104 protein-coding genes, 1 other RNA gene, 3 pseudogenes and 1 riboswitch (2 of these 109 only partly in view) are annotated in these 114735 nt (G+C 60.0%); of the genes and pseudogenes, 80 read left to right on the plus strand and 28 right to left on the minus strand.

The window, feature by feature from the left end; translation table 11 throughout:
* Positions 1 to 1119: the 3' portion of a DUF2534 family protein gene (locus ACMGF7_RS13195; protein ID WP_420286467.1), read on the plus strand. The gene continues 495 nt to the left of window position 1, outside the view; the window shows 1119 of its 1614 coding nt (coding positions 496–1614); its start codon lies off the left edge, out of view; the stop codon is at positions 1117 to 1119.
* A 55-nt stretch (positions 1120 to 1174) separates the two neighbouring features.
* Here ACMGF7_RS13195 and ACMGF7_RS13200 read toward each other — a convergent pair whose 3' ends face one another.
* Positions 1175 to 2110, minus strand: a complete 936-nt coding sequence (locus ACMGF7_RS13200; protein WP_420286468.1) for a LysR family transcriptional regulator — start codon at positions 2108 to 2110, stop codon at positions 1175 to 1177.
* Positions 2111 to 2245: 135 nt separating this feature from the next.
* Between ACMGF7_RS13200 and ACMGF7_RS13205 the strand changes: the two genes are divergently transcribed.
* Genes ACMGF7_RS13205 through ACMGF7_RS13215 form a run of 3 tightly spaced genes read left to right on the plus strand, consistent with a single transcriptional unit; the run spans position 2246 to position 4428 of the window.
* Positions 2246 to 2899, plus strand: coding sequence for a DUF3313 domain-containing protein (locus ACMGF7_RS13205; protein WP_420286469.1), 654 nt, complete (start codon positions 2246 to 2248; stop codon positions 2897 to 2899).
* 38 nt (positions 2900 to 2937) lie between these two features.
* Complete coding sequence (locus ACMGF7_RS13210) at positions 2938 to 3282, plus strand: DUF3302 domain-containing protein (RefSeq protein ID WP_273875294.1); 345 nt, start codon at positions 2938 to 2940, stop codon at positions 3280 to 3282.
* Between the two features lie 9 nt (positions 3283 to 3291).
* Positions 3292 to 4428: an HlyD family secretion protein gene (locus tag ACMGF7_RS13215; protein WP_033651593.1), complete on the plus strand. Its 1137-nt coding sequence runs from the start codon at positions 3292 to 3294 to the stop codon at positions 4426 to 4428.
* 684 nt (positions 4429 to 5112) lie between these two features.
* On the opposite strand, the gene ACMGF7_RS13220 is transcribed toward ACMGF7_RS13215, so the two are convergent.
* Entirely contained in the window at positions 5113 to 5808 is a 696-nt protein-coding gene (locus ACMGF7_RS13220) for a DUF4238 domain-containing protein (RefSeq protein WP_420286470.1), read from the minus strand.
* Positions 5809 to 6017: 209 nt separating this feature from the next.
* Between ACMGF7_RS13220 and ACMGF7_RS13225 the strand changes: the two are divergent.
* Both ACMGF7_RS13225 and ACMGF7_RS13230 read left to right on the plus strand, forming a co-directional pair.
* A pseudogene (locus ACMGF7_RS13225) lies at positions 6018 to 6263 on the plus strand (ogr/Delta-like zinc finger family protein).
* A gap of 573 nt (positions 6264 to 6836) precedes the next feature.
* Complete coding sequence (locus tag ACMGF7_RS13230; protein ID WP_420286471.1) at positions 6837 to 8576, plus strand: ATP-dependent nuclease; 1740 nt, start codon at positions 6837 to 6839, stop codon at positions 8574 to 8576.
* A 203-nt stretch (positions 8577 to 8779) separates the two neighbouring features.
* Here the strand turns inward: ACMGF7_RS13230 and ACMGF7_RS13235 are convergent.
* From ACMGF7_RS13235 to smpB, 3 genes and pseudogenes are all read right to left on the minus strand, one after another.
* Positions 8780 to 9966 (minus strand): annotated as a pseudogene (locus ACMGF7_RS13235) (integrase domain-containing protein).
* A 188-nt stretch (positions 9967 to 10154) separates the two neighbouring features.
* Positions 10155 to 10518, minus strand: a transfer-messenger RNA (tmRNA) gene (gene ssrA, locus ACMGF7_RS13240).
* A 49-nt stretch (positions 10519 to 10567) separates the two neighbouring features.
* Positions 10568 to 11050, minus strand: coding sequence for an SsrA-binding protein SmpB (smpB, locus tag ACMGF7_RS13245; RefSeq protein WP_004929094.1), 483 nt, complete (start codon positions 11048 to 11050; stop codon positions 10568 to 10570).
* 161 nt (positions 11051 to 11211) lie between these two features.
* On the opposite strand from smpB, the gene ACMGF7_RS13250 reads away from it, so the two are divergent.
* The gene (locus tag ACMGF7_RS13250) at positions 11212 to 11646 is read left to right on the plus strand and encodes a type II toxin-antitoxin system RatA family toxin (RefSeq protein ID WP_004929096.1); all 435 of its coding nucleotides are present in this window, start codon (positions 11212 to 11214) and stop codon (positions 11644 to 11646) included.
* Positions 11639 to 11923 carry an RnfH family protein gene (locus ACMGF7_RS13255; RefSeq protein ID WP_004929098.1) on the plus strand — a complete coding sequence of 95 codons (285 nt, stop codon included), beginning with the start codon at positions 11639 to 11641 and terminating at the stop codon, positions 11921 to 11923. The genes ACMGF7_RS13250 and ACMGF7_RS13255 overlap by 8 nt, the downstream gene beginning before the upstream one ends.
* 118 nt (positions 11924 to 12041) lie before the next feature.
* Here the strand turns inward: ACMGF7_RS13255 and bamE are convergent, their stop codons facing one another.
* The 3 genes from bamE to nadK form a co-directional block, all read right to left on the minus strand.
* Complete coding sequence (gene bamE / locus ACMGF7_RS13260; protein WP_004929101.1) at positions 12042 to 12380, minus strand: outer membrane protein assembly factor BamE; 339 nt, start codon at positions 12378 to 12380, stop codon at positions 12042 to 12044.
* A gap of 240 nt (positions 12381 to 12620) precedes the next feature.
* Complete coding sequence (recN, locus tag ACMGF7_RS13265) at positions 12621 to 14282, minus strand: DNA repair protein RecN (RefSeq protein ID WP_004929104.1); 1662 nt, start codon at positions 14280 to 14282, stop codon at positions 12621 to 12623.
* An 86-nt stretch (positions 14283 to 14368) separates the two neighbouring features.
* Complete coding sequence (gene nadK / locus ACMGF7_RS13270) at positions 14369 to 15247, minus strand: NAD(+) kinase (protein WP_004929107.1); 879 nt, start codon at positions 15245 to 15247, stop codon at positions 14369 to 14371.
* Between the two features lie 125 nt (positions 15248 to 15372).
* On the opposite strand from nadK, the gene grpE reads away from it, so the two are divergent.
* The gene (grpE, locus tag ACMGF7_RS13275; protein WP_016929801.1) at positions 15373 to 15957 is read left to right on the plus strand and encodes a nucleotide exchange factor GrpE; all 585 of its coding nucleotides are present in this window, start codon (positions 15373 to 15375) and stop codon (positions 15955 to 15957) included.
* Positions 15958 to 16013: 56 nt separating this feature from the next.
* Here grpE and ung read toward each other — a convergent pair whose 3' ends face one another.
* A complete protein-coding gene (gene ung, locus ACMGF7_RS13280; RefSeq protein ID WP_004929112.1) occupies positions 16014 to 16697 on the minus strand; it encodes a uracil-DNA glycosylase in 684 nt (227 codons plus the stop codon).
* Positions 16698 to 17043: 346 nt separating this feature from the next.
* Between ung and grcA the strand changes: the two genes are divergently transcribed.
* From grcA to ACMGF7_RS13295, 3 genes are all read left to right on the plus strand, one after another.
* A complete protein-coding gene (gene grcA, locus ACMGF7_RS13285; protein WP_004929114.1) occupies positions 17044 to 17427 on the plus strand; it encodes an autonomous glycyl radical cofactor GrcA in 384 nt (127 codons plus the stop codon).
* A 187-nt stretch (positions 17428 to 17614) separates the two neighbouring features.
* Positions 17615 to 18574 (plus strand): phospholipase, encoded by a 960-nt coding sequence (locus tag ACMGF7_RS13290; RefSeq protein ID WP_273875264.1) that lies wholly within the window; start codon positions 17615 to 17617, stop codon positions 18572 to 18574.
* Positions 18567 to 19322 (plus strand): ankyrin repeat domain-containing protein, encoded by a 756-nt coding sequence (locus tag ACMGF7_RS13295; RefSeq protein WP_156865763.1) that lies wholly within the window; start codon positions 18567 to 18569, stop codon positions 19320 to 19322. The genes ACMGF7_RS13290 and ACMGF7_RS13295 overlap by 8 nt, the downstream gene beginning before the upstream one ends.
* Positions 19323 to 19374: 52 nt before the next feature.
* On the opposite strand, the gene srmB is transcribed toward ACMGF7_RS13295, so the two are convergent.
* Positions 19375 to 20700, minus strand: coding sequence for an ATP-dependent RNA helicase SrmB (srmB, locus tag ACMGF7_RS13300; RefSeq protein WP_015378813.1), 1326 nt, complete (start codon positions 20698 to 20700; stop codon positions 19375 to 19377).
* A gap of 99 nt (positions 20701 to 20799) precedes the next feature.
* Between srmB and trmN the strand changes: the two genes are divergently transcribed.
* Positions 20800 to 21579, plus strand: a complete 780-nt coding sequence (gene trmN / locus ACMGF7_RS13305) for a tRNA(1)(Val) (adenine(37)-N(6))-methyltransferase TrmN (RefSeq protein WP_075684820.1) — start codon at positions 20800 to 20802, stop codon at positions 21577 to 21579.
* 38 nt (positions 21580 to 21617) lie between these two features.
* Here trmN and nadB read toward each other — a convergent pair whose 3' ends face one another.
* Positions 21618 to 23219: an L-aspartate oxidase gene (nadB, locus tag ACMGF7_RS13310; RefSeq protein ID WP_172574894.1), complete on the minus strand. Its 1602-nt coding sequence runs from the start codon at positions 23217 to 23219 to the stop codon at positions 21618 to 21620.
* A gap of 214 nt (positions 23220 to 23433) precedes the next feature.
* Between nadB and rpoE the strand changes: the two genes are divergently transcribed.
* The 4 genes from rpoE to rseC are packed head-to-tail and all read left to right on the plus strand — an operon-like array spanning position 23434 to position 26125.
* The gene (rpoE, locus tag ACMGF7_RS13315) at positions 23434 to 24009 is read left to right on the plus strand and encodes an RNA polymerase sigma factor RpoE (RefSeq protein WP_004929136.1); all 576 of its coding nucleotides are present in this window, start codon (positions 23434 to 23436) and stop codon (positions 24007 to 24009) included.
* Positions 24010 to 24039: 30 nt separating this feature from the next.
* Positions 24040 to 24693 (plus strand): anti-sigma-E factor RseA, encoded by a 654-nt coding sequence (gene rseA, locus ACMGF7_RS13320; protein WP_015378809.1) that lies wholly within the window; start codon positions 24040 to 24042, stop codon positions 24691 to 24693.
* Positions 24693 to 25649, plus strand: coding sequence for a sigma-E factor regulatory protein RseB (rseB, locus tag ACMGF7_RS13325; RefSeq protein WP_004929141.1), 957 nt, complete (start codon positions 24693 to 24695; stop codon positions 25647 to 25649). The genes rseA and rseB overlap by 1 nt, the downstream gene beginning before the upstream one ends.
* Positions 25649 to 26125, plus strand: a complete 477-nt coding sequence (rseC, locus tag ACMGF7_RS13330; RefSeq protein ID WP_049242216.1) for a SoxR-reducing system protein RseC — start codon at positions 25649 to 25651, stop codon at positions 26123 to 26125. Before rseB ends, rseC begins: the two co-directional genes overlap by 1 nt.
* Here the strand turns inward: rseC and ACMGF7_RS13335 are convergent.
* Positions 26122 to 26958, minus strand: a complete 837-nt coding sequence (locus tag ACMGF7_RS13335) for a hypothetical protein (protein WP_164095100.1) — start codon at positions 26956 to 26958, stop codon at positions 26122 to 26124. The two genes, rseC and ACMGF7_RS13335, sit on opposite strands and share 4 nt — an antisense overlap.
* 519 nt (positions 26959 to 27477) lie before the next feature.
* Between ACMGF7_RS13335 and lepA the strand changes: the two genes are divergently transcribed.
* The 7 genes from lepA (at position 27478) to acpS (ending at position 34028) form a co-directional block, all read left to right on the plus strand.
* Complete coding sequence (gene lepA / locus ACMGF7_RS13340) at positions 27478 to 29277, plus strand: translation elongation factor 4 (RefSeq protein ID WP_004929150.1); 1800 nt, start codon at positions 27478 to 27480, stop codon at positions 29275 to 29277.
* A 32-nt stretch (positions 29278 to 29309) separates the two neighbouring features.
* Complete coding sequence (lepB, locus tag ACMGF7_RS13345; protein WP_160125873.1) at positions 29310 to 30287, plus strand: signal peptidase I; 978 nt, start codon at positions 29310 to 29312, stop codon at positions 30285 to 30287.
* 234 nt (positions 30288 to 30521) lie between these two features.
* Positions 30522 to 31202: a ribonuclease III gene (gene rnc / locus ACMGF7_RS13350; protein ID WP_004929158.1), complete on the plus strand. Its 681-nt coding sequence runs from the start codon at positions 30522 to 30524 to the stop codon at positions 31200 to 31202.
* Positions 31199 to 32107 (plus strand): GTPase Era, encoded by a 909-nt coding sequence (gene era / locus ACMGF7_RS13355; RefSeq protein ID WP_004929162.1) that lies wholly within the window; start codon positions 31199 to 31201, stop codon positions 32105 to 32107. Before rnc ends, era begins: the two co-directional genes overlap by 4 nt.
* 6 nt (positions 32108 to 32113) lie before the next feature.
* Complete coding sequence (gene recO, locus ACMGF7_RS13360) at positions 32114 to 32845, plus strand: DNA repair protein RecO (RefSeq protein ID WP_004929165.1); 732 nt, start codon at positions 32114 to 32116, stop codon at positions 32843 to 32845.
* 71 nt (positions 32846 to 32916) lie between these two features.
* A complete protein-coding gene (gene pdxJ, locus ACMGF7_RS13365) occupies positions 32917 to 33648 on the plus strand; it encodes a pyridoxine 5'-phosphate synthase (RefSeq protein WP_420286472.1) in 732 nt (243 codons plus the stop codon).
* Positions 33648 to 34028, plus strand: coding sequence for a holo-ACP synthase (acpS, locus tag ACMGF7_RS13370; RefSeq protein ID WP_004929169.1), 381 nt, complete (start codon positions 33648 to 33650; stop codon positions 34026 to 34028). The genes pdxJ and acpS overlap by 1 nt, the downstream gene beginning before the upstream one ends.
* A 46-nt stretch (positions 34029 to 34074) precedes the next feature.
* Here the strand turns inward: acpS and ACMGF7_RS13375 are convergent, their stop codons facing one another.
* Together ACMGF7_RS13375 and ACMGF7_RS13380 are read right to left on the minus strand one after the other, a co-directional pair.
* Positions 34075 to 34335, minus strand: a complete 261-nt coding sequence (locus ACMGF7_RS13375; protein WP_033632309.1) for a YfhL family 4Fe-4S dicluster ferredoxin — start codon at positions 34333 to 34335, stop codon at positions 34075 to 34077.
* A 52-nt stretch (positions 34336 to 34387) separates the two neighbouring features.
* Positions 34388 to 35236, minus strand: a complete 849-nt coding sequence (locus ACMGF7_RS13380) for a MurR/RpiR family transcriptional regulator (protein WP_164095095.1) — start codon at positions 35234 to 35236, stop codon at positions 34388 to 34390.
* A 167-nt stretch (positions 35237 to 35403) separates the two neighbouring features.
* Here ACMGF7_RS13380 and murQ point away from each other — a divergent pair, with 167 nt between their 5' ends.
* The 3 genes from murQ to yfhb are packed head-to-tail and all read left to right on the plus strand — an operon-like array spanning position 35404 to position 38343.
* Complete coding sequence (gene murQ / locus ACMGF7_RS13385) at positions 35404 to 36297, plus strand: N-acetylmuramic acid 6-phosphate etherase (RefSeq protein WP_164123730.1); 894 nt, start codon at positions 35404 to 35406, stop codon at positions 36295 to 36297.
* 18 nt (positions 36298 to 36315) lie between these two features.
* A complete protein-coding gene (locus ACMGF7_RS13390) occupies positions 36316 to 37683 on the plus strand; it encodes a PTS transporter subunit EIIC (protein WP_049242195.1) in 1368 nt (455 codons plus the stop codon).
* Positions 37684 to 37686: 3 nt separating this feature from the next.
* Positions 37687 to 38343, plus strand: a complete 657-nt coding sequence (yfhb, locus tag ACMGF7_RS13395; RefSeq protein ID WP_197799216.1) for a phosphatidylglycerophosphatase C — start codon at positions 37687 to 37689, stop codon at positions 38341 to 38343.
* A 48-nt stretch (positions 38344 to 38391) separates the two neighbouring features.
* On the opposite strand, the gene ACMGF7_RS13400 is transcribed toward yfhb, so the two are convergent.
* A complete protein-coding gene (locus ACMGF7_RS13400) occupies positions 38392 to 39444 on the minus strand; it encodes a DUF2157 domain-containing protein (RefSeq protein WP_420286473.1) in 1053 nt (350 codons plus the stop codon).
* Positions 39445 to 39561: 117 nt separating this feature from the next.
* On the opposite strand from ACMGF7_RS13400, the gene tadA reads away from it, so the two are divergent.
* Positions 39562 to 40068 (plus strand): tRNA adenosine(34) deaminase TadA, encoded by a 507-nt coding sequence (gene tadA / locus ACMGF7_RS13405; protein ID WP_015378796.1) that lies wholly within the window; start codon positions 39562 to 39564, stop codon positions 40066 to 40068.
* Here tadA and mltF read toward each other — a convergent pair whose 3' ends face one another.
* The gene (mltF, locus tag ACMGF7_RS13410) at positions 40069 to 41529 is read right to left on the minus strand and encodes a membrane-bound lytic murein transglycosylase MltF (RefSeq protein WP_049242188.1); all 1461 of its coding nucleotides are present in this window, start codon (positions 41527 to 41529) and stop codon (positions 40069 to 40071) included.
* 277 nt (positions 41530 to 41806) lie between these two features.
* On the opposite strand from mltF, the gene purL reads away from it, so the two are divergent.
* The 15 genes from purL (at position 41807) to ACMGF7_RS13485 (ending at position 63748) form a co-directional block, all read left to right on the plus strand.
* Entirely contained in the window at positions 41807 to 45697 is a 3891-nt protein-coding gene (gene purL / locus ACMGF7_RS13415) for a phosphoribosylformylglycinamidine synthase (protein ID WP_197763922.1), read from the plus strand.
* A gap of 887 nt (positions 45698 to 46584) precedes the next feature.
* Positions 46585 to 48021 carry a sensor histidine kinase gene (locus ACMGF7_RS13420; protein WP_004941357.1) on the plus strand — a complete coding sequence of 479 codons (1437 nt, stop codon included), beginning with the start codon at positions 46585 to 46587 and terminating at the stop codon, positions 48019 to 48021.
* Between the two features lie 3 nt (positions 48022 to 48024).
* Positions 48025 to 48897: a two-component system QseEF-associated lipoprotein QseG gene (qseG, locus tag ACMGF7_RS13425; protein ID WP_197763921.1), complete on the plus strand. Its 873-nt coding sequence runs from the start codon at positions 48025 to 48027 to the stop codon at positions 48895 to 48897.
* A complete protein-coding gene (glrR, locus tag ACMGF7_RS13430) occupies positions 48894 to 50234 on the plus strand; it encodes a two-component system response regulator GlrR (protein WP_004941361.1) in 1341 nt (446 codons plus the stop codon). Before qseG ends, glrR begins: the two co-directional genes overlap by 4 nt.
* Before the next feature lie 130 nt (positions 50235 to 50364).
* Entirely contained in the window at positions 50365 to 51987 is a 1623-nt protein-coding gene (locus ACMGF7_RS13435) for an NAD+ synthase (RefSeq protein WP_049242185.1), read from the plus strand.
* 11 nt (positions 51988 to 51998) lie between these two features.
* Positions 51999 to 52337, plus strand: a complete 339-nt coding sequence (glnB, locus tag ACMGF7_RS13440; protein WP_004847623.1) for a nitrogen regulatory protein P-II — start codon at positions 51999 to 52001, stop codon at positions 52335 to 52337.
* A 219-nt stretch (positions 52338 to 52556) separates the two neighbouring features.
* A complete protein-coding gene (locus tag ACMGF7_RS13445) occupies positions 52557 to 53480 on the plus strand; it encodes a LysR substrate-binding domain-containing protein (RefSeq protein WP_015378793.1) in 924 nt (307 codons plus the stop codon).
* Between the two features lie 115 nt (positions 53481 to 53595).
* The gene (locus ACMGF7_RS13450; RefSeq protein ID WP_420286474.1) at positions 53596 to 55059 is read left to right on the plus strand and encodes a gamma-aminobutyraldehyde dehydrogenase; all 1464 of its coding nucleotides are present in this window, start codon (positions 53596 to 53598) and stop codon (positions 55057 to 55059) included.
* Between the two features lie 73 nt (positions 55060 to 55132).
* The gene (gene ydcS / locus ACMGF7_RS13455; RefSeq protein WP_049242182.1) at positions 55133 to 56287 is read left to right on the plus strand and encodes a putative ABC transporter substrate-binding protein YdcS; all 1155 of its coding nucleotides are present in this window, start codon (positions 55133 to 55135) and stop codon (positions 56285 to 56287) included.
* A 53-nt stretch (positions 56288 to 56340) separates the two neighbouring features.
* Positions 56341 to 57369 (plus strand): ABC transporter ATP-binding protein, encoded by a 1029-nt coding sequence (locus ACMGF7_RS13460; protein WP_015378790.1) that lies wholly within the window; start codon positions 56341 to 56343, stop codon positions 57367 to 57369.
* A gap of 1 nt (position 57370) precedes the next feature.
* The gene (locus ACMGF7_RS13465) at positions 57371 to 58315 is read left to right on the plus strand and encodes an ABC transporter permease (RefSeq protein ID WP_015378789.1); all 945 of its coding nucleotides are present in this window, start codon (positions 57371 to 57373) and stop codon (positions 58313 to 58315) included.
* A complete protein-coding gene (locus ACMGF7_RS13470; RefSeq protein ID WP_004941378.1) occupies positions 58305 to 59111 on the plus strand; it encodes an ABC transporter permease in 807 nt (268 codons plus the stop codon). Before ACMGF7_RS13465 ends, ACMGF7_RS13470 begins: the two co-directional genes overlap by 11 nt.
* A 35-nt stretch (positions 59112 to 59146) precedes the next feature.
* On the plus strand, positions 59147 to 60571 hold the full coding sequence (patD, locus tag ACMGF7_RS13475; protein WP_049186757.1) for an aminobutyraldehyde dehydrogenase: 1425 nt from the start codon (positions 59147 to 59149) through the stop codon (positions 60569 to 60571).
* Positions 60572 to 60656: 85 nt separating this feature from the next.
* The gene (locus ACMGF7_RS13480) at positions 60657 to 62567 is read left to right on the plus strand and encodes an NAD(P)/FAD-dependent oxidoreductase (RefSeq protein ID WP_021504513.1); all 1911 of its coding nucleotides are present in this window, start codon (positions 60657 to 60659) and stop codon (positions 62565 to 62567) included.
* Complete coding sequence (locus ACMGF7_RS13485; protein ID WP_049242178.1) at positions 62564 to 63748, plus strand: c-type cytochrome; 1185 nt, start codon at positions 62564 to 62566, stop codon at positions 63746 to 63748. Before ACMGF7_RS13480 ends, ACMGF7_RS13485 begins: the two co-directional genes overlap by 4 nt.
* Before the next feature lie 37 nt (positions 63749 to 63785).
* Here ACMGF7_RS13485 and hmpA read toward each other — a convergent pair whose 3' ends face one another.
* Complete coding sequence (hmpA, locus tag ACMGF7_RS13490) at positions 63786 to 64976, minus strand: NO-inducible flavohemoprotein (RefSeq protein ID WP_049242175.1); 1191 nt, start codon at positions 64974 to 64976, stop codon at positions 63786 to 63788.
* 357 nt (positions 64977 to 65333) lie between these two features.
* Between hmpA and glyA the strand changes: the two genes are divergently transcribed.
* Together glyA and ACMGF7_RS13500 are read left to right on the plus strand one after the other, a co-directional pair.
* Positions 65334 to 66587, plus strand: a complete 1254-nt coding sequence (gene glyA / locus ACMGF7_RS13495) for a serine hydroxymethyltransferase (RefSeq protein WP_004941389.1) — start codon at positions 65334 to 65336, stop codon at positions 66585 to 66587.
* A 156-nt stretch (positions 66588 to 66743) separates the two neighbouring features.
* Entirely contained in the window at positions 66744 to 67889 is a 1146-nt protein-coding gene (locus tag ACMGF7_RS13500; protein WP_048325178.1) for a 3-phenylpropionate MFS transporter, read from the plus strand.
* Here the strand turns inward: ACMGF7_RS13500 and csiE are convergent, their stop codons facing one another.
* Complete coding sequence (gene csiE / locus ACMGF7_RS13505; protein ID WP_197763918.1) at positions 67890 to 69155, minus strand: stationary phase inducible protein CsiE; 1266 nt, start codon at positions 69153 to 69155, stop codon at positions 67890 to 67892.
* A gap of 182 nt (positions 69156 to 69337) precedes the next feature.
* Here csiE and ACMGF7_RS13510 point away from each other — a divergent pair, with 182 nt between their 5' ends.
* Entirely contained in the window at positions 69338 to 69973 is a 636-nt protein-coding gene (locus tag ACMGF7_RS13510) for a DUF1007 family protein (protein WP_049242165.1), read from the plus strand.
* Positions 69964 to 70986 (plus strand): nickel/cobalt transporter, encoded by a 1023-nt coding sequence (locus ACMGF7_RS13515; protein WP_049242164.1) that lies wholly within the window; start codon positions 69964 to 69966, stop codon positions 70984 to 70986. Before ACMGF7_RS13510 ends, ACMGF7_RS13515 begins: the two co-directional genes overlap by 10 nt.
* A gap of 56 nt (positions 70987 to 71042) precedes the next feature.
* Here ACMGF7_RS13515 and suhB read toward each other — a convergent pair whose 3' ends face one another.
* On the minus strand, positions 71043 to 71846 hold the full coding sequence (gene suhB / locus ACMGF7_RS13520; protein WP_004941400.1) for an inositol-1-monophosphatase: 804 nt from the start codon (positions 71844 to 71846) through the stop codon (positions 71043 to 71045).
* A 119-nt stretch (positions 71847 to 71965) separates the two neighbouring features.
* Between suhB and trmJ the strand changes: the two genes are divergently transcribed.
* From trmJ to ACMGF7_RS13630, 22 genes are all read left to right on the plus strand, one after another.
* Positions 71966 to 72700: a tRNA (cytosine(32)/uridine(32)-2'-O)-methyltransferase TrmJ gene (gene trmJ, locus ACMGF7_RS13525; protein ID WP_015378781.1), complete on the plus strand. Its 735-nt coding sequence runs from the start codon at positions 71966 to 71968 to the stop codon at positions 72698 to 72700.
* Positions 72701 to 72893: 193 nt separating this feature from the next.
* On the plus strand, positions 72894 to 73388 hold the full coding sequence (iscR, locus tag ACMGF7_RS13530) for a Fe-S cluster assembly transcriptional regulator IscR (RefSeq protein WP_004941404.1): 495 nt from the start codon (positions 72894 to 72896) through the stop codon (positions 73386 to 73388).
* A 54-nt stretch (positions 73389 to 73442) separates the two neighbouring features.
* Complete coding sequence (iscS, locus tag ACMGF7_RS13535) at positions 73443 to 74657, plus strand: cysteine desulfurase (protein WP_016929764.1); 1215 nt, start codon at positions 73443 to 73445, stop codon at positions 74655 to 74657.
* Between the two features lie 24 nt (positions 74658 to 74681).
* The gene (gene iscU, locus ACMGF7_RS13540) at positions 74682 to 75068 is read left to right on the plus strand and encodes a Fe-S cluster assembly scaffold IscU (protein WP_004941408.1); all 387 of its coding nucleotides are present in this window, start codon (positions 74682 to 74684) and stop codon (positions 75066 to 75068) included.
* Positions 75069 to 75122: 54 nt separating this feature from the next.
* Positions 75123 to 75446 carry an iron-sulfur cluster assembly protein IscA gene (gene iscA, locus ACMGF7_RS13545; RefSeq protein WP_004941410.1) on the plus strand — a complete coding sequence of 108 codons (324 nt, stop codon included), beginning with the start codon at positions 75123 to 75125 and terminating at the stop codon, positions 75444 to 75446.
* 62 nt (positions 75447 to 75508) lie between these two features.
* Entirely contained in the window at positions 75509 to 76030 is a 522-nt protein-coding gene (hscB, locus tag ACMGF7_RS13550) for a co-chaperone HscB (protein WP_004941412.1), read from the plus strand.
* A 32-nt stretch (positions 76031 to 76062) separates the two neighbouring features.
* Positions 76063 to 77913, plus strand: coding sequence for a Fe-S protein assembly chaperone HscA (gene hscA, locus ACMGF7_RS13555; protein ID WP_015378779.1), 1851 nt, complete (start codon positions 76063 to 76065; stop codon positions 77911 to 77913).
* 2 nt (positions 77914 to 77915) lie between these two features.
* The gene (fdx, locus tag ACMGF7_RS13560; RefSeq protein ID WP_004941417.1) at positions 77916 to 78251 is read left to right on the plus strand and encodes an ISC system 2Fe-2S type ferredoxin; all 336 of its coding nucleotides are present in this window, start codon (positions 77916 to 77918) and stop codon (positions 78249 to 78251) included.
* Between the two features lie 32 nt (positions 78252 to 78283).
* On the plus strand, positions 78284 to 78484 hold the full coding sequence (gene iscX, locus ACMGF7_RS13565; RefSeq protein WP_006327336.1) for a Fe-S cluster assembly protein IscX: 201 nt from the start codon (positions 78284 to 78286) through the stop codon (positions 78482 to 78484).
* An 83-nt stretch (positions 78485 to 78567) separates the two neighbouring features.
* Complete coding sequence (gene pepB, locus ACMGF7_RS13570; RefSeq protein WP_033632327.1) at positions 78568 to 79863, plus strand: aminopeptidase PepB; 1296 nt, start codon at positions 78568 to 78570, stop codon at positions 79861 to 79863.
* A gap of 89 nt (positions 79864 to 79952) precedes the next feature.
* A complete protein-coding gene (gene sseB / locus ACMGF7_RS13575; protein ID WP_164095088.1) occupies positions 79953 to 80783 on the plus strand; it encodes an enhanced serine sensitivity protein SseB in 831 nt (276 codons plus the stop codon).
* 162 nt (positions 80784 to 80945) lie between these two features.
* Complete coding sequence (ndk, locus tag ACMGF7_RS13580) at positions 80946 to 81371, plus strand: nucleoside-diphosphate kinase (RefSeq protein ID WP_004941424.1); 426 nt, start codon at positions 80946 to 80948, stop codon at positions 81369 to 81371.
* Between the two features lie 232 nt (positions 81372 to 81603).
* A complete protein-coding gene (locus tag ACMGF7_RS13585) occupies positions 81604 to 82800 on the plus strand; it encodes a bifunctional tRNA (adenosine(37)-C2)-methyltransferase TrmG/ribosomal RNA large subunit methyltransferase RlmN (protein ID WP_004941426.1) in 1197 nt (398 codons plus the stop codon).
* A 98-nt stretch (positions 82801 to 82898) separates the two neighbouring features.
* On the plus strand, positions 82899 to 83648 hold the full coding sequence (gene pilW / locus ACMGF7_RS13590; protein WP_044031999.1) for a type IV pilus biogenesis/stability protein PilW: 750 nt from the start codon (positions 82899 to 82901) through the stop codon (positions 83646 to 83648).
* On the plus strand, positions 83638 to 84612 hold the full coding sequence (rodZ, locus tag ACMGF7_RS13595; RefSeq protein ID WP_004941432.1) for a cytoskeleton protein RodZ: 975 nt from the start codon (positions 83638 to 83640) through the stop codon (positions 84610 to 84612). Before pilW ends, rodZ begins: the two co-directional genes overlap by 11 nt.
* A 47-nt stretch (positions 84613 to 84659) precedes the next feature.
* Positions 84660 to 85781, plus strand: a complete 1122-nt coding sequence (ispG, locus tag ACMGF7_RS13600; RefSeq protein WP_004941434.1) for a flavodoxin-dependent (E)-4-hydroxy-3-methylbut-2-enyl-diphosphate synthase — start codon at positions 84660 to 84662, stop codon at positions 85779 to 85781.
* 139 nt (positions 85782 to 85920) lie between these two features.
* A complete protein-coding gene (gene hisS, locus ACMGF7_RS13605) occupies positions 85921 to 87195 on the plus strand; it encodes a histidine--tRNA ligase (RefSeq protein WP_004941437.1) in 1275 nt (424 codons plus the stop codon).
* Between the two features lie 13 nt (positions 87196 to 87208).
* Positions 87209 to 87829: a YfgM family protein gene (locus tag ACMGF7_RS13610; protein ID WP_015378775.1), complete on the plus strand. Its 621-nt coding sequence runs from the start codon at positions 87209 to 87211 to the stop codon at positions 87827 to 87829.
* Between the two features lie 11 nt (positions 87830 to 87840).
* On the plus strand, positions 87841 to 89022 hold the full coding sequence (gene bamB, locus ACMGF7_RS13615; RefSeq protein ID WP_004941440.1) for an outer membrane protein assembly factor BamB: 1182 nt from the start codon (positions 87841 to 87843) through the stop codon (positions 89020 to 89022).
* Between the two features lie 131 nt (positions 89023 to 89153).
* A complete protein-coding gene (gene der, locus ACMGF7_RS13620; protein WP_004941442.1) occupies positions 89154 to 90644 on the plus strand; it encodes a ribosome biogenesis GTPase Der in 1491 nt (496 codons plus the stop codon).
* Positions 90645 to 90743: 99 nt separating this feature from the next.
* The gene (locus ACMGF7_RS13625) at positions 90744 to 91700 is read left to right on the plus strand and encodes an AEC family transporter (protein ID WP_164095087.1); all 957 of its coding nucleotides are present in this window, start codon (positions 90744 to 90746) and stop codon (positions 91698 to 91700) included.
* Between the two features lie 13 nt (positions 91701 to 91713).
* Complete coding sequence (locus ACMGF7_RS13630; protein ID WP_004941446.1) at positions 91714 to 91935, plus strand: zinc ribbon domain-containing protein; 222 nt, start codon at positions 91714 to 91716, stop codon at positions 91933 to 91935.
* Between the two features lie 4 nt (positions 91936 to 91939).
* Here ACMGF7_RS13630 and ACMGF7_RS13635 read toward each other — a convergent pair whose 3' ends face one another.
* The 3 genes from ACMGF7_RS13635 to ACMGF7_RS13645 form a co-directional block, all read right to left on the minus strand.
* Positions 91940 to 92281 (minus strand): protealysin inhibitor emfourin, encoded by a 342-nt coding sequence (locus ACMGF7_RS13635; RefSeq protein ID WP_004941448.1) that lies wholly within the window; start codon positions 92279 to 92281, stop codon positions 91940 to 91942.
* Positions 92281 to 93306 (minus strand): M4 family metallopeptidase, encoded by a 1026-nt coding sequence (locus ACMGF7_RS13640; RefSeq protein WP_021504502.1) that lies wholly within the window; start codon positions 93304 to 93306, stop codon positions 92281 to 92283. Before ACMGF7_RS13640 ends, ACMGF7_RS13635 begins: the two co-directional genes overlap by 1 nt.
* 63 nt (positions 93307 to 93369) lie before the next feature.
* Positions 93370 to 94452 carry a LacI family DNA-binding transcriptional regulator gene (locus ACMGF7_RS13645; RefSeq protein ID WP_004941451.1) on the minus strand — a complete coding sequence of 361 codons (1083 nt, stop codon included), beginning with the start codon at positions 94450 to 94452 and terminating at the stop codon, positions 93370 to 93372.
* Positions 94453 to 94810: 358 nt separating this feature from the next.
* Here ACMGF7_RS13645 and ACMGF7_RS13650 point away from each other — a divergent pair, with 358 nt between their 5' ends.
* Positions 94811 to 96121 carry an MFS transporter gene (locus ACMGF7_RS13650; protein WP_048325200.1) on the plus strand — a complete coding sequence of 437 codons (1311 nt, stop codon included), beginning with the start codon at positions 94811 to 94813 and terminating at the stop codon, positions 96119 to 96121.
* 11 nt (positions 96122 to 96132) lie between these two features.
* Positions 96133 to 98499 carry a TIM-barrel domain-containing protein gene (locus tag ACMGF7_RS13655; RefSeq protein WP_164095086.1) on the plus strand — a complete coding sequence of 789 codons (2367 nt, stop codon included), beginning with the start codon at positions 96133 to 96135 and terminating at the stop codon, positions 98497 to 98499.
* Positions 98500 to 98502: 3 nt separating this feature from the next.
* Here ACMGF7_RS13655 and xseA read toward each other — a convergent pair whose 3' ends face one another.
* Complete coding sequence (gene xseA, locus ACMGF7_RS13660; protein WP_055312720.1) at positions 98503 to 99879, minus strand: exodeoxyribonuclease VII large subunit; 1377 nt, start codon at positions 99877 to 99879, stop codon at positions 98503 to 98505.
* Between the two features lie 170 nt (positions 99880 to 100049).
* Between xseA and guaB the strand changes: the two genes are divergently transcribed.
* The 3 genes and pseudogenes from guaB to ACMGF7_RS13675 form a co-directional block, all read left to right on the plus strand.
* Entirely contained in the window at positions 100050 to 101513 is a 1464-nt protein-coding gene (gene guaB / locus ACMGF7_RS13665) for an IMP dehydrogenase (RefSeq protein ID WP_004941460.1), read from the plus strand.
* Positions 101514 to 101616: 103 nt separating this feature from the next.
* On the plus strand, positions 101617 to 103194 hold the full coding sequence (gene guaA / locus ACMGF7_RS13670) for a glutamine-hydrolyzing GMP synthase (protein ID WP_015378768.1): 1578 nt from the start codon (positions 101617 to 101619) through the stop codon (positions 103192 to 103194).
* 213 nt (positions 103195 to 103407) lie between these two features.
* Positions 103408 to 103539: pseudogene (locus ACMGF7_RS13675) on the plus strand (type II toxin-antitoxin system Phd/YefM family antitoxin); the annotation flags it as partial.
* 162 nt (positions 103540 to 103701) lie between these two features.
* On the opposite strand, the gene ACMGF7_RS13680 reads toward ACMGF7_RS13675, so the two are convergent.
* Together ACMGF7_RS13680 and ACMGF7_RS13685 are read right to left on the minus strand one after the other, a co-directional pair.
* Entirely contained in the window at positions 103702 to 105483 is a 1782-nt protein-coding gene (locus ACMGF7_RS13680; RefSeq protein ID WP_164095085.1) for a hybrid sensor histidine kinase/response regulator, read from the minus strand.
* Entirely contained in the window at positions 105480 to 106112 is a 633-nt protein-coding gene (locus tag ACMGF7_RS13685; protein WP_049242138.1) for a response regulator transcription factor, read from the minus strand. The genes ACMGF7_RS13680 and ACMGF7_RS13685 overlap by 4 nt, the downstream gene beginning before the upstream one ends.
* Before the next feature lie 175 nt (positions 106113 to 106287).
* Between ACMGF7_RS13685 and ACMGF7_RS13690 the strand changes: the two genes are divergently transcribed.
* Together ACMGF7_RS13690 and ACMGF7_RS13695 are read left to right on the plus strand one after the other, a co-directional pair.
* Entirely contained in the window at positions 106288 to 106602 is a 315-nt protein-coding gene (locus ACMGF7_RS13690) for a hypothetical protein (RefSeq protein WP_015378764.1), read from the plus strand.
* Between the two features lie 194 nt (positions 106603 to 106796).
* Positions 106797 to 109874, plus strand: coding sequence for an autotransporter outer membrane beta-barrel domain-containing protein (locus tag ACMGF7_RS13695; protein WP_041922269.1), 3078 nt, complete (start codon positions 106797 to 106799; stop codon positions 109872 to 109874).
* Positions 109875 to 110012: 138 nt separating this feature from the next.
* On the opposite strand, the gene rluF is transcribed toward ACMGF7_RS13695, so the two are convergent.
* Positions 110013 to 110882, minus strand: coding sequence for a 23S rRNA pseudouridine(2604) synthase RluF (rluF, locus tag ACMGF7_RS13700; protein ID WP_021504493.1), 870 nt, complete (start codon positions 110880 to 110882; stop codon positions 110013 to 110015).
* A gap of 273 nt (positions 110883 to 111155) precedes the next feature.
* Between rluF and ACMGF7_RS13705 the strand changes: the two genes are divergently transcribed.
* From ACMGF7_RS13705 to ACMGF7_RS13715, 3 genes are read left to right on the plus strand one after another with little or no spacing between them, the layout of a single operon-like run.
* The gene (locus ACMGF7_RS13705; protein WP_273890287.1) at positions 111156 to 111689 is read left to right on the plus strand and encodes a type IV secretion protein Rhs; all 534 of its coding nucleotides are present in this window, start codon (positions 111156 to 111158) and stop codon (positions 111687 to 111689) included.
* Between the two features lie 7 nt (positions 111690 to 111696).
* Positions 111697 to 112077, plus strand: coding sequence for a putative T6SS immunity periplasmic lipoprotein (locus ACMGF7_RS13710; RefSeq protein ID WP_420286476.1), 381 nt, complete (start codon positions 111697 to 111699; stop codon positions 112075 to 112077).
* A 55-nt stretch (positions 112078 to 112132) separates the two neighbouring features.
* On the plus strand, positions 112133 to 112393 hold the full coding sequence (locus tag ACMGF7_RS13715; protein WP_033632357.1) for a DUF1158 family protein: 261 nt from the start codon (positions 112133 to 112135) through the stop codon (positions 112391 to 112393).
* A gap of 6 nt (positions 112394 to 112399) precedes the next feature.
* Here the strand turns inward: ACMGF7_RS13715 and ACMGF7_RS13720 are convergent, their stop codons facing one another.
* Positions 112400 to 112849: a winged helix-turn-helix transcriptional regulator gene (locus ACMGF7_RS13720; protein ID WP_072627200.1), complete on the minus strand. Its 450-nt coding sequence runs from the start codon at positions 112847 to 112849 to the stop codon at positions 112400 to 112402.
* Between the two features lie 95 nt (positions 112850 to 112944).
* Here ACMGF7_RS13720 and ACMGF7_RS13725 point away from each other — a divergent pair, with 95 nt between their 5' ends.
* Positions 112945 to 114168, plus strand: coding sequence for an MFS transporter (locus tag ACMGF7_RS13725; RefSeq protein ID WP_049239898.1), 1224 nt, complete (start codon positions 112945 to 112947; stop codon positions 114166 to 114168).
* Here the strand turns inward: ACMGF7_RS13725 and ACMGF7_RS13730 are convergent.
* On the minus strand, positions 114165 to 114590 hold the full coding sequence (locus ACMGF7_RS13730; RefSeq protein ID WP_004941487.1) for a GNAT family N-acetyltransferase: 426 nt from the start codon (positions 114588 to 114590) through the stop codon (positions 114165 to 114167). The two genes, ACMGF7_RS13725 and ACMGF7_RS13730, sit on opposite strands and share 4 nt — an antisense overlap.
* A gap of 142 nt (positions 114591 to 114732) precedes the next feature.
* Positions 114733 to 114735, plus strand: a riboswitch (TPP riboswitch); it runs 94 nt beyond the window's last position.

Below are 114735 nucleotides of genomic sequence, written 5' to 3' on the forward strand. Positions count from 1 at the left end.
TGGCTGGCGACGCGGCCGAAGCGCAAGCTGAAAAGGGCAAAAGGGGGCTTTGCCGCCAGCCGCCATCGGCATATCACGCTGGGCGTGGCATTGCTGGCCGGGCTGCTGTTCTTTTCGGCCACCGGGCTGACCTGGTCGCAATGGGCCGGCGGCAACATCGACGCGCTGCGGGCCAACCTGGGCTGGCTCACGCCGCAGGTCAACGCCAGCCTGCAGGCCGATGCGCCGCAGACGCCGGCCGATCCGCACGCCGAGCACCGCGGTATGATGCCGGGCATGAAGATGAACCCTGCCGCACAGGCCAATGCGCTGAATGGCGACTGGGATCGGGCGCTGCGCGCCGCGCGCGCCGCCGGGATCGATGCCGCCAAGATAGAGCTGCGCCAGCCGAAGGGCGAGGGCAAAGCCTGGACGGTGACCGAAGTGGATCGCAGCTGGCCGACGCAGGTGGACGCGGTCGCCATCGCGCCGCAAAGCTTCGCCGTCGTCGACCAGGTGCGGTTCGGCACCTTCCCGCTCATCGCCAAGCTGACCCGCTGGGGCATCGACGCCCACATGGGCATTCTGTTCGGCTTGCCGAATCAGCTGCTGCTGGCGGCGTTTGGCCTTGGGCTGTGCCTGACGATCGTGCTGGGTTACCGCATGTGGTGGCTGCGCCGCCCGGCGGCGGGTGCGCAGCATCCGGTGCAGACGCTGGTCGCCGCCTGGCTGGCGCTTGCCCTGCCGGCGCGCGCCGTCACGCTGCTGGTGGCAGCGGCGCTGGGTTATTGTCTGCCGGTGATGGGCGTGAGCCTCGCGGCGTTGCTGCTGGTGGACGTATGGCGCTGGCGCGGCCAGCGGCAAGGCCTTCGGGACGAAACGCCGGAAGCGGCCGCCCGCCGCGCCGAGGTGCGCAAGTTCCGCGCGGCGGTGGCGACGGTCGCGGTGGCGGTCGGCTGCGTGATGGGCCGGGCGATCCTCGGCGGCACCGTCGAGCAGTTTCAGCTGCCGATCGGCGACTGGAGCGCCCAGATGGTGATTATGCAGAGCCTGATGGTGCTGCTGTATACGCTGGTATTCACCCTGCTGCTTTCCATTCCGCTGTGGTATTTCTTCCTGGGGGAAAAAGAGGGGCGGTGAGGTATTTTACGCTGATGTGATGCGTTACACCCCGCTGCGGCGGGGTTTTTCTTGGCTATATCAGCCGGTGTGCGTGCAGTTTGACGCTTTCCATGATGCTGTCCATCGTCACCTGCACCCGGTGCGGCAACACGCCGCGCCGGCGGTAGATCAGGTAGGCCTGCATATCGATGCCGCGCTCGCGCGCCAGGCAGGGCAGCAGCGTGCCGGCATCGAGCTCGGCGGCGACGGAATAATACGGGGCGTAGACGATGCCCAGGCCCTGTTTGGCCAGCTCGATCGCCGGCAGAATGTTATCGCAGACGCTGGCGCCGTTGATCTCGACCTGCACCAACTCCCCCTGCGCACTGTAGCCGCTCCAGGTATTGCGAATGCCGCCCAGCATGCGCAAGGTAATGCAGCGATGCTGCGACAGTTCATCCAGCTCATTCAGCGGCGAGCGGGCGATGTAATCCGGCGCGGCGAACAGCCCGACGCGAAAACGGGTAAAGGGCCTGGCAATCAGGCTTTCGTTTTGCGGCTGGAAAAAGCTGATCAGCAAATCGCAGTCGCTGTCGAATACTGCGCCATATTTTTTCTCGTGTTCGTCGGGGTTGCGGGTTACCAGATCGACAGTCAGCGCCGGCGCAGCGTGCAGCAGCGGCGGCAGCAAATAGCTGGCCAGGAAAGCGTGGATGCCGATCGGCGCGCCGAGCGTGACCATGCCGTTCAGGCTGCGCTTATAGGTGCCGGCCATATCGAGCAGATCGCTATGCTCGTTCAGCAACTGCGAGGCGCGCCGCAAGAATTGTTCGCCGAACTCGGTCAGCGCCAGCGCACGCGGGCCGCGCAGGAACAGCTCCAGTCCGAGCCGCCGCTCCAGCGCGGTGAGGGCGCGCGACACGTTGGATTGCGGCATATCCAACAGCTGCGCCGCTTTGCTGACGCTCGCCGTTTCGGCGATGACGTGGACGATCCTCAGTTCTTCTATGCGGAAGTCTTTCTGTTTCACAGGCCGGCTCGTATGAGTTTGTATATCAAAAATGATATACACCTTTGGCGGCATTGTCATATGACTTATCACGGGTGGGTGGGTATCATTCGATTTGATTATTTGCTATCCACAAAAATAAAGAGAAATCCGTCAATGAAAGTGACAAGAACGGTGATTTTACCTGCGCTGTTATTACTGGCAGCGTGCTCTTCCTCCGTGACCGAAAAAGAAAAATACTCGACCTTTCTGACCAATTATAACGATATCAATAAAGGTCAATCCGCGTCCGGCAAAGACGTTTTATATTGGAAGGATCAGAGCATCGATTTTTCCCGTTATCAATATTTGGTTTATCAGCCGATGATCTATTTCCCGCGGCCGAAACCGAGCGAAATGGTCAGCCAGCGCGCGCTCGACAATATCCTGAATTACACCAACCAGCAGTTTAAGCAGGCGATGGGCACCCACTTTACGCTGGTGGACATGCCGCGGGAGCATACGCTGATTTTCCGCGGCGCCATCACGGCGATCGACACGCAGAAGAAAGGGCTGCAGGTCTATGAAGTCTTGCCAATCACGCTGCTGATCGCCGCGACGCAAAGCGTAACCGGGCACCGTACCATGGAGAGCGCGGTCTATATGGAAGGCGAGTTTATCGATGCCGCGACCAATCAGCCGGTGATTAAAGTGGTGCGTAAGGCTTCGGGAGAAAATCTTAATAATGAGAAAGCACAGCTGAAAGTCACCGACGTGAAAAACGCCATCGATACCATCGCCAACGACATCAGACAATATAACACGCTATAGAGATTATTTATTTCCATTATTCTCAACCAGGACTTTACATGTTTCTAAACTATTTTGCTTTAGGCGTACTGATCGCGGTATTCCTGATTCTATTCTACGGCGTCATTATTATTCATGACATTCCCTATTTACTGGCGAAAAAGCGCCAGCATCCGCATCAGGATGCGATTCACGTCGCCGGTTGGGTCAGCCTGTTTACGCTGCACGCCATTTGGCCGCTGCTGTGGATCTGGGCGACGCTCTATCGGCCGGAACGCGGCTGGGGCATGAGTGAAAGGCCGGAATCCTCAACGGATCTGCAGGCGCGCATCGCACTGCTCGAAGTGGAATTACAACGCCTGCAGGAAAAGCCGACGGCGGTTCCCGGCTCCACGGTAAGTTGAGCGTAGCCTATGGATTTGCTCATTATTCTCAGCTACGTGGCGCTGAGCTACGGCGTATTTAAACTGTTCCGCATTCCGGTCAACAAATGGACCGTGCCGACTGCGGTGCTTGGCGGAATATTTATCGTCGGCGCCTTGATTCTGACGATGAACTACAACCATCCGTACAGCGATCGGGCGCAGAAAATTGCCGTGTCGGTGCCGATGGTGCCGCAGGTCTCGGGCATGATCGTTGAGGTGACGGAGAAAACCAACGTGCTGCTGCGCAAAGGCGAGGTGCTGTTCCGGCTCGACGACAGCCGCTACCGCGCGCGGCTCACCAAGCTGGAAGCGGATCTGGCCGGGGCGGAGGCGGAGATCAGAACGCGCCGGGCGGCGCTTAGCGAGTCTGCCGCCAACGTGCAGCGGGCGAACGTGGAGTTTGAGCGCGCCCGTAAAGATTACCAGCGCTACGCGAAAGGGGCGGCCATGCCGGTCAATCCGTTTTCGGAGCAGGACGTCAGCCATGCGCAGCAGCAGTATCAGGCGCAATCCGCCGCGCTGCAGGCGGCGAAAGCCCAGTTCCAACAGGAACAGGCGCGGTTGTCCGGGCGCTATGACGGCGAAGACGCCACGATAGCCAGCCTGAAATCGCAAATAGCCGAAGCGCGTTACAACCTGGAACAAACGGTGGTGCGTGCGCCGAGCGATGGCTATGTCACGCAGGTGCTGGCGCGGCCGGGCACGGCGGCGGTTCGCCTGCCGTTCAAACCGGTGATGATCTTTATCCCGCAGCAAAAGCGCCAGGTGGTGGCGGTGTTCCGCCAGAACGCCATCCTGCGTTTGGCGCAGGGGGATCAGGCTGAAGTGGTGTTCAACGGCTTGCCGGGACAGGTTTATGGCGGCACCGTGAGCCGGGTGTTGCCGGCGATACCGGACGGCAGCTACCAGGCCAGCGGCGCACTGCAGGGCCTGAGCGCCACGCCGGGCCGGGAAGGGGTGTACGTAATGATCGATCTGGCAGCCAACCCGGATCTGGATCATCTGCCCGACGGCGTGAGCGCCCAGGCGGCGGTCTATACCGGGCACTTCGAGCACGTCTCCGTGATGCGCAAAGTGCTGCTGCGCATGACCAGCTGGCTGCATTACCTTTATTTGGATCACTAGCCTGCATCGGCCCGGGGGAGCTCGGGCCGTTGGGTTGGCCCCTGAATACGACAAAAAAAAGCCCGCAACCCTAGGTGGGATACGGGCTTTCCGTACTTTCCCGGACGTATTCGGAACATAATGTGGTGGAGTTGATTTTTAATTAATACATTTTGTTTTGTTGGTTTTTTATGCGGTGCGAAAATAGCGAGGTTGAAAATAAGTTTGAATTGGGGCATTTAACGCTACCCCCCTAGTTATAATGTGTTTCAATATCAGTATTGAAATTTTTATTGAAAATAAATTAATTATCTTCTTGTTGGGATTTTATAAAAGGGATCTCTTGAAAAAGGGATGTCGTAAGGAGATCTCACATAACCTACACCTGTATCATTAGTATATGCAAACCCTTTATTTCTCCACGATATTTGGGTTGGCCATTCAGAAGGGGCGACTTGGACGGGTTGATAGTGTATTAGTGTGTTTTCCTTTCGCTCTAGGACTTCATTTTTAGAGACCGTTTTATATCGGGTATGATTTCCATCTGATCCATCAAAAATAGCGTAGTTGAATTTGTGTTTCACTATAGGTCTTATGGGTTTTATTTTTTGATGCAATGCATATACATTTTCTTGGTCGTTAGGGGTGCTTAAATAAATATTTTTTCGGCAGTTAATTATCTGGAATGAATTAAAGGAGTCAATATCATTTTTGTTTTTTTATTTTCACCCATCCGCGAGATTCATTCATGCTGTAAACATTAGAGTCATAGGCCACCATCATAACATGGGGTGTCACTGGTAAGAGTAATAAGGTTCCTGCAGATGCAAGGCCAAATGATTGGAATTTTGCACGTTCATCATGGAAATACCAGCGGTTTGTGAGTATTGCAGGATCATCTGAAGTATAAAATACTTTTGGTGTTTTGTTTTTTAATAAGCATACTTTTAAATCATATATATGATAGCGCGTGTCGAGAAATGATTTCATTGATTGATTCACTGCATCTTTAATCTGGAATTTATAGTCGTCTATACCTGCAACTTCAATAATACCTTCTGACATTTCAACCAATCTTTTTGAAGCAGCTTCAGTCCTCATGTGCTGAAGTAGCCAGAAATCTAGCAAAAAATTCTTGTCGGTATTATTTAATGTATATCCAGGGGAGACTATTTTTTTAACTAGGTTGGCATATTCGCTCTCAAATGGTTGCAATGCTTTCTCTATTTTTAAGTCATCCCCATAGAAATAGTCTCGGGAACATTGGTTTTTTATGGGAGCTTGGTGAATTAACTTGTTGCTATCAAGATTATAAAGACATATTGAAGATGTTGAAGGAATGCTTGAGAAGCGTTTTAAATAGCATTGTGGTACATAGTGTTGGTTTTTATTTGCTGCCATTGCTAATCCAAAATAATAAAAATGAGTAATGACATTTTATACATATCAAAAAATATATCAATAAGCATGAGGGCTAACTTCCGCTATCTCTTAGGACTACATAGGATGACCGATGGAGAATTTTGGGCTGAAAGAAGTCCAATACGCCGGATACAAGTGGCAAAATAATTAGGGGAAACGCCATCTCATGTAAGAAAAGAGGCCAAATCATGCTGTGTTGCCCGCTGTGCACCTATCCTTCTTATATACCCTCACCAGTCGCTATATCACAGAGCGGACAAAAGAAGCATATTACCAATGTCAGAGCCTGCACATTCAAGACGGTGGAAAGCGTCGATAAAATCCTGTGCCAGCCGATACAGGCGCAACCAGTCGATGAGAACGCCTTGCCACCGCCAGATAAACGGACGTTGAACCGCTATCGCCGCTACAACAGCAATCCTACCCTGGACTAATCACACTCCGCCCCGCTGCTCTCGACAGCACCGCAGGGCATTTGTCTTTCGCCTCGCCCAAAACAGCCTTTTTCCTGGCTAGCCAGCCACAAATTGCGCGTGCATGCATAGGGGGCATGATTTTTCATGCAAGAAAATGCACTTTTTATCCCGTGCCGCACCAGTACTGGCGCGGCCTGTGGCCGTTCATGCAACTGCATGAAAAGCGACACATGAAGCGCGCAGGCGAGGCGGGGGAAGTATTGCGCGCAGTGGCCTATACGGATGACCTCTGTTTATTAAGTGATCAGACTTATTATTTCTGACCTAACTTGGGGAAATCAGCCTTTTTTAAGCGGTTATGAAATTTTGATATAGGCAAAGACAAGTGAGGGGTAGTCTATACTATGAAATTGACCTCGATGTTTGCGTATGAAGGTTTACTATGTATTGGCGTCACTGCATGTACAGTGAAATCTCTGTCTGGTTCACATAAATGACATTGGATTATGTTGAACTATTATAAATGGTATTAATATGGCGTTGAGTTGAAGTACTTGGCTACTAACAGAGTTGTCATTATAAGAGGGTTGTATGAAAATATCTTTCTTTGGTGTAAATAATTTTAGAGCTATTTCTGGCGGCATCGAAAATAACAAGATAATTTTTAAAGATACTAATACCTTGTTCATTTATGGCGCTAACAATGCTGGGAAATCAACTTTCCTAAAAGCGTATATGTTTTTTTATGGTAATGAAAAGCCTAGCATTGATGATTTCTTTAAACGTGATGATAAAAATTCTATTGAATTTGAGTTGGAAGTTCAGCTCGATGTCCTAGACAAGGAAAGAATAGAGAGTAAAGCACCAAAGCAAAAGGAAAGTTATAAGAAATACTTGAAGGATGATCAAATAAGAATAAAGAAGGTGTGGAGTAAGACTGGTGGTAAAATAGAAGATAAAAACTATACATTTAATTACGCTAGTGATGCGTATGAAGATGTTGGGTATGCGACAATCGGTCTCCATACTGTTTTTCAATCATGTTTGCCGAAACCTGTTTTTATTAAAGCCATGCCTACGGAGGAAGAGGCGAAAAAAATTCTAAATGAGATTTTAAAAATGATGGCCGAGAGTACTCTCAAGTCATCAGATCTTGCGGAGCTGAAAGCTGCTCAGGATAAAATAAAACAATTGCAAGACAAAATGTATGACCCAGACTTGATTGAAACTTATCAAGCTTCTGTGAATGGATATTTCAATAAAATATTTGGTGACACCTCAATTTTATTTAAAGACCAGAAGGATAGAGTTGTTTGGACTGAAAACAAACTGGGAAGGGATTTTGAAATTGAGTTTATGAAGATAAATGGGGAAGGAAAGTTTGATGGGGACATACCTTCCAACTACAACAGTGTAGGTCATGGAACGATCAGGACTGCAATATTTACCTTGCTATTAATGAGAGATGTGGCAGAGAGATTCGAAAGGAAACATGGGAGAAAAGACTATATGGTTTTATTTGAAGAGCCAGAATTATTCCTTTACCCTCGCATGGTAAAAGAGTTACGTGAGTTAATATATCAGGTGAGTGTTGAGGATCTCCCATACCAGGTGCTTTGTGCATCCCATTCATCGTCAATGATAGATCTTTCTAAACCGAAGTCATCAATAATACGATTGATTAATAATGTCAAGGGAACTAAAACCTATCAGATAAATGATCAGTTTTTGAAAGATGCTAAAGGGATTGACACAAATGAACAATTAAGGCAAGAAATGTATGAAGTCCTAAGGTTCAACCCTTACATATGTGAGGCATTCTATGCAGACGAGGTTCTTCTAATTGAAGGTCCAACGGAAGAGATAATTTCCAGGGCTTACTTCCAAGAATTCCCATCAAGCAAAACGATATTCATATTAAATTGTGGTACAGTTAATAACATTCCGTTTTATCAAAAAATATTCTCTAGATTTAATATAAAATATCATGTTATATGTGACACAGATAAGGCAAATATCATGGGCTTTGATGACTATGGCAATCCATTTTTTGACACTGGGATACAAAAGTCCATTTCTGACCAATATGAGTTAGATAAAGAGAGAAAGGACGGGGATTTAGGTTTATTTAGGGTGCACGATATTACCTTTGAGCCTGCACATCAAAAATCAGTTATTCCAGAGTGTTTGCGATTTAGTGACGGTAAAGATAGAAGTAAACCATTTAATGCCAATTTATATTGGAAGAATGTACTAAAACCAAATATTGACCATCCTGAAATTGATAAAGTGCCTATCATCAGATATCTAAGAGAGATTATTGAGCATTAAAAACATTGGCTGAGTGGAAAGCACTCAGCTATTTTTATTGCCAACTGAAAACCACATCCTGTGGGCGTGGTCATCAACCGGTTTTGGCTCTGCCTTATTGTCTTTGGATTTAAATATCATAGATCTGGCAGATACTTCTTTTTAAGGGTTTTGGTACGCCCTTCTAGGGCGTAATCAATGCCGCCTTCATAGAAGGCGGATTTTTACTTTCGCACAAAATCTCCCCACCAGGCCATTAGTTCTTTTCTAGTTTCTAGATATGTTGAGCGATTATATGCGCGGCGAACTTCGTTATTATCACTGTGAGACAGTGCTGCTTCAATCGCATCTGGATTAAACCCCTCCTCATTCAGAGCTGTACTCGCGATAGAACGTAGCCCATGAGCAACTAGCTTACCACCATACCCAATACGCTTTAGTGCTGCATTTGCTGTCTGGCTATTCATGGCTTTCTTCGGATCGTTTCTGCTCGGAAAAACATATTCTCGATGAGCACTGATAGGCTTCATTACCTCTAAAATATCTAATGCCTGAGGTGACAAAGGAACAATGTGCTCTCGCTTTGCCTTCATCCGTTCGGCTGGAATCGTCCAAAGCCTTGAGTCGAGGTCGATCTCTTCCCATCGGGCGTCGGAAGCTTCAGAAGGGCGTGCTAGGGTTAAGAGCTGCCATTCAATCAGGCAACGAGTCGAAACAGACAGATTCGACATTATCAGCGAACGCATCAGTTTTGGTAGCTCTTCCGGTCGCAGTGTGGGCATCTTTTGCTTTTTAGGTTTTTCAAAGGCCATACTGATCCCCGATGCCGGGTTTGCATCAATCAGACCTGTATTGACCGCAAATATCAGAATTTCGTTGATGCGCTGTATCAAGCGGCGAACGGTCTCCAACGCACCGCGCGCTTTAATGGGTTCCAATGCTTCAATCAGCGTTCGCGCCTTAATTTCCTGAACTGGGATGCCTCCGATGCTTGGAAGAATATCTTTATCCAAAGAACGCCAGATATCTTTCGCATAATCCTCGGTTACGCTTGTTCGCTTAACGGCAAACCAATTGGCCGTGACGGTTGAGAAAATGCTGTCAAAGCAATTTGTTGCTGTTCTGCCGCTTGCTCGGCCTCAGTATGCGGATCAACGCCCTTAGCCAGCATAGAAAGGTAATCTGCACGAATTGCTCGAGCGTCGGCAAGTGACAGGGCTGGGTAGGGGCCTAGTCCCATCATGGTACGCTGTTTCGTTGCTGGTCGCTGATAACGGAAGCGCCATTGCTTTTTGCCATTAGCTTTTACTAGAAGAAAGAGCCCGTCTCCGTCATGCAGGGTGAGGTCTTTCTCGAGTGTTCTGGTTTTTTGTACTTCAGTGTTAGTGAGGGGGCGTGTAGTCCCCGCCATGTAAGGGATCTTCCGTTTATTGGTATACGTAATTGGCATACATTTTAGCGTATACCTACCGTATACCAATAATCACCGGATTTAGCCGGATGCGCTCGGATGATTACGGATACAAAAAAGCCCGCAACCGAAGTTGTGGGCTTTTTCGCTATTATCGCCGGGTCTATCTGGTTCACTGGCGACGTATTTGGTGGAGCTGGCGGGAGTTGAACCCGCGTCCGAAATTACTACACCGTCGGCACTACATGCTTAGTCCAATCTTTACATTCGCCGGCCAGCTGCGGATGGACACGCTACTGACAGACTAGCCTGATTGAGTTTAACGCTTCAGCCCCAGGCAGGACGTCCACGCGATCTCTTTTGGGTTTGACCTCTCTTGATCCCCGTCCTAAGAGCGGAGGCTAGGGAGAGAGGGCTCTAAGCAGGGTATTAAGCTGCTAAAGCGTAGTTTTCGTCGTTTGCGACTATTTTTTTGCGGCTTTTTACGAGGCCAACCGCCCCTCGGCATGCTCCTAGGGCTTCGCAAATCCCGTCGAATCCAGAATCAGCCCCAAGTAACTTTGTGCAGTATACCAGAAGTTTACCTCGATAAGCCAGCGGCTTAACGATTGGCGTGCTTCATGATACGGGCTTTCGCCGTCTGCCATTCGCGATCTTTGATGTCATCGCGTTTGTCGTGCTCTTTCTTGCCTTTGGCTACGCCGATCTTGATCTTGCTCCAGGCATTTTTCCAATACAGGGACAAGGCCACCACGGTGTAACCCTCGCGGTTGACGCGGCCGAGCAGGGTGTCCAGCTCGCGTCGGTTCAGCAGCAGTTTACGGGTACGCGTCGGATCGCACACCACATGCGACGAAGCCACGTTGAGCGGGGTGATGGTGGCGCCAAACAGGTAGGCTTCACCGTCACGGAACGTCACGTAGCTGTCGCTGAGGTTGGCTTTGCCTGCACGCAGCGATTTAACTTCCCACCCTTGCAGCGACAGGCCCGCCTCGAACTCTTCTTCAATGAAGTATTCGAAACGTGCGCGCTTGTTTTGGGCAATGGTGGCGGAACCGGGTTTGTGTGCTTTTTTCTTTGTCATAGTGCGTTCATTATACTGGATGCTTCAGCGAAAGAAATCCTTTCCCGTTCAGCACCTGCGCAATTTTTCGCATTTTTGGTTCCCTCATCCCTTAGCAGATTTTTTGTTTGCCGCCAGATAAATGGTATTATCTGTACGTTTTATGTCTTACAGGAAATGATATGCCCCAGATCAGTCGGTCTGCATTAGTGCCGTTCAGCGCCGAGCAGATGTATCAGTTGGTTAACGATGTTCATTCTTATCCCGATTTTCTGCCAGGCTGCACCGGCAGCCGGGTGCTTAACGCTACCTCCAACGAGATGACCGCCGCGGTGGACGTCGCCAAGGCCGGTATCAGCAAGACCTTCACCACGCGCAATACGCTGCTGGATAACCAGAGCATCAATATGCAGCTGGTTGATGGCCCGTTCCGCAAGCTGATGGGCGGCTGGCAGTTCACGCCGCTGAGCGAAGAGGCCTGCAAGGTGGAGCTGCACCTGGACTTCGAGTTCACCAACAAACTGATTGAGCTGGCGTTCGGCAAGGTGTTCAAAGAGCTGGCGGGCAGCATGGTGCAGGCATTCACCCAGCGGGCGAAAGAGGTCTACAGTGTCTGACATCCAGGTCGAGGTGGTGTACGCCTTGCCGGAGCGGCAGTACCTGCGCAAGGTGAAGCTGGCCGAGGGCAGCAGCGTCGAGCAGGCGATCCAGGCTTCGGGCCTGCTGGAGCTGCGCCAGGATATCGATCTCAAGAGCAACAAAATCGGCATCTACAGCCGCCCGGCCAAGCTGGGCGATACGCTGAACGACGGCGACCGGGTGGAGATCTACCGGCCCTTGATAGCCGATCCGAAAGAGCTGCGCCGGCAACGGGCAGAAAAGGCAAAAAAATAAGGCGCTTATAGCGCCTTATTTTTTTATCTGAAGCTGACTTTTTCTTCCGCGTTGCAGCCTGCGACTGTCATGAGGAACATCATGCCCCCTCATGGGCCGGAAGAGCGGGCGGCACCGATTACTTGGTCAGCGCCGGTTTGTTCTGGATGTCGGTCAACACGCCTGCGCTGTCGAAGGTCAGCGTCAGCGTCTGCTGGGTGATGTCTTCATGGCCAGGCTGCTGGCGGAACACATAGAACCACGTTTGCGTTCCGAACGGGTCTTGCAGCATTGGGGTACCCAATGTGTAAGCGACCTGTTGTTGGGTCATCCCTTTCTGGATTTTCGCCACGTCGGTCGACGTCAGGTAGTTCCCCTGGTTGATGTCAGGACGATAAACCACCTTTTCAAAAGTAGAACAGCCTGCAGTCAGCATCACAAGAACTACAGCGGCGGCAGTCAGCGTTTTACAGCGCATAGTAATCACATTCCTTTAGGGCATAGGATGCCGATGATAATAGACCTTGCGGCAGTTGGAAACCTTTATACCCTTCATCTTTCACGTTGCGACGCATTGGCTTTCCTTTAGCACCTCAAGCGCTTGGCCTTTTTCAGGCCGTTGAGATGGCTTTGGATCACCGCCGCGCCGCACTTTAGATATTTCTCGGGCCAACAGCGTCACTGTCAGACCGCAGGAAAGTGAAAAAGTTGAGCTTTTTTATGCGGCCAGCAGTTCTTTGGCGTTGGCCAGCGTATTGCGGGTGACTTCGCTGCCGCCGAGCAGGCGCGCCAGCTCCTGCAGCCGGGCGCGTTTATCCAGCGGCGCCATCTGGGTTTCGGTAACCGTGCCGTCGGTCTGCTTGCTGACGAACAGGTGCTGATGCCCGCATCCGGCCACCTGCGGCAGGTGGGTGACGCACATCACCTGGGTGGATTCGCCGAGCTGGCGCAGCAGGCGGCCGACGATGGCGGCGGTCGGGCCGCTGATGCCCACGTCCACCTCATCGAAGATCAGCGCCGGGGTTTCCATCTTGCGGGCGGTGATCACCTGAATGGCCAGCGCGATGCGCGACAGCTCGCCGCCGGAGGCGACCTTCGCCAGCGGTTGCAGCGGTTGCCCCGGGTTGGTGGAGACGCAGAACTCGGTACGGCTGGCCCCTTCGGCGCTCAGATGCTGCGGTTCGAAGCGCACGTCGATGTTGAATTTGCCGTGCGGCATGGAGAGGGCCTGCATGCTGTCGGTAATGAGCGTGGTCAGCTCGGCGGCGTAGTGCAGGCGTTTCTGGTGCAGCTCTTCCGCCAGCGCCAGCGCCTGCTGGTGATGCAGGGTGACCGCCTCGTTCAGGTGTTCATGATCGCTTTCCTGTTGAGACAGCAACTGCTGTTCATCCAGCAACTGCTGATGCAGCTGCGGCAGCTCCTCCGGCGCGACCTGATGTTTGCGCGCCAGGCTGATTTGGCGCGACAGGCGTTGTTCCAGCTCGTGCAGGCGGTTGGGATCGAGATCCATGCGATCGGCGTAATGGCGCAGCTCGTCGCTGGCTTCGCTGATCTGGATAGAGGCCTCTTCCAGCATGTCCAGCAGGCCGCTGAGCTTATCGTCCAACCCGGCCAGCTCAAGCAGCAGGTGTTTGGCGCTGTAAAGCTGGCTGAGCATGTTGTTCTCGTCGCTGTCGGCCAGCAGCTGCAGCGTCTGCTGGCTGAGGGTCAGCAGCTGGCCGCTGTTGGCCAGGCGCTTGTACTCGGCGTCGGTCTGCTCGAACTCGCCGGCCTGCGGCGCGAATTCGTTCAGCTCTTTCAATTGGTATTGCAGCAGCTGCTTGCGCGCTTCGCGCTCGATGGACTGCTGTTGATGGTGCGCCAGCTCGCGGCAGCTCTGATGCCAGCGTTGGTAGGCCTGGCTCATCGCCGCCAGCAGGGCGGGTTCGTCGGCGTAGGCGTCGAGCAGCGCTTTTTGGTGCTCCGGCTTGAGCAGCAGCTGATGGGCGTGTTGACCGTGGATTTGAATCAGGCGTTGCCCCAGCTCGCGCAGCTGCGACAGCGGCACGGCGGTGCCGTTGATAAAGCCGCGCGAACGGCCGTCGGCGTTGATCACCCGCCGCAGCAGGCATTCGTTGCTGTCGTCCAGCTGGTTCTGCTCCAGCCATTCGCGCGCGGACGGAGTGTCCGCCAGCGAGAAGCGGGCGCAGATGTCGGCGCGGGCGGCTCCCAGGCGCACCACGTTGCCGTCGGCGCGGTTGCCGAGGCACAGCCCCAGCGCATCGATAGCGATGGATTTGCCGGCACCGGTTTCACCGGTGATCGCCGTCATGCCCGGTTGAAAATCGATTTCCAACTCACGAACGATAGCAAAGTTGCTGATGGTTAATTGCGCCAGCATGGGAACCTTCCTGTGTATAAACACATAACTGTAGTTTCATACAGTATAAACTGGTTTTATATACAGTAAAGTGGCCGGCGCAGATTTTAGAACAATTTTTTCGACCAGCCCAACTTGGTGCTTAACGTGTTGAAATAGCTGTAGTCCTTCGGGTGAATCAGGTTCAGATGGAAGTTGCTGCGGCGGATCAGCACTTCTTCGCCTTCCTGGATCGGCAGCGCGATCTGGCTGTCGCAGCTGATCTCCAGATCGCTGCCGATCTGCGAAAACTTCAGGCGGATGGTGCTGTCGCCGTTGATCACCAGCGGCCGGGCGGAAAGGGTGTGCGGGAACATCGGCACCAGCGCGATCGCCTCCAGCGATGGGGTGAGGATCGGCCCGCCGGCGGAGAGCGAGTAGGCGGTGGAGCCGGTCGGGGTGGCGATGATCAGGCCGTCGGAGCGCTGTGAGAAGGCGAAGCGATCGTCGATGTACACCTCGAATTCGATCATGTGCGCCACTTTGCCCGGGTGCAGCACCACCTCGTTGATGGCGGTGCTGATGCGGCACTGCTGGTGCTCTTTATGCACGATGGTTTCCAGTAGGAAACGCTGTTCGTCGATGTACTCGCCTTCCAGCACGTCCGCCAGCTGCTGCAGAGCGTTGTCGGGATCGAGATCGGTAAGGAAGCCAAGGTTGCCGCGGTTGACTCCGATCACCTTGATGTCGTAGCGCGCCAGCACGCGCGCGGCGCCGAGCATGTTGCCGTCGCCGCCGACCACCACCGCCAGGTCGGCCCGCTGGCCGATATCCGCCAGGCTGCCGGTCACGGCGTCTTTCAGCCCCAAATCATGGGCGATTTGGCGTTCGACCATCACCGAATAGCCGCGGGCGACCAGCCAGTGGAACAGCATCTCGTGGGTTGCCAGCGCTGAAGGGTGACGCGGGTGGCCAACAATGCCAATACAGGCGAATTTTTTATTCATTTGCTGTGATTTTCCTCACCGGGACCCGTTTATGCCCCACATTGTGACCGGTTGACTTGAAACCCCGGTTTTGATCCCCATAATAAGCCAAGTTGCGAGATTAATGCTAAAACGCGGAGATATTCATGAGTAGTAAAGAACAGAAGACGCCAAACGAGCAAGTCTCGGAAGAAATGGAACAACACGCTCATCACGAGGATACGCTGCCGGAAGCGGCGGAAGGCGTCGATCTGCGCGATGCGCGTATCGCCGAACTGGAAGCCCAACTGGCGGAAGCTCAGCAGCAAGAGCGCGACAGCCTGCTGCGCGCCAAAGCGGAAGCGGAAAACATCCGTCGCCGCGCCGAACTGGACGTTGAGAAAGCGCACAAGTTCGCCCTGGAGAAATTCTCTGGCGATCTGCTGCCGGTGATCGACAACCTGGAGCGCGCGCTGGATCTGGCGGATAAAAACAATCCGGAACTGGCCGCGATGATCGAAGGCATCGAGCTAACGCTGAAATCGCTGCTGGACGTGGTGCGCAAGTACGGCATCGAAATCGTCGGCGACGTCAACGTGCCGTTCAACCCGGAAGTGCATCAGGCGATGAGCATGATGGAATCCGCCGATCACCAGCCGAACCACGTGATGATGGTGATGCAGAAAGGCTATACGCTGAACGGCCGCCTGCTGCGCCCGGCGATGGTCGCGGTCTCCAAGGCCAAGGCGTAATCGCCCCGGCAACGATATAAAGAAAGGCACCCAAGGGTGCCTTTTTTGTCTCTGGGCTACGCCTGCGGCAGACGCGGCATCCAGTCGATCGGCGTGAGCCCTTGCTGCTCCAGCAGCTGATTGGCCTGCGAGAAGTGGCGGCAGCCGAGGAAACCGCGGTGGGCGGAAAGCGGCGACGGGTGTGGCGCTTTCAGCACATGGTGGCGGTTGCGGTCGATAAAGTTGCCTTTCTTCTGCGCGTGCGAGCCCCACAGCAGGAACACCACGCCTTCGCGGTTCTCGTTCAGGGCAGCGATCACTTTATCGGTAAAGGTTTCCCAGCCCAGGTTGGCGTGGGAGTGCGCGCGGCCGCCTTCCACCGTCAGCACGGTGTTGAGCAGCAGCACCCCCTGTTCGGCCCAGCTTTGCAGGTAACCGTGATCAGGGCGTTCGAAACCGGGAATGTCGGTCGCCAGCTCTTTATACATGTTCACCAGCGACGGCGGCGCCGGCACGCCGGGGCGCACCGAGAAAGAGAGGCCGTGCGCCTGATTGGGGCCGTGGTAGGGATCCTGGCCGAGGATGACGACTTTGACGTCCGCCAGCTCGGTAAAGCGGAACGCGTTAAACACGTCTTTCTGCGGTGGATAAATGGTCTTACCGGCCTGGCGCTCAGCGGCAACAAAGGCGAGCGTTTCAACAAAATAGGGCTGCTCTTTCTCTTTGCCGATCACGTCATGCCAGGTGAGGGAGGTGGCCATAAACGCTCTCCTTTGTTTTCTTTAGCAATTCATAGGCTATAGCTTACCGTGTCGGCCCGCGCAGCGAAACCCGCTTTTCATTTCTCGCCGCCGTTTGCAATGCAATTATTTTTGAAAATTTACAAAAATAATTGGTTTTTGCCGTAGTGGGAAAATTGATATAAAACATAAATTTGCCCCTTCACGCCCTGTGCCTACCCGGTAAAAATTGACTTTAATCAAGGAACTGGCCCGGTCAGGCTGGTATACAGAACAACAAGACAACAATGGTTTTACCAAATGGCCGAAACCAGGATTGGGTTTTCTCACGATGTGAATTTTTACGCCCTTGTACGGAGGCAACATAATGATTACCGGTATTCAAATTACCAAAGCGAACGACCAGGCGCTGGTGAATTCTTTCTGGCTGCTGGACGATGAAAAAGCGGAAGCTCGCTGCGTGTGCGCCAAGGCCAACTACGCGGAAGATCAGGTTGTCGCGGTGAGCGACCTGGGCCAGATCGAATACCGTGAAGTGCCGCTGGAAATGCAGCCGACCGTGCGCGTAGAAGGTGGCCAGCACCTGAACGTCAACGTGCTGCGCCGTGAAACGCTGGAAGACGCGGTCAAGCATCCGGAAAAATACCCGCAGCTGACCATCCGCGTGTCCGGCTATGCGGTACGCTTCAACTCTCTGACGCCGGAACAGCAGCGCGACGTTATCGCCCGCACCTTTACCGAAAGCCTGTAATCGGCGGCGCAATCGTAGTAATGAGGGAGCTTCGGCTCCCTTTTTGCGTTTGGCGGCCGAAAACCGAATGTGGATCACAATTTGCACAAAGTTAAGCATTCCTGATACAGAACTCATCCGACCTGCCGATAGCTAATTCAGTACCTATTCAGGTGCTCAATAAAAAGTCTATCGACAAGGAGTCGGCATGAGTATGCCTTTAAGTTTTACCTCTGCAGTATCTCCGGTGGCCGCGATCCCTACACCTCGCGCCATCGCCGAGACGGCACCGGCGGCGCAGCCCGCAGCCGCGCCGGCAAGTCCCGCGCCGGTGGCCACCCCCTCTCAGAACACGCTGAACGCGCAGAACCTGTTGAATACGCTGGTTGGCGATATCTCCGCGGCGGCGCCGACGGCGGTTGCGCCGGGCGTGACCCGGGGGCAGCAATCGCAAGAGGGCGATTATGCGTTGGCGCTGTTGGCCAAGGACGTTTACTCGCTGAACGGCCAGGGCGCCGCCGGGTTTAACCGCCTGAGCGACAGCGCGTTGCTCGGTTTCGGCATCGATCCCGCCAGCCTGCACGACGCGGGCAGCGGTTTCCAGGCCGGGATTTACAGCAACGACAAGCAGTATGTGTTGGCGTTTGCCGGCACCAACGACTGGCGCGACTGGCTGAGCAACGTGCGGCAGGCGACGGGCTATGACGATGTGCAGTACAATCAGGCGGTTGCCGCCGCCAAAAGCGCCAAGACGGCCTTTGGCGATGCGCTGGTGATCGCCGGCCATTCGCTCGGCGGCGGTCTGGCGGCTACGGCGGCGCTGGCGACCGGCACTACGGCGGTCACCTTCAACGCGGCCGGAGTGTCGGATTACACCCTGAATCGCCTGGGCATCGATCCGGCGGCGGCGAAGAAAGATGCCGAAGCCGGCGGCATCCGTCGTTACAGCGAGCAATATGACATGCTGACCAGCACCCAGGAGTCGACTTCGCTGATCCCGGACGCCATTGGCCACAACATCACCTTGGCCAACAGCGATACCCTGACCGGTATCGATGACTGGCGGCCGAGCAAACATCTCGATCGCAGCCTGACGGCGCACGGCATCGACAAGGTGATAAGCTCGATGGCGGAACAAAAGCCGTGGGAGGCGAAGGCCAATGCCTGAAGGGCGTCGCTTGCGGCGGGCGCTGGCGATAGCCTTACTGGCGCTGGTCGCGGTGACCGGTTTACTGATGATGGCTAAGGAGCAACAGATGGGGCAGGAGATTTCGCCGTTTGACGGCCGCAGCAATCTGGCGCTGGCTCAGGCGGTGGCGCGTGGCGATACGCAGGGTATCCGTGCACAGGCCACGCAGGATCGTTTGCGCGAACGGGGCGATCGGCAGGTCACGCTGTTGCAGTGGGCGGTGCTTTCGCAGCAGCCGGCCAGCGTGCAGGCGTTGCTGGATCTCGGCGCCGATGCGGCGGCGGCGGGGCTGGACGGCAACAGTGCGCTGCACACCGCAGCGATATTGCACGATGCGCAGTACCTGCGGTTGCTGCTGGCCAAGGTTAAGCAGGTGAACGTGCGCAATGCCGTTACCGGCGCCACACCGCTCGCGGCGGCGGTGCTGGCCGGGCGTGAGGAACAGCTGCGGCTGCTGCTGGCGGCCGGGGCGGACACCACGTTGAGCGATCGGCTGGGGGATACCCCGCTGCATCTGGCGGCGAAGATCAACGCGCCGCATCTGGCGCTGTTGCTGTTGCAGGCCGGGGCCGATGCCCGGGCGCGCAATCAGCAGGGTTTTGCGTTCCAGTTTTATTTCTCGCAAACGCCGGCGCATTTGCAGAATGACGAGCTGAAGGCGCAGTTCCGCGAGCTGGATAAATGGCTGCAGGGGCACCGCCTGGCCACGCATTACGCGCAGCAGTAAACGCCCATAAAAAAACCGCCTGCACAGGCGGTTTTTTCTTGAACAGTGGCGGTTATTGCGCGTCGCCGGCCGGTTTGGCCTTCGCCTGACGGCGTTTGCCGACGTTTTTGGCGTCGCGATGGCGCACTTTCACCTTGTTGGCTTTTTCTTTGCTTTTCGCTTTTTCTTCCGCGCGTTTTGCCAGCACTTTCTTCGACGGTTTACCGTTGCTCTTCTCGTTTGGCACCTTGGTTTTCGGCCGCAGTTCGTCGATCACGCGCGCTTTCAGCGGTTCGTTCAGGTAACGGCCCACTTTGCCCAGCAGCAGATGATCGTGCGCTTCCACCAGCGAAATGGCGGTGCCTTTGCGCCCGGCGCGGCCGGTACGGCCGATACGGTGCAGGTAGGTATCCGCCGTGCGCGGCATGTCGAAGTTGAACACGTGGGTGATATCGAGGATATCCAGGCCGCGCGCGGCAACGTCGGTGGCCACCAGCACGTTAACCCGGCCATCCATCATGCGTTTGACCGCTTCGTTGCGTTTGGCCTGCACCATTTCGCCTTCGAGATAGCAGGTGTTGATGCCCGCTTCGCGCAGCCAGGTGGCCAGTTCGTGCACGCGCTCGCGCTTGCGCACGAAGATCACCGATTTTTGCACGTCCGGCTGTTTCAGCAGGTGGATCAGCAGCGCGGTTTTGTGCTGCACGTCATCGGCGCGGTAGTACCACTGCAGGATCTTTTTGCGTTCGCGGCGCGACGGGTCGGCTTCCACTTCCACCGGCTCTTTCAGGATGCGCTCGGCGAATTCGCGGATCGCTTCGCCTTCCAGCGTGGCGGAGAACAGCAGCGTTTGGTTGCGCCAGCGGGTTTCGGCGGAGATGGTTTCGATGTCCTGCGCGAAGCCCATGTCAAGCATGCGGTCGGCTTCGTCGAGGATCAGGGTTTCCACCGCGCGGCAGTCGAAGTTCTCTTCTTTAATGTATTGCAGCAAACGGCCGGTGGTGGCGACCACCACGTCCTGGTTTTCGCTGAACACTTCCGCGTGGTTCATGTAAGCGACGCCGCCGGTGATGGTGGCGATATCCAGCGAGGTATGAGCAGCCAATTCACGCGCCTGGTCGGCGACCTGCATCGCCAGTTCACGCGTTGGCGTCAGGATCAGCACGCGCGGCGGGCCGGATTTCTTGCGTGGAAAGTCCAGCAGGTGCTGCAACACGGGCAGCAGGAAGGCGGCGGTTTTGCCGGTGCCGGTCGGAGCCGAACCTAAGACGTCGCGCCCGTCCATCGCCGGCGGGATCGCAGCGGCCTGAATGGCAGTGGGGCGATCGTAGCCTTTGTCGCGCAGCGCGTCGATCAGGCGATCATCGAGTTCGAGTTCGGAAAAAGTGGTTGCTGTCATGGTCTACCTCTACTTGGGGCGCCGATTATAGACGGGTTGGCCGCGATCTTCACCTATTTAAGCGGAAAGCCGCTCTTTTCCCGCCGATCAGATTGCCTTATGCTACGCCAGTTTTATAGCCAGGTGGTGAGTGTGAGCAAGCGATCGAAAGCCGATTTTACCCCGCGCCGCGGGGGGTTTACCTTTAAACAATTCTTTGTCGCCCACGATCGTTGCGCCATGAAAGTGGGCACCGACGGGGTGTTGCTCGGCGCTTGGGCGCCGCTGGGGCAGGCGCGCCGGGTGCTGGACATCGGCAGCGGCAGCGGGCTGATCGCGCTGATGCTGGCGCAGCGCAGCGGCGACGAGGTGACCGTCGACGCGGTGGAGCTGGATGAAGCCGCCGCCGGCCAGGCGCGCGAAAACGCGGCGGAATCGCCGTGGCCGCAGCGCATCCGCGTGCATGCGCAGGATATTCATCATTATGCGCAGCAGCATGCCGCTGAGTATGATCTGATCGTCAGCAATCCGCCTTATTTTGAGCCGGCGGTGGCCTGCCGCGATCGGGCGCGCCACAACGCGCGCTACACCGAAACCTTAACGCACGACGCGCTGTTGGCCTGTGCGGCGCAGCTGCTGGTGGAGCAAGGAACGTTTTGCGTGGTGCTGCCGCACGACATCGGCGCCGAATTTGAACGCCTGGCGCAGCAAAGCGGTTGGCACACGGCGGCGAAAGTGAACGTCAGCGATCGGGCCGATACGCCGCGGCACCGGGTGTTGCTGGCGCTGACGCGTAAGGAAACGCCGCTGCGGGAGCAGGCGCTGGCGATCAAACAGGCCGACGGCAGCTATACCGACGATTTCCGCCGGTTGATCGCCGACTTCTACCTGTTCTACTGAAAGGAAAAGGGCGCCGATAAGGCGCCCTGTTGCATGGTTTAAGGCTGCAAAATGGTCGGCAGCGCTTCCGGCAGCAAATCCGGGTAGTCCAGCGTGTAGTGCAGGCCGCGGCTCTCTTTGCGCGCCATGGCGCTGCGCACGATAAGCTCGGCCACCTGCACCAGATTGCGCAGCTCCAGCAGGTTATTGGAGATGCGGAAGTGAGCGTAGTACTCGTCGATTTCCGCCTGCAGCGTATTGATGCGGCGCAGGGCGCGCTCAAGGCGCTTGGTGGTGCGCACGATGCCGACGTAATCCCACATGAACAGCCGCAGCTCGTGCCAGTTGTGCTGGATCACCACCCGTTCGTCCGCATCGTCCACCCGGCTTTCATCCCAGTGCGGCACCTGTTTGGCCTGCCGGATGAACGGCAGGCGCTGCAGAATGTCTTCCGCCGCCGACCAACCGTAAACCAGGCACTCCAGCAGCGAATTCGACGCCATGCGATTGGCGCCGTGCAGGCCGGTGTAGCTGACCTCGCCGATGGCGTACAACCCGTCGAGATCGGTGCGGCCGTGCTGATCGACCATCACGCCGCCGCAGGTGTAGTGCGCCGCCGGGACGATAGGGATCGGTTGCCGGGTCAGATCGAAGCCCAGCGTCAGCAGCTTTTCGTGGATCATCGGGAAGTGCTGGGTGATGAACGCCGCCGGCTTGTGGCTGATGTCCAGGTACATGCAGTCGGCGCCCAGGCGCTTCATTTCATGGTCGATGGCGCGGGCGACGATATCGCGCGGGGCCAGTTCGCCGCGCGGGTCGAAATCCGGCATAAAGCGGCTGCCGTCCGGGCGTTTCAGGTAGGCGCCTTCGCCGCGCAGCGCTTCGGTCAGCAGGAAGTTGCGCGCCTGCGGGTGAAACAGGCAGGTCGGGTGGAACTGGTTGAACTCCAGGTTGGCGACCCGGCATCCGGCGCGCCAGGCCATGGCGATGCCGTCGCCGGAGGAGATGTCCGGGTTGGTGGTGTATTGGTACACCTTGGCCGCGCCGCCGGTGGCCAGCACCACCGTTTTGGCGCGGAAGGTTTCCACCCGCTCCAGCTCGCGGTTCCAGACGTAAGCGCCCACCACTCGGCGGGTGCCCGGCAGGCCGATTTTGTTCGAGGTAATAAGGTCAACCGCGTTGCGGCGTTCCATCACGCAAATATTGGGGTGAGCGCTTGCTTTCCCTACCAGCGTGGTCTCTACTTCCTTACCGGTAGCGTCTGCGGCGTGCAGGATGCGGCGATGGCTGTGGCCGCCTTCGCGCGTGAGGTGATAATGCTCCTCGCCCTGCGCGTTGACCTCGGTGTCGAACAGCACGCCCTGATCGATCAGCCATTGCACGCAGTGGCGCGCGTTGCCGGCGATGAATTCGACGGCCTCTTTGTCGCACAGGCCGGCGCCGGCAATCAAAGTGTCATCAACGTGTGAGGCAATGCTGTCCGTCTCATCGAACACCGCGGCGATCCCGCCCTGGGCGTAAAAGGTGGCTCCCTCGCTGAGCGGCCCCTTGCTGAGAACGGTAACCTTGCAATGCTGCGCCAGGCGCAGCGCCAATGACAGGCCCGCAGCGCCGCTGCCGACGATCAGTACATCGCTAACATGTTCAGATGATGGTTGCATAACGTATGATGTGTGCAGAAGAAGAGTGAATTTCATGTTAGCCTAACTGTCCGGGCAAAAGCCACGGATAGGGTGACATCAACAGAAAAAACAATGGCGATATGGAACTTCGTGTTCTATATGAACTCCAAGCGAGTGCTTGCTCAGGAAAATAATGTATGGCTGGCAGTACAATTTTACGCGTGGAGACGGATTTGGGGAGAGTTTACCTCGGATGAGCGAGCAGTTAACGGATCAAGTTCTGGTCGAGCGGGTCCAAAAGGGCGACCAGAAGTCGTTTAACCTACTGGTAGTGCGCTATCAGCATAAGGTGGCGAGTCTCGTTTCCCGCTATGTGCCGCAGGGCGATGTGCCCGATGTGGTGCAGGAGTCGTTTATCAAGGCCTATCGCGCACTGGAATCGTTCCGTGGCGACAGCGCTTTTTATACCTGGTTGTATCGAATCGCCGTGAACACGGCAAAGAATTATCTGGTTGCTCAGGGGCGCCGTCCGCCATCCAGTGATGTGGACGCCAACGATGCGGAAAATTACGAAAGTGCGGGCGCACTGAAAGAAATTTCGAACCCTGAGAACTTAATGTTGTCAGAAGAGCTGAGACAGATAGTTTTCCGTACCATTGAGTCTCTCCCTGAGGATCTTCGCATGGCGATTACCCTGCGGGAGTTGGATGGTCTAAGCTACGAAGAAATAGCCGCCATCATGGATTGCCCGGTCGGAACCGTACGTTCGCGTATTTTCCGCGCCCGGGAAGCTATCGATAATAAAGTTCAACCGCTGATCCAGCGTTAGCAATGGCGGGCACAGGAAGGGTACTTAGGCATGCAGAAAGAAAAGCTTTCCGCTCTGATGGATGGTGAATCGTTCGACAGCGAGCTGTTGAGTTCTCTGTCGCAAGATCGAACGCTTCAACAAAGCTGGCAGAGCTATCACCTGATACGTGACACACTGCGAGGTGATGTCGGACAAGTGATGCATCTCGACATCGCCGATCGCGTCGCCGCTGCACTTGAGAAAGAACCCGCCCGGCTGGTGCCTTCCGCCGTTCAGGAATCTCAGCCGCAGCCTCACACCTGGCAGAAAATGCCGTTCTGGGACAAAGTGCGTCCTTGGGCGAGCCAGATTACGCAAATCGGCATGGCGGCCTGCGTGTCGCTGGCGGTGATCGTCGGCGTGCAGCACTACAACCAGCCTTCTGCGACATCGAACGCGTCCGAATCGCCGGCCTTCACCACGCTGCCGATCATGGGGCAGGCCTCGCCGGTCAGCCTGGGCGTTCCTGCCGACAGTTTCTCCACCGGCAGCGGCCAACAGCAGCAGGTGCAGGAACAGCGCAAGCGTATCAACGCCATGCTGCAGGACTATGAACTGCAACGTCGCCTGCATTCGGATCAGCTGCAGCTTGAGCAAGGCAACCCGCAACAGGCTGCCATTCAGGTTCCCGGAACTCAGTCTTTAGGAATGCAACAGCAGTAATGAAGCAAATCTGGTTCTCCGTTTGTTTATTGACGGGCAGCCTGCTCTATTCCAGCATCGCCCCGGCGCAGCCAACTGCGTCCGGGGCGTTATTGCAACAGATGAGCAGCGCCAGCCGTTCTCTCAATTACGAGCTCGCCTACATCAGCGTCAGCAAGCAGGGAATCGAGTCGTTGCGCTATCGCCATGCGGTGATCGGCAACGTGCCGCTCGGCCAGCTGCTGCATATGGACGGCCCGCGCCGCGAAGTGTTGCAGCGCGGCGGCGGGATCAGCTACTTCGAACCCGGTCTGGAGCCGTTCACGCTCACTGGCGATCACATCGTCGACGCGCTGCCGGCGATCGTTTATGCCGATTTCACCCGTCTGGCGAAGTATTACGACTTCATCTCCGTGGGCAGCACCCGCATCGCCGATCGGCCGTGTGAAGTGCTGCGCGTGGTGGCGCGCGACGGTTCCCGCTACAGCTACATCGTCTGGATGGACGAAGACACCAAGCTGCCGCTGCGGGTGGATTTGCTCGATCGCGACGGCGAAACGCTGGAGCAATATCGGGTGATCTCCTTCGCGGTCGGCGCCGAGGTGCAGGGCGCGATGCAGGGGCTGCTCAAGGCCAACCTGCCGCCGCTGCTGTCGCTGCCGGCGGTGGAAAATGTCCAGCTCAGCTGGAGCACCGGCTGGCTGCCAGCCGGCGTGGACGAGGTGGCGCGCAATCGCCGCAAATTGCCGAACGTCGCCGTGCCGGTGGAATCCCGGCTCTACAGCGACGGCCTGTTCAGCTTCTCGGTCAACGTCAGCCCGGCGGGCAGCGGAGCCGGGCAGCAGTACTACCGTCAGGGGCGCCGCACCATTCAGACCGAAGTGCGCGCGGGCAACGAAATCACGATTGTGGGCGAATTGCCGCCGGCGACGGCCAAGCGCATCGCCGACAGCATTTCTTTCAAGGTATCGCCGTAATGATGAAAGAGTGGGCCACGGTGGTTTCGTGGCAACAGGGCGTAGCGCTGCTGCGTTGTGAACCCAAGGCCGGCTGCGGCAGCTGCACTGCGCGCTCCGGCTGTGGCGCGCGTGCGCTGAACGAGCTGGTGCCGGAAACCGAGCATCAGCTGCAGGTACATATCGATCAGCCGCTCGAACCTGGGCAGCGCGTCGAGGTCGGCATCGCGGAAGGCAGCCTGCTGCGCTCCGCCATGCTGGTTTACCTGACGCCGCTGCTGGGCATGATGGTGGGCGGCACGTTGCTGCAATATTGTTTCGGCAGCGACGCCTCGGCGGCAGTTGGCGCCGTGTTGGGCGGCGGCGTGGCCTTTATGCTGGCTCGCCGCTTGGCCCGACGTCTGGGCGAGCAGGCCGATTACCAGCCGGTGGTGCTGCAAATTGGGTTGCCGCCTACCGCGATGCGCATGCAGGCGGAAAACTCCCCGCTGATTTAAACCGATGGCCGCGTCATCGCCGGGTTGTGATAGGCGGGGATGCGGTTGTGGATCATATGCTCCAACAGCGCGATGAATAGATCGGCGCTGAGCAGCGAATCGTAGTTAATCGCGAACAGCACATTTCCCTGGCCGTCGAATAAGCGGATGCCGCGCTGCGGATGATTTTCCAACGTGCGGATCTGTTCGATAGGCACGTTTCCCCGTTCCGTTGTCAGCAGGGTGGCGCTCAGCCGCAGCGTTTCGGTCGGCGTGCCTTGCTGCTTGCCGAGCAGCAACTGCCACAGCCAGCGCGCGTCGCCCTCTATGGTGTGAAACGACACCGTTCCCCCCTGATAGAGCGCATTCAGCGCCAGCGGCCCGCGCTGCTGCAGCTGTTGGTCGACGATCACGTCCGCCAATCGCCACGAGTGGGCGACGTTGCTGAAAACCGTGCACCAAGGCTGATCTGCACCGGCGCGGAACGCCGTAACGTCAAACAGCCCGCCAAAAGCCTGGCCGCCGCGAAAGCGATAGATGTCGCCGATCTTCTCAAACGGGATGAAACGCTCTTTGTGATGGTGGTTGTCAAAGACCCGCACGCCGTGCTCGTACAGACGATAGGTCAGCGTCGGACGCAGATAATGCCGCAGCGCCAGCAGCGTACAGCCGAGTAAAATCGTGCCCGCGCCGGCTTGCAACAGCGTGATGACCTGGCTCTCGTCAATGCTGCTCAGCAGCGGCAGCACCAACAGCGCCGCCCCCACGCTAAACAGCAGCGCCGCCGCCGCCAGTATGCCCCAGTTGACCTTTGAAAAATCGTGCCGGCTCAGCATTTGCCCTTTATCGATCATAATGCACCTTCCAATCAACGTACGCAGATATGCTGGTGAACCCCGGTGGGCTGCCGATGTAGTGCCCTGAATAATGTTTTGTCGCGGAGCTCATGCCCTTTCTATCCGAGGGACGGTGGTGGCGTATATGGGGTTTTTCCTAAAGGAAGTGGGGCAAAATGGAATTCTAAGAGGTTGATCCAAATATTCTTTTTTTATAATTTCGGAGAGGGTTTATTGCGCTGTGGCCGGTTATGTATTAGCGCCGAAGTTTGACGGCCACGAAGCACCGGCAAGCCTTGGATTCAGGCCGCATCGTCCGCGTTAACATCTGTTTTCACCCGCCGGGGCGCCCTGTAACATTTAGCGGCGCATAATAGAATGCCTTCACTGCACCGATCGCTAGGTTTTCAGTGGTGTGGCATGTAGAATGCAGCGATTCAGGTGCAAGACGGCCTCACCCATTCACTGTCGCTTTAGGTCCATGCGGGTTTCTATAGGCGAGTAATTCAGAAATACCAAGGCAGAAAAACTTTTATAATGAAGCATATACGAAATTTCTCCATTATTGCCCATATTGACCACGGTAAGTCGACGCTGTCTGACCGCATTATCCAAATCTGCGGTGGCTTGACCGACCGTGAAATGGCTGCGCAGGTGCTCGATTCCATGGATCTGGAGCGCGAGCGCGGCATCACCATCAAGGCGCAGAGCGTGACGCTGGATTATAAAGCGCAGGATGGGCAGACCTATCAGCTTAACTTTATCGACACCCCAGGCCACGTTGACTTCTCCTATGAAGTTTCCCGCTCGCTGGCGGCCTGCGAAGGCGCGCTGCTGGTGGTGGACGCTGGCCAGGGCGTAGAAGCCCAGACGCTGGCCAACTGCTACACCGCGATCGAAATGGATCTGGAAGTGGTGCCGGTGTTGAACAAAATCGACCTGCCGGCCGCCGATCCGGATCGCGCCGCGCAGGAAATCGAAGACATCGTCGGCATCGACGCCACCGATGCCGTGCGCTGCTCGGCCAAAACCGGCGTCGGTGTGCCTGACGTGCTGGAGCGCCTGGTGCGCGACATTCCGCCGCCGCAGGGCGATCCGGATGCGCCGCTGCAGGCGCTGATCATCGACTCCTGGTTCGATAACTACCTGGGCGTCGTGTCGCTGGTGCGCGTCAAGAACGGCACGCTGCGCAAGGGCGACAAGATCAAGGTCATGAGCACCGGCCAGGTGTATAACGCCGATCGTTTGGGCATCTTCACGCCGAAGCAGGTCGATCGCGACGTGCTGAACTGCGGCGAAGTGGGCTGGCTGGTCTGTGCGATCAAAGACATCCTCGGCGCGCCGGTGGGCGATACCCTGACGCAGGCGCGTCAGCCGGCGGATAAAGCGTTGCCGGGCTTCAAGAAAGTGAAGCCGCAGGTGTACGCCGGTCTGTTCCCGATCAGCTCCGACGACTATGAATCTTTCCGCGATGCGCTGGGCAAGCTGAGCCTTAACGACGCCTCCCTGTTCTACGAACCGGAAAGCTCCACCGCGTTGGGCTTCGGCTTCCGCTGCGGCTTCCTCGGTCTGCTGCACATGGAGATCATTCAGGAGCGTCTGGAGCGTGAATACGATCTGGATCTGATCACCACCGCGCCGACGGTAGTCTATGAAGTGGAAACCACCGGCAAGGAAGTGATCTACGTCGACAGCCCATCCAAGCTGCCGCCGTTGAACAACATCCAGGAACTGCGCGAGCCGATCGCCGAATGTCACATGCTGATGCCGCAGGAATACCTGGGCAACGTCATCACCCTGTGCGTTGAGAAGCGCGGCGTGCAGACCAACATGGTCTACCACGGCAACCAGGTGGCGCTGACTTATGAAATCCCGATGGCGGAAGTGGTGCTCGACTTCTTCGACCGCCTGAAGTCCACGTCGCGCGGTTATGCGTCGCTGGATTACAACTTCAAGCGCTTCCAGGCCTCCGACATGGTGCGCGTGGACGTGCTGATCAACAACGAGCGCGTGGATGCGCTGGCGCTGATCACTCACCGCGACAACTCGCAGTACCGCGGCCGTGAATTGGTGGAGAAGATGAAAGATCTGATCCCGCGTCAGCAGTTCGACATCGCGATTCAGGCGGCGATCGGCACGCACATCATCGCGCGCTCCACCGTGAAGCAGCTGCGTAAAAACGTGCTGGCGAAATGCTACGGCGGTGACGTCAGCCGTAAGAAAAAGCTGCTGCAGAAGCAGAAAGACGGTAAGAAGCGCATGAAGCAGGTCGGCAACGTCGAGCTGCCGCAGGAAGCGTTCCTGGCCATTCTGCACGTCGGTAAAGACGGCAAGTAACCGCGACGAGTTCGCGAAACGAGGGAGTTTGCATGGCGAATATGTTTGCCCTGATCCTGGCGTTGGCCACCCTGGTCACCGGGATCATCTGGTGCTTCGAGCGCTTTAAATGGGCGCCGGCCCGCCGCGCGAAGATTGCGGCGGTCAACGAGCAGACCGCGGGCGCCGTAGACGATAAAACGCTGGCGAAAGTGGCGAAGCAGCCAGGCTGGGTGGAGACCGGCGCATCGGTCTTCCCGGTGTTGCTGCTGGTGTTTGTGGTGCGTTCGTTTATTTACGAACCGTTCCAGATCCCGTCCGGCTCAATGATGCCGACGCTGTTGATTGGCGATTTCATTCTGGTGGAGAAATATGCCTACGGCATTAAAGATCCGATTACCCAGACGACGCTCATTGAAACCGGCCATCCGAAGCGTGGTGATATTGCGGTATTTAAATATCCGCTGGATCCGAAACTGGATTATATCAAGCGCGTGATTGGCCTGCCGGGCGACCGTATTACTTACGATCCGGTGAATAAGCGCGTCACGGTGCAGCCGTCCTGCAACAGCGGGCAGTCCTGTGATACCGCGCTGGCCGTGACCTACGCCGATGCGCAGCCGAGCGACTTCGTGCAGCTGTTCAGCCGCAGCGGCATGGGCGAGGCCAGCAACGGCTTCTACCAGATCCCGCTGAACGATAGCGTGCCGTCGGGCGGCATTCGCATGCGTGAGCGCCAGGAAAGCCTCGGTAACGTCACGCACCGCATCCTGACCGTGCCGGACGCGCAGGATCGGGTGGGCGCTTACTACCAACAGCCGGGCAAACCGTTGGCGGAGTGGGTGGTGCCGGCCGGGCATTACTTCATGATGGGCGACAACCGTGACAACAGCGCGGACAGCCGTTACTGGGGCTTTGTGCCGGAGAAGAATCTGGTGGGCAAAGCCACGGCCATCTGGATGAGCTTTGAAAAACAGGAAGGCGAGTGGCCTACCGGCGTGCGTTTCAGCCGGATCGGCGGCATTCATTAATCGCTGATTTATTCCCTGTCAATTTCACGCCGCAGCCTACTGCGGCGTGAAAGATTAAGAGGATATAAACACAGCATTATGTTTCCACTCGTTGTAGAATACCTTCTCGAGCGATAAAAGTTGGCTCCTGCTGGGAGCCACTGCAAACGAAACAGCTTTGGATCGGCTTTCGGCGAAGCAGGCCTGTTCCGTGTGCTGCAAGTTTTTGACGCATTCTTGATCTATTGGTAACTCATGAACCCCATCGTAATAAACAGGCTGCAGCGGAAGCTGGGCTACACTTTTCAACAGCAGGAGCTTTTACTGCAGGCTTTGACTCACCGCAGCGCCAGCAGTAAACACAATGAACGTCTTGAGTTTCTGGGTGACTCGATTCTGAGCTTTGTCATCGCCAATGCGCTCTATCACCGTTTTCCTCGCGTAGACGAGGGCGACATGAGCCGCATGCGCGCCACGCTGGTGCGCGGCAACACGCTGGCGGAGATGGCGCGCGAGTTTGACCTGGGCGAATGTCTGCGGCTTGGGCCGGGCGAATTGAAAAGTGGTGGGTTCCGCCGCGAGTCAATCCTGGCGGATACGGTGGAGGCATTGATCGGCGGCGTGTTCCTGGACAGCGACATCCAGACCGTCGAGCGTCTGATTTTGGACTGGTATCGCAGCCGGTTGGACGAAATCAGCCCCGGTGATAAGCAGAAAGACCCGAAAACCCGTTTGCAGGAATTTTTGCAGGGGCGTCATCTGCCGTTGCCTTCTTATTTGGTGGTGCAGGTTCGCGGTGAAGCGCACGACCAGGAGTTTACCATCCACTGCCAGGTGAGTGGTTTGAGCGAGCCCGTGGTGGGCACCGGCTCGAGCCGCCGTAAAGCCGAGCAGGCGGCAGCGGAACAAGCGCTGAAAAAGCTGGAGCTTGAATGAGCGAAGTAAAACAACACTGCGGGTTTATCGCCATCGTCGGCCGCCCGAACGTGGGCAAATCGACGTTGCTGAACCAACTGCTGGGGCAGAAGGTTTCCATTACGTCGCGTAAGCCGCAGACGACCCGTCACCGCATCATGGGCATCGACACCGATGGCGCCTATCAGGCGATCTACGTCGATACCCCCGGGCTGCACATCGAAGAAAAACGCGCCATCAACCGTTTGATGAACCGTGCGGCCAGCAGCTCGATCGGCGACGTTGAGCTGGTGATCTTCGTGGTCGAAGGCACCAACTGGACCGCCGACGACGAAATGGTGGTCAACAAGCTGCGCAGCCTGCGTTGCCCGGTATTGCTGGCGATCAACAAGGTCGATAACGTTACCGACAAATCCAAGCTGTTGCCGCACATCGCGTTCCTCAGCCAGCAGATGAACTTCCTCGACGTGGTGCCTATCTCCGCCGAGAAAGGGATGAACGTCGACACCATCGCCGGCATCGTGCGCAAGCTGCTGCCGGAAGCGGAACACCACTTCCCGGAAGATTACATCACCGATCGCTCCCAGCGCTTTATGGCGTCCGAAATCATCCGCGAGAAGCTGATGCGTTTCCTGGGCGAAGAGCTGCCGTACTCGGTGACGGTGGAAATCGAACAGTTCGTGGCTAACGATCGCGGCGGCTACGATGTGCACGGCCTGATCCTGGTTGAGCGCGAAGGCCAGAAGAAAATGGTCATCGGCAACAAGGGCGCCAAGATCAAAACCATCGGCATCGAAGCGCGTCAGGACATGGAACAGATGTTCGACGCCAAAGTGCATCTCGAGCTGTGGGTGAAAGTGAAATCCGGTTGGGCGGACGACGAACGTGCGCTGCGCAGCCTGGGCTATGTTGACGATCTGAAGTAACGATCCGTGGACGGCTGGGAGCGCGCTTTCGTCCTGCATGGGCGGCCGTACAGTGAAACCAGTCTGATGCTGGATCTGTTTACCGAAGGTCATGGGCGGGTGCGCTTGCTGGCGAAAGGCGCGCGCAGCCGCCGCTCCAATCTGAAGGGTTGCCTGCAGCCCTTTACCCCCCTGTTAGTGCGCTGGGGCGGCCGTGGCGAAGTGAAAACGCTGCGCAACGCCGAAGCGGTCTCTCTCGGTTTACCCCTCAGCGGCATGATGCTTTACAGCGGCCTGTACGTGAACGAACTGCTGGCGCGCGTGCTGGAGCAGGAAACCAACTACTCGGTGCTGTTCTTCGACTACTTGCAATGCCTGCAGGCGCTGGCGGCGGAAGACAGTTCGCCGGAACAGGCGCTGCGCCAGTTTGAGCTGGCCTTGTTGCATCATCTCGGCTACGGCCTCGATTTTCTGCACTGCGCCGGCAGCGGCCTGCCGGTGGATGACGCCATGACCTACCGTTACCGCGAAGAGAAAGGCTTTATCGCCAGCCTGGTGGTGGATCACTACAGCTTCACCGGGCGTGAACTGCGCGCGCTGGCGGAGCGGCAGTTTCCCGATGCCGAGACGCTGCGCGCCGCCAAGCGTTTCACCCGCATGGCGCTGAAACCCTACCTCGGCGGCAAACCGTTGAAGAGCCGCGAACTGTTTCGCCAATTCGTGCGCAAACAGCCGAATACGCCGGTTGACGACGCCTGACCTTTTCCCCTTTTTCCGCCCTGCGCCCGCGTGTAAACTGCTGGCACTGAAAATCGTATTTAGAGGTTGTCATGGCTGATTTGCTGCTGGGCGTCAATATCGATCACATCGCCACGTTACGTAACGCGCGCGGAACCCAATACCCGGATCCGGTTCAGGCGGCATTCATTGCCGAACAGGCGGGGGCCGACGGCATTACCGTGCATCTGCGCGAAGATCGCCGCCACATCACCGACCGCGACGTGCGCTTGCTGCGCCAGACCATCCAGACGCGCATGAACCTGGAGATGGCGGTGACCGACGAGATGCTGGACATCGCCATTGAGCTGCAGCCGCATTTCTGCTGCCTGGTGCCGGAAAAACGCGAGGAAGTGACCACCGAAGGCGGCCTGGACGTCGCCGGCCAGCTGGACAAAATGAGCGTGGCGGTCGAGCGCCTGGCGCAGGCGGGCATTTTGGTCTCGCTGTTCATCGATCCCGATCATCGCCAGATCGACGCGGCGGTGGCGGTGGGCGCACCCTATATCGAAATCCACACCGGCGCCTACGCCGAAGCGCAGGACGAGCTGGCGGTACAGGCCGAGCTGCGCCGCATCGCGGTCGCCGCAGCCTACGCGGCCGAGAAGGGGCTGAAGGTCAACGCCGGCCACGGCCTGACCTACCACAACGTGCAGCCGATTGCCGCGCTGCCGGAAATGCACGAGCTGAACATCGGCCATGCGATTATCGGCCAGGCGGTGATGAGCGGTCTGCCGGCTGCGGTTGCCGACATGAAAGTGCTGATGCGGGAAGCGCGCCGGTAATGGCGGTGCTCGGGCTGGGTACCGACATCGTCGAGATGGCGCGTATCGAGGCGGTGGTGGAGCGCAGTGGCGATCGTCTGGCGCGCCGCGTGCTGAGCGACGCCGAGTGGGCGCTGTATCAGCAGCACCAGCAGCCGATTCGCTTTCTGGCCAAGCGTTTCGCGGTGAAAGAGGCCGCCGCCAAGGCGTTCGGCACCGGCATTCGCAACGGCCTGGCGTTCAACCAGTTCGAGGTGTTCAACGATGCGTTGGGCAAACCGAATATTCGTTTGCACGGCCGCGCCGCCGAGCTGGCGGGGGAGATGGGGGTCACCGCGATCCACGTTTCGCTGGCCGATGAAAGGCGCTATGCCTGCGCGACGGTGATCGTCGAAAGCTGAAAATAGAAAGGGCGCCCTGCGGCGCCCTTGTCAGTCCTGCGGCGGGTTAAATGCGATCGGCGTGGTGCAACACCACGAACTTGTCCCACAGCTGTTCGTTGGTCTCACGATGCTGCGGATCGGTGATAATGGTGTTGTCGATGGGGCAGACCTGCTGACAGGTTGGCGTATCGTAATGGCCAACGCACTCGGTGCAGCGATCGGTATCGATCTGGTAGATCTCATCGCCCATCGAAATTGCCTGGTTCGGGCATTCCGGCTCGCACATGTCGCAGTTGATGCATTTGCGTGTGATTAGCAGGGCCATGGCGTATCTCTCATTATTAACAGGGGTATTTTCGCAGCGGCAATTATACCGGTCAAACCAACTTTTTCATTAACTGTTCGCTGTGTTTGATGCGATCGCGGGCATGATCGAGGTCGTGCTGGATCAGCGCCATAAACAGCAGGTCGGTGAGGGCGAACTGGGCCGTGCTGGAGGAGATGGCCGCGCTGCGGGTGCGGGGCTCTTCGGCGATGGTATAGAGGCAGTGATCGGCGCGTTGCTGCAGGCCGTTGGGCGAGAAGCTGGTCAGCGCCAGCACCCTGGCGCCGGCCTGGCGCGCTTCTTCCGCCGCCAGATTGATTTCACGCCGCTCGCCGCTGAAGGAGATAGCCAGCAGCAGATCGCGTTTGTCCAGCGCCTGCACCGCCGCCAGTTGGACGTGCATATCCGCTTCGGCCACCGCCATCACGCCAATTTTCAGCAGCTTGAAGGAAAAATCCTTGGCCACCAGCCCGGAGGCGCCGATGCCGATCAGCATCACTCGGCGCGCCTGGCGCAGCATGTCCAGCGCCTGATGCAGCCGCTCTTCGCTGTTGATGTCCAGCGTCGCGCGCAGCGCCGCCTGCTTTTCCGCCAGCAGCTTTTCACCGACGATTTTCAGCGTATCGCTGCTGAGGATGTGGTTGTGAACGGTCACCACTGGCTCGGCCTGCGGTTGGGCTAGCGTTTCGCTCAGCGCCAGCTTCAGCGCTGGAAAGCCTTTATAGCCCAGCTTTTGGGCGAACTTCACCACGCTCGACTGGCTAACGCCGGCCAACTGAGCCAGTTTTTGCGAGCTGAGATGGCGCGCCTGCTCGGCGTTATTCAGCAGAAAGTCCGCCAGCTTGCGGTCGTTTTGCGCCAGTGTCGGATACATCTGGCGAATGCGCAGAAGGGTACTCATTGTTCTTTCCCTGGAAACCAGCGGCCATTTTGCCATGCAGAGGGCGAAAACGCGCGGTGAAAATTTTTGTGAGCTCACCGTTAAAATAGCAAATAGCGCTCGCTTTGTTGAATAAAATATTCAAATATTGATTTAATTATGTGAATTAAAAATTCAAAGGTGAACAGATGAACTTAGGCGCACTGGTATCGGAAACCCGCAACCCGGCCACCATGGGGCTGGATGAAATGTCGACGCTGGACATGGTTCGTTGCTTTAACCAGGAAGATCGCAAGGTGCCGGAGGCTATCGAAAAGGTGTTGCCGGCGATCGCGCAGGCGGTCGATTTGGCCGCGGCGGCGTTGAAGGCCGGCGGCCGGTTGATTTATTTGGGCGCCGGCACCAGTGGTCGCCTGGGCGTATTGGACGCTTCCGAGTGCCCGCCGACCTTCGGCGTGCCGCACGGCGTGGTGGTGGGGCTAATCGCCGGCGGGCCGGGCGCGCTGCTCAAAGCGGTGGAGGGGGCGGAAGATGACGAGGCCCTGGGTGAAGCCGATCTCCGGGCGCTGAACCTCACCGCCGTCGATATGGTGGTGGGGCTGGCGGCCTCGGGGCGCACGCCCTACGTGATCGGCGCACTGCGCTATGCGCGCGGGCTGGGCTGCCCGACGGCGGCCATCTCCTGCAACCCGGATTCGCCGATTGCGCACGAAGCACAGGTGGCGATTTCGCCGGTGGTGGGGCCGGAGGCGCTGACCGGCTCAACGCGCCTGAAATCCGGCACCGCGCAGAAACTGGTACTCAACATGCTGTCGACCGGTGCGATGGTCAAACTGGGCAAGGTCTACCAGAACCTGATGGTGGACGTGAAGGCCACCAACGTCAAACTGGTGGATCGCGCCTGCCGCATCGTGATGGAGGCCACCGGCGCCGAACGCGCTCAGGCGGAGGCGGCGCTGGCGCAGACCGGCTTTGAGGTCAAACCGGCGATCCTGATGATTTTAGCCGGCGTCAGCGCCGATGAGGCGCAGCAGCGGCTGCAGCGGCACGACGGCTACCTGCGCGCGGCGCTGGCGCGTTAATTCACGGTGGGGGCGGCGATGGACAAGACAACGGCATTGGCGACACAGCTCCTGGCGGGCGTGGGGGGCGAGGGCAATATCCTCAAACTGGAAAACTGCATGACGCGGGTGCGCGTCGAGGTCAGCGATGAGCAGCGGCTGGATCTGGCCGCCCTCAAGCAGCTGCCGGGGGTGAAGGGCTATATCAAGCAGGGTGAACAGCATCAGTTTATCGTCGGTCCGGGCGCCGCCGCCAAGGTGGTGGACGCCATGCGCGGGCTGTTGAGCGGTGATGCGCAGCCCGTTGCCGCCGTCGGTGACGCCGCCCGCACCAAGGCGCAGGCCAAGCAAAAATACGCTGCGCCGATGAGCGGCGCGCTGAAAAAGCTGGCCGACGTTTTTATTCCGCTGATCCCGGCGTTTATCGCCTCGGGGCTGATCACCGGCATCATCAACCTGCTGAAACGGCCCGACATCGCCGGCCAACTGGCGGTGGACTACCCGAACGTGCTGGGGCTGCTGGCGATCTTCGGCAGCGCGGTGTTCGCCATTATGAACATTCTGGTCGGGGTCAACGCCGCGCGGGTGTTTGGCGGTTCGCAGGCGATGGGCGGCGTGATGGCCGGCATTCTCTCCAGTCCGGCGCTGGCACAGATCACCCTGTTCGGCGAGGCGCTGCAGCCGGGGCGCGGCGGGGTGATCGCCGTATTGTTGGTGGTGGCGTTGATGTGCTGGGTGGAGAAGCGCCTGCGCACGCTGTTGCCGGAGTCGGTCGAACTGATCCTTAACCCATTGCTGACCACGCTGGTGACTGCCTCATTGGCGATCCTGATCCTGCAGCCGCTCGGGGGGGTTATTTCCGATGCCATCGCCCACGGCGCCAATCTGGCGATCGACAAGGGCGGGCTGCTGGTGGGGGCGCTGCTCTCCGGGCTGTTCCTGCCGCTGGTGCTCTCCGGCCTGCATCAGGGGCTGGTGCCGATCCACGTCGAGCTGGTGCAGGCGCACGGTTCCAACCCGCTGTTGCCGATCCTGGCGATGGCCGGCGTCGGTCAGGTGGGGGCGGCGCTGGCGGTGCTGCTGAAAACCCGCAACGCGCGGCTGAAGAAGGTGATCAAAGGGGCGTTGCCGGTCGGCATTCTCGGCATCGGCGAGCCGCTGATCTTCGGGGTGACGCTGCCGCTGGGCCGGCCGTTTATCGGCGCCTGCCTCGGCGGCGCGGTCGGCGGTGCGCTGATCAGCTACTGGAAGGTGGCGACGGTGATCACCTTCGGCATTTCGGGGCTGCCTTTGGCGTTGACCATCGTCTCAGGTAAGGTGATGTTGTATCTGGCGGGGATGCTGATTACGATTATCGCCGGTTTTCTCTTCACCTGGATGATGGGGTTCAACGATCCCGAGGAGTAGCGTTTGAGCGACAAGCAGCAACAACCGGCCGCAGCAGGGCGCCGCGTGGTGTTTTTCGATCTGGACGGCACCCTGCATCAGGAGGATATGTTCGGCAGTTTCTTGCGCTTCCTGCTGCGCCGCCTACCGCTGAACCTGCTGCTGGTGGTGCCGCTGCTGCTGCCGATCGGCCTGGCGCTGTTGCTGCTGGGGCGCGCTGCGCGCTGGCCGATGAGCCTGCTGCTGTGGGCTATCACTTTCGGGCGTTCCGAAGCGACGCTGAAGGCGCTGGAGCGGCAGTTTATCGAGGCCTTTCGCCAGAAGGTGACCGCGTTTCCGGTGGTGCAAATGCGGCTGCGGCAGTATCTGGAGGAGCACGATGCCGAGGTGTGGCTGATTACCGGCTCGCCGGAGCAACTGGTGGCGCAGGTGTATCGGGATTCGGCGTTTCTGCCGCGGGTGCGGTTGATCGGCAGCCGCATCACGCGCCGCTGCGGCGGATGGGTCTTGACCCTGCGCTGCCTGGGGGCGCAGAAAGTGGTGCAGCTGGAACAGCGGCTCGGCGCGCCGCTGCAGTTGTACAGCGGTTACAGCGACAGCAAGCAGGATAACCCGCTGCTGTTCTTTTGCGAGCACCGCTGGCGGGTGAGCAAGCAGGGCGAGCTGCAGCAGCTGGAATAAACCAAGGGCGGAGAATTCCGCCCTTGGTTGCTTTTATCGGTACCGCGATCAGTCGTCGCTCACGTCGTGCGGCTTGCGCCCCAGCTGCCAAATCTTCTCCGCATAATGCCCCAACGCCCACAGGCTCAGGCCGAGCAGCGCGAAGAAAATCGTTTTCGGCATGCTGTCCCAGAAAAACTCGAACAGGCGGGTATAGAGGTTGATGCCGAGGAAGGTCAGCCCGAAACCGCGCAGCATGGCGTCGTCATGCTTCAACCCCAGCCAGATGGCGGCGAGGGCGGCCAGCCCGAACAGCAGGCTCCAGTGGAACAGCTCAATCTGGCGCGCGCGGTACCAGCTGTCGAGATCGCCGTAGTTGCCGAAGATAGACAGCAGCCACAGCGCGATGAACAGGTACAGCAGGCCCATCGCCAGCGACACCCGCTGCAGGCCGCGCTGCGCCAAGAGCGGCCGCAGCAGCAATGCGGCGGCGATCAGCACCCCGCCGAAGGCGATAAAGCGAATCGGGTAGCTCATGCCGAGCCAGTAGGCGCCCCAGCCGGACAGGTAGCCGGTCTCGGCGCCGAAGGCATTGCCGAGCGACAGCAGGGCGAACCACCATACCAGCCCGGAGCGGCTGAACCAGCCGATCGCGCCGTACAGCAGCGCGGCGACCAGCAGCAGTACGGAAACCCGCCCGCTGCCGTTATCCAGCCAGACGCCCAGTTGCCATAAGGCGCAGGCGGTGAGCAACACGGCGACAAACAATGCCGCCTCGTTGCCGTAACGTTTTTCCGGGTGCCGTTGGCGGCGGCGCAGCGCCCAGACATAGGCCAGCGCCGCCAGTACGCCGGCGATCGCCATGCGCACCGGCGCGTCGAAGCGGAACAGTTCGCTCAGCCATTCAAGCAGTGCGCTGTCGGCGAACAGGCTGGTGACGGCGATCAGCAACGAGGCCAGCGCGGCGAGAAACGCATAGCGCGCCAGCCGCCGCCAGTCGAAAGGTTGCACGTCCACATGCTGCAGCAGTTGCTGCCGTTGTTCGGGCGTCATGGTGCCTTCCCCAACCCAGCCGTCCAGCGCCTTGCGCACCACGACGGCGTTCTTTTTACTGAGTTTCATGCTTCTTGTCCCTGAATCACATGCCGATTCGGCCAGTATAGCCATTGGCGGGCGGCTACGACAAAGGAGGGCTAGTGTGTATAATGCCCGCCGCAAAAGCGCACGAGGAATTATGCGATGACTGAATATAACGATGAGTACTGGATGCGTCAGGCATTGCAGCTGGCCCTGCGCGCGCAGGAAGAGGGCGAGGTGCCGGTGGGTGCGCTGCTGGTGCTGGACAATCAGGTCATCGGCGAGGGCTGGAACCGGCCGATCGGCCGCCACGATCCTACCGCACACGCCGAGATCATGGCGCTGCGCCAGGGCGGCGCGGTGCTGCAAAACTATCGCCTGCTGAACGCCACGCTGTACGTCACGCTGGAGCCCTGCGTGATGTGCGCCGGCGCGATGGTGCACAGCCGCATCCGCCGGTTGGTGTACGGCGCCGCCGACGAGAAAACCGGCGCGGCCGGCTCGCTGGTGGACATTCTGCGCCATCCGGGCATGAACCATCAGGTGGAGATCGTCTCGGGCGTGCTGGCGGACGAATGCGCCGCCACCCTGAGCAATTTCTTCCGCCTGCGCCGCGAACAGAAAAAAGCGCTCAGGCTGGCGCAGCGGGCGGCGGATAAGCCGGAATAATCAGTAGTTGAGCGCCAGTTCCGGCATCACCGTCGGATAGCCTTTCCCCAACGCTTCCTGCTCGGCGGCCGCCTGCGCCGCCTTTCTCTCTTTTTCCTGCAGATAGCCCACCAGGCTGACCTGGTAGCGGCGGATGTTTTCTACATAGTTGTAGGCTTCACGCCCGCGCGCATAGCCATAGGTCAGCTGCGGGTAGTAGCGCTTTTGGCTGAGCATCGGCAGGCGCTGCTTGACGTCGACCCAGCTGTCCGGGTTGCCTTTTTGCGTCTTGGTCAGCTTGCGCGCGTCCAGCATATGGCCCCAACCCATGTTGTAGGCCGCCAGCGAGAACCAGATGCGTTCGTCTTCCGGCACGCTGTCCGGCACCTTGGCCATCAGCCGCTGCAGGTACAGGGCGCCGCCCTGAATGCTCTCTTCCGGATCGAGGCGATCGTTGACCCCCAGGCCGTCGGCGGTGGCGCGGGTCAGCATCATCAGGCCGCGCACGCCGGTGGGGGAGGTGGCCTGCGGATTCCAGTGCGATTCCTGATAGGCGATGGCCGCCAGCAGCTTCCAGTCGATCTCGTTGGCGTGCTTCTCGAACAGCGGGCGGAAGTTGGGCAGCACCGAATCGATGGCCGACAGGAAGGTTTTGGTGTCCACATAGTCGAAGCTGCCGACGTGGCCGAGGTATTTCTCTTCCAGCCGCGCCAGGGTGCCGTCGTCCACCATCTGGCTGTAGAAGTCCAGCATCGCCGCGTACAGGCTGTCGTCGCCGTCGCGTTTCAGGTACCAGGTGACCGGTTCTTCGTCGGTGACGTCGAACGCCACCGCCAGCTGCGGATGGATGCGCTGCAGCAGCGCGATGGTCACCGAATCGCCGAGGGTGTAATCCAGCTTGCCGTCGGCCACCCGTTCCAGCAGCTCTTTGGAGGTGAGATCGCTGGAGGACTCCCAGGCGAGATCCGGGTATTTATCCTGCTTGAGCTGTTTTAGCGTGCTGACGTGCGCGGAACCGGAGGCGACCGCCAGCTTGCCTTTGATGTCGGCGAAGCTTTTCGGCCGCGGGTTGCCCAGCCGGTACACCAGCTGTTGGGAAACGGAGTAGTAGGCCGGGCCGGTGCGCGCGCGGCTGAGGCGCTCCTGGTTGTAGATCAGGCCCGCCGCCAGCAGGTCGGCGTCGTCGTCGTCCAGATCGTCGAACAGGTCATTGATGTTCTGATGGGGGATCACCACCAGCTTCACCCCGAGGTAGTTGGCGAAGCGCTTGGCCAGTTCGTAGTCGAGCCCACCCGGCCCTTGCTTGGTGTTGAAATAGGTCAGCGGTGAATTCAGCGTGCTGATACGCAACTCGCCGCGGGAAATGATCTCCTGGAGTTGCCCGCCCTGGCCGCTGCGCCAGGTGATGTTGGGCCACAGCGCGAGAGCCAGAAGCAGAGTGACAACGCCGATGAGGATGTAGTTTATTTTAAGACGTTTCAAATAGTTATCCAGTGGTGGCACAGGTACGCCGGCGACGACAACCGCGACTTTTCTCATGGTTAAATCACCAGTGCGGGGGCATTTTGCGCAACAAAACGCCAGTGTGCAACTTTATTGACACGTTATGACAATTCGACGGTGCGGCATGCTTTTATCAATAATCCCTACGCAAACGGTTTCGTCGGCGCCGAGGATTCTCTATAATGACGCGCGTTTTCCCCTGTTGCGCCCAATGAAGCGTCTTATCCGTCGCTTCGAAGACGAGAGAACTTTGATTATGGAAATTCTGCGTGGTTCGCCCGCTTTATCGGCTTTTCGCATTACCAAACTGCTGTCCCGCTGCCAGGACGCTCACCTGCCCGTCAGTGATATCTACGCCGAGTACGTCCACTTTGCCGATGTCAGCGCACCGCTAAGTGCCGAAGAACACGCCAAGCTTCAGCGTCTGCTCAAGTACGGTCCTTCTCTCGCCGAACACGCTCCTGAAGGCCGGCTGCTGCTGGTTACGCCGCGTCCGGGCACCATTTCTCCCTGGTCTTCCAAAGCCACCGACATCGCCCACAACTGCGGTCTGCAACAGGTGCTGCGGCTGGAGCGCGGTCTGGCGTTCTACGTCAAGGCGCCTGAACTGACGGAAGCCCAGTGGCGGCAGCTCGCCGCGCTGTTGCACGATCGCATGATGGAAACCGTCTTCAGCGAGCTGCAACAGGCCGAACAGCTGTTCGCGCACCATCAGCCGGCGCCGTATCAGTCGGTCGACGTGCTGGGCGCAGGGCGCGCCGCGCTGGAGCAAGCCAACGTCCGGCTCGGCCTGGCGCTGGCGCAGGACGAGATCGACTACCTGCTGAATGCCTTTACCGGTTTGGGGCGCAACCCGACGGATATCGAACTCTATATGTTCGCGCAGGCCAACTCTGAGCACTGCCGCCACAAGATTTTCAACGCCGACTGGATCATCGACGGCGAGCAGCAGCCTAAATCGCTGTTCAAGATGATCAAAAACACCTATGAGCAGACGCCGGACTACGTGCTGTCGGCGTATAAAGACAACGCCGCCGTGATGGAAGGTTCGCAGGTCGGCCGCTTCTTCGCCGCGCCGGAGAACGGCACGTACGATTACCATCAGGAAGACGCGCACATCCTGATGAAGGTGGAAACTCACAACCACCCGACGGCGATTTCGCCGTGGCCGGGCGCCGCGACCGGCTCCGGCGGCGAGATCCGCGACGAGGGCGCCACCGGCCGCGGCGCCAAGCCGAAGGCCGGCCTGGTGGGCTTCTCGGTGTCCAACCTGCGCATTCCCGGCTTTGAACAGCCGTGGGAGCAGGACTTCGGCAAACCGGAACGCATCGTCACCGCACTGGACATCATGACCGAAGGCCCGCTGGGCGGCGCGGCGTTCAACAACGAATTCGGTCGCCCGGCGCTGCTGGGCTACTTCCGCACCTATGAAGAGCGCGTCAACAGCCATAACGGCGTCGAGCTGCGCGGCTACCACAAACCGATCATGCTGGCGGGCGGCATCGGCAACATCCGCGCCGATCACGTGCAGAAAGGGGAAATCACCGTCGGCGCCAAGCTGGTGGTGCTGGGCGGCCCGGCGATGAATATCGGCCTGGGCGGCGGCGCGGCGTCCTCGATGGCGTCCGGCCAGTCCGATGCCGATCTGGACTTCGCTTCGGTGCAGCGCGACAACCCGGAAATGGAACGCCGCTGTCAGGAAGTGATCGACCGCTGCTGGCAGCTGGGCGACCAGAACCCGATCCTGTTTATCCATGACGTCGGCGCCGGCGGCCTGTCCAACGCCATGCCGGAGCTGGTGAGCGACGGCGGCCGCGGTGGGCGCTTCGAGCTGCGCGATATCCTCAACGACGAGCCGGGCATGAGCCCGCTGGAAGTGTGGTGCAACGAATCGCAGGAACGTTACGTGATGGCGATCGCCCCGGCGCAGATGGCGCAGTTCGACGAGATCTGCCGCCGCGAGCGCGCACCTTATGCGGTGATCGGCGAAGCGACCGAAGAACAGCACCTGACGTTGAACGACCGTCACTTCGACAACCAGCCGATCGACATGCCGCTGGACGTGCTGCTCGGCAAGACGCCGAAAATGACCCGCGACGTTACCCGTCTGCAGGCGAGTGGCCAGCCGGTGCAGCGTGAGAACATCACGCTGGCCGACGCGGTGAAACGCGTGCTGCATCTGCCGGCCGTTGCAGAGAAAACCTTCCTGATCACCATCGGCGATCGCACCGTTACCGGCATGGTGGCGCGTGACCAGATGGTCGGCCCGTGGCAGATACCGGTTGCCGACTGCGCGGTCACCACCGCCAGCCTGGACAGCTACTACGGCGAGGCGATGTCGCTCGGCGAACGTGCGCCGGTGGCGCTGCTGGACTTCGCCGCCTCCGGCCGCCTGGCGGTCGGGGAAGCGCTGACCAACCTGGCTGCCACCGAGATCGGCAGCCTGAAGCGCGTGAAGCTGTCCGCCAACTGGATGGCCGCCGCCGGCCACCCGGGCGAAGACGCCGGGCTGTACGAAGCGGTGAAAGCGGTGGGCGAAGAGCTGTGCCCGGCGCTGGGCATCACCATTCCGGTGGGCAAAGACTCCATGTCGATGAAAACCCGCTGGCAGGAAGGCGACGAACAGCGCGAAATGACCTCGCCGCTGTCGCTGGTCATCACCGCCTTCGCCCGCGTGGAAGACGTGCGCCACACCGTGACGCCGCAATTGCGCACCGATAAGGGCGACAGCGCGCTGCTGTTGATCGATCTGGGCAACGGCCATAACGCGCTGGGCGCTACCGCGCTGGCGCAGGTTTATCGCCAACTGGGCGACAAACCGGCCGATGTGCGCGATGTCGCGCAGCTGGCGGGCTTCTTCAACGCCATGCAGCAGCTGGTGGCCGATCGCGCGCTGCTGGCTTATCACGACCGCGCCGACGGCGGCCTGCTGGTGACGCTGGCGGAGATGGCCTTTGCCGGTCACTGCGGCGTAGAGGTTAACCTCGATGGCCTCGGCGACGATGCGCTGGCGGTGCTGTTCAACGAAGAGCTGGGCGCGGTGATCCAGGTGAGCGCCGAACGTCTCGACGAGGTGAAGCAGGCGTTCGCTCAGCATGGGCTGACCGACAACGTGCATCAGATCGGCAGCGCGCAGGCCGGCGATCGTTTCGTCATCAACCAACATGGCAAGGCGTTGTACAGCGAAAGCCGCAATACGCTGCGCACCTGGTGGGCGGAAACCACCTGGCAGATGCAGCGCCTGCGCGACAACCCGGCGTGCGCCGATCAGGAACATCAGGCCAAGCAGGATGAACAAGATCCCGGCCTGAACGTGAAGCTGACCTTCGCACCCGAGGAAGACATCGCTGCGCCGTACATCGCCAAGGGCGCTCGCCCGAAAGTGGCGGTGCTGCGCGAGCAGGGGGTGAACTCCCACGTTGAAATGGCGGCGGCGTTCCACCGCGCCGGCTTTGACGCCGTGGACGTGCACATGAGCGATCTGCTGGCCGGGCGCCGCGATCTGCAGGACTTCCACACGCTGGTGGCCTGCGGCGGCTTCTCTTACGGCGACGTCCTGGGCGCCGGCGAAGGCTGGGCGAAGTCTATCCTGTTCAACGAGCGGGTGCGCGACGAGTTTGAAGCGTTCTTCCACCGTCCGCAGACGCTGGCGCTGGGCGTGTGCAACGGCTGCCAGATGATGTCCAACCTGCGTGAGCTGATCCCGGGCGCCGAACACTGGCCGCGCTTCGTGCGCAACCTGTCGGATCGCTTCGAGGCGCGTTTCAGCCTGGTGGAAGTGGCGGCCAGCCCGTCGCTGTTCATGCAGGGCATGACCGGCTCGCGCATGCCGATCGCCGTTTCCCACGGTGAAGGGCACGTCGAAGTGCGCGATGCGGCGCATTTGGCGGCGTTGGAAAGCCACGGCCTGGTGGCGCTGCGTTTCGTCAACAACGCCGGTCAGGTGACGGAAGCTTATCCGGCCAACCCGAACGGCTCGCCGAACGGCATTACCGCCGTGACCAGCGCCAGCGGGCGCGCCACGGTGATGATGCCGCACCCGGAGCGCGTGTTCCGCACCGTCAGCAACTCCTGGCACCCGGAAGAGTGGGGCGAGGACAGCCCGTGGATGCGTATGTTCCGCAACGCCCGTAAGCAGCTGGGCTAAAAACGGCCACCACCGTACAGAGGGCGCAAGCAATTGCGCCCTTTTTTATGGCCGGCGTTCGCCGTCTGGCGGCAGTGTCTGCATTTTGCGACAAGCGCTATTTTCCCTGTCGCCAAATGGAGACGTTTAACTTATTGATTTTATTGTAGGTAAGCAGGTTTGACTTTAGTTGTCTGCATTTGGCGACAGCACGGCGTTTTTTTCATCGCTCATCAGTGCGTAATGGGTGGGGGAATTTGCTGATGTAATTTTATTTTTAAATAAAATCATTGCGTTATTATTTTTGTTGCAAAACTGGCACGCTACGTGCATTATTCTCGGCGGCTGCTCATTCACCTTTTTATGACGGCGCCGTAATTAGACGGCAAATCGCCTCATAAGCCTCCGAATGATGCCAAAGAAATGGTGCCTATCGTCCAACCAAACCGATAACAGACCGCGCAAGCGGCTTTATCAAGCATCGGGCGACACGTGGAGTGAGGCACCGCCTGTATCCAACTGTGATGAAGGGTTCATCAATCCTGGATACTTACGGATGCTATTCGTCCTGTTCGATGCCAGCCGCTGCGCTACATCACCCTGGGGACGAGGTTTAAGGGCATCCACACTTTCCTTGCGTTGGGGCAAGTTTCTTGCCCCGATGTCAATTCTCAACGCTGCGCTTATGCCCGTTTCGTTGTCTATGCCCTCGAACGCAGACGCTATCCCCACACTCTCGTTTTCGCGCCGGTTGATGTTACCGGGGCCGCATGCCGTCGGCAGGCCAGGCCTATGGGCGCGCTTCGCCGATCCCGCGGCTTTTTCCTTGCGCGTTCAGGATTCTCCCCTGCCGGGCTTTTCTCTTTCCGGCGAGTCAGTTAGCATCGTGACAGAGCTGAGAGAATGAGATGATTTCGTTGAAAAAATGGCGTTTATTCCCCCGTTCGCTGCGGCAATTGGTGCTGCTGGCCTTCCTGTTGGTGCTGCTGCCGCTGTTGGTGCTGGCCTATCAAGCCTACCAGAGCCTGGATCACCTCAGCGCGCAGGCGGCGGACATCAACCGCACCACGCTGGTGGACGCGCGGCGCAGCGAGGCGATGACCAGCGTGGCGCTGGAGATGGAGCGCAGCTATCGTCAGTACTGCGTGCTGGTCGATCCTACGCTGCAGAAGCTGTACCAGAACCAGCGCAAACAGTATTCGCAGATGCTGGACGCCCACGCGCCGATTCTGCCGGACGAACGTTATTACCAAACGCTGCGTCAGTTGCTGACCCAGTTGGCGGCGATCAAATGCCATAACAGCGGGCCGGACCAAGAGGCCTCGGCCCTGCTCGAGTCGTTCTCGCGATCCAATGCCGAAATGGTACAGGCCACGCGCGCGGTGGTGTTTTCACGCGGCCAGCAGCTGCAGCAGGCCATCGCCGAGCGCGGTCAGTTCTTCGGCTGGCAGGCGCTGCTGTTGTTCCTGGTCAGCGTGCTGCTGGTGGTGCTGTTCACCCGCATGATCATCGGGCCGGTCAAGGCCGTGGAACGGATGATCAATCGCCTGGGGGAAGGGCGCGCGCTGGGCAGCACCGCGTCGTTCAAAGGGCCGCGCGAGCTGCGTTCGCTGGCGCAGCGCATCATCTGGCTGAGCGAACGGTTGGCGTGGCTGGAGTCGCAGCGCCACGAGTTCTTGCGCCATATCTCGCACGAGTTGAAAACGCCGCTGGCCAGCATGCGTGAAGGAACCGAACTGCTGGCAGACGAAGTGGCGGGGCCGCTGACCTCCGATCAAAAAGAGGTGGTGGCGATCCTCGACAACAGCAGCCGTCATCTGCAACAGCTGATTGAACAACTGCTGGATTACAACCGCAAACTGGCCGACGGCCCGGCGGAACACGAGAACGTCGAGCTGCGTGAGATGGTCGATTTGGTGGTCGCCGCGCACAGTTTGCCGGCGCGGGCGAAGATGATTTCCACCGAAATCGCCCTGGAGGCGGAAATCTGCTGGGCAGAGCCTACGCTATTAATGCGCGTGCTGGATAATCTCTACTCCAATGCGGTGCACTACGGCAAGGAATCCGGTAACATTTGGATCCGCAGCCGTCAGGTTGGACAACGGGTGCAAATCGACGTCGCCAATACCGGCACGCCGATCCCCGAGGCTGAAAGAGCCATGATTTTCGAGCCTTTTTTCCAGGGTAGTCACCAGCGAAAAGGGGCGGTAAAAGGAAGCGGACTGGGGTTGAGCATCGCTCAGGACTGTATCCGTCGCATGCGCGGTGAGCTGCAACTGGCGACGGTCGCCGGTGCAGACGTCTGCTTCCGCATTGAACTGCCGTTAACCGCCGAGAATGAATAAATAATGTACACATGGTCTAAGCGCCTTCGTCTTTCACAGACCGAACGTTCACCGCGTGCCGTGCACAGAGCGCCGCTCGGCAAACGCCCGATCAGCTGGTTGGGCGCCGTTTTCTTTATGCCGCTGTTGCTGGCGGGCTGCGTCGATCGCGCGGTCAGCGGCGGCCTGAGCGCTCAGCAGCAAGAAGCGATCCCGGATACCAAGGTGATCGATTACCGCACCGCGGCTTGCGATACCCTGTGGCAGTTGGACGACAAGGACGCGCTGGATAACGCGCTCTACTGGCTGCGTGCGATGGACTGCGCCGATCGCATCGGCTCAACCCAGGCGCGCGCGCTGGCGAAAACGGTGCCTGGCGACAGCTGGTCCGGCGTTTTCAAACAGAGCATTCTGCTGGGGAGCGCACAGCCGACCTCCGGCGAACGCCGCCAGATGATCGACAGGATCAACAGCTACCGGATGGAGTTTCCCGGTTCGCTGCGTCCACTGACGCAGCTGTGGCGCCAGCAGCAGATGCTGCAGATCACGCTGTTCGATGAGAAAGCGCGTTATCAGCATCTGCAGGAAAGCAGCGACAGCCAGATCGATTCGCTGCGCCAGAGCCAGGCGCGCTTGCAATCGCAGCTGCAGGACACCTCGCGCAAGCTGGAAAACCTGACCGACATCGAGCGCCAGCTCTCATCGCGCAAGCAGTTGCAAGGGGAAATACCGGACAACGGCACAGGCTCGCAAAAGGGCGAAGCTGCCGGTAAAAACGGCGCGGCCGCGAAAGGGGCTGGGCCGCAGGACGAACCGGAAAAGGGCACTGCGCTGCCGGTTGAACCGGAAGACACCTATACGCCGCACCCTGCCAATAAGGAGTCCCACGCGCAATGACCGCACGCAAACCGGCCAACCTGTTATTGGTTGACGACGATCCCAGCCTGCTGAAGCTGCTGGGCATGCGCCTGACCAGCGAAGGTTTTCACGTCACCACCGCCGAAAGCGGCCAGGAAGCGCTGCGCCTGCTGGCGCGCGAACAGATCGATCTGGTGATCAGCGATCTGCGCATGGATGAGATGGACGGCATGGCGCTGTTCGCCGAGATCCAAAAACATCAGCCGGGCATGCCGGTGATCATTCTCACCGCGCACGGTTCGATTCCCGATGCGGTGGCCGCTACCCAGCAGGGGGTGTTCAGCTTTCTCACCAAGCCGGTGGATCGCGATGCGCTGTACAAGGCCATCGACGAGGCGCTCGCGCTGTCGGCCAGCCCGGCCGGCGACGATGCCTGGCGAGAAGACATCGTCACCCGCAGCCCGTTGATGCTGCGCCTGCTGGAGCAGGTGAAAATGGTGGCGCAGTCCGACGTCAGCGTATTGATCAACGGCCAGAGCGGCACCGGTAAAGAGGTGGTGGCGCAGGCGATCCACGCGGCCAGCCCGCGCGCCAGCAAGGCGTTCATCGCCATCAACTGCGGCGCGCTGCCGGAGCAGCTGCTGGAGTCCGAACTGTTCGGCCACGCCAAGGGCGCCTTTACCGGCGCGGTCAGCAGCCGCGAAGGGCTGTTCCAGGCGGCGGCGGGCGGCACGCTGTTCCTCGACGAGATCGGCGATATGCCGCTGTCGCTGCAGGTGAAGCTGCTGCGCGTGCTGCAGGAACGCAAGGTGCGGCCGCTCGGCAGCAATCGCGATCTGGACATTGACGTACGCATCATCTCCGCCACCCACCGCGATCTGCAAAAGGCGATGGCGAAGAACGAGTTCCGCGAGGATCTCTACTACCGCCTCAACGTGGTGAACCTCAAGATCCCGGCGCTCAACGAGCGCGCCGAAGATATCCCGCTGCTGGCCAATCACCTGTTGCGCGAAGCGGCTCAGCGGCACAAGCCGTTCGTGCGCAGCTTCTCGACCGACGCCATGAAGCGGCTGATGACCGCCAGCTGGCCGGGCAACGTGCGTCAGCTGGTCAACGTCATCGAGCAGTGCGTGGCGCTGACCTCGGCGCCGGTGATCAGCGAAGCGTTGGTGGAGCAGGCGCTGGAAGGGGAAAATACCGCGTTGCCGACCTTTGCCGAAGCGCGTAACCAGTTCGAGTTGCATTACCTGCGCAAGCTGCTGCAGATCACCAAGGGCAACGTGACCCAGGCCGCGCGCATGGCGGGCCGCAACCGCACCGAGTTTTACAAATTGCTGTCGCGCCACGAGCTGGACGCCAACGATTTTAAAGAATGACAGTTTCCCGCCGGCGCCTGCCACGCAGGTTCTCAACAAATCCGGCGGAATGATTTACACTCCGTTCTCTTTGCCGCGGCGCGCCCCGGCGTAGAGCACCATGGAACGTATTAAGCGGGATCGTACACAAATGAGCAGATCACTTTCCATCGCCCTGGCCCAGTTGAACCTGCTGGTCGGCGACATTGAAGGCAACACCGAACGCATGTTGCAAATCGTGCAGGAGCAGCAGAAGGCGGGAGCCGATCTGGTCATGTTCAGCGAACTGGCGCTGTCCGGCTACCCGCCGGAAGACCTGCTGTACCGCAATGATTTCTATCAGCGCTGCGATGCGCAGCTGCTGCGCCTGCAGCAGGCCTCCGCCGAGACGGCGATCCTGGTCGGCCACCCGTGGCGCGAAGGCGACAAGCTGTACAACGCGCTGTCGCTGTTCGCCGAAGGCCGCCTGCTGACCCGCTACTTCAAGCAGCAGCTGCCGAACTACGGCGTGTTCGATGAGAAGCGCTATTTCCACGCCGGCAACGACACCTGCGTGGTGCAATTGAAAGGCTACCGTCTGGGGCTGCTGATCTGCGAAGATCTGTGGTTCCCTGAGCCGATCGACGCCGCCAAGGCGGCCGGCGCGGAGATTATCCTGTCGATCAACGCCTCGCCGTATAATCGCGAAAAACCGTATATCCGCAAAACGCTGATGGCCGGCCACTGCCAGCGCACCCAGCTGCCGCTGGTGTACCTCAACCAGGTCGGCGGCCAGGATGAGCTGATCTTCGACGGCTGCTCCAAGGTCTTCGACGCCGCCGGCACCATGACCCACCGTCTGGCGGCCTTCGACGAGCAAGTGACCCGCCTGGAATTCAACGAGCTGGATGTGGTGCCGATGGCCGATCCGGCCGCTGAGCTGCCGCAGCTGGCGCAGGTGTACCAGGCGCTGGTGCTGGCGGTGCGCGACTATGTGACCAAAAATGGCTTTAAAGGCGCGGTGCTGGGGCTGTCCGGCGGCATCGACTCGGCGCTGACGCTGGCGATCGCCGTGGATGCGTTGGGCAAAGACAAGGTGCAGGCGCTGATGATGCCATTCCGCTACACCGCGGATATCAGCATCGCCGACGCCAAGGAAGAGGCGGAAATCCTCGGCGTGGAGTTCGATATCGTCTCCATCGAACCGATGTTCGACGCCTTTATGGGCCAGCTGTCGCCGATGTTCGCCGGCACCGAGCGCGACACCACCGAAGAGAACCTGCAGGCGCGTTGCCGCGGGGTGGTGCTGATGGCGCTGTCCAACAAGCGCCGCAGCATCGTGCTGACCACCGGCAACAAGAGCGAAATGGCGGTCGGTTACGCCACGCTGTACGGCGATATGGCCGGCGGTTTCGACGTGCTGAAGGACGTGCCGAAAACGCTGGTGTTCAAGCTGTCTGAATACCGTAACACCGTCTCCTACGTGATCCCGCAGCGGGTGATCGATCGCCCGCCGTCCGCCGAGCTGGCGCCGGATCAGGTCGATCAGGACAGCCTGCCGCCGTACGATATCCTGGATGCGATCCTGGAAGGCTACGTCGAGCGCGACAAGTCGGTCGCCGATCTGGTGGCCGAAGGGTTCGACGAAGCGATCGTGCGCAAGGTGATCCGCCTGGTGGACATCAACGAATACAAGCGGCGTCAGGCCGCCGTCGGGCCGCGTATCACCGCCCGTAACTTCGGCAAAGACCGCCGCTACCCCATCACATCCGGTTTTGGCCGCAAAAATTGGTAAAAGGAAAGAAGATGAAAAAGATCGACGCGATTATCAAGCCGTTCAAACTGGATGACGTCCGCGAAGCGCTGGCCGAAGTGGGCATCACCGGCATGACGGTCACCGAAGTCAAAGGCTTCGGCCGCCAGAAGGGCCACACCGAGCTGTACCGCGGCGCCGAATACATGGTCGATTTTCTGCCTAAGGTGAAGATCGAGATCGTGGTTGCCGACGACATCGTCGACACCTGCGTGGAAACCATTATGCAAACCGCACAGACCGGCAAGATCGGCGACGGCAAAATCTTCGTCTTCGACGTGGCGCGCGTGGTGCGTATCCGTACCGGCGAGCAGGACGAAGAAGCGATCTGATCCTCCGCAGGTTCATCGGCCATCAGGAGGGCGCAGCATGCTGCGCCCTTGTCATTTCTGCTCCCCGTACATCACACTTCTTCGCCTCGCCGTTTCCCCCATTTTTGCCTGCGGGCATTCTAAAAAAGCGAACGCTATCGCGTTTTTGACACTTTTCCCGATCGCTTCACGGCTGGCGTCTACACTCAACGCAATGTTTTTGCTTGAGGAATCACCCCCATGATGACGTTACGCCAAATCCGCCACTTCATCGCCGTGGCGGAAACCGGGTCGATCTCCGCCGGCGCCCAGGCGGTGTTTGTCTCCCAGTCTTCGCTGACGCTGGCGATCCAGCAGCTGGAAACCGAGATCGGCGTGCGGCTGTTCGATCGCCACGCCAAGGGCATGACGCTGACCCATCAGGGGCACCAATTCTTGCGCCAGTCGTATCTGATCCTGGCGACGGTGGACAACGCCAAGCGCAGCCTGCAGATCGGCACCGAAAGCCTGACCGGCAAGCTGACTATCGGCGTCACCAGCCTGGTGGCCGGTTACTTCCTGGTGGAACTGCTCACGCGCTTTAAATCGGCTTATCCCAATGTCACCGTGCAGGTGGTTGAAGACGAACGCCCGTACATCGAGCATCTGCTGGTCAGCGGCGAGATCGACATCGGCGTGCTGATCTTGTCGAACATCGAGGACCGCGACGCGCTGCAGACCGAGGTGCTGATGCACTCGCCGTATCGCCTATGGCTGCCGCCGCTGCACCCGCTGCTGGAGCACGAGAGCATCAGCCTGGCGGACGTGGCCAAACAGCCGCTGATCCAGCTCAACGCCGATGAAATGGACGTGCACGCGCGGCGCATCTGGGCGCGCGCCGGGCTGAAGCCGGAGATCGCCATGAAGACCGCCTCGACCGAGGCGGTGCGCAGCCTGGTGGCGGCGGGGATGGGAGTCTCCATCCAGCCGGATATGGCGTACCGCGCCTGGTCGCTGGAGGGCAACATGATCGAGGCGCGCAAGCTGGACGATCTGCTGGAGCCGCTGGATATCGGGTTGGCATGGCGGCGCGGCAGCGCGCGGCCGGAGCTGGTGACGCCGTTCCTCACCATCGCGCGCGAGAACGGCAGCAAACATGCCGCCGGGCTTAAGCATTCGATTTAATCGAACGCGTCGTTCAGTATTTAGAATTTGTTGCCCGCCAGAGGCTCGCTTAGGCTGATTAAAACTAACTTATTCACATTTGGTTAACGTTTTTGTCACTTAGGGGCGTCAGGCGATGGTGGATGTGCAGGTTCTCTCAGGTTTGTCCTGTCAGCAGTTCATTAACGGTCAGCTTATCGACGGCGAAGGCCAGCAGGAGTGCATCGTCAATCCGGCCAACGGCGAGACGCTGATCGCCCTGACCGAAGCCTCTGCGGCACAGGTCGGCAGCGCGGTGAAAGCCGCGCAGCAGGCGTTTGGCCATTGGTCGCGCACTACGCCGGCCCAGCGCGCCACGCTGTTGCTGCGTATCGCCGACGCCATTGAGCGGCAGGCGCCGCAGCTGGCGCAACTGGAGGCCCTCAACTGCGGCAAACCGCTGCATCAGGCGCTCAATGACGATCTGCCGGCGGCGGTCGACGTGTTCCGCTTCTTTGCCGGCGCGGTGCGCACGCAGCAAGGGCAACTGGCCGGTGAGTATGTGCCGGGCCACACCTCGATGATCCGCCGCGATCCCATTGGCGTGGTGGCCTCGATCGCCCCCTGGAACTATCCGCTGATGATGGCGGCGTGGAAGATCGCGCCGGCGTTGGCGGCGGGCAATACCGTGGTGTTTAAACCCTCCGAACATACGCCGCTGACCATTCTGGCGTTGGTGCCTGCGCTGCAAGAGATCCTGCCGCCGGGCGTGCTGAACATCGTCTATGGCGGCGGTGAAGGGGTCGGCAGCCAGCTGGTGGGGCACCCGCAGGTGCGGCTGGTGTCGGTCACCGGCGATATCGTCACCGGGCAAAAAATCCTCCAGGCGGCGGCTAAAAGCGTCAAGCGCACCCATCTGGAGCTGGGGGGCAAGGCGCCGGTGATCGTTTGCGACGACGCCGATCTCGACGAGGTGGTCAACGGCATTCGCACCTACGGCTATTACAACGCCGGCCAGGACTGCACCGCCGCCTGCCGCATCTACGCGCAGGCCGGCATCTATCCCAAACTGGTGGACGCGCTGGGCGAAGCGGTCGCCAGCCTGCGCTTCGCCCGCAAGCGCGATCAGGACAACGAGATCGGCCCGTTGATAAGTGCCCGCCAGCGCGATCGCGTCGCCAGTTTTGTCGAGCGGGCGCTCAGCCAACCGCATATCGAATTGATCACCGGCGCCGCGGCGCACTCCGGGCCGGGGTTCTACTACCAGCCGACCTTGCTGGCGGGTTGCCTGCAAAGCGACGAGATCGTGCAGCGCGAGGTGTTCGGCCCGGTGGTCAGCGTCACGCGCTTCGAACACCTGGAGCAGGCGGTCGCGTGGGCCAATGACTCGGAATACGGGCTGGCCTCGTCGGTGTGGACGCAAAATATCGATCGGGCGCTGCACATTGCCGCCCATCTGCAGTACGGCAGCACCTGGATCAACACTCATTTCACCTTGGCGAGCGAAATGCCGCACGGCGGCCTGAAACGCTCCGGCTACGGCAAGGATCTGTCCAGCGATTCGCTGCAGGATTACAGCGTTGTCAGGCACGTTATGGCGAAGTTCAAAGCCGGCTTCTAACGGTTATATCAAGAAAAATCAGGCGGCAGCCGTTCCCTGCCGCACACCGATAAGCAACACAGGGGTAATTACGATGGGAAAAACTACCGCAGTCACCACCACCGTCTCCGCGCTCTGTCTCACCGTGCTGTGCGGCCTGGCCCAGGCGGCCGATCTGCCGCAGTCGTTGGGCAAAGGCGAAGGCCGGCTGGACATCATCGCCTGGCCCGGCTACATCGAACGCGGCCAGTCCGACAAAAACTACGACTGGGTCACCCAGTTTGAGAAGCAAACCGGCTGTGCGGTGAACGTGAAGACCGCCGCCACCTCCGATGAAATGGTCAGCCTGATGGCCAAGGGCGGCTACGATCTGGTGACCGCCTCCGGCGACGCCTCGCTGCGTCTGATCTTCGGCAAGCGGGTACAGCCGATCAACACCGCGCTGATCCCGAACTGGAAGAACGTCGACCCGCGCCTGCTGAACGGCGCCTGGTATACCGTGGACGGCAAAACTTACGGCACGCCGTACCAGTGGGGGCCGAACCTGCTGATGTACAACACCAAAACCTTCCCGACGCCGCCGGACAGCTGGGCGGTGATCTTCCAGCAGCAGAACCTGCCGGACGGCAAGAGCAACCAGGGCCGGGTGCAGGCTTACGACGGCCCGATCTACATCGCCGACGCGGCGCTGTTCCTGAAGGCCACCCAGCCGCAGCTCGGCATCAGCGATCCTTACCAGCTCAACGAAGAGCAGTATCAGGCGGCGCTGAAGCTGCTGCGCAGCCAGCACGCGCTGATCCACCGCTACTGGCACGATACCTCGGTGCAGATGAGCGACTTTAAAAACGAAGGCGTGGTGGCCTCCAGCGCCTGGCCGTATCAGGCCAACGCCCTGAAGGGCGAAGGGCAGCCGATCGCCACCGTGTTCCCGAAAGAGGGCGTGACCGGCTGGGCGGACACCACCATGCTGCATGCCGACGCCAAACACCCGAGCTGCGCCTACCAGTGGATGAACTGGTCGCTGGAGCCGAAGGTGCAGGGCGATGTGGCGGCCTGGTTCGGGTCGGTGCCGGCTTCACCGGCGGGCTGCAAGGCCAGCGCGCTGCTGGGTGAGAAGGGTTGCGAAACCAACGGTTTCAACCAGTTCGACAAAATCGCCTTCTGGAAAACGCCGCAGGCGCAGGGCGGCAAGTTCGTGCCGTACAGCCGCTGGACCCAGGATTACATCGCCATCATGGGCGGCCGCTAAGCCGCGGGGCGCAGCCCGCTGCGCCCGAATTACATCAGAATGGAGCACAGAAAATGACCATTGCCGTGCAATTCATCGATGTTTCGCGGACTTTCGGCGATGTTCGCGCCGTGGATCGGGTATCCATCGACATTCAGGACGGGGAATTCTTCTCCATGCTCGGGCCGTCCGGCTCGGGCAAAACCACCTGCCTGCGCCTGATCGCCGGCTTTGAACAGCTCACTTCCGGCTCGATTCGCATTCACGGCCAGGAAGCCGCCAACCTGCCGCCGTATCAGCGCGACGTGAATACCGTGTTTCAGGATTACGCGCTGTTTCCGCACATGTCGGTGCTGGAAAACGTCGCCTACGGCCTGATGGTGAAGGGCGTCGCCAAACGCGAGCGGCTGGCGCGGGCGCAAGAGGCGCTGGAGAGCGTGGCGCTCGGTTTCGTCGCCGAACGCAAGCCGGCGCACCTGTCGGGCGGCCAGCGGCAGCGCGTGGCACTGGCGCGCGCGCTGGTCAACCGGCCACGGGTGCTGCTGCTGGACGAACCGCTCGGCGCGCTGGATCTCAAGCTGCGCGAGCAGATGCAGGGCGAACTGAAGAAGCTGCAGCGCCAGCTGGGCATCACCTTTATCTTCGTCACCCACGATCAAAGCGAAGCGCTGTCGATGTCCGATCGGGTGGCGGTATTCAATAACGGCCGCATCGAGCAGGTGGATACGCCGCGCGAGCTTTACATGCGGCCGAAGACGCCGTTCGTCGCCGAGTTTGTCGGCACCTCCAACGTGGTGCGCAGCGAGCTGGCGCAGCGTCTGCTCGGCGAAAGCCGAACCTTCTCGATCCGGCCGGAGCATATTCGCCTGCTGGAGCAAGGCGGCGCGGCGCAGGACGAAATCCAGGTGCAGGGCACGCTGCAGGAAATCCACTACCAGGGCGCGGCCACGCGCTATGAGATCGCGCTGAACGGCGGCGAAAAGCTGCTGGTCAGCCAGGCCAATCCACAGTGGATCGCCGAAGGGCAACAGCGTCAGATCGGCCAGCCGATCGTCGCCTGCTGGCCGCGCGCGGCGATGGTGCCGCTGCTGGAGGAGAGGTGAGATGGACATGAGCATCGATTCCCCCCCGGCGCGCGGCGGTAGCGTGCGCGCGCTGTCGACCTGGCTCTATCGCCGGCCGACGCTGTATCTGCTGTTACTGCTGGTGCCGCCGCTGCTGTGGTTCGGCGCGGTGTACCTCGGCTCGCTGCTGACGCTGCTGTGGCAGGGGTTCTACACCTTCGACGATTTCACCATGGCGGTGACGCCGGATCTGACCTTCGCCAACCTGGCGGCGCTGTTCAACCCGGCCAACTACGACATCATCCTGCGCACGCTGACCATGGCGGTGCTGGTGTCGCTGGCCAGCGCGGTACTGGCGTTCCCGATCGCCTATTACATGGCGCGCTACACCAGCGGTCGCGTCAAGGCGTTCTTTTACATTGCGGTGATGATGCCGATGTGGGCCAGCTATATCGTCAAAGCCTATGCCTGGACCCTGCTGCTGGCGAAAGACGGCGTGGCGCAGTGGTTCCTGCAGCACCTGGGGCTGGAGCCGCTGTTGGCTTCGCTGCTGACGGTGCCCGGCATCGGCGGCAACACGCTGTCGACCTCGGGGCTGGGGCGTTTTCTGGTGTTCGTTTATATCTGGCTGCCGTTCATGATCCTGCCGATCCAGGCGGCGCTGGAGCGCCTGCCGCCCTCGCTGCTGCATGCCTCGGCGGATCTGGGCGCCCGGCCGGCGCAGACCTTCCGCCACGTCATTTTGCCGCTGGCGGTGCCGGGCATCGCCGCCGGATCGATCTTCACCTTTTCGCTGACGCTGGGCGACTTTATCGTGCCGCAGCTGGTGGGGCCGCCTGGTTATTTCATCGGCAGCATGGTCTACGCCCAGCAGGGCGCGATCGGCAATATGCCGATGGCCGCGGCCTTTACGCTGGTGCCGATCGTCCTGATCGCCATCTACCTTTCCATCGTCAAACGTCTGGGGGCTTTCGATGCACTCTGAACGCGCGCCCTTAGGGCTGAAGCTGGCCGCCTGGGGCGGACTTGTCTTCCTGCATTTCCCGTTGGCGATCATCGCCATCTATGCCTTCAACACCGAGGACGCGGCCTTCAGCTTCCCGCCGAAGGGCTTTACGCTGCACTGGTTCAACGTTGCCGCCGGGCGGCAGGACATCCTCGATGCGGTGCTGCTGTCGGCGCAGATCGCCTGCCTGGCGACCGCCATCGCGCTGGTGCTCGGCACCCTGGCGGCGGCGGCGCTGTATCGGCGCGATTTCTTCGGCAAAGACAGCATTTCGCTGCTGCTGCTGCTGCCGATCGCGCTGCCGGGGATCGTCACCGGCCTGGCGCTGCTGGCGGCGTTCAAGGCGCTGAACATCGAGCCGGGCATCCTGACCATCGTCGTCGGCCATGCGACGTTCTGCGTGGTGATCGTGTTCAACAACGTCATCGCCCGATTCCGCCGCACCTCGTACAGCCTGATCGAGGCTTCGATGGATCTCGGCGCCGACGGCTGGCAAACCTTCCGTTACGTGATCTTGCCGAACCTCGGCTCGGCGCTGCTGGCCGGCGGCATGCTGGCGTTCGCGCTGTCGTTCGATGAAATCATCGTGACCACCTTTACCGCCGGCCACGAGCGCACGCTGCCGCTGTGGCTGCTGAACCAGCTCGGTCGCCCGCGCGACGTGCCGATCACCAACGTGGTGGCGCTGTCGGTGATGCTGTTGACCATGCTGCCGATCCTCGGCGCTTACTACCTGACCAAAGGTGGGGAAAGCGTCGCCGGCAGCGGCAAATAATTTCCTTACCCGACCTCTGACAAAAGGATAACCCTATGCAAAGCCAACTGTTGATTGACGGCCAACTGGTGAATGGCCAGGGCGCGACCCAGCCGGTGTATAACCCGGCGACCGGCGAAGTGATCGCGCAGGTGGCGGAGGCCAGCCCGGAGCAGGTCGATCGTGCGGTGCTGGCGGCGGACGCCGCGTTCGCCGCCTGGGGGCAAACCACGCCGAAGGAGCGCGCCGAGCATCTGCTCAAGCTGGCGGATCTGATCGACGAGCATGCCGAGACCTTTGCCAGGCTGGAGTCGCTCAACTGCGGCAAGCCTTATCACTGCGTGCTGAACGACGAGCTGCCGGCGGTGGCCGACGTATTTCGCTTCTTCGCCGGCGCCAGCCGCTGCCTGACCGGCATGGCGGCCGGTGAGTATCTGGCCGGACACACCTCGATGATCCGCCGCGATCCGCTCGGCGTGGTGGCCTCGATCGCGCCGTGGAACTACCCGCTGATGATGGCGGCCTGGAAACTGGCGCCGGCCTTGGCGGCGGGCAACTGCGTGGTGATCAAGCCTTCGGAGCAGACGCCGCTGACCACCTTCAAATTGGCCGAACTGGCCGCCGGGCTGTTCCCGCCGGGCGTGCTCAACGTGCTGTTCGGGCGCGGCGCCAGCGTCGGCGATCGGCTGACCGGGCATGACAAGGTGCGCATGGTGTCGCTGACCGGGTCGATCGCCACCGGTGAGCACATCATCGCCCACACCGCCGCCGGCATTAAGCGCACCCATATGGAGCTGGGCGGCAAGGCGCCGGTGCTGGTGTTCGACGACGCCGATCTGCAGCAGGTGGTGGACGGCATTCGCGGCTTCGGGTTCTACAACGCCGGCCAGGATTGCACCGCCGCCTGCCGCATCTACGCGCAGAAAAGCATTTATCCCGAGCTGGTGAAGCGGCTGGGCGAGGCGGTGGCCAGCCTGAAGATCGGCGCGCCGGACGACGAGAGCACCGAGCTGGGGCCGTTGATTACCGCCCAGCATCTGGAGCGGGTGGCCGGTTTTGTCGAGCGAGCCAAAGCGTTGCCGCATGTGCAGGTGGTCACCGGCGGCGAGAAGGTGAAGGGGCCGGGATACTATTTCCAGCCGACGCTGCTGGCCGGCGCGCGCCAGGACGATGAGATCGTGCAGCGCGAAGTGTTCGGCCCGGTGGTGACGGTGACGCCGTTTGACGACGAAGAGCAGGTACTGGCCTGGGCGAACGAATCCAACTACGGATTGGCCTCGTCCGTGTGGACCCGCGACGTGGGCCGCGCGCATCGCTTAAGCGCTCGCCTGCAATACGGCTGTACCTGGGTGAACACCCACTTCATGCTGGTGAGCGAGATGCCGCACGGCGGCCAGAAACTGTCCGGCTACGGCAAGGATATGTCGATGTACGGGCTGGAGGATTACACGGCCATTCGTCATGTGATGTTCAAACATTGATTTTACAATAATTATCCGCACAATAGCGCGGCCTTTGGGCCGGCCCCGGCCGGCCGATGATAATAAAAATTGAAAGGAAGCCTATATGGGTATCACCAGACGCGATTTTCTCAACGGGGTGGCGATCACCATCGCCGCCGGGTTGACGCCGCTGCAAATTCTGCGCGCGTCGCCGCAAACCGCCAATCAAACCCTGTACTACCCGCCGGCGCTGACCGGGCTGCGGGGTAACCATCCGGGCTCGTTCGAGCATGCGCACCAGCTGGGGCGCGACGGCAAAACCTTTGATTTCGGCAGCGTGCCCGCCGTTGAAGAGTTCGATCTGGTGGTGGTGGGCGCCGGCATCAGCGGGCTGGCGGCCGCCTGTTTCTGGCAGCAGCTGAAGGGCGAGCAGCAGCGCATTCTTTTGATCGACAACCACGACGACTTCGGCGGCCACGCCAAGCGCAACGAGTTCAACAGCGACGACGGCATGCTGCTCGGCTACGGCGGCAGCGAATCGCTGCAGTCGCCGCGCTCCAACTTCAGCCCGGTGGCGATGGGGCTGCTGCGCAAGCTCGGCGTCGATATCGACCAACTGGAACAGGCTTTCGACACCACCTTCTACCCGGATTTGAATTTGAGCCGCGGCGTTTACTTCGATCGCAAGAACTTCGGCGTCGACAAGGTGGTGAGCGGCGATCCGGGCCGCACGGTGGCGGACGACATTCCGCGCGATCGCCTCAACGGCCGCTCTTATGAAGCGTTCATCGGCGATTTCCCGCTGCCGGAAAGCGATCGCCAGGCGCTGATCGCGTTGCACACGGTGGAGAAGGATTATCTGCCGGAGATGACGCTGGAGCAGAAGGTCGAGTGGCTCGACACCCACAGCTACACCCAGTTCCTGCGCGAGAAGGTGGGCCTGAGCGAGCTGGCGATCCGGTATTTCCAGCAGACCACCAACGATTTCCAGGCGGTGGGCATCGATGGCACCTCGTGCAGCGATGCGCGCATTTGCGATCTGCCGGGCCTGAACGGCATGAATCTGCCGCCGCTGGACGAAGAGTCGCAGGCGGATCTCGACGATCCTTACGTGTTCCACTTCCCGGACGGCAACGCCACGCTGGCGCGCCTGATGGTGCGCCAGCTGATCCCGGCGGTGGCGCCGGCCGGCAAGGACATGAACGATGTGGTGCTGGCTAAATTCGACTACAGCCAGCTCGATCGGCCGGAGTCGCCGGTGAAGCTGCGTTTGAACAGCACCGGACTGCACGCGGCCAACGTCGGCGACAAGGTGGAAGTCACCTACATGACCGGCGAGAAGATGACCAAAGTACGCGCCGGGCAGGTGGTGATGGCCGGCTACAACATGATGATCCCGTATCTGGTGCCGGAGATGGCGCACCAGCAGCAGGAGGCGCTGAAGCAGAACGTCAAGGCGCCGCTGGTGTACAGCAAGGTGGTGATCCGCAACTGGCAGCCGTTCATCAAGCTGGGCGTGCACGAGGTCTATTCGCCGGCCGCGCCGTACAGCCGCGTGAAGCTGGACTATCCGGTGAGCATGGGCGGGTATCAGCACCCGCGCGATCCGGATCGGCCGATCGGCCTGCATATGGTGTATGTGCCGACGCTGCCGGGCAGCGGCCTTAGCACGCGCGAACAGTCGCGCAAAGGGCGCGCGCTGCTGCTGGGCACGCCGTTCGAAGTGCACGAACAGATGATCCGCGAACAGCTGCAGGGCATGCTGGGCGAGGCCGGTTTCGATCATCAGCGCGACATTCAGGCGATCACCGTCAACCGCTGGTCGCACGGTTACTCCTACTTCCTCAACGGGCTGTTTGACGACGAAGACGAAGCCAAGAAAATCATCGAAACGGCGCGGCAGCCGATCGGCAAGATCGCTATCGCCAACTCCGATGCCGACTGGAGCCCGTACGCCAACTCGGCGATCGATCAGGCGTGGCGCGCGGTTAACGAACTGGCCTACGGCAAGGTTGCCGCCAAGGAGGGAGCATGAGTCTGCGTTCGCTGTACCTGTTGAGCCTGTTGGCCGCCGGCGGCTCGGCCCAGGCGATGTCGGCCGGGGAATACGTCGCCAAAGCCGGTGACTGCACCGCCTGCCATACCGCGCCGGGCGGCGCCGAATTGGCGGGCGGCATGAAGTTCCCGACGCCGCTCGGGGTTATCTACGCCACCAACATCACGCCGGACAAGCTGCACGGCATCGGCGCTTACTCATTCGAAGAGTTCGATCGCGCCATGCGTCAGGGGATCGCCAAAGACGGTCACCGGCTTTATCCGGCGATGCCGTACACCTCGTACGCCAAAATGAGCACGGAAGACATGCGCGCGCTGTATGACTATCTGATGAACGAGGTGCCGGCGCAGAACGTCGCCAACCGCGACAGCGATATCACTTGGCCGCTGTCGATGCGCTGGCCGCTGGCGGTGTGGAATCAGCTGTTCCACGACGACCAGCCGTATCAGGCGGATCCGCAGCAAAGCGCCGAGTGGAACCGCGGCGCCTATCTGGTGCAAGGCGCAGGCCATTGCGGCAGCTGCCACACGCCGCGCGGCTGGGCGATGCAGGAGAAGGGCCTGGACGGCAAGGAACCGGTGTTCCTGAGCGGCGCCGAGCTGGACGGCTGGTACGCCTCCAATCTGCGTGGCCTGCCGCCGGAAGAGGTGACGGCGCTGCTGAAAACCGGCCGCAGCCGCCATGCGGCGGTCGCCGGGCCAATGAGCGAGGTGGTGACCCACAGCACGCAGTACCTCAGCGACGGCGATCTGAACGCCATCGCGGTGTACCTGCGCAGCCTGGCGCCGGACACCGCCGCCAAACCTGCCTCATCTGCTGCGCAGGCGGATAATTCGGGCGGCAAGGCGACCTATGCGATGTACTGCTCGACCTGTCACGGCAATCAAGGTGAAGGCACCGACTTCGCCATTCCGGCGCTGGCGGGCAATGCCACGGTAACGGCGGATAATCCGCTGACCGCGCTGCGGGTGGTGCTGGAAGGGGCGCATACGCCGATCACGCAACGGGCGATGGCGTTCGACATGCCGGCTTATGGCTGGGCGTTGAACGATCGTCAAGCGGCCGATCTGATGAGCTATCTGCGGGGAAGCTGGGGCAACCAGGCGGCGCCGGTGACGGTGCAGCAGGTGCAGGACGCGCGCCAACTGCAGGAGAAATGAAGGGGGAGCGCGGTCTGACGGCCGCGCTCCGCACGCATTACAGCACCTTATGCGGGCCGAAGCATTCGTAGTGGATGCGTTCGGCCTCTACGCCCATCTCCAACAGCTGTTTGCCCACGAACTGCATGAAGGCCACCGGGCCGCAGAAGTAATAGTGCATTTGCGGATCGGCCAGGCTGCCTTGCAGCGCGCTCAAATCCATCAATCCGCGGCTGTGGTAGTCGCGGCCTTCCACGTCATCGGCGCCCGGCTCGCGGTACCACACATGGCGGCTCAGATTCGGCATGCGCCCGGCAATATCCGCCACTTCCTCGGCAAAGGCGTGCACGCTGCCGTTTTCCGCCGCGTGCAGCCAGTGGACCTGCGCCTGATGTTGGCTGTCGTGCAGGCTGTTGAGCATGCCGAGCATTGGGGTTTGGCCGACGCCGGCGGAGATCAGCGCCACCGGCGTGGTCGGCGTCACGTCGAGGAAGAAGTCGCCGTGCGGCGGGGCGATGTCGATCACGTCGCCTTCCTGCGCCTGCTGGTGCAGGTAGTTGGACACTTTACCCTGATCTTCACGCTTCACCGCGATGCGGTAGAACTCGCCGTTCGGCGAGGTGGTCAGCGAGTACTGGCGAATTTCCTGATGTTCCAGACTGTCGTGCTTGATGTAGACCGCCAGGTATTGCCCCGGTTTGAAGTCCGCCACCCGGCCGCCGTCCACCGGCGCCAGCACGAAGCTGCAGATCACGTCGCTCTGCGGCTGCTTCTTCAGAATGCGGAATGCGCGCAGATCGCGCCAGCCGCCGTTGTCGGTTTCGCTCTGCTGATAAATCTGCTCTTCACGCTGAATAAACACGTTGGCCAGCACGCCGTAGGCTTTGCCCCAGGCGTCCAACACTTCCTGACCCGGGCTGAACATTTCGTCCAGCGTCGCCAGCAGGTGGCCGCCGACGATGTTGTACTGCTCCGGCTGGATATTGAAGCTGGTGTGCTTCTGCGCGATGCGCTCCACCGCCGGCAGCAGCGCCGCCAGGTTCTCGATGTTGGCGGCATAGGCGCAGATGGCGTCGAACAGCGCCTGACGCTGATCGCCGTTGCGCTGATTGCTCATATTGAAAATGTCTTTCAATTCCGGGTTGTGGGCGAACATGCGATCGTAAAAGTGGGCGGTCAGCTTCGGCCCGGTTGCTGCCAGCAGGGGGATGGTGGATTTCACGGTGGCGATGGTTTGGCTATCCAGCATGGGAGCGCTCCTTGGGTTGGGATCTTGACGAGAATTTTAATGATGTATTTTAAATGCATCTTATTGGGTTCCGCGCCGCTTGTAAATACCCTTGTTTTCGTTGCGGTGTTCTTCGGGCGTCGATCGCGCTCACAGAACATGAAAAAAGCGCATTGTTCGCATGAGGAAATGTCCGTTGATAAACGGCAGCGTTTCGCGGATCAAAGCCTTGCGCCGCCTTATGCCAATCGTTTGCGTAAAAACCTCTGTCAAGACCTATCTTCGGTAGGGCGAAACGGTTTACACTGTGGCCCAGACCCCAAACGGGTAGTTATTTGGTGATTTTTTAGTTAGCTGATTTAAGTCAGGAGATGCCGGATGTTAAAGCGTGAAATGAACATTGCCGATTACGATGCGGAACTGTGGCGTGCCATGGAGCAGGAAGTGGTGCGTCAGGAAGAGCACATCGAGCTGATCGCGTCTGAGAACTACACCAGCCCGCGCGTAATGCAGGCTCAGGGTTCCCAGCTGACCAACAAATACGCTGAAGGCTATCCGGGCAAGCGTTACTACGGCGGCTGCGAATACGTGGATATCGTTGAGCAGTTGGCTATCGACCGCGCCAAAGAATTGTTCGGCGCCGATTACGCCAACGTGCAGCCGCACTCCGGCTCCCAGGCTAACTTCGCCGTTTACACCGCGCTGCTGCAGCCGGGCGACACCATTCTGGGCATGAACCTGGCGCACGGCGGCCACCTGACCCACGGTTCCCCGGTTAACCTGTCCGGCAAACTGTATAACGTGGTGCCTTACGGCATCGACGACAAAGGTCAAATCGACTATGACGATCTGGCCAAGCAGGCGCAAACCCACAAGCCGAAAATGATCATCGGCGGCTTCTCCGCCTACTCCGGCGTGGTTGACTGGGCCAAAATGCGCGAAATCGCCGACAGCATCGGCGCTTATCTGTTCGTCGATATGGCGCACGTGGCCGGCCTGATCGCCGCCGGCGTGTACCCGAACCCGGTGCCGCACGCGCACATCGTCACCACCACCACCCACAAAACCCTGGCGGGCCCGCGCGGCGGCCTGATCCTGGCGAAGGGCGGCGACGAAGAGCTGTACAAGAAGCTGAACTCCGCCGTGTTCCCTGGCGGCCAGGGCGGCCCGCTGATGCACGTGATCGCCGGCAAGGCGGTGGCGCTGAAAGAAGCGATGGAGCCTGAGTTCAAGGTTTACCAGCAGCAAGTGGCGGTCAACGCCAAGGCGATGGTGGAAGTGTTCCTGCAGCGCGGCTATAAAGTGGTCTCCGGCGGCACCCATAACCACCTGTTCCTGCTGGATCTGGTCGACAAGAACCTGACCGGTAAAGAAGCTGACGCCGCCCTGGGCCGCGCCAACATCACCGTCAACAAAAACAGCGTGCCGAACGATCCGAAGAGCCCGTTCGTCACCTCCGGCGTGCGTATCGGCACCCCGGCCGTGACCCGTCGCGGCTTCAAAGAAGCCGACGTGCGCGAACTGGCCGGTTGGATCTGTGATGTGCTGGACAACATCAACGATGAAGCCACCATCGAACGCACCAAGAAGAAAGTGCTGGATATCTGCGCCCGCCTGCCGGTTTACGCCTAATCCCGCTTTCGCCTGACAAAACCCGCTGCGGCGGGTTTTTTTATGGCCGCTTGCGGCAAACTGTGAGCTGTCTGGCACTCTAACGCATTGAAGTGGAATGAAGATTGCGGGCCGGTGTGAGCTCTGTCAAAGTATTGCCCTCACACCGGAGGGATCATGGTTCTGCAATCCACGCGTTGGCTCGCGCTCAGTTATTTCACCTACTTCTTTTCCTACGGCATCTTCTTACCGTTCTGGGGCGTGTGGCTGAAAGGCGAGGGCATCGCGCCCGAAACCATCGGCATGTTGCTAGGCGCCGGTTTGGTGGCCCGCTTCCTCGGCAGTTTACTGATTGCTCCCCGCGTTAAAGATCCCTCTCATCTGGTCTCCGCCTTGCGCCTGCTGGCGCTGCTGACCCTGGCTTTCGCGGTTGGCTTCTGCTTCGGCAACGGCTGGGGCTGGCTGATGCTGGTGATAGCGGGGTTCAACCTGTTCTTCTCGCCGCTGGTGCCATTGACCGACGCGCTGGCCGCCACCTGGCAAAAGCAAATCCGCATGGACTATGGCCGGGTGCGGCTGTGGGGCTCGCTGGCGTTCGTCATCGGCTCGGCGCTGACCGGGCAGCTGGTGGCGGTGTGGGGCCATAACGCCATTCTCTACAGCCTGATCTTCAGCGTGCTGGCGATGCTGCTGGGCATGTTGCTGAAGCCGAGCGTGATGCCGCAGGGCGAAGCGCGCACGCACGGCGGAGCCGAGCGTTCGCTGTGGGCGCTGTTGAAAGAGGGGCCGGTGTGGCGCTTCCTGCTGTGCGTCACGCTGCTGCAGGGGGCGCACGCCGGCTACTACAGCTTCGGCTCCATTTACTGGCAGGAGGCGGGCTATTCGGCCTCGACCATCGGTTATCTGTGGTCGCTGGGCGTGGTGGCGGAAGTGATTATTTTCGCCAGCAGCAACGTGCTGTTCCGCCGCTGGAATGCGCGCAACCTGCTGCTGCTTTCCGCCTGCTGCGGCGTGCTGCGCTGGAGCCTGATGGCCTACAGCACCGAGCTGGGTTGGCTGCTGCTGATCCAAATCCTGCACTGCGGCACCTTCACCGTCTGCCATCTGGCGGCGATGCGCTTTATCGCCGCGCGCCAGGGGCAAGAGGTGATCCGGCTGCAGGCGGTGTATTCGGCGTTGGCGATGGGCGGCGGTATCGCCGTCATGACGGTGATTGCCGGGTTCCTGTTCGAACATTGGCAGGGCGGGGTATTCTGGGTGATGGCGGCGGTCGCGGTGCCGGCTTTGTTCATCCGGCCGCCGGCGGTCAGCGTCAGCCGTTGATTAAGGCGCTTCCAGCAGCGCGCGAATGGCCTGGCGCTGCCGGGTTTCCAGCGGCAGTTCGGTATAGATCAGCGGCGGGTGCGGATCGTTGTGCACCGCCGCATAAGGGGTGATCACCAGCGTGACGCCCTGCGGCGCGCCGCCGCGCAGATAGTCGCTCAGCGGCAGATACTTGATGTTCAGCGGCAGCAGCGTGAGCTCGCGGATCTGGTATTCCACCTCCTCTTCCAGCTGCGGGTTGTCCAGCGTCAGCAACAGCACCTGTTTTTCCTGCAGCGCGTTGTCCTGCATCAGCCAGGCGCCGAAGCTGATGGCCACCAGGCCCGCCTCCTCGTTGGAAAAATGCACGCCGTACTCCTGCTCCAGCTGTTTCAGCGCTTCCTGCGTGGTGCGCATCAGCCGCGGGTATTTGCGCACCACGTCTTCCAGCAGCATATTGTCGATGCCGATGGCGAAACGGCAGCGCTCCAGCGCCGGCGCCAGGTGGGCGAACAGCTGGCTGACCAGCTCCGCCTGGTTGCTGAAGGCCATGTCGGAAAGCTGCTGGAAGCGCTCGACCATGCTGCCGATCGCCGCCATCAACCGCTGCTCTTGCGCCGAGTCATTGCTGTGGTAGCTGTGATTTTTCAACAGGGTGAAGGTCAGCGCCAAAAAATCGCGCTCGTCCGCCTGCGGCGGCTGGTTAAACAGCCGGTTGCAGGCCTGATGCAGCCAGGCGGCGGCTTGCTGTTCCGGCTTTTGCCGCAGCCAGTCGCGCTGAACGGCGTCGAAACGCGGATGCTGCTGCAGGCGATTTTGCCAGGCGCAGTAGAGCAGGTAATGCTGCAGAAATTGGCGGTCGCGTGCATCGAAACGGCGGTTGAGCAGCGGCTCGCAGGCGTCGAGCGCCCGGGCCAACAGCGATGTCGACCCGGCATCGGCCGCCAGCGCTTGCCTTAGGCGCGGGGCGAAGTCGCTTTCGACGAACTGCGGGCTGCAGCGCAGGGCCCGCCGCAGCCAATGGATCAGGCACAGGCGTTGGTCGAGCGCGCTGCCCCGCAGTTGGTAGCCATGGTCGGGATCGACGGCGATCTCCAGGTGATGGAAACGCTGGATTTCACTGGCCACCTCGGCTATATCTTGCCGGGTTATCGGGGGGGCGACGCCATTGATTCGGCTTAAGGTCTCCAACTGTAACTCGGGCTCCGGCGTGTACAGCATCAGCAGCAGATGACAGCGCCGTTGTTGTCCGGAGAGCTCGGGCACGGGAGAGGTGTCCAGGCTCATTATCACCTTCCGGCATAAAAGGTTGCGATTATGCCTAAGCATAGCAAAAGGCTTTGTAACGTCAGGATGACAGCGCGGCTTTTACTTCGGCTTACAACTTTCGTCACAAATATCGCCGGGAGAGGCGGGCCGTTCGGCAGCTATTTGTGTTATATTATAACAAATGCAGGTAAGACAGGATAATGATGAAGTTACGTCGTCTTTTGGCTGCCCTCGGCGCCGTGTTCAGCGCCGGTGCGATCGCTCATCCGCACAGCTTTATCGACATGAACACCACCTTCGTCGCCAAGGACCAGCGGCTGGTCGGCCTGAAAATGGTGTGGGTGATGGATGAAATCACCTCGGCGGATCTGCTCTACGATGCGAAAAACGCCAAGAGCGATTCGGAAGTGTGGAAAAAGCTGGCGGCGGAAGTGATGGCCAACGTGCTGGGGCAGCACTATTTCACCGATCTTTACCGCGACGGCAAGCCGGTGAAATACCTGAACTTGCCCAGCGAATATCACCTGTCGCGCCAGGGAAACCAGGCGGTGCTGGAGTTCGTGCTGCCGTTGGCCGAGCCGCAGCCGCTGGCGGGCAAGCCGTTCGAGCTTTCTACTTACGATCCGACTTATTTCGTGGATATGACCTATAAAGACCAAAATGCGCTGCATCTGCCGCCGGAGATGGCGCAGCAGTGCAGCTACAAGCTGATGACGCCGAAGCCGAATGCGTCGCTGCAGGCCTATGCGCTGTCGCTCGACAAGAACGACTCGCCCGGCGAAGACCTGGCGCTGGGGCAACAGTTTGCCCAGCGGGTGACGCTGCAATGTCGCTAAATTTCTCGCCGCCGACGACAAGCCGACGCCACTGGGCCTTTGGCCTGTGGCCGCTGTTGCCGTTCACGCTGGCGCTGGCGGCCGCCGCGCTGCTGGCGTGGCACTACTGGCCGCAGCTGCTGATGCAGAGCGTGGTATGGCAAAAAGCGCTGCATCAACAGATGGCGGGGCTGTTGCAGCAGGTGAAGGCCGCGCCGCAGCAGGCCGGGCTGGCGCTGATGCTGTTCAGCCTCGGTTATGGCGTTTTGCATGCGCTTGGGCCCGGCCACGGTAAAGTGGTGATCGCCACCTATCTGGCCACCCACCCGGCGCGGCTGAAAAGCAGCCTGAAGCTGACCTTCGCCGCTTCGCTGGTGCAGGGGCTGGTGGCGATTGCGCTGGTGACGTTGATGTTGGTGATGTTGCAGCTCTCTTCGCGCCAGCTGCACCAAAGCAGCTTTTGGCTGGAGAAGGGCAGTTTTATTCTGGTGATGCTGCTTGGCGTGCTGCTGAGTTGGCGCGCGCTGAAACGTCTGTTTGCGGCGATCAAGGCGATGCGCCCGGCGCCGGCGCTGCGCATCAACAGCCTGACGCCGCTGGCGGCGGATCATGTCCACAGCGCCAATTGCGGCTGCGGCCACCGGCATCTGCCGAGCGACAGCGAGCTGCAGGCGGGAAGCGATTGGCGCACTCAGGCCGCCATCGTGCTGGCGATGGGCATGCGTCCCTGTTCGGGGGCGATTTTGGTGCTGCTGTTTTCCAAGGTGATCGGCGTGTTCGGCTGGGGCGTGCTTTCCGCGCTGGCGATGGCGTTCGGCACCTCGTTGACCATCTCCATGCTGGCGCTGCTGGTGCATTACAGCCGCCGGCTGGCAGTGCGCCTCAGCCGTTCGCGCGCGCCCGCCGCCTGGAGCGCGGTGGCCTGGGGGGCGTTGGCGCTGGCCGGGGGGCTGATCCTGTTGGCCGCCGGGCTGCTGTTGTACGTCAGCGCGCAGCCGGAATTCGGCGGCGGCATCCGCCCCTTCTCCCGCTAACGGGCATAAAAAAAGCGCTGCATCGGCAGCGCTTTTTTTCGATTCGCTTCTGGCGATTAACGCTTCAGCGCTTCGCTCAGTTCTTCACGCATGGTGGCCAGCATGGCTTTCACCACGCGCGGGTTGCCTGCGACCACGTTGCCGGAGCTGAAGTGGTTGTGGCCGCCGACGAAGTCGGTGACCAGGCCGCCGGCTTCACGCACCAGCAGCTCGCCTGCGGCGAAGTCCCACGGCTTCAGGCCGATTTCGAAGAAACCGTCTACGCGGCCGGCGGCCACATAGGCCAGATCCAGCGCGGCGGAACCGGTGCGGCGGAAGTCCGCGCACTGGGTGAACAGTTTGCCGACGATGTTGATGTAAGGCGTAGCGTGCTGTTTGACTTTGAACGGGAAGCCGGTCGCCAGGATGGTGCCATCCAGATCTTTGGCGTTGGTGCCGCGCAGACGGTAACCGTTGAGCTGTGCGCCCTGGCCGCGCGTGGCGGTGAACAGTTCGTTGCGCATTGGATCGTAAACCACGGCCACTTCGGTACGGCCTTTGATGCGTACGGCGATGGAAACGGAGAAATGAGGGAAGCGTTTGATGAAGTTTGCAGTGCCATCCAGTGGATCGATCACCCATTGCACATCGCGATCTTCGCCGATCAGCTCACCGCGTTCTTCGCTCACAATACTGTGTTGCGGATAAGACTTGCGGATGACGTCGATGATCAGATGCTCTGCATCGCGATCGACGTTGGTGACGAAGTCATTGGTCCCTTTCTGGCTCGCTTCTACAGCGTCCGGGGTTTCGTAGTTTTTGGCAATCAGGTTACCGGCCTTGCGCGCAGCGCGCACGGCGATAGTCAGCATCGGATGCATGGGTATCTTCCAACTAGGATGTTAAAGAACAGGAAACGGCGCGAAGTATAGCAGCTGTTCGGCAAATTGCCTACGGCTGTGTTAAGATGCTGCGATTTTCCGCCACGCTCAGAGTTTGTATGCTGCACAATATCCGCATTGTTCTGGTAGAGACTTCACATACCGGCAACATGGGCTCGACCGCCAGAGCCATGAAAACCATGGGTTTAACCAACCTTTATCTGGTTAATCCGCTGATCAAACCCGATTCTCAGGCCATCGCCCTGGCCGCCGGCGCCAGCGACGTGATCGGCAACGCCACCATCGTCGATACCCTCGATGACGCCATCGCCGGCTGCAGCCTGGTGGTGGGCACCAGCGCACGTTCTCGCACCTTGCCGTGGCCGATGCTGGAGCCGCGCGAATGCGGCGTGCGCGCGGTGCACGAAGGCGAGCACGCGCCGGTGGCACTGGTGTTCGGCCGCGAACGCGTCGGGCTGACCAACGATGAATTGCAAAAGTGCCACTACCACGTCGCCATTCCGGCCAACCCGGACTACAGCTCGCTGAACCTGGCGATGGCGGTGCAGATCCTGGCGTACGAAGTGCGCGTGGCCTACCTCGATCGCCAACAGGCGGGCGCGCCGCAGCTGGAAGAGACACCGTATCCGCTGGTGGACGACCTCGAGCGTTTCTATCAGCATCTGGAGCAGACGCTGCAGCGCACCGGTTTCATTCGCCCGTCGCATCCGGGCCAGGTGATGAACCGTCTGCGTCGGCTGTTCACCCGCGCGCGCCCGGAAGGGCAGGAGCTGAATATCCTGCGTGGCATGCTGACGTCGATCGAGAAACAGGATAAACATCAAGGTAATTAATTGATGTGGCATCACGGTGGGCGACAATAGTATTAGTTATCCAAAGGTTATAACATGTATTTTATATACCTTTGTTCTTGCTAAGTTCAAAATGTGCTAATACTTGAGTTAATTACTGGGTTAAATAGTTGACTGTTTTACTCGGGAATGTCAGACTTTCGGCCATATTTGACCAACAGGTAACCATTGAGCTATGAGACTGACATCCAAAGGCCGTTATGCCGTAACCGCTATGCTCGACGTAGCGCTGCATTCTCAGGAAGGGCCGGTGCCACTGGCGGACATTTCCGAACGCCAGGGTATTTCGCTCTCTTATCTGGAACAATTATTCTCCCGTCTGCGCAAGAATGGCCTGGTGGCCAGCGTGCGCGGTCCGGGCGGTGGTTATCTGCTGGGTAAAGACGCGGGTGAGATCGCCGTTGGCGCTGTCATCACTGCTGTCGATGAATCGGTAGATGCAACCCGTTGCCAGGGCAAAGAAGGCTGTCAGGGCGGCGATCGCTGCTTGACCCACGCCCTGTGGCGCGATCTGAGCGAGCGCATCAGCGGGTTCCTGAACAATATTACGCTGGCAGAACTGGTCAACAACCAGGAAGTGCTGGTGGTGGCGGATCGTCAAAACAACGATACGCGCCGCACGGCCAACGGCCGTCCGCAAGAAACTATCAACGTTAATCTGCGCGCATAAGCAGCTGGCGAAATTATTTTAGTTTTTGGAAGTGATGTACGGAGCACAAGAGCAATGAAATTACCGATTTATCTGGATTACTCAGCAACGACGCCGGTTGACCCGCGCGTTGCTGAGAAGATGATGCAGTTTTTGACCCTGGACGGCACTTTCGGCAACCCGGCTTCCCGTTCCCACCGTTTCGGTTGGCAGGCGGAAGAGGCGGTAGACATCGCCCGTAACCAAATCGCCGAACTGGTGGGCGCTGACCCGCGCGAAATCGTTTTCACCTCCGGGGCGACCGAATCCGACAACCTGGCGATCAAAGGCGCTGCCAATTTCTACCAGAAAAAAGGCAAGCACATCATCACCAGCAAAACCGAACACAAAGCCGTGCTCGACACCTGCCGTCAGCTGGAGCGCGAAGGGTTTGAAGTGACCTACCTGGCGCCGCAGAGCAACGGCATCATCAGCCTGCAGGATCTCGAAGCCGCGCTGCGCGATGACACCATTCTGGTCTCCATCATGCACGTCAACAACGAAATCGGCGTGGTGCAGGACATCGAAGCGATCGGCGAAATGTGCCGCGCGCGCGGTATCATCTACCACGTTGACGCCACCCAGAGCGTGGGCAAACTGCCTATCGATCTGAGCAAGCTGAAAGTCGACCTGATGTCGTTCTCCGGCCACAAAATCTATGGCCCGAAAGGCATCGGCGCGCTGTACGTGCGTCGCAAGCCGCGCATCCGCATCGAAGCGCAGGTACACGGCGGCGGTCACGAGCGCGGCATGCGTTCCGGCACCTTGCCTGTCCACCAGATCGTCGGCATGGGCGAAGCTTATCGCATCGCCAAAGAAGAGATGACCGAAGAGATGGCGCGTCTGCGCACCCTGCGTGACCGTCTGTGGAACGGCGTGAAAGATATGGAAGAAGTGTATCTGAACGGCGATCTGGAGCACGGCGCACCGAACATCCTGAACGTCAGCTTCAACTACGTTGAAGGCGAGTCGCTGATCATGGCGCTGAAAGACCTGGCAGTTTCTTCCGGTTCAGCCTGTACCTCCGCCAGCCTCGAGCCGTCCTACGTGTTGCGCGCGCTGGGCATGAGCGATGAATTGGCGCACAGCTCGATCCGTTTCTCCCTGGGGCGTTTCACCACGGAAGAAGAGATCGACTACACCATTCAACTGGTGCGTAAATCCATCGGCCGTCTGCGCGATCTGTCCCCGCTGTGGGAGATGTTCAAGCAGGGCGTGGACATCAACAGCATCGAATGGGCGCATCATTAATTCTCAGGTTTCAGGAGCAAGGTCATGGCTTACAGCGAAAAAGTAATCGATCATTATGAAAACCCGCGCAACGTGGGTTCTTTCGACAACGAAGATCCTACCGTCGGCAGCGGCATGGTAGGGGCGCCGGCTTGCGGCGACGTGATGAAGCTGCAAATCAAGGTTAACGATGAAGGCATCATCGAAGACGCGCGCTTTAAAACTTACGGCTGCGGTTCCGCCATCGCCTCCAGCTCGCTGGTGACCGAATGGATGAAAGGCAAGTCGCTCGATCAGGCTGAAGCGATCAAAAACACCCAGATCGCCGAAGAGCTGGAATTGCCGCCGGTCAAAATTCACTGCTCGATCCTGGCTGAAGACGCCATCAAAGCAGCGATTGCCGACTATAAGAGCAAGCATAGCGCCAAGTAATTTGTCTGAGTCGGCCCGGCCGCGCCGGGCTTTGATGTGAAGTGTGAGGTTGTGATGTCTATTACCATGAGCGACAGCGCTGCGCAGCGTGTTCAGGCGTTTTTGACGAACCGCGGCAAAGGTCTCGGCCTGCGTCTGGGAGTGCGAACTTCCGGCTGCTCCGGGATGGCGTACGTGCTGGAATTTGTTGACGAAGCCAACGATGACGACATCGTGTTTGAAGACAAAGGCATCAAGGTGATCATCGACGGCAAGAGCCTGGTCTACCTTGACGGCACCGAGCTTGATTTCGTTAAGGAAGGCCTGAACGAAGGCTTCAAGTTCAACAACCCGAACGTCTCAAGCGAGTGCGGCTGCGGCGAGAGTTTCAACGTCTGACAGTCCATCGTGCTCCCCCGTTTCGGCGGGGGAACTTCATCCGCTAACGCCCAGAGCACGCTATGGATTACTTTACTTTATTCGGGCTGCCAGTTCGCTACACCGTGGACGGCAGCCTGCTTGCGTCCCGCTTCCAGGATCTGCAACGCCAATTCCACCCCGATCGTTTCGCCAACCAGCCGGAGCGCGAACGCCTGATGGCGTTGCAGCAGGCGGCGACCATCAACGAAGCCTACCAGGCGCTGAAGCACCCGTTAAAACGCGCGGAGTATATGCTATCTTTGCACGGCTTCGATCTGGGCAACGAACAGCATACGATGCGCGACACCGCGTTCCTGATGGAACAGCTGGAACTGCGCGAAGAGCTCGACGCCATTGAGCGCAAGCCGGAGGCGGAAAGCCTGCTGGCCGATTTCGGCGCGCGGCTGGCCGTCTCCATCAAACAGCGCAGTGCGCTGATGCTGCAGCAGTTGGACAGTGAGCAGTGGGCGGACGCCGCCGACACCGTGCGCAAGCTGCGCTTTTTGGACAAACTCCAGCAACAGGTTGAACAACTCGAAGAAAAACTGCTGGGTTTTGAGTAACACCTTCTGATTCTGATTGTGGAAGCTTCAACATGGCCTTATTACAAATTAGTGAGCCTGGCCTCAGCGCCGCGCCGCACCAGCGACGCTTGGCCGCCGGCATCGACTTAGGCACCACCAACTCGTTGGTCGCCACGGTGCGCAGCGGGCAGGCGGAAACGCTGGCCGACGAACAGGGGCGCCATTTGCTGCCTTCGGTGGTGCATTATCAGGCGGACGCGCAGCGCGTCGGCTGGGAGGCGCGCCAACAGGCGGCGCAGGATCCGGCCAATACCGTCAGCTCCATCAAACGCATGATGGGCCGCTCGTTGGCGGACGTGCAGCAACGTTACCCGAACCTGCCGTATCAATTTCAGGCCAGCGACAACGGCCTGCCGCTGATCGTCACCGCCGCCGGCCCGGTTAACCCGGTCGGTGTCTCCGCCGATATCCTGCGGGCCCTGTCCGCGCGCGCGCAAGCGGCGCTGGAAGGCGAGCTGGATGGCGTGGTGATCACCGTTCCCGCCTACTTCGACGACGCGCAGCGCCAGGGCACCAAAGACGCAGCGCGTCTGGCCGGCTTGCACGTTCTGCGCCTGTTGAACGAACCGACCGCGGCGGCGATCGCCTACGGGCTGGATTCCGGCCAGGAAGGGGTGATCGCGGTTTACGATCTGGGCGGCGGCACCTTTGATATCTCCATTCTGCGCCTCAGCCGCGGCGTGTTCGAAGTGCTGGCGACCGGCGGCGATTCCGCGCTGGGCGGCGACGACTTCGATCATCTGTTGGCCGACTGGCTGCGCGAGCAGGCCGGCGTGGCCGATCGCAGCGACCACGGCGTGCAGCGTCAACTGCTGGATGCCGCCATCGCCGCCAAAATCGCGTTGAGCGATGCCGACAGCGTGCGCGTCGAGGTGGCCGGCTGGCAGGGCGAGGTGACCCGCGCCCAGTTTGAAGCGCTGATCGCTCCGTTGGTGAAACGCACGCTGATGGCTTGCCGCCGGGCGCTGAAAGACGCCGGCGTCGCCGCCGACGAGGTGCTGGAAGTGGTGATGGTCGGCGGTTCCACCCGCGTGCCGTTGGTGCGTGAGCAAGTGGGCGCCTTCTTCGGCCGCACGCCGCTGACGTCGATCGATCCGGATAAAGTGGTCGCCATCGGCGCCGCGATCCAGGCCGACATCCTGGTGGGCAACAAGCCGGACAGCGATATGCTGCTGCTGGACGTGATCCCGCTGTCGCTGGGCCTCGAAACCATGGGCGGCCTGGTGGAGAAAGTGATCCCGCGCAACACCACTATCCCGGTGGCGCGCGCGCAGGAGTTCACCACCTTTAAAGACGGCCAGAGCGCGATGATGATCCACGTGCTGCAGGGCGAGCGCGAGCTGGTGCAGGATTGCCGTTCGCTGGCGCGCTTTACGCTGCGCGGCCTGCCGCCGCTGCCTGCCGGGGGCGCGCACATTCGCGTCACCTTCCAGGTGGATGCCGACGGCCTGCTGAGCGTCACCGCGATGGAGAAATCCACCGGCGTTGAAGCCTCGATCCAGGTCAAGCCGTCGTATGGCCTGTCGGACAGTGAAATCGCCGGCATGATCAAGGATTCGATGGCCAATGCGCAAAGCGACGTGGGCGCGCGCAAGCTGGCGGAGCAACGCGTGGAAGCCGCGCGGGTGCTGGAAAGCCTGCAGGGCGCGCTGGCCACCGACGCCGCGCTGCTGAGCGAGGCGGAAAGCCAGGCGATCGCCGCCGCGACCCAGGCGTTGCAGCAGGCGGCGCAGGGTGAAGATCCCGCCGCTATCGAAGACGCCATCAAAACATTAGATGCACAAACGCAAGATTTTGCCGCGCGCCGCATGGACGCTTCCATTCGCCGCGCGCTGGCTGGCCATTCTGTGGATGAGGTTTAACCATGCCTAAAATTGTTTTCCTGCCCCATCAAGATCTTTGCCCGGAAGGGGCGGTTCTGGAAGCCGAAAAAGGGGAGTCGATCCTCAACGTTGCGCTGCGCAACGGCATTGAAATCGAGCACGCCTGCGAGAAATCCTGCGCCTGCACCACCTGCCACTGCATCGTGCGTGAAGGCTTCGATTCGCTGGAAGAGAGCAGCGAGCTGGAAGACGACATGCTGGACAAAGCGTGGGGGCTGGAGCCGGAAAGCCGTCTGAGCTGCCAGGCGCTGGTCGCCGACGAAGATCTGGTGGTCGAAATGCCGCGCTACACCGTCAACCACGCGCGTGAGCATTAATTGTTAGCCGCAGCGTCAACCCGGAGATCATAATGGGACTGAAGTGGACCGACAGCCGTGAAATCGGCGAAGCCCTGTACGACCAATACCCGGATACCGATCCGAAAACCGTGCGTTTTACCGACATGCATCAGTGGATCTGCGATCTGGAAGAGTTCGATGACGATCCGCAGGCTTCCAACGAAAAAATACTGGAAGCGATCCTGCTGGTCTGGTTAGATGAAGCGGAGTAAATAGCGTAACGGGCTGCCATGGGCGGCCCGTTTATTTTGTATCCGACAAGATTAATAAAAGAATAATCCGGAGTAAGAAGGCTATGACAACAGAATTCATGCAGGTCACGCTGTCGCAACAACCTGCCGACGCCCGCTGGGGCGAAAAAGCGCTGCTGAGCACCAACGGCGAAGGGATGACCATTCACCTGACCGGCGCCGACAAGCTGGGCGCGATCCAGCGCGCGGGCCGCAAAATTGATGGCCAGGGCATCAAAAACGTCAAGCTGGCCGGCGACGGTTGGGATTTGGAAAACAGCTGGGCGTTCTGGCAAGGCTATCGCGGGCCGAAAGGGCAGCGCAACGTCGAATGGGCCGAGCTGCCGGAAGCCGCGCGTCAGGAACTGGATAAGCGCCTGAAGATCGTCGACTGGGTGCGCGACACCATCAACATGCCGGCGGAAGAACTGGGGCCGGAGCAATTGGCGACCCGCGCCGTCGATCTGATGTGCGACGTCGGCTGCGATGCCGTCAGCTACCGCATCACCAAGGGCGAAGATCTGCGCGAGCAGAACTATGCCGGCATCCACACCGTCGGCCGCGGCTCCGAGCGCCCGCCGGTGCTGCTGGCGCTCGACTTCAACCCGACCGGCAACCCGGATGCGCCGGTGTTCGCATGCCTGGTCGGCAAGGGCATCACCTTCGACAGCGGCGGCTACAGCCTGAAGCAGAGCGCCTTTATGGATTCGATGAAATCCGACATGGGCGGCGCGGCCACCATCACCGGCGCCCTGGCGCTGGCGGCGGCGCGCGGCCTGAAGCAGCGCGTGAAGCTGTACCTGTGCTGCGCCGACAACATGGTCAGCGGCAACGCCTTCAAACTGGGCGACATCATTCGCTACCGCAACGGCAAAACCGTTGAGGTGATGAACACCGATGCGGAAGGGCGCCTGGTGCTGGCCGACGGCCTGATCGACGCTTCTGAGCAGAACCCGCAGCTGATTATCGACTGCGCCACCCTGACCGGCGCGGCGAAAACGGCGGTAGGCAACGACTATCACGCGCTGTTCAGCTTCGACGACGCGCTGGCGCAGGAGCTGCTGAGCAGCGCCGCCGCCGAGCATGAGCCGTTCTGGCGTCTGCCGCTGGCCGAGTTCCACCGCAGCCAGCTGCCGTCCAACTTCGCCGAGCTGAACAACGTGGCCGGCCCGGCCTACACCGCCGGTGCCAGCACCGCGGCGGCCTTCCTGTCGCACTTCGTCAAGAACTACCAGCAAGGCTGGTTGCACATCGACTGTTCCGCCACCTACCGCAAAGGCGCGGTGGATCAGTGGTCGGCCGGCGCGACCGGGCTGGGCGTGCGCACCCTGGCCAATCTGTTGCTGAGCAAAGCCAAATAATTGAACGCCCGCCGCGTCGGGCGCTAGAATGCGCATTATCTTCGGGGCCCAGCATGCTGGGCCTCGCTATTTGATCCCTGGAGTTTGCCATGAGTGCCCATCATCACGATGCCGCCCCGAGCGAGAACGAACTTGAACGCCTGTTGAAGCTGGCGGTGACGGAGCCGGCCCACCGTCCGGCGTTCTTCCGTGAACTGCTCGACGCCACGGTGCTGATCCTCGGCGACAGCGAGCAGGTGCAGCAGGACGGCGACATTACGCTGAACGCGGATACGCCGGTCAATATCCAGCATTGGGAAAAGCAGGACGGCGGCAGCATCATTCCGTTCTTCACTTCGCTGGATGCGTTGCAGAAGGCCGTTGAGGACGAGCAGCCGTTCATCGCCATGCCGGCTCGGGTGCTGTTTGAAATCACCCAGGGCGCGGATCTGTTCCTCAACCCGAAGGCGGAGTACGGCAAAGAGTTTTATCCGGAAGAGGTGGCGATGCTGCTGGCGACCGGCGGCGTCGTCAAACCGGTGGAGCATTACGTCGACAAAGAGACCCAAATCCTGCTGGGGCAGCCCGAAGAGTATCCGTCGGCGATGGTGGATGCGCTGACCACGCTGTTCAGCCAGCGCAAGCCGGTGCGCCGCGCGTTTCTGGCGCTGATGCACGACCAGGCGGCGGACGAGAAACCGAATCTGCTGATCGGGCTGGAAGTGGATGCCGAACCGGCGGAGATCGAGGCGTTGATCAACGAGGCCGGCAGCGTCGCCAGCGAAACGGCGCCGAATGACGAACCGGTGGATTTCTGCCTGGTATCGGAGAAAGAGCGGGGCGTCAGCCACTACCTGATCGCCCATACGCAGCCGTTTTATCAGCGCCGCTGGGGCAGTTGGCTGCGCAATGTGATCCCGTCTACCGACAAGACCCAATAACGTCGGTGCGCCGCTGAAAGTGGCGAATGAAGATCATATTTTTTTAATGAAATGTTGATTTTCCCGTAGGCAAGCGTTAACGGCGCACATATAATCTGCGCCACTTGAGAAGGCCGGCAACATTGCAGACCGGCCTGTTTTGGAAGTCATACAGAGGCCATCATGACCGTAGAACGTACCTTTTCCATCGTTAAACCAAACGCTGTAGCCAACAACGACATCGGCGCTATCTACGCGCGTTTCGAGCGCGCCGGTTTCAAAATCATCGCCGCTAAAATGCTGCGTCTGACTCGCGAGCAAGCTGAAGGCTTCTACGCTGAGCACAAAGGCCGCCCATTCTTCGACGGTCTGGTTGAGTTCATGACCTCCGGCCCAATCATGGTGCAGGTTCTGGAATCTGAAAACGCCGTGCAGCGCAACCGCGACATCATGGGCGCAACCAACCCGGACAACGCACTGGCCGGCACCCTGCGCGCCGACTACGCGGACAGCTTCACCGCTAACGCCGTTCACGGTTCCGACTCCGTTGAATCCGCACAGCGTGAAATCGCTTACTTCTTCAACGAAAGCGAAATCTGCGCACGTTAATCGTGCCGTTGCTGATAACCAGGCATTCACCGGCTGAAACAATAAAAATGCCCTGAATGCCTTTCAGCCATAGAAACCCGCTACTAAAATTTGTACAATGCCGCGCCCCTGATAAGACGACTTGTCAGGGGCGTGTTTTTAGTGCCGCCACCCGAATCATGCGGGCTGAAATGCACAACTTACTTTCCATTCTTTAGCGCCATAACGTGTAATAACGAGGCCAGAGATCATTATGTTAGAACCCATCACGTCCGAGCACACCGTGTCTGAAAATAATTCGCTGACTACCCCCTCCGTTAACGTGGAGCAACCGGCTGCGGCCAAAATCAACCTGCTGGATCTGAACCGCCAGCAAATGCGCGAGTTCTTCGCCGAAATGGGCGAAAAACCGTTCCGCGCCGATCAGGTGATGAAGTGGATTTATCACTACTGCTGCGACGATTTCGAGCAGATGACCGACATCAACAAAGTCCTGCGCGGCAAGCTGCAGCGCGTGGCGGAAATCCGCGCGCCGGAAGTGGCGGAAGAACAGCGTTCGGCCGACGGCACCATCAAGTGGGCGATCAAGGTGGGCGATCAGCAGGTCGAAACCGTGTATATCCCGGAAGCCGACCGCGCGACGCTGTGCGTCTCCTCGCAGGTAGGCTGCGCGCTGGAGTGCAAATTCTGTTCGACGGCGCAGCAGGGCTTCAACCGCAACCTGCGCGTGTCGGAAATCATCGGCCAGGTGTGGCGCGCGGCGAAGATCATCGGCGCGCTGAAGGTGACCGGCCAACGCCCGATCACCAACGTGGTGATGATGGGCATGGGCGAGCCGCTGCTCAACCTGAACAACGTGGTTCCGGCGATGGAAATCATGCTGGACGATTTCGGCTTTGGCCTGTCCAAACGCCGCGTGACCCTGTCTACCTCCGGCGTGGTGCCGGCGCTGGACAAGCTGGGCGACATGATCGACGTGGCGCTGGCCATTTCGCTGCACGCACCGAACGACACCATCCGCGATGAGATCGTGCCGATCAACCGCAAGTACAACATCGAGACCTTCCTGTCCGCGGTGCGTCGCTACCTGGAGAAATCCAACGCCAACCAGGGCCGCGTCACCGTCGAGTACGTGATGCTGGATCATATCAACGACAGCACCGACGACGCGCATCAGCTGGCGGAAGTGCTGAAAGACACGCCGTGCAAGATCAACCTGATCCCATGGAACCCGTTCCCGGGTGCTCCGTACGGCCGCAGCTCCAACAGCCGGGTGGATCGTTTCTCCAAGGTGTTGATGGAATACGGCTTTACGACTATTGTTCGTAAAACCCGTGGTGACGATATCGACGCCGCCTGCGGGCAACTGGCGGGTGAAGTGATCGACCGTACCAAGCGTACCCTGAAGAAGAAAATGGCCGGGGAACCTATCAACGTACGGGCGGTCTGAATCCTATAGCACCATTTTTTGTTATCTAACAGCCTGTTATGCGCAAGCGTGTCGCTGGTGGGCGTTAGCTGACGGCCGATAAGGAAATGAATGCGGGCATGAAGCTGAAACTGTGGGGTATGTGGCTGGCGGCCGGGTTGTTGGCCGGGTGTTCCGGTTCAGCGCCGGAAAAGGAAGCACAGGTCTCTGAGGCGGGTCAGACGCGCCTGCAGCTGGGGCTGGAGTACCTGCAGCAAGGCGACATGGACGCCGCGCGCCAGAACCTGGAAAAGGCGCTGGACGCGGCCCCGCAGGATTACCGCACGCAGTTGGGCATGGCGCTCTACGCGCAGCGCAGCGGTGAAAATGCCGAGGCCGAACAGCGTTATCGGCAAGCGCTCAAACTTGCGCCGGGCAATGGCACCGTACTGAATAATTACGGTGCGTTTCTTTGCGGTTTAGGGCAGTATGTACCGGCGCAACAGCAGTTTAGCGCTGCGGCGCTGGCGCCCGATTATGGCCAGGTCGCCGACAGCCTGGAAAACGCAGGTTACTGTTTTCTCAAGGCCGGACAAAACGACGAAGCGCGCACGCTGTTGAGCCGCGCGCTGAAAGTCGATCCGGACAAAGGCACTCCGCTGCTGGCGGAGGCCGAAAAGCAATTTGGAGAAGGGAAGCGCGCCCAGTCGCAACTTTTATTGGATGTTTATCAGCATGTTCTGCCGGCCAGCGCCAGCAGCTTATGGTTACAGATTCGTTTCGCCGCGTTAGCCGGCCGCCAGGATAGCGTTCAACGCTATGGCAAGCAGCTAGCGCGAAGTTTTCCACAATCCAAACAGTACCAGCAGTTCTTAGCTAATGAATACTGAAGCCTCCCAAGATAAAACCGTATCCATGACGACGGGCCAGCGCCTGCGTCAGGCCCGTGAGCAACTCGGGCTGAGCCAACAGACCGTTGCAGAACGCCTGTGTCTCAAAATGTCCACCGTGCGCGATATCGAGGAAGACAGCGTGTCCGCTGACCTCGCGTCCACCTTCGTGCGCGGCTACATCCGTTCCTACGCCAAGCTGGTGCATCTGCCGGAAGACGAACTGCTGCCGATGTTGGCCAAGCAGGCGCCGTTGAAGATGGCGAAAGTGGCGCCGATGCAAAGTTTCTCGCTGGGCAAGCGCCGCAAGAAACGCGACGGCTGGCTGATGAGCTTCACCTGGCTTATCGTGTTCGTGGTGATCGGCCTGACCGGCGCCTGGTGGTGGCAAAACCACAAGGCGCAGCAGGAAGAGATCGCCACCATGGCCGATCAATCCTCGGCGCAGCTTTCACAGAATAACGAAGGGCAGTCCGTGCCGCTGACCGACGGCAATGCCGACGCCGGCACCAACGTGCCGTTGACCGACAACAGCGCCGCGCCGGCCGATACCGGCGCAGCGGCTCAGGCGCCGGCGGCGACCGCCCAGGCGCCGAGCGCGGCTCAGCAGCAGCCTGCCGTGGTGTCGCCAAGCCAGACCACCCTGCCGGAAACCGCGCCGGCGGCGCAAGCGCCGTTGCCGACCGCCGATGCGGGCGTGGCTGCGCCGGCGGCCGATCCGAACGCGCTGGTGATGGATTTCTCCGCCGACTGCTGGCTGCAGGTGACCGACGCGAGCGGTAAAACGCTGTTCAGCGGCACCCAGAAGCAAGGCGGCAAGCTGAACCTGACCGGCACTGCGCCGTATAAACTGACCATCGGCGCGCCGGCGGCAGTTCAGATCCAGTATCAGGGTAAACCGGTTGATTTAAGCCGGTTCGTTAAGTCAAACCGTGTTGCTCGCCTGACCGTCGCCGCGCAGTAATCGCGCGGCACCGGTCGTGATGTCAGAGCAGCAATGGAGAGTAAGTAATGCATAACCAAGCGCCCATCAACCGTCGAAAATCTACACGCATTTACGTCGGCAAGGTGCCTATTGGTGATGGCGCGCCGATTGCCGTGCAGTCGATGACCAACACCCGTACCACCGATGTTGAAGCAACGGTTAATCAGATCAAAGCGCTGGAGCGCGTGGGCGTCGACATCGTCCGCGTTTCGGTTCCAACCATGGACGCCGCCGAGGCGTTCAAACTGATCAAGCAGCAGGTCAACGTGCCGCTGGTCGCCGATATCCACTTCGATTATCGCATCGCACTGCAGGTGGCCGAATATGGCGTAGACTGCCTGCGCATCAACCCGGGCAACATCGGCAACGAATCGCGCATTCGCTCGGTGGTGGACTGCGCCCGTGACAAGAACATCCCGATTCGCATCGGCGTCAACGGCGGCTCGCTGGAAAAGGACCTGCAGGAAAAGTACGGCGAACCTACGCCGGAAGCGCTGCTGGAATCCGCCATGCGCCACGTGGACATCCTCGATCGCCTCAACTTCGACCAGTTTAAGGTCAGCGTCAAGGCGTCGGACGTGTTCCTGGCGGTGCAATCCTACCGCTTGCTGGCGTCGCGCATCGATCAGCCGCTGCACCTGGGCATCACTGAAGCCGGCGGCGCGCGCAGCGGGTCGGTCAAATCGGCCATCGGCCTGGGTATGCTGCTGTCTGAAGGCATCGGCGATACCCTGCGCATCTCGCTGGCGGCGGATCCGGTCGAAGAGGTGAAGGTCGGTTTCGACATCCTGAAGTCGCTGCGCATCCGCGCGCGCGGCATCAACTTCATCGCCTGCCCGACCTGCTCGCGTCAGGAGTTCGACGTGATCGGCACGGTGAACGCGCTGGAGCAGCGCCTGGAAGACATCATCACGCCGATGGACGTTTCGATCATCGGCTGCGTGGTGAACGGCCCGGGCGAAGCGCTGGTGTCCACCATGGGCGTAACCGGCGGCCACAAGAAGAGCGGCTTCTATGAAGACGGCGTGCGCCAGAAAGAGCGTTTCGACAACGAACAGATGATCGACCAGCTGGAAGCGAAAATTCGCGCCAAGGCCGCGATGATGGACGAAAGCAAACGCATCACGGTCAACCTGCTGGAAAAATAAGCGTTATCGCTACACGGCGGGCCTGTTGGCCCGCTTGTTTATGAACCTGAAGGGCAGAAAACCGCATCCGCGTTGAATACCGGGCGGCAAAGTCCCTATAATCGGGTTCATTTTTACAGACAACGGACAGAGAACTCACGTGGCAAAGAACATTCAAGCCATTCGCGGCATGAACGACTACCTGCCGGAAGAAACGGCATTATGGCAGCGTATTGAAGGCACCCTCAAGCAGGTGCTGGGCGGCTACGGTTACAGCGAAATCCGGTTGCCGATTGTAGAGCAGACCCCGTTATTCAAACGCGCGATCGGCGAAGTGACCGACGTCGTGGAAAAAGAGATGTATACCTTCGAAGACCGCAACGGCGAAAGCCTGACGCTGCGTCCGGAAGGGACGGCTGGCTGCGTGCGCGCCGGCATCGAACATGGTCTGCTGTACAATCAGGAACAGCGTCTGTGGTACATCGGCCCGATGTTCCGCTACGAGCGCCCGCAGAAGGGGCGTTACCGTCAGTTCCATCAGCTGGGCGCGGAAGTGTTCGGCCTGCAAGGCCCGGATATCGACGCCGAGCTGATCCTGCTGACCGCCCGCTGGTGGAAAGCGCTGGGCATCGCCGAGCACGTCACGCTGGAGCTGAACTCCATCGGTTCGCTGGAGGCGCGCGCCAACTACCGCGACGCGCTGGTGGCGTTCCTGGAGCAGCACGTCGAGGTGCTGGACGAAGACTGCAAACGCCGCATGTACAGCAACCCGCTGCGCGTGCTGGACTCCAAAAATCCTGAGGTGCAGGCGCTGCTGAACGACGCGCCGCGCCTGTCCGAGTACCTGGATGAAGAATCCCGTGCTCACTTCGCCGGTCTGTGTGAACTTTTGGCGCAGGCAGGTATCCCATATACCGTTAACGAGCGCCTGGTGCGCGGTCTGGATTACTACAACCGCACCGTGTTTGAGTGGGTGACCACCAGCCTGGGCGCGCAGGGCACCGTCTGCGCGGGCGGCCGTTACGACGGCCTGGTCGAGCAACTGGGCGGCCGCGCCACCCCGGCGGTCGGTTTCGCCATGGGCCTCGAGCGTCTGGTGCTGCTGGTGCAGGCGGTCAACCCGGAATTCAAGGCGCCGTCGGCTATCGACGTGTACGTCATTTCTTCCGGCGCGGGCACCCAGAGCGCGGCGATGCGGCTGGCTGAACAGGTGCGCGACGCGGCGCCGCAGCTGAAGCTGATGACCAATTACGGCGGCGGCAACTTCAAGAAGCAGATCACCCGTGCGGACAAATGGGGCGCGCGCATCGCGCTGATCCTGGGTGAGAGCGAAGTGGCGGCGCAGCAGGTGGTGGTGAAAGACCTGCGCAGTGGTGAACAAGAAACGCTGGCGCAAAGCGAAGTCGCTGCGCGTCTGGCTTTGATGTTAGGTTAAGGAGAAGGACACCGTGGAAGTTTATACCACTGAAAACGAACAAGTCGACGCACTGCGTCGGTTCTTTGCCGAGAACGGCAAAGCGCTGGCGGTGGGCGTGGTGCTCGGAATTGGTGCCCTGGTTGGCTGGCGTTATTGGCAGAGCCATGAAAACTCCAACATGATGGCGGCATCGCAATCCTATCAGGAAGCCAGCGATCGTCTGGCGGCCGGCAAGCCGGATGACGTGGCTGCCGCAGAGAAATTTGTCCAGGCCAACGGCAACAGCTACGGCGTACTGGCCGCGCTGCAGTTGGCCAAGCACTTTGTCGAACAGAATGATTTCGCCAAGGCGGAACAACAATTGGTGCTGGCGCAGGGCCAGACCAAAGACGACAACCTGTTGGCGATGATCGACCTGCGTCTGGCGCGCGTCCAGCTGCAGGAGAAAAAGCTGGATGAAGCGCTGAAAACGCTGGATGGCGTGAAAGGCGAAGGCTGGGTGGCGATGATGCAGGATGTGCGCGGCGATGTATTGCTGGCCAAGGGCGACGCCAAGGGCGCGCGCGAAGCTTACAGCAAAGGCATTGAGTCCAATGCTTCTCAGGCGCTGCAGGTTCTGCTGCGCATGAAATTGAATAACTTGTCCAGCTAAGGGGAATTCCCATGCAATTGCGTAAAACACTCTTGGTCGGACTGGTTTCCGCTGCCTTGCTGAGTGGTTGCTCGCTGTTTAACAGCGAAGAAGACGTGGTTACCATGTCGCCGTTGCCGAAAGTTGAAAATCAGTTTACGCCGAGCAAGGCGTGGAGCACCTCGGTGGGCGACGGTATCGGTGAGTATTACTCCCACCTGCGTCCGGCCTATCAGGACAGCACCATTTACGCCGCCGATCGCTTCGGCATCGTGAAAGCGATGGACGCCGACAGCGGCAACGAGAAGTGGAAGGTCAATCTCTCCGAGAAGACCGGTTTCTTCTCCAGCAACCTGTCTGCGCTGCTGTCGGGCGGCCTGACGGTCGCGGGCGACAAGGTTTACGTCGGCAGCGAAAAAGCGGTGGTTTACGCATTGAACACCGCCGACGGCGCCATCGCCTGGCAGACCAAAGTGGCCGGCGAAGCGATCTCCCGTCCGGTTGTCAGCGACGGCATGGTGTTGGTGCACACCTCCAACGGCATGCTGCAGGCGCTGAACGAAGCCGACGGCGCGGTGAAGTGGACGGTTAACCTGGACATGCCTTCGCTGTCGCTGCGCGGTGAATCCGCGCCGGCCGTCGCTTTTGGCGCCGCCATCGTCGGCGGTGACAACGGCCGCGTCAGTGCGGTGCTGATGCAGCAGGGCCAGATTATCTGGCAACAGCGTATTTCTCAGCCGAGCGGCGCAACCGAAATCGATCGCCTGAACGACGTGGACACCACGCCGGTGATCGTTGACGGCGTGGTCTACGCGCTGGGTTACAACGGCAACCTGACGGCGCTGGATCTGCGTTCCGGCCAGATCATCTGGAAACGCGAGCTGGGTTCGGTGAATGATTTCATCGTCGACGCGGGCCGCATCTACCTGATCGACCAGAACGATCGCGTGGTGGCGCTCAGCACCGAAGGCGGCGTGACCGTGTGGACGCAGAGCGATCTGCTGCACCGTAACCTGACGCCGCCGGTGATGTATAATGGTTATCTGGTGACCGGTGACGCCGAAGGTTATCTGCACTGGATCAACACCACCGATGGCCGTTTTGTCGCCCAGCAGGAAGTGGACAGCTCCGGCTTCCTGTCTGCGCCGATGGTGGCCAGCGACAAGCTGATCATCCAGGCTCGCGGCGGGAAAGTTTACGCTTTCACCCGCTAACGCCGCTCGTCGCATGGCTTGAAAACGGCTCCTGAATGTTCAGGGGCCGTTTCGTATTTTTATAAGCTGCACCGCTGGTGTCTATCCACAGTGCAGTAACGCATTGATTATTAAGTAATGAGGCTTCAACAATGATACCTGTCGTCGCGCTGGTCGGGCGCCCGAATGTGGGTAAATCCACCTTGTTCAACCGTTTAACCCATACGCGCGATGCGCTGGTGGCGGATTTCCCGGGGCTGACGCGTGACCGCAAGTATGGTCGTGCTGAAATCGAAGGCAATGAATTCATCATCGTCGATACCGGCGGCATCGACGGCACCGAAGACGGCGTAGAAACGCGCATGGCCGGCCAGTCGCTGCTGGCGATCGAAGAAGCGGACATCGTGCTGTTCATGGTCGACGCCCGCGCCGGCCTGATGCCGGCGGATCAGGGCATTGCCCAGCACCTGCGCAGCCGCCAGAAGGCGACCTTCCTGGTGGCCAACAAGACCGACGGCCTGGATCCGGACACCGCCACCGCCGATTTCTACTCGCTCGGTCTGGGTGAAGTGTTCGCTATCGCCGCTTCTCACGGCCGCGGTGTGACCCAGCTGATTGAACACGTGCTGGTGCCGTTCGTGCCGGAAAAACCGGAAGACGTCGAGCTGACCGAGGAAGAGGCCAACGCCGCTTACTGGGCCGAGCAAAACGGCGAAACGCTGGAAGGCGAAGAAGACGAAGAGCCGGAAGAAGCGTTCAATCCGCAGGATCTGCCGATCAAGCTGGCGATCGTCGGCCGCCCGAACGTCGGTAAGTCTACGCTCACTAACCGCATCCTCGGCGAGGAGCGCGTGGTGGTGTATGACATGCCGGGCACCACCCGCGACAGCATCTACATTCCGATGGTGCGCGACGAACGCGAATACGTGCTGATCGACACCGCCGGGGTGCGCAAACGCGGCAAGGTGACCGAAACTGTCGAGAAATTCTCGGTGATCAAGACTCTGCAGGCGATTGAAGACGCCAACGTGGTGCTGCTGGTGATCGACGCGCGTGAAGGCATTTCCGATCAGGATCTCTCTCTGCTCGGCTTTATCCTCAATAGTGGGCGCTCACTGGTGATTGCGGTCAACAAGTGGGACGGCATGAGCGAAGAAGATCGCGAGCACGTGAAAGAGATGCTCGATCTGCGTCTGGGCTTCGTCGACTTCGCGCGCGTGCACTTCATTTCCGCCCTGCACGGCAGCGGCGTCGGCAACCTGTTCGAATCGGTACAGGAAGCCTACGAGTGCGCAACCCGCCGCGTAAACACCTCGATGCTGACCAAAATCATGCAGATGGCGGTTGACGATCACCAGCCGCCGTTGGTGCGCGGCCGCCGCGTGAAGCTGAAATATGCCCATGCCGGCGGTTACAACCCGCCGATCGTGGTGATCCACGGCAACCAGGTCAGCGATCTGGCCGATTCGTACAAACGCTATCTGATGAACTATTTCCGCCGCTCGCTGAATGTGATGGGGACCCCGATCCGCATCCAGTTCAAAGAGGGGGACAACCCGTTTGCCGGCAAACGCAACCTGCTGACGCCGACCCAGATGCGTAAGCGCAAGCGCCTGATGAGCCACCTGAAAAAGAGCAAGTAATCGCTCATGAGGGGCGCGGCAGTGATGCCGCGCCCCTTTTTTATTGGCCCGAAATCGTTTTATTATCTGAAGATTACCTCGCCTGTCTGAAGGAACACCATGTCCTGGGAAACCTGGAGTTTTGCGTTCGACGTCACCGTGCCGAATCTGCTGATGATGCTGCTGGGGATCCTGCTGCGCCATTGGCGCCTGATGGATGACCGCTTCGTCGACGGTGCGACCCGCCTGGTGTTCAATCTGGCGCTGCCGTGCCTGCTGTTTTTCAGCATTGCCACCAACCATCCGCAGCTGCTCGGCAATCTGCCGCTGGTGCTGTTCGGCGCGGTCGGCACGCTGGCGACCTTCCTGCTGCTGGAGCTGGCGGCCAGGTGGGTGGTGAAAGAACCGCGTGAGCGCGGGGTATTCGTACAGGGCGGCTTCCGCGCCAACACCGCCATCGTCGGTCTGGCCTACGCCATGACCGCCTACGGCAGCGAAGGCATTGCGCTCGCCTCGCTGTACCTGACGGTGACCGTGATCCTGTTCAACATACTGTCGGTCATCACCCTCACGCGCAGCCTGCAGGGCGGGCAGGGCAAGAAAATCAGCCACCTGTCGCTGCTGCGCAGCATCGTCACCAATCCGCTGATCATCGGCCTGGTGTGCGGGCTGCTGTATGCGCAAACCGGGCTGGGCATCCCGACCGTGATCCGCCAGACCGGCAGCTATATCTCCGCGCTGTCGCTGCCGTTGGCGCTGCTGTGCACCGGCGCCAGCCTGGATTTTCGCGCCATGTTCCGCTCGTCCAACGTGGCGGCGCTGTCGTCGGCGGCCAAGCTGTTTCTGGTGCCGTTCCTGATGACGCTGGCCGGCTGGCTGTGCGGGTTTCACGGCGCGGCGCTGGGCATCATCTTCCTGTTTTCCGCCACGCCGACCGCTTCGGGCAGCTATGTGATGACGCGCGCCATGGGCGGCAACGCCACGCTGGCGGCCAATATTATCGCCATCACCACCGTCGGTTCGTTCTTCACCACCGCGTTGGGGATCTATTTTTTGCGCTCATGGGGCGCGATTTAACCTGGGAGTCGTTATGGACGCGCACTGTCCGCACTGTCGTCAGACCATGAATTGGGTAGCGGGTCACTACCATTGTGCCGCCTGTCAGCGCGATTATCGGCAGCTGGCGAGCTGCCCGGAGTGCGGGCAGCCGCTGCAAGAGTTGAAGGCCTGCGGGGCGGTGGATTACCTGTGCCAGAACGGGCACGGGCTGATCTCCAAAAAACGGGTGAATTTCAGCTATCAGCCGCTGTAAGCCCTCACTCATCCACCTGGCCGGTTTTCCACAGATCCACCAGCGCCTGCGGCGCGCTGCTTTCCGGGATTAACAGCACGATCTCGGTGCTCAGGGTGGGGCTGGTGTAGTTGATCTGTATGCGGTAGTAGCGCTGGTCGCCGCAGCCGGGGGAGTTGGGCTGGCCTTCTTCCTGCGCATAAGGCAGCGTCTGGTTCAGCAGCTGATTCAGGCGCTGCCGCTGCTCCGGCGTGATATCGGCCAGCGCGATGCGGCGCTGGCCCGCCAGTTTGGGAATGTAGGCGAAGCCTCCCTCGCGCGCCAGCTCAATGACCGTATCCTGATTGAGCGTCGGCAGCGGTTTCATTATTCCACCCCCACCTGATGCCAGGCTTGTTGCACCTTGTCCGCCACGCTCTGGTCGAAACGCGCTTGCGCATGTTTCACCGTGGCGCGGGCGAAGGTGGCGAAATCGGCATTTTGCGGCAGCGCTTTGTCGCATACCGTGTCATACCAGACGTAGCCGGCTTTCTCCCAGGCGAAGCCGCCCAGCGCCGTCGCCGCCAGGTAGAAGGCGCGGTTGGGGATGCCGGAGTTGAGGTGCACGCCGCCGTTGTCTTCCTTGGTCTGGATATAATCCTTCATGCTGGCGGGCTGCGGGTCTTTGCCCAGCAGCGGGTCATCGTAGGCGGTGCCGGGCGCCGACATCGAGCGCAGCCCTTTGCCTTTGATGCCCTTGGCGAGCAGCCCGGCGCCGATCAGCCAGTCGGCTTTATCGGCGGTTTGCTGCAGGTGGAACTGCTTGACCAGCGAACCGAACACGTCGGACAGCGATTCGTTGAGCGCCCCGGACTGCTGGTAGTAGATCAGCCCGGCTTCGCTCTCGGTCACGCCGTGCGCCAGCTCGTGGCCGACCACGTCGATGGCGATGGTGAAACGGTTGAAAATCTCGCCGTCGCCGTCGCCGAACACCATCTGCTGGCCGTTCCAGAAAGCGTTCTGGTACTCCTTGCCGTAGTGTACGCTGCCGACCAGCGGCAGCCCCTGGTTATCCAGTGAGTTGCGGCGGTAGGCCCGCCAGAAGAAATCGTAGGTGACGCCGAGGTAGTCGTAGGCTTCGTCCACCGCCACGTCGTGGTTGCTGGGCTGGCCCTCTTTACGCACCTGTTTGCCGGGCAGTTGGGTGCCGTTCTGGGCGTCGTAGATATCGCGGAGCGCTTCGCCGGCTCGGGCGTTTTTCTCGGTCGGTGAACGCAGCGGCTTGTTGCCGAGCAGGCTTTGCACGTGGTTCAGGGTGTGCAGCGCGCAGTCGCGCTGCGGGGCGTTGCCGTGTTCAATGATGCGGCGCAGCATGTAGGGAGGAATGACGGAACGCATGCGCTGGGCTGGCATAGTGGCTCTCCTTAGGCAAAAAATTTTACCTCATCGAATGAATGCACTGTGCCTAAGTGTAGCCTACTCGTCATAAAGCCTGTGGTCATGCGTGCTCACCGCCGGCGCAGTCTTGTGCGGGCTGATGCGCCGCACCGAGGCGCGTACCGCCAGCCGGCCGTGCAGCAGCAGATTGCACGGCGGCGCGTCGGCGCGCAGCATGCGCCGCTGCAGCAGTTGGATCGCCTCGTAACCCAGTTCGTCGCGCGGCACCTGCACCGAGGTCAGCGGCACGTCATGGATTTCCGCCAGGTTGAAGCCGTCGGTGCTCATCACCGACACGTCGCCCGGCACGTTCAGCCCTCGCTTGTTGAGCGCCTTGACCGCCCCGACCGCCATGTAGTCGCCGCCGGCCAGGATCGCCGTCGGCAGCGGGGCGTGGCCGTGGATGCCATCGAGATAGGTGGTCAGCGCCTGCTCGGCCTCTTCGCTGCCGAAGCCGGAGGTGGTGACCAGATGGCGGCCGTCGTCGAACGGCAGATGATGCCGCGCGTAGGCTTGCCGGATGCCCGCCAGCCGCAGCTCCATGGTGTGGCGGCGCAGACACTGCAGGTTGAGAATATGGCTGTGCCCCTGCTGGAACAGGTAGCTGGCGGAGTAATCGCCGATCAACTGATGATCCGGCGAGACGCTGTCCAGCCGCATCTGCCGATCGCTGCAGTTGATCAGCACGCAAGGTTTGTGCAGATCGGCCGCCAGGGTGTGGATATGCTCGTCGTCGATGCCGATGATCAGCGCCGCTTCGGTGTGCGGATCGCTCATCTTTTCCAGAAACAGCGCGCCGTCGCTGCGCTGCTCTTCCAGCCCGCAGTAGCGGATGCGCACCTCATGCTCCATCAGCGCGGCGGCAATGCCCTGAATGACCTTGTAGTAGAAGATGTCGGTGCGCACGTCGAACGCGCGCTGCGGCGCGAACACCATCACGTTGTTCAGCATCAGCCGGCCGCTGGAAATGCCCTGCAGAATGCCGTTTTGCTGCGCACAGTCCAGCACCTTGCGGCGCGCCTCGGCGCTGGTGTTGGCCTTGCCGGCCAGCACGCGGGAAACGGTGCTGATCGACAGCCCGGTTTGGCGGGCGATCTCCTGGATTTTCAGCTTTCCGTTCATTTTGTGATCTCCTTCAAATTCGTCCATGAGAATATTTTCACTGCGGATTTTCAGCGTCTTGACCTGATTTATCGGCCATTATGACTATTTTTTCACCCGCCTGTGAAAATCTTTGCAAAAAACCCCGTTTCGCTGTGCGCTATCGCTGAGTAGTCTGCATTGGTACACCAATTTTGGGACATGTCAGTCCAATTTTAACGGTGTGCGAAAAAGAAAACAAAAAATAAATCATGGGGTTGTGATGGACTGCCGGTCTGTTATGCGAACGTTGGCCTGTGTTCAACGTCCCCTTTTGATAGCGCAACGTACCTTACCAATGCGCGCGTCGCTGTCACAGGCGGCCGCGGGGAGATAACCGATGAGTGTGGAGATCAATCAGACGGTCGCGCAGAGCGGCCGGCGCAAGTTCAAATCGCTGCGCTGGTGGATGCTGGCGCTGTTCTTGCTGGGCGTCACGGTCAACTACATTACCCGCAACTCGCTGGGCATTCTGGCGCCGGAGCTGAAAACCAGCCTGAACATGAGCACCGAGCAATATGCCTGGGTAGTGGCGTCGTTCCAGCTGGCCTACACGGTGTTCCAGCCGATCTGCGGCTGGCTGATCGACGTTATCGGCCTGAAGATGGGCTTTCTGATCTGCGCCGGTATTTGGGCGGTGGTATGCATGCTGCACGCCGGCGCCGGCAGCTGGCTGCAACTGGCCATTCTGCGCTTCTTCATGGGGGGCGCGGAGGCGGCGGCTACCCCGGCCAACGCCAAGGCGATCTCCGACTGGTTCCCGAAAAAGGAGCGGCCGATCGCCGCCGGCTGGGCGGGCGTCGGTTTCTCCATCGGCGCCATGTTGGCGCCGCCGATCATCGTCATCGCTCACGTCTCCTTCGGCTGGCAGGGGGCGTTCCTGTTCTCCGGCGGGCTGGCGCTGATCTGGGTCGTGCTGTGGTGGCTGTTCTACCACTCGCCGCAGCAGCACCCGAACCTCAGCCAGCAAGAGCTGGATCTGATCCGCGAAGACAACGAGCCGGTGTTGCCGAAGCTGCCGTTTTTCACTTCGCTGGCCAGCCTGTGCAAGAACAAGAAGTTTTACGGCATCGCCATCCCGGCCTTTCTCGCCGAGCCGGCCTGGGCGGTCTTCAGTTTCTGGGTGCCGCTGTACCTGGCCACCGAACGCGGCATGGATCTGAAGCAGATCGCGATGTTCGCCTGGCTGCCGTTCCTGGCGGCGGATATCGGCAGCGTCGCCAGCGGCTATCTCACCACCCTGTACCGCAAATGGTTCGGCTGCAGCCGCGTCAACTCGGTGGTCGCCAGCTCGGTGACCGGCGCTTTCCTGATGGTGTCGCTGGCGTTCGTGGCGATCACCCAAGATCCCTATGTGGCGATCGCGCTGATCTCGATCGGCGGTTTCGGCCATCAGGTGATCTCCTGCATGCTCAGCGCGCTGGTGGTGGAGTCGTTCGATAAAAACCAGATGGCGACGGTCAACGGCATGCGCGGCTCCAGCGCCTGGATCGCCAGCTTCCTGTTCACGCTGCTGATCGGCGCGGTATCCGACACCATCGGCTTCAACCCGCTGTTCATCGCGATGGGCTTCTTCGATCTGATCGGCGCTGTGTTCCTGATTGCCCTGATCGCCGAGCGCGGCGGTAAGAAAACCCCTTCACACAGCTAAATGGAATCTTTATGAAAACCTTGAAAAATTGGACATTGGCGGCGCAGCATGCCGATCATGTCGAGCTGCTGGTCGATGAACGCCATCGTTTCTGCCTGTACGTGCTGGAAGACGGCCTGTTCCGCGTGTTGATCAAACGTGAGGGCGAGCTGGCGCTGGATCGCACCTGGAGCATCGCGCCGCAGAACGATGTGCCCTGGGAGGGGCGCGATCGGCTCAGCGTCGCCGGTTTCAGCCTGCCGGGCTATCAGCTGCGCCAGGCGGGCGATCGGCTGGTGGTCAGCACGCCGCTGCTGCGCGTGACGGTGCATCAGCCGCTGTGGTTGGAATGGGAGCATTGCAATGCCGCCGGCGAGTGGCGGCCGCTGGCGGCGGATCGGCCGACCAGCGCCTACCTGCTCAATGCGCACGGCGACGGCGTGGCGCACTACCAGCGGCGTTTTGCCGATGAGCGCTATTACGGCCTGGGGGAGAAAGCCGGCGATCTGGAGCGCACCGGCCGCCGCTTCGAGATGCGCAATCTGGACGCCATGGGCTACAACGCCGCCAGCACCGATCCGCTGTACAAGCACATTCCGTTCACCATCACCCGTGGGCCGGAGGCGAGCTTCGGTCTGTTCTACGACAACCTGAGCAGCTGCTGGCTGGATCTGGGCAACGAGATCGACAATTACCACGCGGCCTATCGCCGCTATCAGGCCGAAGCAGGCGATCTGGATTACTACCTGTTCCTCGGGCCGAAGGTTTTGGACGTCACCAAGGCCTTCGTGCGCCTGACCGGCCGCACCCACTTCGGGCCGAAGTGGAGCCTGGGCTACAGCGGCTCGACCATGCATTATACCGACGCGCCGGACGCCCAGCAGCAGCTGCAGCAGTTCATTGCGCTGTGCCGCCAGCACGCCATTCCCTGCGACTCCTTCCAGCTGTCGTCGGGCTACACCTCGATCAACCACAAACGCTACGTGTTCAACTGGAATTACGACAAGGTGCCGCAGCCCAAGCTGCTCAGCCAGGCGTTTCACGACGCCGGCCTCAGGCTGGCGGCCAACATCAAACCGTGCCTGCTGCAGGATCATCCGCAGTATCAAGAGGTGGCGGCGCAGGGGCTGTTTATCCGCGATTCGCAAAGCGACGCGCCGGAACGCTCCAGCTTCTGGGACGACGAAGGATCGCACCTCGACTTCACCAACCCGGCGACGGTGCGCTGGTGGCAGCAGGGCGTCACGCAGCAGCTGCTGGAGATGGGCATCGATTCCACCTGGAACGACAACAACGAGTACGAAGTGTGGGACGGCGAAGCGCGCTGTCACGGCTTCGGGCGGCCGATCGCCATCAAGCACATCCGCCCGGTGATGCCGCTGCTGATGATGCGCGCCTCGATGGAGGCCCAGCAGCGCTTCGCGCCGCAGAAGCGGCCGTACCTGATCTCGCGTTCCGGCTGCGCCGGCATGCAGCGCTACGTGCAGACCTGGAGCGGCGATAACCGCACCAGCTGGCAGACGCTGCGCTACAACATCCGCATGGGGCTGGGCATGAGCCTGTCCGGGCTGTATAACCTCGGCCACGACGTCGGCGGCTTCTCCGGCGACAAACCGGACGCGGAGCTGCTGGTGCGCTGGGTGCAAAACGGCGTGATGCATCCGCGTTTCACCATCCACTCCTGGAACGACGACGCCACGGTCAATGAGCCCTGGATGTACCCGAGCGCTACCCCGGCGGTGCGCGAGGCGATCAACCTGCGTTACCGGCTGCTGCCGTATTTCTACACTCTGCTGTGGCAGGCCTGCGCCGACGACGAGCCAATGCTGCGCCCGACTTTTCTCGATCACGAACAGGATGTGCGCACCTTCGGCGAGAACGACGATTTTCTGATCGGCCGCGATCTGCTGGTGGCCAGCGTGGTGGAGCCGGGGCAGCGCTGGCGTTCGGTATATCTACCGGACAACGGCGAAGGCTGGTACTGCTTCTACAGCGGCCAGTGGTTCGGCGGTGGCCAGACGGTGACGCTGGCGGCGCCGCTGGAGCGTTTGCCGCTGCTGGTGCGCGCCGGGGCGGCGCTGCCGTTGTCGCAGCGGCTGGCGCATGTCGACGTGGCCGCCGACGATCGGCGCGAGCTGCGGCTGTTTCCGCTCAAGGGCTGCGGCGTGAGCAGCGGGCTGTTGTTTGAGGACGACGGCGAAAGCGAAGGTTGGCGGCAGGGCGATGCGCTGTGGCTGCGCTGGGAAATGCGCTGCGACCATCAGCGCATCATGCTGGACATCGCGACGGAAGGGCGTTTCCGCCCGGCCTGGCGCACGCTGACGCTCAGCCTGCCGGAAGGCGAAACGCGCGCGCTGTGGGTGAACGGCGAACCGGGCGAGCGCTTTACGCTGGGGTAGGGGCTATTCGGCCGCGCGTTTCTTGCGCGGCTTTTTGGCGACGGTGATGGTTTTCACTTCGCTTTCCACCCAGCCGTCCTGCAGGCGGGTTTTCAGCAGTTCGCCGACCTGCGCCTGCTTGGTGGTTTTCAGCAGTTCGCCGCGCGGAGTTTGCGTCACGCTGTAGCCGCGTGCCAGCGTCGCCAGCGGGCTGACGGTCTCCAGCTGGCTGCAGGCCACGCCGAAGCGCTGGCGGTAGGCGTTGAGCTGCCGCTCCATCGCCTGCTGCAGACGGTATTCCTGCTGCTGCACGCGCTGTTGGTAGCGGTGAATGCGGCCCTGCGGCTGCACCTGCGCCAGCCGCTGCTGGGCGCGCTCGCTGCGGCGGGCGGCCAGGCGCAGCTGTTGCTGCATGCCGTCTTCCATCCGGCGCTGCAGCTTGAACAGCAGCGTCTGCTGACGCGCCAGGCGCAGATGCGGATGCTGCTGCTGTAAACGGTGGTGAATGCGGGTGAACTGCTGCTGGCGCTGCGCCAGATAGTAATCCATCGCCATCTCCAGCCGCTGCTGCTGCGACTGCAGCTGGCGCAACAGCTCAAGCTGATTGCGGCTGACCAGTTCGGCGGCGGCGGATGGGGTCGGCGCGCGCAGGTCGGCGACGAAGTCGGCGATGGTGACGTCGGTTTCATGGCCGACGGCGCTGACGATCGGAATGCGGCTGGCGAAGATCGCTCGCGCCACGCGTTCGTCGTTGAAGCTCCACAGATCTTCCAGCGAACCGCCGCCGCGGCCGACGATCAGCACGTCGCACTCATCGCGGCGGTTGGCGGTCTCGATGGCGCGCACGATCTGCATCGGCGCTTCGGCGCCCTGCACCGAGGTGGGGTAGATGACGATCGGCAGCGATGGATCGCGCCGCTGCAAGACCTGCAGGATATCGTGCAGCGCCGCGCCGCTGGCGGAGGTGATCACCCCGACGCGTTTGGCCGGCGCGGGCAGCGGCTGCTTGAACTGCTGATCGAACAGCCCTTCGGCGCTCAGGCGCTGTTTCAACTGCTCGAACTGTTGCTGCAGCAGGCCGTCGCCGGCGGGCTGCATGCTCTCGGCGATCAGCTGGTAGTCGCCGCGCGGTTCATACAGCGTGATGCTGGCGCGCACCAGGACCTGTTGGCCGTTTTGCGGCCGGAAGGTGACGCGGCGGTTGCTGTTGCGGAACATCGCGCAGCGCACCTGGGCGCGATCGTCTTTCAGCGTGAAATACCAGTGGCCGGAGGCGGGCTGGGAGAGGTTGGAGATCTCGGCGGAGAGCCAAATCTGCCCCATTTCCATTTCCAGCAGTTGGCGAACCGTCTGATTCAGGCGGCTTACGGTAAAAATGGAAGGCGAAACAGGTAGCGACATGTGACCCAGATCAAATTTCAAAACAATCACTTAATTGGTCGATACTACATGGCTGAAAAAGGTAATCAAGACTTTTTGTAAGAAAGTGCTGGAGGCAACCGATTCCGCTCTGTATAATGCCGCGGCAATATTTTATCTTTTTCACAGCCCACCCTGGTGAGATATTGCCCATGCTACGTATCGCTAAAGAAGCTCTGACGTTTGACGACGTCCTCCTGGTTCCAGCCCACTCCACGGTTCTGCCTAACACCGCAGAGCTCGGCACCCAACTGACCAAAACCATCCGCCTGAACATCCCTATGCTGTCCGCAGCCATGGATACCGTTACCGAATCCGGCCTGGCCATCGCGCTGGCGCAGGAAGGCGGCCTGGGCTTCATCCACAAAAACATGTCCATCGAGCGCCAGGCTGAAGAAGTCAGCCGCGTGAAGAAACATGAAAGCGGCGTAGTCACCGACCCGCAGACCGTTACTCCGGCCACCACGCTGCAGGAAGTGAAAGAGCTGACCGCGCGCAACGGCTTCGCCGGTTATCCGGTCGTTACCGAAGACAACGAGCTGGTCGGCATCATCACCGGCCGCGACGTGCGTTTCGTGACCGATCTGACCCAGCCGGTCACTGCGGTGATGACGCCGAAAGATCGCCTGGTCACCGTGAAAGAAGGTGAAGCGCGCGACGTGGTGCTGCAGAAGATGCACGAAAAGCGCGTAGAAAAAGCGCTGGTGGTGGACGACAGCTTCCACCTGCTGGGCATGATCACCGTTAAAGACTTCCAGAAAGCGGAACGTAAGCCGAACGCCTGTAAAGACGAGCACGGCCGTCTGCGCGTGGGCGCGGCGGTCGGCGCCGGCGCCGGCAACGAAGAGCGCGTCGACGCGTTGGTGGCGGCGGGCGTTGACGTGCTGCTGATCGACTCCTCGCACGGCCACTCCGAAGGCGTGTTGCAGCGCATCCGCGAAACCCGCGCCAAATACCCGGATCTGCAGATCGTCGGCGGCAACGTCGCGACCGCCGCGGGCGCCAAAGCGCTGGCTGAAGCCGGCGTGAGCGCGGTGAAAGTGGGTATCGGCCCTGGCTCCATCTGCACCACCCGCATCGTGACCGGCGTGGGCGTGCCGCAGATCACCGCCATCGCCGACGCGGTGGAAGCGCTGGAAGGCACCGGCATCCCGGTTATCGCCGACGGCGGCATCCGCTTCTCCGGCGACATCGCCAAAGCGATCGCCGCGGGCGCATCCTGCGTGATGGTTGGCTCCATGCTGGCGGGCACCGAAGAATCCCCGGGCGAAATCGAGCTGTATCAGGGCCGTTCGTTCAAATCTTACCGCGGCATGGGCTCGCTGGGCGCGATGTCCAAAGGCTCTTCCGACCGTTACTTCCAGACCGATAACGCCGCCGACAAACTGGTGCCGGAAGGTATCGAAGGCCGCGTGGCCTATAAAGGCATGCTGAAAGCCATCGTGCACCAGCAGATGGGCGGCCTGCGCTCCTGCATGGGCCTGACCGGCTGCGCCACCATCGACGATCTGCGCACCAAAGCGGAGTTCGTGCGCATCAGCGGCGCCGGCATTCAGGAAAGCCACGTGCACGACGTGACCATCACCAAAGAGTCACCGAACTACCGCATGGGCTAATGCCTTAACCTCTCCTGAGTGAGAGGCCGGGGTGGGGCGCCAAGCCCCATCCCGAAAACATACATTTTCGCTCTTTTTCTCTTGTTGCTGGAATTCGCCTCACATGACACAAAATATCCATAAGCATCGCATCCTCATACTGGACTTCGGTTCGCAATACACCCAACTGGTCGCCCGCCGCGTGCGCGAAATCGGCGTTTACTGCGAACTGTGGGCCTGGGACGTTAGCGAAGCGCAGATCCGCGAATTCAACCCAAGCGGCATCATCCTGTCCGGCGGCCCGGAAAGCACCACCGAAGCCGGCAGCCCGCGCGCCCCTGACTACGTATTCAACGCCGGCGTGCCGGTGCTGGGCGTGTGCTACGGCATGCAGACCATGGCGATGCAGCTGGGTGGCCATGTGCAGGGCTCCAACGAACGCGAGTTCGGCTACGCGCAGGTGGAAATCGTCAACGAGAGCGCGCTGCTGCGCGACATCGAAGACGCCATCAGCCCGGCCGGCAAACCGCTGCTGGACGTGTGGATGAGCCACGGCGACAAAGTGACCGCGATCCCGTCCGACTTCGTGACCGTCGCCAGCACCGATACCTGCCCGTTCGCCATTATGGCCAACGAAGAAAAACGCTTCTACGGCGTGCAGTTCCACCCGGAAGTGACCCACACCCGTCAGGGGCAGCGCATGCTGGAGCGCTTCGTACTGGACATCTGTCAGTGTGAAGCCCTGTGGACGCCGGCCACCATCATCGAAGATGCGGTCGAGCGCATCCGCGAGCAGGTGGGGGAAGACCACGTGATCCTCGGCCTGTCCGGCGGCGTAGACTCCTCTGTGACCGCGATGCTGCTGCACCGCGCCATCGGCAAGCGTCTGACCTGCGTGTTCGTCGACAACGGCCTGCTGCGCCTGAACGAAGCCAAGCAGGTGATGGAAATGTTCGGCGACCACTTCGGCCTGAACATCGTGCACGTCGAGGCGGAAAACCGCTTCCTGACCGCACTGGCGGGCGTGGACGAACCAGAAGCCAAGCGTAAAATCATCGGCCGCGTGTTCGTTGAAGTGTTCGACGAAGAAGCCTGCAAGCAAGAGCAGGTGAAATGGCTGGCGCAGGGCACCATCTATCCGGACGTGATCGAATCCGCCGCTTCCGCCACCGGTAAAGCGCACGTGATCAAGTCGCACCACAACGTGGGCGGCCTGCCGAAAGAGATGAAGCTGGGCCTGGTTGAGCCGCTGAAAGAGCTGTTCAAAGACGAAGTGCGCAAGATCGGCCTGGAGCTGGGCCTGCCGTACGACATGCTGTACCGTCACCCGTTCCCGGGCCCGGGTCTGGGCGTGCGCGTGCTGGGCGAAGTGAAGAAAGAGTACTGCGATCTGCTGCGCCGCGCCGACGCCATCTTCATCGAAGAGCTGCACAAAGCCGATCTGTACAACAAAGTCAGCCAGGCGTTCACCGTGTTCCTGCCGGTGCGCTCGGTCGGCGTGATGGGCGACGGCCGCAAATACGACTGGGTGGTCTCCCTGCGTGCGGTGGAAACCATCGACTTCATGACCGCGCACTGGGCGCACCTGCCGTATGACTTCCTCGGCCGCGTCTCCAACCGCATCATCAACGAAGTGGACGGCATCTCCCGCGTGGTGTACGACATCAGCGGCAAGCCGCCGGCGACGATCGAGTGGGAGTGATTTGACACTTCCTGCAGCCTGTTAGTAACCAGGCCTTAGTGACTAAAGCCCTCTGTTTTTACAGAGGGTTTTTCTTTATATGGCCATATCTTTTCCGCCTGGTTCCAGTCATGGGTAAAGCAGATTATTGTTTGTGGTCTAAATATGGCCTATGTTCGGACCTTGGTATGATTGGTAGCACCAGGGGGCATAATGAAAGTAGAGACCATCAACTACGTTATAGAATCCTATGAGCAGCAGGAGCGAGAGAACGCCATTGCTCTGCTGAAATTGCTGACGCTGTCAGAGAAGGATAAAGCGGAAGGGCGCGTATTCTCGAAGGAACCGCTGTTGGATGGGCTTTAAGCACTACAGTGCTCAGCATTAAGGGATTGCAATGGAACAGCGGGTGGCCTTGGAGTACACGCGTACCGTAAGGCGCTGTATTGACTCCATTGTCACATCGGCCGGATATCCAGCAGCTGCTGTTTAAGCGTTTAATCATGGCCTGATAGCCCTCAATATGCGCTAGCCCGCCCCCCACTGCGTCAACAGCGCATGCAGCCTGGCCGGCTCCAGCGGCTTGCGCAGCACCAGATAGCCTTCCTGCTCGGCCTCCTGCAGGATCGGTGAATTGAACTCGCCGCTGACCATGGCGCCGCTTACGTCCGGCAGGCGTTCGAACAATGCCTGCAGGATGTCGAAGCCGCTCTCGCCGGAACGCAGGCGCTGGTCGCACAGCACGGCGAACGGCGTGAAGCCGCCGTCGACAATGGCGAAGGCTTCCTCGGCGGAGGCCGCGCAGCGCACGGTGATGCCCCAGGTACTCATCAGGCTTTCCCAGGCGGAGGTCACCAAGGGATCGTCGTCCACCACCAGGCAGGATCCCCGCAGCGGCGCGTAGCGGGTGGGCGTGGCGGTGTTGTCGTACGTCGCCGCGATCTCCGGCGCTTTGTCTTCGCCGAGATATTGCGTGAAGCGCATCCAGAAGCGTGAGCCTTTGCCTTCGACGGAGTGCATGCCGTACTTCACCTTCATCAGCTTGGCGCAGCGCGCCACCACCGCCAGCCCCAGCCCGTGGCCGGCGCTGTCGATTTTCCACGCCAGCTCGGGGCGGTAGTAAGGGGAGAAGATTTTGCTTTTCTCTTCGTCGGCGATGCCCACGCCGGTGTCCCACACTTCCACCAGGCACTCGGCGCCGCGCGGGCGGATGGCGATCAGCACGCCGCCCCGTTGCGTGTAGCGCAGGGCGTTCTGGATCAGGTTGATCAGCGATTGCCTCACCAGCAGCGGATCGCCCATCACGCTGATGCGCCGTTTGGGCCGCCAGGTGCGCAGCGCCAGGGTGCGGCTGTTGGCCTCTTCGCGGAACAGGGTGATCACTGAGTCGAGCAGGGCGCCGATATCCACATGGGTGGCGGCGGTGCGCACGTTGCCGGATTCGATCTTGCTGAGATCGAGCAGCGAATTGAACATCAGATGCACCGAGCGCACGCTCTGCTGCAGATCCAGCAGCTGCGGCGTCAGGCTGTCGTCGCGGTTTTTGTGGATGATGGCCTCGATCAGAAAGCCCATGGCGTGCACCGGCTGGCGCAGATCGTGGCTGGCGGTGGTCAGGAACTGGTTCTTATCCAGCAGCGCCTGTTCCGCCTCTTCTTTAGCCTGACGGAATTGCTCCGCCAGGCGCGAGCTTTGTTCTTCGAGCAGCGCCTGCTGAATAAAGAACGCATGCGAAGTTAACGCGTGGCGGTAAATGGCGAGGCCGTACAGCAAGTTCAGCATCAGCACGATGAACATCACGTCTTCCAGCCGCCAGATGATGCCGAGGTTCAGCAGCCCCCAGGAGGCGAAGAAAAAGCGGGTAAAGGTGCTGATGACCGGCGTCAGGTGCGTTGCGTTGGCGGCGACGATCGCGGCGATGCTGATATTGAGCAGCAGGAAAAAGTCAAAGTTATGGGTCTGCGGGGTAATTAAATAGAGTGAGGAGATCCCCAAGCCGTGAATAAAGGCCACCTTATTAATACGCGGCAGCCAGCGGCGCAGCACGGCGTCTTCATCATTCTCTTTGGCTTCGCACAGGTAGCGCCGATGTCCTATTCGGATCGCCACGGCGCATAGCAGGTAAACCATGATCCAGGTAATGGTTGGGCCGAGTTCATCACCCAGCAAATAAATCCAGATGGCGAATGGGATGCCGACGAAAGGCACGGCGGTGAAGCTGAACACCAGCCGCATGAAGGTGTTGTCCAGCAGGCGGATCTGCGCGCGTGGGGAGATACCATCATTTTGTAAATGCTGGAAAAACCTCATGACGACGGATCCCGCTTGCCGTGCAACAGCGTGATGGCTTCCACCCGGCTGTTGACGCCGATCTTTTTCAATATATTGCTGATATGTTCTTTGACGGTGGGTTCGGAAATAGACAGTTGCGTCGCAATTCTTTTATTTGGCAGGCCGCGCAGCATCATAGTTAATACGTCGATTTGCCTCGGCGTTAAATTGAATTTATTTAAGTGCTCATGATGGCTTCTAATGCTGGTTTCATTACAGTCAGGGAACCAATCCTGATTATTACTCAGCGCAAAAACCGCCCTGGCGAATAATTCAGGCGGTTCGTTTTTTAACACGAACCCATGCCCGCCGGCATTGTTAACTTTCTGCCAGATATCGTTATTCTCGTCACCGCTGACCACCAAAATCCGCACTTGCGGATAACGTTGTTTTACTTCTTTGAGTAATTTCAACGCTGTACCGGAAGAAAGCCAAAAATCGATCACCAGTAAACGCGGTGGGCCATTTTCCCTAATATGGCGGTAGCAATTCTCTTCATTGGTCACCACATGCGCCTGTTTGAATCGGCAATGCGTGCTGAGAAAATTGGCGATGCCGCTTGCTACCAATGGATGGTCATCAACGACCAACGCATAATCCTGCCCCAAAGGATTCTCCTTTCGCCTTCAAATATCAGATAGGTCTGATGAATTATTATCAACCCTCCCTACTTTAGGAGGGTTTTTTCGTTTAGGAAAGGGAAATATATTATTCGAGGATTTGGATAAGAGAAAACATAAAGCTAATCGGTAATTTTAACTGATTGGTTATAAAGGATAATTTATGAAGAAACCACTTATCGCTTTAACCGTTACGATGATGGTAGCCGGTTGTTCCACCCTGAAAACCGATCAGGCCATTCCATTACTGCAGGCGGAAACCGCCAAAATGCTGGGGCTGGGATCGTCGGACGAAATTACCGTGACCAACGTCAATGGCGCACAGCCGGATGCGCTGGGCGGCCAAAAACTTTCATATCGCGCCACCACGGAAAAAGGCCGCATTTTCGATTGCTCGTCGCTGATGATGCCGGGAATTTTAGGTTCGTCGCCGTCGCTGAGCGCGCCGACCTGTACGCCGGTGGTCACGCATAAATAATTCGCTTTGGGGGCGGTATTACCGCTTCCTGGTTTTTCATCGTCGGAGGGTCAGCGCCGGGGGGCAATAAGCTTTTGCTTCGACGATCACTAAACCGGCGTGCGCGAAATAATGCCTCACTTCTCCTCTAGTGTATTGAGTTTCCTATAACAATAAATTTCGCGACATCACGCTAACGAGTACGGAGATAGCCCGTGAATGACAAAACATCGCACCCTTTAGCGGTTAGAACACCGCTTTCCAAACTTTACCTCGCTCTATTTTCCGCGCCGTTGTTGATGCTGGCGCCCGCCGATCTCGCTCGCGCAGACGATGCCATTTTTGACGGCGACTCAAAAATTACCGAATCATTGGCCTACACCGGGGACGTTTACGTCGGCCGTAATCAAAGCGGCAACCTGCTGATCGAGAATGGCAAGATCAGCGCCTATAACATCAATATCGGCCGGATGTTCAACGGCCAAATTCACGACAGCGTGGTCACGGTTCGCGGGCCGAACGCCGAGCTGAACGCGGTGAACGATCAGTTCGTGTTGCGCGGCGGCCTGAATCTGGGGCGGGGCACGCTGCGGGTTGAAGACGGCGCGCTGGCCAGCGCGAAAGAGATCGTGGTCGGCACCACCCGTGGCTACGACAGCCACCTGATCGCCACCGGCGCCGGTTCTCGCGTCACCAGCAATTTTCTCAGTGTCGGCACCGATTTAGGGGCGCGATCCACGCTGGCGATCGAAGACGGCGCGGTGCTGAACACCGCCTTTGACGCGCGCATCGGCAATGGCAGCGGGCCGGGTGAGACCGATACGCTGAGCCCGAAAGCCACGGTCACCGGGGCCAATTCCCAGTGGAACGTCGGCCGCGCGCTCACGCTCTACGGCGATCTGGACGTGCTGAACGGCGCTGCGGTCAACGTCGGCAACATCCAGGTGGCGGGTGTCTCGGGCGCGCGTAAAACCGCTGAGCTGGTGGTCGCCGGCAACGGCTCGCGCTTTACCAGCGGCAGCAGCGTCAACGTCGGCGATTACGGCAACGGCGTGTTGGCGGTCATGGACGGCGGGACATTCTCCGCCGGCGGCAACGAAGTGGTGCTGGGCGAGACCGGTTCCGGCTCGAACCGCGGCGCGCTGATTATCGGCAGCCGCGGCAACATGGACACCGGCACCGGGTTGACCGAGCCGACGCTCGGCGCGGCGGGCGCTGCTGGAGCCATCGATGCCCAGACGGCGATCGCCCTGCGGGGCGGATTGTTCCGCAGCTATGTGTACTTTAACCATACCGACGGCAATTACGTTTTCAGCAACAAGATGAGCGGCGAAGGCGAGGTGATCAACAGCGCCGGGCACACGACGCTGAACGGCGATCTCTCTGAGCTGCAGGCGAACGTCACCGCGCGCGGCGGCAAGCTCATCATCGCCAGCGACATCAATACCCAGAAAGAAGACGACATCTTCGAGATCCAAACCCTCGGCGCCGAGAACGGCGGCACGCTGATCCTGAATGCGACGGCGGGTTCCGACGTCAATAACGGGCAGGGTTACAGCAGCGCCGCGTCGATCAAGGCCGGCGGCACGCTGGGCGGCAACGGCACGCTGGGCCAGACCGAGATCCAGTCCGGCGGTCATATCTCGCCCGGCGACGGCAATATCGGCACCTTGACGCTGAAACGCTACCTGAACTTTATCGGCGAATCCTTCTACGACGTTGATATCGCCGGCGACGGCCGCAGCGACCAGCTGCTGGTGGCGGGCAAAACCACCATCAGCGATCAGGCCAAAGTGCAGGTGACGGCGCTGGATCCGCAAACCAGCTATAAAACCGGCCAAAGCTACCGCATTCTGACCTCGGACGGCGGCATTGACGGCCAGTTCGCGTCGGCGGTCTCCAAGTCTGCCTTCCTCGATGTGGCGCTGAACCACAGCGCCAACGCCGTGGATCTGACCATCGCGCAGAAAGATACGGGCGGTGAAAATCCGGGTGGTGAGAATCCAGGAGGCGAGAATCCGGGCGGGGAAAACCCGGGCGGTGAGAATCCTGGGGGCGAGAACCCGGGCGGAGAAAACCCGGGCGGTGAGAATCCTGGGGGCGAGAACCCGGGCGGAGAAAACCCAGGCGGGGAAAATCCGGGGGGCGAGAATCCAGGCAGCGGCAAGCCGGGCATTTTCCAAACGGTGGCCGAGAGCGGCAACCAGTGGAATACCGCCGGCGCGCTCTCGACGCTGACGCAGAGCGGACCTTCGCTGGCGCTGTACAACTCGCTGCTGCTGCTGAGCGCGCCGGAAGCGCGCGAGGCGTTCAATCAGCTGTCCGGCGAAGTCTATCCGTCGATGCAGTCTAACCTGATCGCCGGCAGCACCCAGCTGTTCAATGTGCTGAACCAGCGCATGCTGCGCCTGTTCGACAACGACAGTCTGCCGGTACCGCCGTTGGCGATGTCGCTGGTGCAACCGGCGCAGGCGCAAAACAGCGGCGTCTGGGGGCAGACCTTCAGTTCCTGGGGCAGAAACAGCGGCAACGGCAACGTGGGCAAGCTGGATGGCAACACCACCGGCTTCCTGTTGGGGGCGGATCGCAAACTGGCGGACCATAACGTGCGCATCGGCGGCTACTTCGGTTACAGCCGCGGCGACTATGACGTCGACAGCCGCCGTTCCAAGGCCGATACCGACAACTACCACCTCGGCCTGTATGCGGCCGGGCAGCAGGATGCGTTCTCGCTGCGCGGCGCGTTGGGTTACACCTGGCACAAGATTGAAGGCAAGCGCAACGTCGATTTCAGCGGCTTCTCGGATCGGCTGAAGTCGGATTACGACGCCAACTCGCTGCTGGCGTTCACCGAAGCGGGTTACCGTTTCGGCCAGCCGGAGATGAACGTCGAACCGTTCATCAACCTGAGCTACATCCGACTGCATACCGACAGCTTCCAGGAGTCGGGTGGCGCGGCGGCGCTGAGCGTGCGCAATGAAACGATGAACACCTTCTACTCCACGCTCGGGGTGCGCGGCGTGACCGAACTGCCGAAGAACGTCAGCCTCTACGGCTCGCTCGGCTGGCAGCATGCCTACGGCGATAAGAACACCTCATCGCGCATGGCGTTTGCCGGCAGCGACGCGTTCGTCACGCAGGGCCAGGCCGTGGATGACAACGTGATGGTGGGCGATATCGGCGTGAGCGTGAAGCTGTCGCGCGCTGCGTCGCTGGATGTCGGCTATCAGGGGCAATTCGGCGCCGATACCCGCGTTAATTCGGTCAACGCCAACCTGCGCTGGTCGTTCTGATTTTCCCTCTAGACTTCTCTGGTACCGACGGGCCCGCATGATGCGGGCCTTTTTTATGGTGAGAACTCAGCGGCGGCCTGTGGCTGACTTTCACGATAAAAAAGCCCGCGCAACGGCGGGCTGAACGGGGGAAGGCGTTTAACGCCCTTTTTTCTTGCGCCCCGGCTGGGTAAAGCGCTTGCGGCCGGCCGGCGCAGCGGCTTTGTCGGCGCTTTTCGGCCCGCCGGCGCTCGGCTTTTTCGCCGCGGCGGATTTGGCCGGGGCCTTCTTCGCCGGCTTGGCCTCGGACGAAGAGCCTTCAATCAGTTTGAACAGCTCAATCAGCTCGTCATCGGTCAGATCGCGCCACTCGCCCAGCGGCAACCCTTTCAGGCTGACGTTCATGATGCGCGTGCGTTCCAGCTTGGTGACCTCGTAGCCGAAGTGTTCGCACATGCGGCGGATCTGGCGGTTCAGCCCCTGCACCAGCGTGATGCGGAACACGAACGGCGCCTCTTTCTTCACCTTGCACTTTTTGGTCACGGTGCCCAGCATCGGCACGCCGGCGCCCATGCCGCGAATAAACTCGTCGGTCACCGGCTTGTTGACCGTCACCAGATACTCTTTCTCGTGATTGTTGCCGGCGCGCAGGATCTTGTTGACCAGATCGCCGTGGTTGGTCAGAAAGATCAGCCCCTGCGAATCCTTGTCCAGGCGGCCGATCGGGAAGATGCGTTTGCTGTGGTTGACGAAGTCGGCGATGTTGTCGCGTTCGCCGTCTTCGGTGGTGGTGACGATGCCGACCGGTTTGTTCAGCGCGATCAGCACCAGATCTTCTTCGTTACGCGGTTCGATCAACTGACCGTTAACCTTCACGACATCGCCGGCAAATACCTGGGCGCCAACGGTGGCGCGTTTACCGTTGATGAAAACGTTGCCCTGTTCGATGTATCGATCGGCGTCGCGGCGTGAGCAGATGCCGCTCTCGCTAATGTATTTGTTCAAACGAATGGATGAGTTGGTCAGCATGGGATCTCCGTAAAACGCGGACTATACATTACCCGGATGACGCTGCGAAGCGAATCATGCAGGGGGGCTGGATAAGGGTATCCTGACCGCGGCTACTACAAAGGTATTTGCAATATGTTTTTTTCGTTTAATTAATTATAGAAAATCGATGAGGATTTTTCTGCAAATTATTCAGGTTATAAATGGATTGTGCCAAATTAAACCATTTAAGCGTTCATGTATAGATTCATTTTAGAAAAGCATTAGGATATTGATAAATTCAAGGAGGGATAAATGAACGCATTAGCCGAGGAAGGGACGTTACGACGTATGACCATGGGGGAAATTAAATTGGCTCGCCATATATATGGAAGCTCAATTATATATGGTCGTGTATGGATACACTGTGATAGCTATTTCCCGTTTGGCTTACAAAACAGAAGTTATGCCATGGCACCTAATGGCGAGTTATGGTTACGGAGGGAACTCTATAAAGACGATTTTTCTGATAACACGATTCTGATAGAAGAAAAACATCTTTTCATCCATGAGTTGGGGCATGTATGGCAGCATCAGCATGGACAATGGGTAAGAATGCGTGGGTTGTTTAGTTGGGCGGCTGAGTACAACTATCGTCTTGATAAGAATAAAATTACTGATTACTCGCTGGAGCAACAAGCTTCGATTTTTGCTGATTACTGGCTGCTGTTGGTTTATGGTATTGAAACGTGGCGTTATTATCAACGTCCTGGACGAGTGGGCAAGTACAGGGGAACCGATAGTTTGCGTGACATTCATGCACTTTATCAAAAAATTATTAAGGGATGAGGGGAGCATGAAAAAATATTTGGTTCTATTCACGGCCTGCCTCCTGGTCGGCTGTCCGGGGCCTGGCGATAAGCTGACTCCGCGCTTCCCCGCCGTCGTCACTGCCAAAGATAACCATGTCTGCATTCTTTCTTCTATGAAGGCAGGGGATAATATTCGCTTCGTTCAGATTTATAGCGAATCAGGCGATAAGCTCATTAAAGCTATCGATAATGACGTTTTCTTCGTTGAGCCGGGGAGGTGCATGCCGGTATTCGACTATGCTTTTCGGCCAGGGAAGCGTTATTCCGTCGCCTACGATATACAGACACCCGAAGGTTCGCATTTGATTACCGCCGCATTCATGGTTGTCTCCGACGAACGGGGCAACCAGAGGGTTAACCATTAACGCATGTTCTTAGGTTTAGTTTGTTGGACTGCGTTAGGTTGTAGAATGAAAGGCTATGAAAAAACTTGCCCTGTTGCTCGCTAACGCATTGGCTGTTGTTGGGCTGGCTGTGCTGACAATAAAGCTTTTTCCTGTACCCAGGCTAAACCAGAATCAAACCGCTTGGCTGATTGACGCCAGTGGTTTTTTCCATTTTAACGATACGGAATGGTTTGGTGCGCTCGTTTTTGGCGCGGTTTATCTGCTGGCCGGGTGTCTGGAATGGCTCTTTATCCGCCAGGTTTTTCAGCGGGTGAGCTGCGGGCTCCGCCACTAACTCTCATCACCGTTCCCCCACCTTCACCACTCGGGTATTCAGCGGGGTGAGCGTCTGCCCGGCGCTGCCGGTCGGCGTCAGGCGCGGCACGGGGCGGCCGCTGTCGCTTTCCACCAGCGTCGAATGCGCCTCTCCCTCGGCGAACAAATGATCCTCTCCCCACTGGCGCAGGCCGACGATCACCGGAAACAGCGCGCGGCCTTTCTCGGTCAGCACATATTCCTGATAGGCGCTGCCGTCCGCGGCGGGCACGATCTCCAGCACGCCGTGCGTCACCAGGGCGCGCAGCCGGGTGGCAAGAATGTTCTTCGCCATCCCCAGCCCTTTTTGAAACTCGCTGAAACGGGTGACGCCGTCGAAGGCGTCGCGCACGATCAGCAGCGACCACCAGTCGCCAATCACATCCAGCGTGCGCGCTACCGGGCAGGGCGCGTCTTCCAGGCTTTTACGTTTCACTGCGTTTATCTCCAGCGACATATTCTGGTTGCATTATAAAACCTCCGCATCTAAAGTTCATTGGGTTTAATTATGAAACCAGATTGAGGTGTGCGATGAGCGACAAACTGCTGGATCCTCCCTGTGCGGCGCTGGGGCGTCTGCCGGCCGCCCTGGTGCTGCTGTTGGCCGGTGCCAGCGCCTTTAGCGTGGCCAACGTTTACTATGCGCAGCCGCTGCTGGACGCCATCGCCCGCGATTTTTCCATCAGCCTGGCGGCGGTCGGCATGGTGATCACCGTGACTCAGTTGGGCTGCGCGCTGGCGTTGCTGTTGGTGGTGCCGCTGGGGGATCGGTTGAACCGGCATCGATTGCTGGCGGGGCAACAGCTGGGGCTGATCGGCGCGCTGCTATTGGTGGGCTGGGCGCACAGCGCGCCCTGGCTGCTGGCGGGGATGTTGCTGGTGGGGCTACTGGGCACCGCCATGACGCAGGGGCTGATCGCATTCGCCGCGGCCCTGGCGGCGCCGCAGGAGCGCGGGCGGGTGGTCGGCGCGGCGCAGGGCGGGGTGGTGCTGGGGCTGTTGCTGGCGCGCACTCTCTCCGGCACGCTGGCGGACGTCGGCGGCTGGCGCACGGTGTACTTCTTCTCAGCCGGAGTGACGCTGGTGCTGCTGCCGATCCTGTCGCGCCTGCTGCCTGCGCCGCGCACCGCGCCCAGCACGCTGAGTTATCCCGCGCTGCTGCGTTCAATGTTGAGCCTGTTGCGGCATGACCGCACGCTGCAAATTCGCGGCATGCTGGCGCTGCTGATGTTCGGCGCTTTCAGCCTCTTTTGGAGTTCGCTGGTGTTGCCGCTGAGCCGGCCGCCGTTCAACTTCACCCATGCCGCGGTGGGAGCGTTCGGCCTGGTCGGCGCGGTGGGCGCGCTGGCGGCGGTGCGCGCCGGGCATCTGGCGGATCGCGGGCTGGGGCAGGCGGCCAGCGGCGCGTGTCTGCTGCTGTTGACGCTGGCCTGGCTGCCGCTCGGTTTGCTCGGCAGCGGCCTGGTTTGGCTGGTGGCGGGCATTGTGCTGTTGGATCTGGCGGGCCAGGCGATCCACGTGCTGAATCAGAGCATGATCTTCAGCGCCCACCCGCAGTCGCATAGCCGGCTGGTGGGCTGCTACATGCTGTTTTACGCCGTCGGCAGCGGGCTGGGCGCCTTTGCCGGCACCCATATGTACGCCTGGGCGGGGTGGAGCGGCGTCTGCTGGCTGGGGGCGGGCGTCAGCCTGAGCGCACTGCTGTTTTGGCGGCTGACGCTGCGCGGGATGCCGGATGCCGCGGGTAAGAGCTAGCGTGCCGGCGAATGCATCAGGTAATAATCTTCTTCGCCGTCGTTGCCGGTGGAGATGATGCGCCAGCCGTGTTTGCGGTAGAACGCCAGCGCTTTTTCATTTTTCACCAGGCATTTCAGCGAGCCGGTGGCGGTGAAGGTGGCTTGCGCCGCTTGCAGCAGCGCACTGCCGACGCCGCGCGGCGGCTGATGGGGATCGACATACAGGTTATGAATGAAGTTGTCTTCGCGGTAGATGGAGACGAATCCCAGCAGCACGCCGCCGTCTTCCGCCACCCAAATCGCTTCGCCCAGCGTCGCGCGGTCGAAATCTTCCAACTGATAGTTCGAGGTATCGCGCCAACCGAACGCCGCCTTGCGCGACGCCAGGTACAGCGTGCGCAGGAAGGGGCGATCGGCCTCTTGGTAAGGTCTTATTTGCATGGCATCTCCCGGTGGTTTTTGCTCACTATAGCGCATTGTGTAGCGCATGCCCGCAGGGCTAATTTAATCGCTTGTTTGTCCGCGCCGCCGCTGGCATGATCCCCTGCAGGGATTAACGCAACGTTGATCACAACCTATTGATTTT

Source organism: Serratia sp. BNK-17 (genome assembly GCF_048684935.1).
In the GTDB taxonomy this organism is placed as follows: domain Bacteria; phylum Pseudomonadota; class Gammaproteobacteria; order Enterobacterales; family Enterobacteriaceae; genus Serratia; species Serratia nematodiphila.

Bases quoted from the DNA above. Each gene is read 5' to 3' on its own strand.
- iscR (WP_004941404.1), top strand. From the start codon at position 72,894: ATGAGACTGACATCCAAAGGCCGTTATGCCGTAACCGCTATGCTCGAC.
- ung (WP_004929112.1), bottom strand. From the start codon at position 16,697: ATGGCCACCTCCCTCACCTGGCATGACGTGATCGGCAAAGAGAAAGAG.
- ACMGF7_RS13485 (WP_049242178.1), top strand. From the start codon at position 62,564: ATGAGTCTGCGTTCGCTGTACCTGTTGAGCCTGTTGGCCGCCGGCGGC.
- bamB (WP_004941440.1), top strand. From the start codon at position 87,841: ATGCAATTGCGTAAAACACTCTTGGTCGGACTGGTTTCCGCTGCCTTG.
- ACMGF7_RS13450 (WP_420286474.1), top strand. From the start codon at position 53,596: ATGGTGGATGTGCAGGTTCTCTCAGGTTTGTCCTGTCAGCAGTTCATT.
- ACMGF7_RS13445 (WP_015378793.1), top strand. From the start codon at position 52,557: ATGATGACGTTACGCCAAATCCGCCACTTCATCGCCGTGGCGGAAACC.
- qseG (WP_197763921.1), top strand. From the start codon at position 48,025: ATGTACACATGGTCTAAGCGCCTTCGTCTTTCACAGACCGAACGTTCA.
- recN (WP_004929104.1), bottom strand. From the start codon at position 14,282: ATGCTGGCGCAATTAACCATCAGCAACTTTGCTATCGTTCGTGAGTTG.
- ACMGF7_RS13215 (WP_033651593.1), top strand. From the start codon at position 3,292: ATGGATTTGCTCATTATTCTCAGCTACGTGGCGCTGAGCTACGGCGTA.
- ACMGF7_RS13480 (WP_021504513.1), top strand. From the start codon at position 60,657: ATGGGTATCACCAGACGCGATTTTCTCAACGGGGTGGCGATCACCATC.
- ACMGF7_RS13295 (WP_156865763.1), top strand. From the start codon at position 18,567: ATGCCTGAAGGGCGTCGCTTGCGGCGGGCGCTGGCGATAGCCTTACTG.
- ACMGF7_RS13465 (WP_015378789.1), top strand. From the start codon at position 57,371: ATGGACATGAGCATCGATTCCCCCCCGGCGCGCGGCGGTAGCGTGCGC.
- ACMGF7_RS13710 (WP_420286476.1), top strand. From the start codon at position 111,697: ATGAAAAAATATTTGGTTCTATTCACGGCCTGCCTCCTGGTCGGCTGT.
- sseB (WP_164095088.1), top strand. From the start codon at position 79,953: ATGAGTGCCCATCATCACGATGCCGCCCCGAGCGAGAACGAACTTGAA.
- acpS (WP_004929169.1), top strand. From the start codon at position 33,648: ATGGCGGTGCTCGGGCTGGGTACCGACATCGTCGAGATGGCGCGTATC.
- trmN (WP_075684820.1), top strand. From the start codon at position 20,800: ATGCTACGCCAGTTTTATAGCCAGGTGGTGAGTGTGAGCAAGCGATCG.
- ACMGF7_RS13470 (WP_004941378.1), top strand. From the start codon at position 58,305: ATGCACTCTGAACGCGCGCCCTTAGGGCTGAAGCTGGCCGCCTGGGGC.
- ACMGF7_RS13510 (WP_049242165.1), top strand. From the start codon at position 69,338: ATGATGAAGTTACGTCGTCTTTTGGCTGCCCTCGGCGCCGTGTTCAGC.
- pilW (WP_044031999.1), top strand. From the start codon at position 82,899: ATGAAGCTGAAACTGTGGGGTATGTGGCTGGCGGCCGGGTTGTTGGCC.
- pdxJ (WP_420286472.1), top strand. From the start codon at position 32,917: ATGGCTGATTTGCTGCTGGGCGTCAATATCGATCACATCGCCACGTTA.
- ACMGF7_RS13220 (WP_420286470.1), bottom strand. From the start codon at position 5,808: ATGGCAGCAAATAAAAACCAACACTATGTACCACAATGCTATTTAAAA.
- era (WP_004929162.1), top strand. From the start codon at position 31,199: ATGAGCGAAGTAAAACAACACTGCGGGTTTATCGCCATCGTCGGCCGC.
- smpB (WP_004929094.1), bottom strand. From the start codon at position 11,050: ATGACAAAGAAAAAAGCACACAAACCCGGTTCCGCCACCATTGCCCAA.
- ACMGF7_RS13210 (WP_273875294.1), top strand. From the start codon at position 2,938: ATGTTTCTAAACTATTTTGCTTTAGGCGTACTGATCGCGGTATTCCTG.
- pepB (WP_033632327.1), top strand. From the start codon at position 78,568: ATGACAACAGAATTCATGCAGGTCACGCTGTCGCAACAACCTGCCGAC.
- ACMGF7_RS13375 (WP_033632309.1), bottom strand. From the start codon at position 34,335: ATGGCCCTGCTAATCACACGCAAATGCATCAACTGCGACATGTGCGAG.
- ACMGF7_RS13715 (WP_033632357.1), top strand. From the start codon at position 112,133: ATGAAAAAACTTGCCCTGTTGCTCGCTAACGCATTGGCTGTTGTTGGG.
- glrR (WP_004941361.1), top strand. From the start codon at position 48,894: ATGACCGCACGCAAACCGGCCAACCTGTTATTGGTTGACGACGATCCC.
- iscU (WP_004941408.1), top strand. From the start codon at position 74,682: ATGGCTTACAGCGAAAAAGTAATCGATCATTATGAAAACCCGCGCAAC.
- grcA (WP_004929114.1), top strand. From the start codon at position 17,044: ATGATTACCGGTATTCAAATTACCAAAGCGAACGACCAGGCGCTGGTG.
- ispG (WP_004941434.1), top strand. From the start codon at position 84,660: ATGCATAACCAAGCGCCCATCAACCGTCGAAAATCTACACGCATTTAC.
- glnB (WP_004847623.1), top strand. From the start codon at position 51,999: ATGAAAAAGATCGACGCGATTATCAAGCCGTTCAAACTGGATGACGTC.
- csiE (WP_197763918.1), bottom strand. From the start codon at position 69,155: ATGAGCCTGGACACCTCTCCCGTGCCCGAGCTCTCCGGACAACAACGG.
- iscA (WP_004941410.1), top strand. From the start codon at position 75,123: ATGTCTATTACCATGAGCGACAGCGCTGCGCAGCGTGTTCAGGCGTTT.
- rseC (WP_049242216.1), top strand. From the start codon at position 25,649: ATGATGAAAGAGTGGGCCACGGTGGTTTCGTGGCAACAGGGCGTAGCG.
- ACMGF7_RS13390 (WP_049242195.1), top strand. From the start codon at position 36,316: ATGGACAAGACAACGGCATTGGCGACACAGCTCCTGGCGGGCGTGGGG.
- iscS (WP_016929764.1), top strand. From the start codon at position 73,443: ATGAAATTACCGATTTATCTGGATTACTCAGCAACGACGCCGGTTGAC.
- nadK (WP_004929107.1), bottom strand. From the start codon at position 15,247: ATGAATAAAAAATTCGCCTGTATTGGCATTGTTGGCCACCCGCGTCAC.
- ACMGF7_RS13250 (WP_004929096.1), top strand. From the start codon at position 11,212: ATGCCCCAGATCAGTCGGTCTGCATTAGTGCCGTTCAGCGCCGAGCAG.
- glyA (WP_004941389.1), top strand. From the start codon at position 65,334: ATGTTAAAGCGTGAAATGAACATTGCCGATTACGATGCGGAACTGTGG.
- ACMGF7_RS13705 (WP_273890287.1), top strand. From the start codon at position 111,156: ATGAACGCATTAGCCGAGGAAGGGACGTTACGACGTATGACCATGGGG.
- ACMGF7_RS13725 (WP_049239898.1), top strand. From the start codon at position 112,945: ATGAGCGACAAACTGCTGGATCCTCCCTGTGCGGCGCTGGGGCGTCTG.
- nadB (WP_172574894.1), bottom strand. From the start codon at position 23,219: ATGCAACCATCATCTGAACATGTTAGCGATGTACTGATCGTCGGCAGC.
- ACMGF7_RS13290 (WP_273875264.1), top strand. From the start codon at position 17,615: ATGAGTATGCCTTTAAGTTTTACCTCTGCAGTATCTCCGGTGGCCGCG.
- fdx (WP_004941417.1), top strand. From the start codon at position 77,916: ATGCCTAAAATTGTTTTCCTGCCCCATCAAGATCTTTGCCCGGAAGGG.
- rodZ (WP_004941432.1), top strand. From the start codon at position 83,638: ATGAATACTGAAGCCTCCCAAGATAAAACCGTATCCATGACGACGGGC.
- suhB (WP_004941400.1), bottom strand. From the start codon at position 71,846: ATGCATCCGATGCTGACTATCGCCGTGCGCGCTGCGCGCAAGGCCGGT.
- srmB (WP_015378813.1), bottom strand. From the start codon at position 20,700: ATGACAGCAACCACTTTTTCCGAACTCGAACTCGATGATCGCCTGATC.
- bamE (WP_004929101.1), bottom strand. From the start codon at position 12,380: ATGCGCTGTAAAACGCTGACTGCCGCCGCTGTAGTTCTTGTGATGCTG.
- guaB (WP_004941460.1), top strand. From the start codon at position 100,050: ATGCTACGTATCGCTAAAGAAGCTCTGACGTTTGACGACGTCCTCCTG.
- ACMGF7_RS13380 (WP_164095095.1), bottom strand. From the start codon at position 35,236: ATGAGTACCCTTCTGCGCATTCGCCAGATGTATCCGACACTGGCGCAA.
- ACMGF7_RS13650 (WP_048325200.1), top strand. From the start codon at position 94,811: ATGAGTGTGGAGATCAATCAGACGGTCGCGCAGAGCGGCCGGCGCAAG.
- grpE (WP_016929801.1), top strand. From the start codon at position 15,373: ATGAGTAGTAAAGAACAGAAGACGCCAAACGAGCAAGTCTCGGAAGAA.
- ACMGF7_RS13625 (WP_164095087.1), top strand. From the start codon at position 90,744: ATGTCCTGGGAAACCTGGAGTTTTGCGTTCGACGTCACCGTGCCGAAT.
- ACMGF7_RS13420 (WP_004941357.1), top strand. From the start codon at position 46,585: ATGATTTCGTTGAAAAAATGGCGTTTATTCCCCCGTTCGCTGCGGCAA.
- murQ (WP_164123730.1), top strand. From the start codon at position 35,404: ATGAACTTAGGCGCACTGGTATCGGAAACCCGCAACCCGGCCACCATG.
- iscX (WP_006327336.1), top strand. From the start codon at position 78,284: ATGGGACTGAAGTGGACCGACAGCCGTGAAATCGGCGAAGCCCTGTAC.
- ACMGF7_RS13230 (WP_420286471.1), top strand. From the start codon at position 6,837: ATGAAAATATCTTTCTTTGGTGTAAATAATTTTAGAGCTATTTCTGGC.
- ndk (WP_004941424.1), top strand. From the start codon at position 80,946: ATGACCGTAGAACGTACCTTTTCCATCGTTAAACCAAACGCTGTAGCC.
- hmpA (WP_049242175.1), bottom strand. From the start codon at position 64,976: ATGCTGGATAGCCAAACCATCGCCACCGTGAAATCCACCATCCCCCTG.
- ACMGF7_RS13460 (WP_015378790.1), top strand. From the start codon at position 56,341: ATGACCATTGCCGTGCAATTCATCGATGTTTCGCGGACTTTCGGCGAT.
- hscA (WP_015378779.1), top strand. From the start codon at position 76,063: ATGGCCTTATTACAAATTAGTGAGCCTGGCCTCAGCGCCGCGCCGCAC.
- rnc (WP_004929158.1), top strand. From the start codon at position 30,522: ATGAACCCCATCGTAATAAACAGGCTGCAGCGGAAGCTGGGCTACACT.
- ACMGF7_RS13680 (WP_164095085.1), bottom strand. From the start codon at position 105,483: ATGAGGTTTTTCCAGCATTTACAAAATGATGGTATCTCCCCACGCGCG.
- ydcS (WP_049242182.1), top strand. From the start codon at position 55,133: ATGGGAAAAACTACCGCAGTCACCACCACCGTCTCCGCGCTCTGTCTC.
- xseA (WP_055312720.1), bottom strand. From the start codon at position 99,879: ATGTCGCTACCTGTTTCGCCTTCCATTTTTACCGTAAGCCGCCTGAAT.
- ACMGF7_RS13655 (WP_164095086.1), top strand. From the start codon at position 96,133: ATGAAAACCTTGAAAAATTGGACATTGGCGGCGCAGCATGCCGATCAT.
- ACMGF7_RS13400 (WP_420286473.1), bottom strand. From the start codon at position 39,444: ATGAAACTCAGTAAAAAGAACGCCGTCGTGGTGCGCAAGGCGCTGGAC.
- guaA (WP_015378768.1), top strand. From the start codon at position 101,617: ATGACACAAAATATCCATAAGCATCGCATCCTCATACTGGACTTCGGT.
- der (WP_004941442.1), top strand. From the start codon at position 89,154: ATGATACCTGTCGTCGCGCTGGTCGGGCGCCCGAATGTGGGTAAATCC.
- ACMGF7_RS13205 (WP_420286469.1), top strand. From the start codon at position 2,246: ATGAAAGTGACAAGAACGGTGATTTTACCTGCGCTGTTATTACTGGCA.
- rseB (WP_004929141.1), top strand. From the start codon at position 24,693: ATGAAGCAAATCTGGTTCTCCGTTTGTTTATTGACGGGCAGCCTGCTC.
- ACMGF7_RS13585 (WP_004941426.1), top strand. From the start codon at position 81,604: ATGTTAGAACCCATCACGTCCGAGCACACCGTGTCTGAAAATAATTCG.
- patD (WP_049186757.1), top strand. From the start codon at position 59,147: ATGCAAAGCCAACTGTTGATTGACGGCCAACTGGTGAATGGCCAGGGC.
- ACMGF7_RS13630 (WP_004941446.1), top strand. From the start codon at position 91,714: ATGGACGCGCACTGTCCGCACTGTCGTCAGACCATGAATTGGGTAGCG.
- ACMGF7_RS13635 (WP_004941448.1), bottom strand. From the start codon at position 92,281: ATGAAACCGCTGCCGACGCTCAATCAGGATACGGTCATTGAGCTGGCG.
- ACMGF7_RS13515 (WP_049242164.1), top strand. From the start codon at position 69,964: ATGTCGCTAAATTTCTCGCCGCCGACGACAAGCCGACGCCACTGGGCC.
- rpoE (WP_004929136.1), top strand. From the start codon at position 23,434: ATGAGCGAGCAGTTAACGGATCAAGTTCTGGTCGAGCGGGTCCAAAAG.
- lepA (WP_004929150.1), top strand. From the start codon at position 27,478: ATGAAGCATATACGAAATTTCTCCATTATTGCCCATATTGACCACGGT.
- lepB (WP_160125873.1), top strand. From the start codon at position 29,310: ATGGCGAATATGTTTGCCCTGATCCTGGCGTTGGCCACCCTGGTCACC.
- ACMGF7_RS13640 (WP_021504502.1), bottom strand. From the start codon at position 93,306: ATGCCAGCCCAGCGCATGCGTTCCGTCATTCCTCCCTACATGCTGCGC.
- hscB (WP_004941412.1), top strand. From the start codon at position 75,509: ATGGATTACTTTACTTTATTCGGGCTGCCAGTTCGCTACACCGTGGAC.
- trmJ (WP_015378781.1), top strand. From the start codon at position 71,966: ATGCTGCACAATATCCGCATTGTTCTGGTAGAGACTTCACATACCGGC.
- tadA (WP_015378796.1), top strand. From the start codon at position 39,562: ATGACTGAATATAACGATGAGTACTGGATGCGTCAGGCATTGCAGCTG.
- ACMGF7_RS13645 (WP_004941451.1), bottom strand. From the start codon at position 94,452: ATGAACGGAAAGCTGAAAATCCAGGAGATCGCCCGCCAAACCGGGCTG.
- rseA (WP_015378809.1), top strand. From the start codon at position 24,040: ATGCAGAAAGAAAAGCTTTCCGCTCTGATGGATGGTGAATCGTTCGAC.
- purL (WP_197763922.1), top strand. From the start codon at position 41,807: ATGGAAATTCTGCGTGGTTCGCCCGCTTTATCGGCTTTTCGCATTACC.
- rluF (WP_021504493.1), bottom strand. From the start codon at position 110,882: ATGCTGACCAACTCATCCATTCGTTTGAACAAATACATTAGCGAGAGC.
- ACMGF7_RS13435 (WP_049242185.1), top strand. From the start codon at position 50,365: ATGAGCAGATCACTTTCCATCGCCCTGGCCCAGTTGAACCTGCTGGTC.
- ACMGF7_RS13730 (WP_004941487.1), bottom strand. From the start codon at position 114,590: ATGCAAATAAGACCTTACCAAGAGGCCGATCGCCCCTTCCTGCGCACG.
- ACMGF7_RS13690 (WP_015378764.1), top strand. From the start codon at position 106,288: ATGAAGAAACCACTTATCGCTTTAACCGTTACGATGATGGTAGCCGGT.
- ACMGF7_RS13500 (WP_048325178.1), top strand. From the start codon at position 66,744: ATGGTTCTGCAATCCACGCGTTGGCTCGCGCTCAGTTATTTCACCTAC.
- ACMGF7_RS13335 (WP_164095100.1), bottom strand. From the start codon at position 26,958: ATGATCGATAAAGGGCAAATGCTGAGCCGGCACGATTTTTCAAAGGTC.